The organism is Pseudomonas sp. P105 (assembly GCF_032614175.1).
GTDB lineage: Bacteria > Pseudomonadota > Gammaproteobacteria > Pseudomonadales > Pseudomonadaceae > Aquipseudomonas > Aquipseudomonas rhizophila.
Genome location: NZ_CP126693.1, coordinates 1,854,024 through 1,968,967 on the forward strand (window position 1 = coordinate 1,854,024; position 114,944 = coordinate 1,968,967).

Annotated in this window: 98 protein-coding genes (1 of these 98 only partly in view); 49 read left to right on the forward strand and 49 right to left on the reverse strand. The window is 61.0% G+C overall.

Translation table 11 applies throughout. From position 1 onward, the window contains the following. Positions 1-1,669, reverse strand: partial view of an ABC transporter permease gene (locus tag QOM08_RS08390; RefSeq protein ID WP_316912814.1) — the 5' portion only. 836 nt of this gene lie to the left of the window's left edge; 1,669 of the gene's 2,505 nt are visible here — the first part of the coding sequence; it begins with the start codon at positions 1,667-1,669; the stop codon falls past the left edge of the window. Beyond that, positions 1,669-2,352 (reverse strand): ABC transporter ATP-binding protein, encoded by a 684-nt coding sequence (locus QOM08_RS08395; protein WP_047226349.1) that lies wholly within the window; start codon positions 2,350-2,352, stop codon positions 1,669-1,671. Before QOM08_RS08395 ends, QOM08_RS08390 begins: the two co-directional genes overlap by 1 nt. Before the next feature lie 10 nt (positions 2,353-2,362). On the opposite strand from QOM08_RS08395, the gene QOM08_RS08400 reads away from it, so the two are divergent. The 3 genes from QOM08_RS08400 to QOM08_RS08410 all read left to right on the forward strand — a co-directional run bounded on the left by QOM08_RS08400 (position 2,363) and on the right by QOM08_RS08410 (position 4,534). After that, on the forward strand, positions 2,363-2,968 hold the full coding sequence (locus QOM08_RS08400; protein WP_047226350.1) for an arylesterase: 606 nt from the start codon (positions 2,363-2,365) through the stop codon (positions 2,966-2,968). Positions 2,969-3,024: 56 nt separating this feature from the next. After that, positions 3,025-3,318: a hypothetical protein gene (locus QOM08_RS08405; RefSeq protein WP_047226351.1), complete on the forward strand. Its 294-nt coding sequence runs from the start codon at positions 3,025-3,027 to the stop codon at positions 3,316-3,318. 244 nt (positions 3,319-3,562) lie between these two features. Beyond that, positions 3,563-4,534: a L,D-transpeptidase family protein gene (locus tag QOM08_RS08410; protein ID WP_047226352.1), complete on the forward strand. Its 972-nt coding sequence runs from the start codon at positions 3,563-3,565 to the stop codon at positions 4,532-4,534. A gap of 126 nt (positions 4,535-4,660) precedes the next feature. Here the strand turns inward: QOM08_RS08410 and oprI are convergent, their stop codons facing one another. After that, entirely contained in the window at positions 4,661-4,912 is a 252-nt protein-coding gene (oprI, locus tag QOM08_RS08415) for an outer membrane lipoprotei OprI (protein ID WP_011335311.1), read from the reverse strand. 632 nt (positions 4,913-5,544) lie between these two features. On the opposite strand from oprI, the gene QOM08_RS08420 reads away from it, so the two are divergent. Next, on the forward strand, positions 5,545-5,826 hold the full coding sequence (locus QOM08_RS08420) for a GNAT family N-acetyltransferase (RefSeq protein ID WP_047226353.1): 282 nt from the start codon (positions 5,545-5,547) through the stop codon (positions 5,824-5,826). A gap of 137 nt (positions 5,827-5,963) precedes the next feature. Here QOM08_RS08420 and QOM08_RS08425 read toward each other — a convergent pair whose 3' ends face one another. After that, a complete protein-coding gene (locus QOM08_RS08425) occupies positions 5,964-7,040 on the reverse strand; it encodes a 3-deoxy-7-phosphoheptulonate synthase (protein ID WP_003199364.1) in 1,077 nt (358 codons plus the stop codon). Between the two features lie 293 nt (positions 7,041-7,333). Between QOM08_RS08425 and QOM08_RS08430 the strand changes: the two genes are divergently transcribed. The 4 genes from QOM08_RS08430 to cysB all read left to right on the forward strand — a co-directional run bounded on the left by QOM08_RS08430 (position 7,334) and on the right by cysB (position 10,897). Further along, complete coding sequence (locus QOM08_RS08430; protein ID WP_047226421.1) at positions 7,334-8,287, forward strand: putative 2-dehydropantoate 2-reductase; 954 nt, start codon at positions 7,334-7,336, stop codon at positions 8,285-8,287. Positions 8,288-8,308: 21 nt separating this feature from the next. Beyond that, positions 8,309-9,214: a 5'-nucleotidase gene (locus QOM08_RS08435; protein WP_047226354.1), complete on the forward strand. Its 906-nt coding sequence runs from the start codon at positions 8,309-8,311 to the stop codon at positions 9,212-9,214. Between the two features lie 96 nt (positions 9,215-9,310). Beyond that, positions 9,311-9,811 carry a universal stress protein gene (locus tag QOM08_RS08440; protein ID WP_047226355.1) on the forward strand — a complete coding sequence of 167 codons (501 nt, stop codon included), beginning with the start codon at positions 9,311-9,313 and terminating at the stop codon, positions 9,809-9,811. 111 nt (positions 9,812-9,922) lie between these two features. Continuing rightward, positions 9,923-10,897, forward strand: coding sequence for an HTH-type transcriptional regulator CysB (gene cysB / locus QOM08_RS08445; protein ID WP_018603112.1), 975 nt, complete (start codon positions 9,923-9,925; stop codon positions 10,895-10,897). A gap of 10 nt (positions 10,898-10,907) precedes the next feature. On the opposite strand, the gene QOM08_RS08450 is transcribed toward cysB, so the two are convergent. After that, complete coding sequence (locus tag QOM08_RS08450) at positions 10,908-11,390, reverse strand: GreA/GreB family elongation factor (RefSeq protein ID WP_047226356.1); 483 nt, start codon at positions 11,388-11,390, stop codon at positions 10,908-10,910. Between the two features lie 2 nt (positions 11,391-11,392). After that, positions 11,393-11,779, reverse strand: a complete 387-nt coding sequence (locus tag QOM08_RS08455) for a hypothetical protein (protein ID WP_092458927.1) — start codon at positions 11,777-11,779, stop codon at positions 11,393-11,395. 124 nt (positions 11,780-11,903) lie between these two features. On the opposite strand from QOM08_RS08455, the gene earP reads away from it, so the two are divergent. Both earP and QOM08_RS08465 read left to right on the forward strand, forming a co-directional pair. Beyond that, positions 11,904-13,037, forward strand: coding sequence for an elongation factor P maturation arginine rhamnosyltransferase EarP (earP, locus tag QOM08_RS08460; RefSeq protein ID WP_316912815.1), 1,134 nt, complete (start codon positions 11,904-11,906; stop codon positions 13,035-13,037). A gap of 48 nt (positions 13,038-13,085) precedes the next feature. Continuing rightward, on the forward strand, positions 13,086-13,655 hold the full coding sequence (locus QOM08_RS08465; RefSeq protein ID WP_003199385.1) for an elongation factor P: 570 nt from the start codon (positions 13,086-13,088) through the stop codon (positions 13,653-13,655). A 208-nt stretch (positions 13,656-13,863) separates the two neighbouring features. Here QOM08_RS08465 and QOM08_RS08470 read toward each other — a convergent pair whose 3' ends face one another. The 3 genes from QOM08_RS08470 to QOM08_RS08480 all read right to left on the reverse strand — a co-directional run bounded on the left by QOM08_RS08470 (position 13,864) and on the right by QOM08_RS08480 (position 16,149). Then, positions 13,864-14,877, reverse strand: a complete 1,014-nt coding sequence (locus tag QOM08_RS08470; RefSeq protein WP_047226359.1) for an alpha/beta hydrolase — start codon at positions 14,875-14,877, stop codon at positions 13,864-13,866. A 35-nt stretch (positions 14,878-14,912) separates the two neighbouring features. Further along, complete coding sequence (locus QOM08_RS08475) at positions 14,913-15,332, reverse strand: organic hydroperoxide resistance protein (RefSeq protein ID WP_047226360.1); 420 nt, start codon at positions 15,330-15,332, stop codon at positions 14,913-14,915. A 355-nt stretch (positions 15,333-15,687) separates the two neighbouring features. Next, on the reverse strand, positions 15,688-16,149 hold the full coding sequence (locus tag QOM08_RS08480; RefSeq protein WP_316912816.1) for a MarR family transcriptional regulator: 462 nt from the start codon (positions 16,147-16,149) through the stop codon (positions 15,688-15,690). A 160-nt stretch (positions 16,150-16,309) separates the two neighbouring features. Between QOM08_RS08480 and QOM08_RS08485 the strand changes: the two genes are divergently transcribed. Beyond that, positions 16,310-17,044 (forward strand): sulfite exporter TauE/SafE family protein, encoded by a 735-nt coding sequence (locus QOM08_RS08485; RefSeq protein ID WP_410479138.1) that lies wholly within the window; start codon positions 16,310-16,312, stop codon positions 17,042-17,044. On the opposite strand, the gene QOM08_RS08490 is transcribed toward QOM08_RS08485, so the two are convergent. After that, positions 17,034-17,888 (reverse strand): LysR substrate-binding domain-containing protein, encoded by an 855-nt coding sequence (locus tag QOM08_RS08490; protein ID WP_171061402.1) that lies wholly within the window; start codon positions 17,886-17,888, stop codon positions 17,034-17,036. The genes QOM08_RS08485 and QOM08_RS08490 overlap by 11 nt on opposite strands. A 97-nt stretch (positions 17,889-17,985) precedes the next feature. On the opposite strand from QOM08_RS08490, the gene QOM08_RS08495 reads away from it, so the two are divergent. Together QOM08_RS08495 and QOM08_RS08500 are read left to right on the forward strand one after the other, a co-directional pair. Beyond that, positions 17,986-18,207, forward strand: coding sequence for a DUF1127 domain-containing protein (locus tag QOM08_RS08495; protein WP_047226364.1), 222 nt, complete (start codon positions 17,986-17,988; stop codon positions 18,205-18,207). Positions 18,208-18,271: 64 nt separating this feature from the next. After that, on the forward strand, positions 18,272-19,501 hold the full coding sequence (locus QOM08_RS08500) for a winged helix-turn-helix domain-containing protein (RefSeq protein WP_316912818.1): 1,230 nt from the start codon (positions 18,272-18,274) through the stop codon (positions 19,499-19,501). Positions 19,502-19,634: 133 nt separating this feature from the next. Here QOM08_RS08500 and QOM08_RS08505 read toward each other — a convergent pair whose 3' ends face one another. Then, the gene (locus QOM08_RS08505) at positions 19,635-20,981 is read right to left on the reverse strand and encodes a class II 3-deoxy-7-phosphoheptulonate synthase (protein WP_047226366.1); all 1,347 of its coding nucleotides are present in this window, start codon (positions 20,979-20,981) and stop codon (positions 19,635-19,637) included. Between the two features lie 135 nt (positions 20,982-21,116). Between QOM08_RS08505 and QOM08_RS08510 the strand changes: the two genes are divergently transcribed. Together QOM08_RS08510 and QOM08_RS08515 are read left to right on the forward strand one after the other, a co-directional pair. Beyond that, positions 21,117-21,872, forward strand: coding sequence for a spermidine synthase (locus QOM08_RS08510; RefSeq protein ID WP_047226367.1), 756 nt, complete (start codon positions 21,117-21,119; stop codon positions 21,870-21,872). A gap of 338 nt (positions 21,873-22,210) precedes the next feature. Further along, the gene (locus tag QOM08_RS08515) at positions 22,211-23,884 is read left to right on the forward strand and encodes a DEAD/DEAH box helicase (protein ID WP_047226368.1); all 1,674 of its coding nucleotides are present in this window, start codon (positions 22,211-22,213) and stop codon (positions 23,882-23,884) included. Between the two features lie 184 nt (positions 23,885-24,068). Here QOM08_RS08515 and QOM08_RS08520 read toward each other — a convergent pair whose 3' ends face one another. Then, entirely contained in the window at positions 24,069-24,836 is a 768-nt protein-coding gene (locus QOM08_RS08520; protein WP_316912819.1) for a class III extradiol ring-cleavage dioxygenase, read from the reverse strand. Between the two features lie 104 nt (positions 24,837-24,940). Between QOM08_RS08520 and QOM08_RS08525 the strand changes: the two genes are divergently transcribed. Continuing rightward, positions 24,941-25,594, forward strand: a complete 654-nt coding sequence (locus QOM08_RS08525) for a thiopurine S-methyltransferase (RefSeq protein WP_316912820.1) — start codon at positions 24,941-24,943, stop codon at positions 25,592-25,594. A 193-nt stretch (positions 25,595-25,787) separates the two neighbouring features. On the opposite strand, the gene htpX is transcribed toward QOM08_RS08525, so the two are convergent. After that, positions 25,788-26,675, reverse strand: coding sequence for a protease HtpX (htpX, locus tag QOM08_RS08530; protein ID WP_047226371.1), 888 nt, complete (start codon positions 26,673-26,675; stop codon positions 25,788-25,790). A gap of 299 nt (positions 26,676-26,974) precedes the next feature. Further along, positions 26,975-28,186: a pyridoxal phosphate-dependent aminotransferase gene (locus QOM08_RS08535; protein ID WP_047226372.1), complete on the reverse strand. Its 1,212-nt coding sequence runs from the start codon at positions 28,184-28,186 to the stop codon at positions 26,975-26,977. 220 nt (positions 28,187-28,406) lie between these two features. Here QOM08_RS08535 and msrB point away from each other — a divergent pair, with 220 nt between their 5' ends. The 3 genes from msrB to QOM08_RS08550 all read left to right on the forward strand — a co-directional run bounded on the left by msrB (position 28,407) and on the right by QOM08_RS08550 (position 29,930). Next, positions 28,407-28,802: a peptide-methionine (R)-S-oxide reductase MsrB gene (msrB, locus tag QOM08_RS08540; protein WP_047226373.1), complete on the forward strand. Its 396-nt coding sequence runs from the start codon at positions 28,407-28,409 to the stop codon at positions 28,800-28,802. A gap of 184 nt (positions 28,803-28,986) precedes the next feature. Next, the gene (locus QOM08_RS08545; RefSeq protein WP_047226374.1) at positions 28,987-29,472 is read left to right on the forward strand and encodes a glutathione peroxidase; all 486 of its coding nucleotides are present in this window, start codon (positions 28,987-28,989) and stop codon (positions 29,470-29,472) included. Further along, positions 29,469-29,930, forward strand: a complete 462-nt coding sequence (locus QOM08_RS08550) for a MarR family winged helix-turn-helix transcriptional regulator (RefSeq protein WP_047226375.1) — start codon at positions 29,469-29,471, stop codon at positions 29,928-29,930. Before QOM08_RS08545 ends, QOM08_RS08550 begins: the two co-directional genes overlap by 4 nt. On the opposite strand, the gene QOM08_RS08555 is transcribed toward QOM08_RS08550, so the two are convergent. Beyond that, on the reverse strand, positions 29,914-32,235 hold the full coding sequence (locus QOM08_RS08555) for a response regulator (protein ID WP_316912821.1): 2,322 nt from the start codon (positions 32,233-32,235) through the stop codon (positions 29,914-29,916). The two genes, QOM08_RS08550 and QOM08_RS08555, sit on opposite strands and share 17 nt — an antisense overlap. A gap of 163 nt (positions 32,236-32,398) precedes the next feature. On the opposite strand from QOM08_RS08555, the gene QOM08_RS08560 reads away from it, so the two are divergent. Beyond that, a complete protein-coding gene (locus tag QOM08_RS08560; RefSeq protein WP_047226377.1) occupies positions 32,399-33,289 on the forward strand; it encodes an ATP-binding protein in 891 nt (296 codons plus the stop codon). Further along, complete coding sequence (locus QOM08_RS08565) at positions 33,286-33,768, forward strand: GAF domain-containing protein (RefSeq protein WP_173407170.1); 483 nt, start codon at positions 33,286-33,288, stop codon at positions 33,766-33,768. The genes QOM08_RS08560 and QOM08_RS08565 overlap by 4 nt, the downstream gene beginning before the upstream one ends. A gap of 69 nt (positions 33,769-33,837) precedes the next feature. Here QOM08_RS08565 and QOM08_RS08570 read toward each other — a convergent pair whose 3' ends face one another. The 7 genes from QOM08_RS08570 to QOM08_RS08600 form a co-directional block, all read right to left on the reverse strand. Beyond that, a complete protein-coding gene (locus tag QOM08_RS08570) occupies positions 33,838-36,786 on the reverse strand; it encodes an HD domain-containing phosphohydrolase (protein ID WP_316912822.1) in 2,949 nt (982 codons plus the stop codon). Positions 36,787-36,903: 117 nt separating this feature from the next. After that, positions 36,904-40,524 carry a transporter substrate-binding domain-containing protein gene (locus QOM08_RS08575; protein WP_410479127.1) on the reverse strand — a complete coding sequence of 1,207 codons (3,621 nt, stop codon included), beginning with the start codon at positions 40,522-40,524 and terminating at the stop codon, positions 36,904-36,906. An 11-nt stretch (positions 40,525-40,535) separates the two neighbouring features. Continuing rightward, on the reverse strand, positions 40,536-41,162 hold the full coding sequence (locus QOM08_RS08580) for a response regulator transcription factor (protein WP_047226381.1): 627 nt from the start codon (positions 41,160-41,162) through the stop codon (positions 40,536-40,538). A 368-nt stretch (positions 41,163-41,530) separates the two neighbouring features. Further along, entirely contained in the window at positions 41,531-42,859 is a 1,329-nt protein-coding gene (locus QOM08_RS08585) for a deoxyguanosinetriphosphate triphosphohydrolase (protein WP_047226382.1), read from the reverse strand. Between the two features lie 84 nt (positions 42,860-42,943). Further along, the gene (locus QOM08_RS08590) at positions 42,944-43,279 is read right to left on the reverse strand and encodes a hypothetical protein (RefSeq protein WP_047226383.1); all 336 of its coding nucleotides are present in this window, start codon (positions 43,277-43,279) and stop codon (positions 42,944-42,946) included. Continuing rightward, positions 43,276-43,665, reverse strand: coding sequence for a phage holin family protein (locus QOM08_RS08595; RefSeq protein ID WP_047226384.1), 390 nt, complete (start codon positions 43,663-43,665; stop codon positions 43,276-43,278). Before QOM08_RS08595 ends, QOM08_RS08590 begins: the two co-directional genes overlap by 4 nt. Before the next feature lie 2 nt (positions 43,666-43,667). Continuing rightward, on the reverse strand, positions 43,668-43,982 hold the full coding sequence (locus tag QOM08_RS08600; RefSeq protein WP_316912824.1) for a YqjD family protein: 315 nt from the start codon (positions 43,980-43,982) through the stop codon (positions 43,668-43,670). A 337-nt stretch (positions 43,983-44,319) separates the two neighbouring features. On the opposite strand from QOM08_RS08600, the gene QOM08_RS08605 reads away from it, so the two are divergent. Beyond that, complete coding sequence (locus QOM08_RS08605; RefSeq protein WP_047226386.1) at positions 44,320-45,528, forward strand: ammonium transporter; 1,209 nt, start codon at positions 44,320-44,322, stop codon at positions 45,526-45,528. 2 nt (positions 45,529-45,530) lie between these two features. Here QOM08_RS08605 and QOM08_RS08610 read toward each other — a convergent pair whose 3' ends face one another. Further along, positions 45,531-47,243, reverse strand: coding sequence for a cation:proton antiporter (locus QOM08_RS08610; RefSeq protein WP_047226387.1), 1,713 nt, complete (start codon positions 47,241-47,243; stop codon positions 45,531-45,533). A gap of 194 nt (positions 47,244-47,437) precedes the next feature. Between QOM08_RS08610 and QOM08_RS08615 the strand changes: the two genes are divergently transcribed. The 3 genes from QOM08_RS08615 to QOM08_RS08625 all read left to right on the forward strand — a co-directional run bounded on the left by QOM08_RS08615 (position 47,438) and on the right by QOM08_RS08625 (position 49,051). Beyond that, positions 47,438-47,677 carry a glutaredoxin family protein gene (locus tag QOM08_RS08615; protein WP_047226388.1) on the forward strand — a complete coding sequence of 80 codons (240 nt, stop codon included), beginning with the start codon at positions 47,438-47,440 and terminating at the stop codon, positions 47,675-47,677. Positions 47,678-47,769: 92 nt separating this feature from the next. Then, the gene (locus tag QOM08_RS08620) at positions 47,770-48,090 is read left to right on the forward strand and encodes a transcriptional regulator (protein ID WP_047226389.1); all 321 of its coding nucleotides are present in this window, start codon (positions 47,770-47,772) and stop codon (positions 48,088-48,090) included. 70 nt (positions 48,091-48,160) lie between these two features. Continuing rightward, a complete protein-coding gene (locus tag QOM08_RS08625; RefSeq protein WP_076385697.1) occupies positions 48,161-49,051 on the forward strand; it encodes a pseudouridine synthase in 891 nt (296 codons plus the stop codon). 79 nt (positions 49,052-49,130) lie between these two features. Here QOM08_RS08625 and QOM08_RS08630 read toward each other — a convergent pair whose 3' ends face one another. Beyond that, complete coding sequence (locus QOM08_RS08630; RefSeq protein ID WP_047226391.1) at positions 49,131-49,352, reverse strand: YgdI/YgdR family lipoprotein; 222 nt, start codon at positions 49,350-49,352, stop codon at positions 49,131-49,133. Positions 49,353-49,428: 76 nt separating this feature from the next. Next, positions 49,429-50,031 carry a molybdenum cofactor guanylyltransferase MobA gene (gene mobA / locus QOM08_RS08635; RefSeq protein WP_047226392.1) on the reverse strand — a complete coding sequence of 201 codons (603 nt, stop codon included), beginning with the start codon at positions 50,029-50,031 and terminating at the stop codon, positions 49,429-49,431. A gap of 78 nt (positions 50,032-50,109) precedes the next feature. On the opposite strand from mobA, the gene moaB reads away from it, so the two are divergent. After that, on the forward strand, positions 50,110-50,649 hold the full coding sequence (moaB, locus tag QOM08_RS08640; RefSeq protein WP_047226393.1) for a molybdenum cofactor biosynthesis protein B: 540 nt from the start codon (positions 50,110-50,112) through the stop codon (positions 50,647-50,649). 22 nt (positions 50,650-50,671) lie between these two features. Then, positions 50,672-51,859 carry a gephyrin-like molybdotransferase Glp gene (glp, locus tag QOM08_RS08645; protein ID WP_177513941.1) on the forward strand — a complete coding sequence of 396 codons (1,188 nt, stop codon included), beginning with the start codon at positions 50,672-50,674 and terminating at the stop codon, positions 51,857-51,859. Positions 51,860-51,921: 62 nt separating this feature from the next. Here glp and QOM08_RS08650 read toward each other — a convergent pair whose 3' ends face one another. After that, positions 51,922-52,230, reverse strand: coding sequence for a hypothetical protein (locus QOM08_RS08650; RefSeq protein ID WP_223194406.1), 309 nt, complete (start codon positions 52,228-52,230; stop codon positions 51,922-51,924). A gap of 342 nt (positions 52,231-52,572) precedes the next feature. Between QOM08_RS08650 and yegS the strand changes: the two genes are divergently transcribed. Continuing rightward, on the forward strand, positions 52,573-53,490 hold the full coding sequence (yegS, locus tag QOM08_RS08655; protein WP_047226396.1) for a lipid kinase YegS: 918 nt from the start codon (positions 52,573-52,575) through the stop codon (positions 53,488-53,490). Here the strand turns inward: yegS and QOM08_RS08660 are convergent. The 3 genes from QOM08_RS08660 to QOM08_RS08670 form a co-directional block, all read right to left on the reverse strand. After that, a complete protein-coding gene (locus tag QOM08_RS08660) occupies positions 53,474-54,133 on the reverse strand; it encodes a response regulator (RefSeq protein WP_047226397.1) in 660 nt (219 codons plus the stop codon). The two genes, yegS and QOM08_RS08660, sit on opposite strands and share 17 nt — an antisense overlap. Beyond that, positions 54,130-55,023, reverse strand: coding sequence for a sensor histidine kinase (locus tag QOM08_RS08665; protein ID WP_139050847.1), 894 nt, complete (start codon positions 55,021-55,023; stop codon positions 54,130-54,132). Before QOM08_RS08665 ends, QOM08_RS08660 begins: the two co-directional genes overlap by 4 nt. Before the next feature lie 233 nt (positions 55,024-55,256). Next, entirely contained in the window at positions 55,257-55,727 is a 471-nt protein-coding gene (locus QOM08_RS08670) for a hypothetical protein (protein ID WP_047226399.1), read from the reverse strand. Positions 55,728-56,207: 480 nt separating this feature from the next. Here QOM08_RS08670 and QOM08_RS08675 point away from each other — a divergent pair, with 480 nt between their 5' ends. Both QOM08_RS08675 and QOM08_RS08680 read left to right on the forward strand, forming a co-directional pair. Continuing rightward, positions 56,208-57,131: a chemotaxis protein CheV gene (locus QOM08_RS08675; protein ID WP_076385689.1), complete on the forward strand. Its 924-nt coding sequence runs from the start codon at positions 56,208-56,210 to the stop codon at positions 57,129-57,131. A 71-nt stretch (positions 57,132-57,202) separates the two neighbouring features. Further along, complete coding sequence (locus QOM08_RS08680) at positions 57,203-58,012, forward strand: MOSC domain-containing protein (protein WP_047226401.1); 810 nt, start codon at positions 57,203-57,205, stop codon at positions 58,010-58,012. A 126-nt stretch (positions 58,013-58,138) separates the two neighbouring features. On the opposite strand, the gene QOM08_RS08685 is transcribed toward QOM08_RS08680, so the two are convergent. From QOM08_RS08685 to QOM08_RS08710, 6 genes are all read right to left on the reverse strand, one after another. After that, positions 58,139-58,423 carry a pyrimidine/purine nucleoside phosphorylase gene (locus tag QOM08_RS08685; RefSeq protein WP_047226402.1) on the reverse strand — a complete coding sequence of 95 codons (285 nt, stop codon included), beginning with the start codon at positions 58,421-58,423 and terminating at the stop codon, positions 58,139-58,141. Between the two features lie 95 nt (positions 58,424-58,518). After that, a complete protein-coding gene (locus QOM08_RS08690) occupies positions 58,519-59,061 on the reverse strand; it encodes an exonuclease domain-containing protein (protein ID WP_047226403.1) in 543 nt (180 codons plus the stop codon). A gap of 62 nt (positions 59,062-59,123) precedes the next feature. After that, complete coding sequence (locus QOM08_RS08695; protein WP_310662774.1) at positions 59,124-61,094, reverse strand: acetyl/propionyl/methylcrotonyl-CoA carboxylase subunit alpha; 1,971 nt, start codon at positions 61,092-61,094, stop codon at positions 59,124-59,126. A gap of 81 nt (positions 61,095-61,175) precedes the next feature. After that, positions 61,176-62,333, reverse strand: a complete 1,158-nt coding sequence (gene atuD, locus QOM08_RS08700; RefSeq protein WP_107322182.1) for a citronellyl-CoA dehydrogenase — start codon at positions 62,331-62,333, stop codon at positions 61,176-61,178. Between the two features lie 44 nt (positions 62,334-62,377). Beyond that, positions 62,378-63,994, reverse strand: a complete 1,617-nt coding sequence (atuC, locus tag QOM08_RS08705) for a geranyl-CoA carboxylase subunit beta (RefSeq protein ID WP_316912825.1) — start codon at positions 63,992-63,994, stop codon at positions 62,378-62,380. A 43-nt stretch (positions 63,995-64,037) separates the two neighbouring features. Beyond that, the gene (locus tag QOM08_RS08710) at positions 64,038-65,828 is read right to left on the reverse strand and encodes an acyclic terpene utilization AtuA family protein (protein ID WP_316912826.1); all 1,791 of its coding nucleotides are present in this window, start codon (positions 65,826-65,828) and stop codon (positions 64,038-64,040) included. 181 nt (positions 65,829-66,009) lie between these two features. Here QOM08_RS08710 and QOM08_RS08715 point away from each other — a divergent pair, with 181 nt between their 5' ends. The 3 genes from QOM08_RS08715 (at position 66,010) to QOM08_RS08725 (ending at position 68,621) form a co-directional block, all read left to right on the forward strand. After that, positions 66,010-66,633 carry a TetR/AcrR family transcriptional regulator gene (locus tag QOM08_RS08715; RefSeq protein WP_139050753.1) on the forward strand — a complete coding sequence of 208 codons (624 nt, stop codon included), beginning with the start codon at positions 66,010-66,012 and terminating at the stop codon, positions 66,631-66,633. A gap of 121 nt (positions 66,634-66,754) precedes the next feature. After that, positions 66,755-67,537 carry a substrate-binding periplasmic protein gene (locus QOM08_RS08720; RefSeq protein WP_171061399.1) on the forward strand — a complete coding sequence of 261 codons (783 nt, stop codon included), beginning with the start codon at positions 66,755-66,757 and terminating at the stop codon, positions 67,535-67,537. Positions 67,538-67,607: 70 nt separating this feature from the next. After that, positions 67,608-68,621: a GNAT family N-acetyltransferase gene (locus QOM08_RS08725; protein ID WP_139050752.1), complete on the forward strand. Its 1,014-nt coding sequence runs from the start codon at positions 67,608-67,610 to the stop codon at positions 68,619-68,621. Positions 68,622-68,757: 136 nt separating this feature from the next. On the opposite strand, the gene QOM08_RS08730 is transcribed toward QOM08_RS08725, so the two are convergent. Further along, positions 68,758-69,306, reverse strand: coding sequence for an RNA polymerase factor sigma-70 (locus QOM08_RS08730; protein WP_025212663.1), 549 nt, complete (start codon positions 69,304-69,306; stop codon positions 68,758-68,760). Positions 69,307-69,631: 325 nt separating this feature from the next. Between QOM08_RS08730 and QOM08_RS08735 the strand changes: the two genes are divergently transcribed. Together QOM08_RS08735 and QOM08_RS08740 are read left to right on the forward strand one after the other, a co-directional pair. After that, positions 69,632-82,618 (forward strand): non-ribosomal peptide synthetase, encoded by a 12,987-nt coding sequence (locus tag QOM08_RS08735; protein WP_316912827.1) that lies wholly within the window; start codon positions 69,632-69,634, stop codon positions 82,616-82,618. Positions 82,619-82,816: 198 nt separating this feature from the next. Beyond that, positions 82,817-83,623, forward strand: coding sequence for an alpha/beta fold hydrolase (locus QOM08_RS08740; RefSeq protein WP_139050749.1), 807 nt, complete (start codon positions 82,817-82,819; stop codon positions 83,621-83,623). Positions 83,624-83,745: 122 nt separating this feature from the next. Here the strand turns inward: QOM08_RS08740 and dsbG are convergent, their stop codons facing one another. From dsbG to dsbD, 3 genes are read right to left on the reverse strand one after another with little or no spacing between them, the layout of a single operon-like run. Beyond that, positions 83,746-84,513, reverse strand: coding sequence for a thiol:disulfide interchange protein DsbG (gene dsbG, locus QOM08_RS08745; RefSeq protein WP_316912828.1), 768 nt, complete (start codon positions 84,511-84,513; stop codon positions 83,746-83,748). Then, the gene (locus QOM08_RS08750) at positions 84,489-85,358 is read right to left on the reverse strand and encodes a TlpA disulfide reductase family protein (RefSeq protein WP_139050747.1); all 870 of its coding nucleotides are present in this window, start codon (positions 85,356-85,358) and stop codon (positions 84,489-84,491) included. The genes dsbG and QOM08_RS08750 overlap by 25 nt, the downstream gene beginning before the upstream one ends. After that, positions 85,358-87,085, reverse strand: coding sequence for a protein-disulfide reductase DsbD (gene dsbD, locus QOM08_RS08755; protein WP_076385665.1), 1,728 nt, complete (start codon positions 87,083-87,085; stop codon positions 85,358-85,360). Before dsbD ends, QOM08_RS08750 begins: the two co-directional genes overlap by 1 nt. A gap of 175 nt (positions 87,086-87,260) precedes the next feature. On the opposite strand from dsbD, the gene QOM08_RS08760 reads away from it, so the two are divergent. The 5 genes from QOM08_RS08760 to QOM08_RS08780 all read left to right on the forward strand — a co-directional run bounded on the left by QOM08_RS08760 (position 87,261) and on the right by QOM08_RS08780 (position 91,742). Then, complete coding sequence (locus QOM08_RS08760; RefSeq protein WP_139050745.1) at positions 87,261-87,941, forward strand: response regulator; 681 nt, start codon at positions 87,261-87,263, stop codon at positions 87,939-87,941. Then, positions 87,938-89,260 carry an ATP-binding protein gene (locus QOM08_RS08765; RefSeq protein ID WP_160891971.1) on the forward strand — a complete coding sequence of 441 codons (1,323 nt, stop codon included), beginning with the start codon at positions 87,938-87,940 and terminating at the stop codon, positions 89,258-89,260. Before QOM08_RS08760 ends, QOM08_RS08765 begins: the two co-directional genes overlap by 4 nt. Positions 89,261-89,392: 132 nt before the next feature. Beyond that, entirely contained in the window at positions 89,393-89,899 is a 507-nt protein-coding gene (locus tag QOM08_RS08770) for a GNAT family N-acetyltransferase (RefSeq protein ID WP_316912829.1), read from the forward strand. 118 nt (positions 89,900-90,017) lie between these two features. Further along, positions 90,018-91,430, forward strand: a complete 1,413-nt coding sequence (locus QOM08_RS08775) for an aspartate aminotransferase family protein (protein ID WP_288912861.1) — start codon at positions 90,018-90,020, stop codon at positions 91,428-91,430. A gap of 84 nt (positions 91,431-91,514) precedes the next feature. Further along, on the forward strand, positions 91,515-91,742 hold the full coding sequence (locus tag QOM08_RS08780) for an MbtH family protein (RefSeq protein ID WP_047227138.1): 228 nt from the start codon (positions 91,515-91,517) through the stop codon (positions 91,740-91,742). A gap of 140 nt (positions 91,743-91,882) precedes the next feature. Here QOM08_RS08780 and QOM08_RS08785 read toward each other — a convergent pair whose 3' ends face one another. Further along, positions 91,883-92,701, reverse strand: a complete 819-nt coding sequence (locus QOM08_RS08785; protein WP_003199510.1) for a pyruvate, water dikinase regulatory protein — start codon at positions 92,699-92,701, stop codon at positions 91,883-91,885. 179 nt (positions 92,702-92,880) lie between these two features. Between QOM08_RS08785 and ppsA the strand changes: the two genes are divergently transcribed. The 8 genes from ppsA to QOM08_RS08825 all read left to right on the forward strand — a co-directional run bounded on the left by ppsA (position 92,881) and on the right by QOM08_RS08825 (position 101,004). Then, positions 92,881-95,256: a phosphoenolpyruvate synthase gene (ppsA, locus tag QOM08_RS08790; protein ID WP_047227140.1), complete on the forward strand. Its 2,376-nt coding sequence runs from the start codon at positions 92,881-92,883 to the stop codon at positions 95,254-95,256. Positions 95,257-95,414: 158 nt separating this feature from the next. Then, positions 95,415-96,404 carry an alpha/beta fold hydrolase gene (locus QOM08_RS08795; RefSeq protein WP_047227141.1) on the forward strand — a complete coding sequence of 330 codons (990 nt, stop codon included), beginning with the start codon at positions 95,415-95,417 and terminating at the stop codon, positions 96,402-96,404. A gap of 127 nt (positions 96,405-96,531) precedes the next feature. Beyond that, positions 96,532-97,023 (forward strand): ribonuclease E activity regulator RraA, encoded by a 492-nt coding sequence (rraA, locus tag QOM08_RS08800; protein WP_047227142.1) that lies wholly within the window; start codon positions 96,532-96,534, stop codon positions 97,021-97,023. A 25-nt stretch (positions 97,024-97,048) separates the two neighbouring features. Continuing rightward, entirely contained in the window at positions 97,049-98,044 is a 996-nt protein-coding gene (locus QOM08_RS08805) for a zinc transporter ZntB (RefSeq protein ID WP_047227143.1), read from the forward strand. Between the two features lie 63 nt (positions 98,045-98,107). Next, complete coding sequence (locus QOM08_RS08810) at positions 98,108-98,353, forward strand: hypothetical protein (RefSeq protein WP_014337331.1); 246 nt, start codon at positions 98,108-98,110, stop codon at positions 98,351-98,353. A gap of 2 nt (positions 98,354-98,355) precedes the next feature. Beyond that, entirely contained in the window at positions 98,356-99,180 is an 825-nt protein-coding gene (locus QOM08_RS08815; protein ID WP_047227144.1) for a mechanosensitive ion channel family protein, read from the forward strand. 91 nt (positions 99,181-99,271) lie between these two features. Next, a complete protein-coding gene (gene sigX / locus QOM08_RS08820) occupies positions 99,272-99,862 on the forward strand; it encodes an RNA polymerase sigma factor SigX (protein WP_042729583.1) in 591 nt (196 codons plus the stop codon). Between the two features lie 107 nt (positions 99,863-99,969). Further along, a complete protein-coding gene (locus tag QOM08_RS08825) occupies positions 99,970-101,004 on the forward strand; it encodes an OmpA family protein (RefSeq protein WP_047227145.1) in 1,035 nt (344 codons plus the stop codon). Between the two features lie 203 nt (positions 101,005-101,207). On the opposite strand, the gene cobA is transcribed toward QOM08_RS08825, so the two are convergent. The 8 genes from cobA to QOM08_RS08865 all read right to left on the reverse strand — a co-directional run bounded on the left by cobA (position 101,208) and on the right by QOM08_RS08865 (position 112,965). Then, positions 101,208-101,963: a uroporphyrinogen-III C-methyltransferase gene (cobA, locus tag QOM08_RS08830; protein ID WP_047227146.1), complete on the reverse strand. Its 756-nt coding sequence runs from the start codon at positions 101,961-101,963 to the stop codon at positions 101,208-101,210. 10 nt (positions 101,964-101,973) lie between these two features. Beyond that, complete coding sequence (locus QOM08_RS08835; protein ID WP_316912830.1) at positions 101,974-104,691, reverse strand: molybdopterin-dependent oxidoreductase; 2,718 nt, start codon at positions 104,689-104,691, stop codon at positions 101,974-101,976. Then, the gene (nirD, locus tag QOM08_RS08840; RefSeq protein ID WP_047227148.1) at positions 104,691-105,008 is read right to left on the reverse strand and encodes a nitrite reductase small subunit NirD; all 318 of its coding nucleotides are present in this window, start codon (positions 105,006-105,008) and stop codon (positions 104,691-104,693) included. Before nirD ends, QOM08_RS08835 begins: the two co-directional genes overlap by 1 nt. Continuing rightward, a complete protein-coding gene (nirB, locus tag QOM08_RS08845) occupies positions 105,005-107,458 on the reverse strand; it encodes a nitrite reductase large subunit NirB (protein WP_310662789.1) in 2,454 nt (817 codons plus the stop codon). The genes nirD and nirB overlap by 4 nt, the downstream gene beginning before the upstream one ends. A gap of 426 nt (positions 107,459-107,884) precedes the next feature. Next, complete coding sequence (locus QOM08_RS08850) at positions 107,885-109,555, reverse strand: bifunctional protein-serine/threonine kinase/phosphatase (protein WP_316912831.1); 1,671 nt, start codon at positions 109,553-109,555, stop codon at positions 107,885-107,887. A gap of 9 nt (positions 109,556-109,564) precedes the next feature. Beyond that, positions 109,565-110,776: a nitrate/nitrite transporter gene (locus QOM08_RS08855; RefSeq protein ID WP_047227151.1), complete on the reverse strand. Its 1,212-nt coding sequence runs from the start codon at positions 110,774-110,776 to the stop codon at positions 109,565-109,567. Positions 110,777-111,163: 387 nt separating this feature from the next. After that, positions 111,164-111,739: an ANTAR domain-containing response regulator gene (locus tag QOM08_RS08860; RefSeq protein ID WP_025212689.1), complete on the reverse strand. Its 576-nt coding sequence runs from the start codon at positions 111,737-111,739 to the stop codon at positions 111,164-111,166. A 14-nt stretch (positions 111,740-111,753) separates the two neighbouring features. Then, positions 111,754-112,965, reverse strand: coding sequence for a CmpA/NrtA family ABC transporter substrate-binding protein (locus QOM08_RS08865; RefSeq protein ID WP_076385656.1), 1,212 nt, complete (start codon positions 112,963-112,965; stop codon positions 111,754-111,756). A 238-nt stretch (positions 112,966-113,203) separates the two neighbouring features. On the opposite strand from QOM08_RS08865, the gene QOM08_RS08870 reads away from it, so the two are divergent. Next, positions 113,204-114,223 carry a quinone-dependent dihydroorotate dehydrogenase gene (locus QOM08_RS08870; protein WP_047227154.1) on the forward strand — a complete coding sequence of 340 codons (1,020 nt, stop codon included), beginning with the start codon at positions 113,204-113,206 and terminating at the stop codon, positions 114,221-114,223. Between the two features lie 307 nt (positions 114,224-114,530). Here the strand turns inward: QOM08_RS08870 and rmf are convergent, their stop codons facing one another. Beyond that, a complete protein-coding gene (rmf, locus tag QOM08_RS08875; protein WP_003223300.1) occupies positions 114,531-114,746 on the reverse strand; it encodes a ribosome modulation factor in 216 nt (71 codons plus the stop codon). Positions 114,747-114,944 lie beyond the last annotated feature (198 nt).

A 114,944-nucleotide genomic window follows, 5' to 3' on the forward strand; every position in this document is an offset into this window, starting at 1 on the left:
ATTCCTTGGCCGGCTCGCCGTTGATACTGATCAGGCGTCCCGGTACCACGGGGTAGAGCGGCGCCGATTGCGCCGACAACGCCAGCAGCTTTTCGGTGAAGGCCTGCTTGTCGTTGGGCAAGATATTCAGGGCGAAATAGTTCGGGGCGTTTTTCGGCAACTGGTTTTGCCAGGTGTCCAGCAGCTCGCCGCGCAAGAGGGCGATCAGCGCCATGGACAACAGAATCAAGCCGAATGCCAACGCCTGGCCGGCCGCCGCCAAGGGGTGGCGCAGCAACTGGCCCAGGCCGAGCCGCCAGGGTAACGAGGCGCGGGCCAGCATCCTGCGCAGGCTCTGGAGCAGCAGCAACAGCAGGCCGCCGAGCACCAGTGCTGCGATGACGCCACCGCCGAGCAGGGCGAACGTCAGGACCAGGTCCAGGCTCAAGCGCCACATGATCAGGCCAAGGGCACCCAGGGCGGCCCCATAGACCACCCAGGTGCTGGAAGGAATCGGCAGCATGTCCCGGCGTAAAACGCGCAAGGGGGGTACCCGTCCCAACGCGGCCAGAGGGGGCAGGGCGAAGCCGGCCAACGCCACCATTCCGGTGCCGATTCCGGCAATGGCCGGCAGCAGGCCACCCGGCGGGACGGTCGTGGGTAACAGGTCATGCAGCAGTGCAAACAGACCCAGTTGGGCGACCCAGCCAAGCAGCGCACCGCTGAGGCTGGCCAGCAGGCCCAGCACGGTCAACTGCAGGCTGAACAGCACCATGGTTTCCCGGCGTGACAACCCCAGGCAACGCAGCAGTGCGCTGGCATCAAAGCGTCGGGTGGCAAAGCGGTTGGCCGAGAGGGCGACGGCGACGCCGGACAGCAGCACCGCCACCAGGCTGGCCATGTTCAGATACCGTTCGGCCTTGCCCAGGGCGCCACCGATCTGCCGGTTGCCATCGCGTGCATCCTGCAGCCGCTGATTGGGCTCCAGGCCCGGCTTGATCAGGTCGCGGTAGGTTTGCAACGCTGGTGCCGGGCCGCGCCACAGGTCGCGATAACTGACGCGGCTGCCGGGCTGTACGACGCCGGTAGCGTCCAGGTCCTTGAGGTTGATCATGACCCGGGGCGTGAGGCTATAGAAATTGCCGGCGCGATCCGGTTCGTAGGTCAACACACGGCTCAGGCGCAGGGGCTGGTTGCCGACGTCGATGCTGTCGCCTATTTTCAGGTCCAGTGCCGTCAGCAGCCGTGCTTCAACCCAGGCCTCGCCTGGGTTCGGTCGCCCGCCGGTTTCTTCCGGGGCGAACGGGGCAGGGGCGCTTTTCAGTTCGCCGCGCAGGGGGTAGATGTCATCGACGGCCTTGACGCTGGAAAGTTGAATGCCATTGTCGGTGGCCACGACGCTGGAAAACTCCACCACCCGGGCATGTTCGAGGCCCAGATCGGTGCCGCCGCGAATCTGTTCGGGACGGGCAGGCGAGCTGCCTTCGAGCAGCAGGTCGGCGCCAAGGAATTCGGTGGCGCGCATCATCATCGCGCCGTTGAGACGGGCTCCGAAGTAACCGATGGCGGTACTCGCCGCCACCGCCACCAGCAGGGCGAAGAACAACACCCGCAGTTCGCCGGCGCGGGCGTCGCGCAGCAATTGGCGGACAGCGAGACTGAACAGACGCAACAGCGGCAAGCGTGCCATCAAGGCTCCAGGGGGGCGACCATCTGGCCGGCTTCAAGTCGAATCAGGCGCCGGCAACGATGGGCCAGGCGTTCGTCATGGGTGACCAGCACCAGGGTCGTGCCGCTTTCCTTGTTCAACTCGAACAGAAGATCGCTGATGCGCTCACCGGTGTGGCTGTCGAGGTTGCCAGTGGGTTCGTCGGCAAACAGCACGTCCGGCTCGGCCGCAAAGGCACGGGCAATCGCCACGCGTTGCTGCTCGCCGCCAGAGAGCTGGCGGGGCGAATGGGTCAGGCGCTGGCCCAGGCCGACCCGCTGCAGCAATTCCGTAGCGCGTTCGCGGGCATCCCGGCGACCATCAAGCTCCAATGGCAGCATGACGTTTTCCAACGCATTGAGGCTGTCGAGCAACTGGAACGACTGGAAGACAAAGCCGACATGCTCGGCGCGGATCCGGGCCCGCTGGTCTTCATCCAGAACGCTGAGGGCTTGGCCTGCGAGGGTCACTTCACCGCTGCTGGGCAGGTCGAGGCCGGCCAGCAGGCCCAGGAGGGTGGATTTGCCGGAACCGGATGCGCCGACAATGGCCAGGCTGTCGCCCTTGTTCAGTTCCAGGCTGAGTTCGTGCAGGATAGTCAGTTCACCTTCCGCGCTGGGAACCACTTTGCTAAGGTCCTTCGCGGTGAGAATGCTTGAGCCCATGGAGAATCCGATGCGTGTGTGGTTTTTGAGTGCCGGCCTGGCCCTGATGTGCATGGCCCAGAACGCAGCGGCGGGTACAGTCCTGATCGTTGGCGATAGTATCAGCGCCGCTTTCGGCCTGGATACCCGGCAAGGTTGGGTATCCTTGCTCGAACAACGGCTCAAGGCCGAAGGTTTCGACGACAAAGTGGTCAATGCTTCTATCAGTGGTGACACCAGTGCAGGCGGCCAGGCGCGGCTGCCGGCGCTGCTTGCAGCCCATAAGCCGGACCTGGTGATCCTGGAACTGGGGGGCAACGATGGCTTGCGTGGACAGCCGCCAACGCAATTGCAACAAAACCTTGCAGCGATGATCGACAGCTCGCGCGCCAGCGGTGCCAAGGTACTGCTGCTGGGCATGCAGTTGCCGCCCAATTATGGGCAGCGCTACACCGATGCCTTTGCCCGGGTCTACAGCACCCTGGCCGAGGAGAAAAACGTGCCGCTGGTGCCGTTTTTCCTTCAGGACGTTGGCGGTGTTCCGGGGATGATGCAGGGCGATGGCTTGCACCCGTCCGTCGCGGCCCAAGGCAAGTTGCTGGAAAATGTCTGGCCGACGCTAAAACCGCTGCTGTGACGCTTTTCTACAGGCGGTCTTTCGGCTAATGTGGCGCCCCCGATTTGGAGCCCCCGATGCCGCGTCCCGCCTGGTCCCTGTTTGCCTACCAACTGATCGAGCCTGACGAACAGCTGGACCTGTTCGCCTGCCAGGAAGTGCGGGTGCATCTGGTGACCCGGCAACTGGAGCTTGGTGGCTCGGCCGACCGGACCCTGTGCGGCAGCCTGCTGCCGGCCCAGCCGCGCTGGTCGGCTGTTGATCGCAAGATATTCCAGGACCATCGCCTGTGTTCATTGTGCCGGGCGATCCTGGAGTCCCAGAAGCGCGGCACCTCGCCGATCTGGCCGGAACTGCGGTTCGAATTGTAATTCCCCAGATTCCCCGCATGCCCCCTTGTGGGAGCGAGCCTGCTCGCGATGGCGGTGGGCCTGCTTGCATTGATGTTGGATGTGCCGCCGCTATCGCGAGCAGGTTCGCTCCCACAGGTTTTTATTTCAGTCTCCAAGCATGCTAGGCATCGGACGCCTCATTCCTGCCCTCCCCGAAATAACGGGGGCCGGTGTACAATCACAGTCTTCATACCCTCTGTTCGACCTGCAAAGGATTTCCCGGATGTTGCTGCGCTTGCCTGCCGTCACCCGCTGCCTGTCTCTTGCCGCCCTGTGCATGGCTGGTCCCGTTGCCGCCCTGGAGCTGCCTCTGCCACCGCCAGGCGAAGACATTGTCGGCCAGGTGCAGGTCATCAAGGCCAAATACGAAGACACCTTCGCCGACCTGGGCACTACCTACGACCTGGGCTACACCGAGATGGTCGCTGCCAACCCGGGCGTCGATCCCTGGTTGCCGGGTGCGGGCACCGAGGTCGTGCTGCCGACCCGTTTCATCCTGCCGCCTGGCCCGCGCGAAGGCATCGTGATCAACCTCGCCGAGTACCGTCTCTACTACTTCCCCAAGGGCCGGAATGTGGTCTACACCTTCCCGCTGGGCATTGGCCGTGAAGGTTGGGGATCGCCGATCGCCCACACCAGCATCATTGCCAAGACCCCGAATCCGACCTGGACTCCGCCGGCCTCGATCAAGGCTGAGCATGCCGCCGACGGCGATCCGTTGCCGAACGTGGTGCCGGCCGGTCCCGATAATCCCTTGGGTCCGTTCAAGTTCACCCTGGGCACCCCGGGTTACCTGATCCACGGTTCGAACAAGAAGTTCGGCATCGGCATGCGCACCAGCCACGGCTGCTTCCGCATGTTCAACAACAACGTACTGCAGATGGCCGGCATGGTGCCGGTGGGCACCTCGGTACGGATCATCAACGATCCCTACAAGCTGGGTGTGAGCGGCGGGAAGGTTTATCTGGAGGCCCACACGCCGCTGGACGACAACGGCAACCCATCGGTGGTGGACAAGCACACCGCGGTGATCAACACGATGCTCAAGCGTGAGGACATCACCAGCAACCTGCGCATGGACTGGGATGTGGTGCGTGATGTGGTGGCTGCCGAAGACGGCCTGCCGGTCGAGATCGCCGTTCCGAATACTTCGGCACCGATGGTCTCCAGCGCGCCGATCGATCTGCAACAGTAAAACCTGCAATAGAGACCCGCCGGCGTTTCGCGATGTCGGCGGGTTTTTTATCGCCTGGGGAAACGCCGGGCAATAAAAAAGCCGACCCAAAAAATGGGTCGGCTCGATAACAATCCCGGAGGACTATTACTTGCGGCTAGCTTTTTCCAGCATGCGCAGAGCACGCTCGTTAGCTTCGTCAGCAGTCTGTTGTGCTTTTTGAGCAGCAGCCAGAGCTTCATCAGCTTTACGGTAAGCTTCGTCTGCACGAGCTTGGGCGCGAGCTGCTGCGTCTTCGGTAGCAGTCAGACGTGCTTCGGTTTCTTTCGATGCGCTGCTGCAACCGGTAGCCAGAACTGCGGCCAGGGCCAGAGCAGAGAATTTCAGAACGTTGTTCATCGTGTTCCCCTTCAAGGACTTTCTATTAAGTGACTGTCTCCTCACAGCGAGGAGTTAGCCGGCGTACATACTACCCATTACTTGTAGTAAGTAAACTGACGTCGCGCAAGAAGCAAAAAAATTGTAGGCGGTGATTCTTTTTCGAGCAACTTTTTGGGGTGTTGTTTAAAAAATTTGCAGCCTCCGGCACCTGGCTTGAGCGCGTCATTGAGCAAAAGTTCCGTGCGCGGGAGAACTTTCCTTAAGCCGTTAACGTCGTTGTTTATTGATTCGCCTACACTTTTGAGCGTTTTTTGCTCAGGGGGGCGGCTATCTTTATTGGTGTTGGCGGTGACTTTAATAACCGGCGCTCGTCTCACGACTCAACAACTGGCGATGTTCAGCTATTGCGCCTTGGCCGACTAGCGCGTGACGGTGGCGCTCAATCGATAAACCCGACCGGGTTTTACCCCCATTGACGGGCGTGCCTTGAGCATTTGCGTCATTGGTGCCTACTATTCACGACGTGCTCGGGGTTGAGCGGTGGGTGTTGGCGCTCGGTGACCAGACAGGCACGGGGTGGCGTAGATGTTCCTTCGCCGGAAAAACATCGGTAAGGTAGGGGTCAGCATTCAGACCCGCGAGGAGTAGTGATGAGCGAGGCGTTGTCCATCCACCATGACCAGGCTGGTCATCAGTTCGAGACCAATGTGGACGGTCATCGTGCCTATCTGACTTATATGGACCTGGGCAAACAGACCCTGGATATCTATCGCACTTTCGTGCCCAACGCCTTGCGCGGACGCGGCATTGCGGCGGCGCTGACCGAAAGGGCGCTGCAATACGCCGACGAAATGGGCTACACGGTGATCCCGTCCTGCTCCTACGTGGAGCGCTACATGGAGCGTCACCAGCGTCACGCGGCCAAGCTCTGACCTCACGGATTCCCCAATAAAAACGCCGGGCTGAAAAGCCCGGCGTTTTTTTTAGCCTTGAAAAGAGCAAAGGTCGCAGCCTTCGCCTACACATAGCCGGCGTAGGCGCCGTCGAGTGCAACGAGGCTGTGATCCTTTTAGCCACGCTGACGTTTAGGCAACACGTCCTTGAGCTTGGCATGCATGCTGCGCAGGGTGTTCTCGGTTGCGCTCCAGTCGATGCAGGCATCGGTGATGGACACACCGTACTGCAAGTCCGCCAGATCCTTGGGGATCGCCTGGCAGCCCCAATTCAAATGGCTTTCGACCATCAGGCCGATGATCGACTGGTTGCCTTCCAGAATCTGGTTGGCCACGTTCTCCATCACCAGCGGTTGCAGCGCCGGATCCTTGTTGGAGTTGGCGTGGCTGCAGTCGACCATGATGTTCGGCTTGATCTTGGCCTTGTTCAGTGCCTGCTCACACAGCGCGACGCTGACCGAATCGTAGTTCGGTTTGCCGTTGCCACCGCGCAGCACCACGTGACCATAAGCGTTGCCCTTGGTGGTGACGATCGAGACGCCACCCTCCTGGTTGATGCCCAGGAAGCGGTGAGGGCTGGAAACCGACTGCAAGGCGTTGATCGCCACGGTGAGGCCGCCGTCGGTGCCATTCTTGAAACCCACGGCCGAGGACAAGCCGGAGGCCATTTCACGGTGAGTCTGGGATTCGGTGGTCCGCGCACCGATGGCCGACCAACTGATCAGGTCCTGCAAGTATTGCGGGGAGATCGGGTCCAGGGCTTCGGTGGCGGTGGGCAGGCCCATTTCGGCCAGATCCAGCAGCAATTGGCGACCGATGTGCAGGCCATCCTGGATCTTGAAGGAGTCGTCCAGGTACGGGTCGTTGATCAGGCCTTTCCAGCCGACGGTGGTGCGCGGCTTTTCGAAATACACCCGCATTACCAGGTACAGGGTGTCGGAAACTTCCGCCGCCAGCACTTTCAGGCGCTCGGCATATTCGTGGGCGGCCTTGATGTCATGGATCGAGCAGGGCCCGATGACCACGAACAGGCGATGGTCGGTGCCGTCGAGAATGTTGCGAATGACTTCCCGGCCCTTGGTCACGGTGCGCAGGGCAGCGTCGCTCAGGGGGATATCGCGCTTGAGCTGGTCAGGCGTGATGAGGGTCTCGTTGGAGGCGACGTTAAGGTCATTGATCGGTAAATCAGCCATCGTGTTACTCGTCAGGTCACGGGTGCCGGCCGCCAGCGATCCCCGCGCGGCGGTGCACAGCGGATTTAAGCGCGTCGGGGAGCGGAACCTTAGCGCGTTACGAGGTTGCTCGACAATGGGCAGGGACGGGTTAATTGCGGCGGGGGAGCTTGCTCGCGCTTGACGGCGCAGCCTTCACAAAAGGACCTGCTGCGCCCGATCGTGAACCGGCCCGGCGGAACCCGGCTGTCTCGCCACGTTGGCCCGCACCTATGTAATGATGCGCAGGGACTGTTAGCTGAGGAGTGGCAATGATGCAGGCAGGCGTTAAACCGCGGATCGGGATGATCGGCACCGGTGCGATCGGTGGGTTCTATGGCGTGATGCTGGCTCGCGCCGGTTTTGACGTGCATTTTTTACTGCGCAGCGAATTTGGGGCGGTGGCCGAGGGCGGCTTGCGAGTCGACAGTGCGGTTCACGGCGCCCTGACGCTCAACCCGGTCCAGGCGTATCGTTCGGCGGCGGACATGCCGCCCTGCGACTGGCTACTGGTCGGTGCCAAGACCACCAGCAATGCCGACCTGGCCCCGGCCATCATTCAAGCTGCCGCTCAGGGTGCAAAAGTCCTGTTGCTGCAAAATGGCCTGGATGTTGAGGACGACCTCCGACCGTTGCTGCCCGATTCGCTGCATCTGCTGGGCGGCCTGTGCCTGATCTGTGTGCATCGGGTCGGTCCTGGCGTCATTGCCCACCAGGCCCTCGGTGCAGTCAACCTCGGTTACCACAGCGGTCCTTGCCACGATCAGGCGCAACGCATGGCGATTGTCGAGCAGGGGGCCGGGCTGTTCCGTGCCGCCGGCCTGGATTCCCAGGCCATGCCCGACCTGCGGCAGGCGCGCTGGCAGAAACTGGTGTGGAACGTGCCCTACAACGGTCTTTCGGTTCTGTTGGGTGCCAGTACCACGCCGTTGATGGCCGACAGTGACAGCCGAGGCTTGATCCAGGCCCTGATGGGGGAGGTGGTGCGGGGTGCTCAGGCTTGCGGTCACCAGATTGCGCCGGGCTATGCCGAGTATCTGTTTGCGATGACCGAAAAGATGCCCGACTACTGGCCGAGTATGTATCACGATTATTCCCACCAGCGCGCGCTGGAGCTGGAGGCTATTTACAGCCGACCATTGGCGGCGGCGAAAAAAGCCGGTTGTGAGCTGCCGAAAATCGAAGCCTTGTATCAGGCGTTGGCATTTATGGACCGACGAAACCGCTGATCAGGCGAAAGGGGGAGCGACATGGCAAACAACATCGACGACAAACTGGTGCTGGCGATTTCCTCGCGGGCGCTGTTCGATCTGAGTGACAGCCATAAAGTGTATCTGTCGGGCGGCGTCGAGGCTTACCGGCAATATCAGATTGAGCATGAGGACGAAGTCCTCGAACCCGGCGACGCCTTCGCTCTCGTGCAAAAGCTGCTGAATCTCAACGAGCATCTGGGGCGTGCGCGAGTCGAGGTAGTTCTGGTTTCGCGCAACAGCGCCGACACCGGCCTGCGGGTGTTCAACTCGATTCATCATTACGGGCTGGCGATTTCCCGCGCGGCGTTCGTCGGCGGCCGCAGTCCTTACCCCTATCTGAAGGCGTTCGGCTGTGATCTGTTTCTGTCCACCCACGCTGAGGATGTGCGCAGTGCCCTGGACGCCGGATTCGCCGCTGCGACCATTCTGTCGGGTGGGGCCAGCCGCGCCGCCAGCGAGGAACTGCGTATCGCTTTCGACGGCGATGCGGTGCTGTTTTCCGACGAATCCGAGCGTGTCTATCAGAGCGGCGGCCTGGCTGCATTCCAGGCCAGCGAACGGCAAGCGGCTCGTGAGCCGCTGCGAGGCGGGCCGTTCAAGGGGTTTCTGGCGGCACTCAATGCACTGCAACGCGAGTTCCCCGAAGACGCCTGCCCGATTCGCACGGCGCTGGTCACTGCCCGTTCGGCACCGGCCCACGAGCGCGTCATCCGGACGTTGCGCGAATGGGACATTCGTCTGGATGAGTCGCTGTTTCTCGGTGGCCTGACCAAATCGGCATTTCTCGAAGCCTTCGCCGCCGACGTCTTTTTCGACGACCAGACCGGCCACTGCGAACTGGCTCGCGAGGTGGTCGCCACGGGTCATGTGCCCCACGGCATCAGCAATGAAGTGAAGCTCTGACTGCCCGTTGTTCAGGGCGTTACGCTGGACGTCGTACTCCTCAAGGCGCTGCTAAGCTGAATCCATCTCCGCCATTCTGGCACGCGAGGAGGTCACATGATTCGTTCGATGCTGTACGCCACAGACCTGGGACTTTACGCCCCTTATGTGATGCAGCATGCCTTGGCGTTGGCACGGACGTTCGAAGCCGAGTTGTATGTGGTGCATGCGGTAGAGCCGATGGGGCTGTTCGCGGAGTCGGTGTTGCAAAGTTATCTCGATGAGCAAGCGCTGAACGAATTTCATCGCCAGGGTCTGAATACGGTGATGGCCAACATTGAACAGCGGGTGCTCGACAGCTTTCGCGAAGAGTTGGGCGAGGGGCAGCAGGACTTGAAGCTGATCAAGTCGGTGCGGGTTTTCCAGGGCGATCCATCCCAGGTCATTCTCGATCAGGCTGCGAAACTCTCAGTCGATTTGCTGATCGTAGGCAGTCACTGTCAAGGGGCTAGCGGTGAAACACCGCTGGGCAGGACCGCTGCGCGGGTATTGCAGTTATCCCGGGTACCGGTCTACCTGGTGCCGCTGGTGCAGCGGCGACGTCAGGGGGAGGCTTGAGGCAAAGTAGTGGCTTTTTTATAAAAAGTTCTAGATTAATTAATACAACCATTCATATAGTTATATACCGTCGCTGATGCCCGTGGCGTCCAACTGCTTTGAGGGATACATATGAAGCTTCAACAACTGCGCTACATCTGGGAAGTGGCGCACCACGACCTCAACGTTTCCGCTACTGCCCAAAGCCTCTACACGTCGCAACCCGGCATCAGCAAGCAGATCCGCCTGTTGGAGGATGAGCTGGGTGTCGAAGTTTTCGCCCGCAGCGGCAAGCACCTGACCCGCGTGACTCCGGCCGGTGAGCGCATCATCACCACGGCCGGGGAGATCCTGCGCAAGGTCGAAAGCATCAAGCAGATTGCCCAGGAATTTTCCAACGAGAAAAAAGGCACGCTGTCGATTGCCACCACCCACACCCAGGCCCGTTATGCACTGCCTCCGGTGATCAGTAACTTCATCAAGCAATACCCGGACGTGGCCTTGCATATGCACCAGGGCTCGCCGATGCAGATCGCCGAAATGGCGGCGGACGGCACCGTGGATTTCGCCATCGCCACCGAGGCTCTGGAACTGTTCGGCGATCTGGTGATGATGCCGTGCTACCGCTGGAACCGCTGCGTGGTTGTGCCTCAGGGCCACCCGCTGACCAAGCTGCCAAAGTTGACGCTTGAAGCCTTGGCTGAATACCCCATCGTGACTTACGTATTCGGTTTTACCGGCCGTTCGAAACTCGACGAAGCCTTCAGCCATCGCGGCCTGACCCCGAAAGTGGTGTTCACCGCCGCCGACGCCGACGTCATCAAGACCTATGTCCGCCTTGGCCTGGGCGTGGGCATCGTGGCGAAAATGGCCGTCGATACCAAGCTGGACGGCGATCTGGTGGTGCTGGATGCCAGCGAGTTGTTCGAGTCCAGCGTGACCAAGATCGGTTTCCGGCGCGGCACCTTCCTGCGTGGTTTCATGTGCGACTTCATCGAAAAGTTCGCGCCACACCTGACCCGGGAAGTCATGGCCAAGGCCATCCAGTGCCACAACAAGCAGGAACTCGAAGAGCTGTTCGACGGTGTGGAATTACCGGTGCACTGAACAGTGAGTGCTAGATCGCCTCGGTGACAGCGAACTGTTGCCGGGCGCCTGCGACGACGATCTCTACTTCATCCCCTTCGAACTTGCCCAGCAGGCTTCGTCCCAGCGGCGAGCGAGGGGTGATGACGGTGATCGGCTGGCCCACCAGCGACACTTTCAACCCCGCGGCATCCGGTCCCAGAAATAACCATTGCTGACGATCATCCTCATCCGCCAGCCCGATCAGGGTGCCAATCTGAATGCCGCGCTGTTCGTCGTAGGGCCTGAGTATCAGGTTTTGGCAGAGGGCGAGGGCCTGACGGATTTCTTCGACACGCCTGGCTTGCCCGGCAGCGAGGTAAGACGCTTCAAGACCCAGGGTGTCGTATTTGTTCTCGGCGATGTTTTCCTCGTGGGTCGCGGTTTCGTAGGCCGTTTGCGCGGCGCGCTCGGCGATACCCAGGTCAATCCTGAGTTTGTCGAGAATCAGTTGGTGGACGATCTGTTTGTTCATGATCAATCGCAAAACTGCAAAACGTTGGCCCGGCTCTTTTCACTGGGCGCGTTCTGGTCCTGTTGCAACCAGAACTGACACTTGGGGTTGGACAGGTTGCGAGGATCGCTGCGGGCTTGATCCAGGGCTTGTCGTTGTTCGTTTCGTTGCAGATTTTGCTGGTACTGCTCGAACATGGGGGTTGGCGGTTCCGGGGCCGGTTGCACCGCTGGCGGTTGCCCCAGTTGCTGCACGGCTGCGGCCACTGGCGCCAGTTGTTCGTTGAACAGGAATCTGGACAGCAGCCAGCCGGTCAATACGATGGCGAGGAACCCCAGCCACAGGCCCAGGGCAATGCTGACGGTCAATTGCAGGGCTGTAAGGCGTGGCGCTGGCGGGTGATCGGACATGGCTGCTTCCTGGCAATGAACACGTGATAGGCGGCGATTGTCGCATGAAGATTAATCGCCGTCGGCTCTTCTGCATCATCGGTTTAATGCGGGACAATCAGGCCTTTGCCACAGGGATTCGGGAATGACCGTGCGCTGGGATATTTTTTGCACCGTCGTCGATAACTTTGGCGACATCGGCGTCACTTGGCGCCTGGCTCGGCAATTGGTGGCCGAGCATCAATGTGCGGTGCGGCTATGGGTCGATGACTTGCGGGCCTTTGAACGACTGTGTCCGCAAATCGACATCACGCTGTCCGAGCAATGGCAGCAGGGTGTGCAAGTCTGCCATTGGCCTGAGGTCTGGCCGTTCACCGACGCCGCCGATGTAGTCATCGCCGCGTTTGCCTGCCAGTTGCCGAGCGCCTACATGGATGCGATGGCCGAGCGGCAGACCACGCCGTTGTGGATGAACCTCGATTACCTGAGTGCGGAAGACTGGGTGATCGGGTGCCACGGATTGCCCTCGGTCAAATACAAGCACGTGCAGAAATATTTCTTTTTTCCGGGCTTCCGCGAGGGCACGGGCGGGCTGCTGCGTGAAGCCGGTCTGCTGGAGCGGCGTCGGCAGTTTCAGCAGGATGCCCAGGCGCAACGGATTTTCCTGGAGGCGTTGGGAGTCCATCGGACCCCGGGCTCGCGTCTGATCTCGCTGTTTGCCTACGAAAACGCCGGGCTTGCCAGTTGGTTCGATGCCATGGCGGCCGATATCCGGGCCTCTCATGTGTTGATCCCCGAAGGCCGGGTGCTCGGCGATGTTCAGCGTTGGCTCGGCATCGATGGCCTGAAGGCCGGTGCGGTACAGCAACGTGGTGCCCTGACGGTGCAGGTGCTGCCGTTCGTCCGCCAGGATCAGTACGATCAACTGTTATGGTGCTGCGATTTCAACGCCGTGCGGGGTGAAGACTCCTTCGTGCGCGCCCAATGGGCGGGTCGGCCGCTGCTCTGGCATATCTACCAGCAGGAAGAAGACGTCCACCTGGAAAAACTCGAGGCATTCCTCCGGCTGTACACCCACGGCCTTTCGGAGCCGGCTGAAAAAGCGATCAGCGGTCTCTGGCGATCCTGGAATGCTGGCCAGGACATGGCCGAACACTGGAAAATGGTCGATCAACAGCAGCAGGAACTGCTCGAACATGCCCAGGCGTGGTGTCTGGAACAGGCCTCGCGACCCGATCTTGCCGCAGCGCTGGTGAAGTTTTATGTAAATTGGATATGATACGCGGCCTAGATTTTTGTAAATCCCATCCAAATTCGGATATTCGCAATGAAAACTGGTAAAGAACTGAAACCCGGGACCGTGATCCGTCTCGAAAACGATCCTTGGCTGGTTCAGAAAGCTGAGTTCACCAAGTCGGGTCGTAACAGCGCGATCATGAAGACCAAGCTGAAGAACCTGCTGACCGGTTACAAAACCGAGATCGTCTACAGCGCCGATGACAAACTGGACGACGTGATCCTCGACCGCAAAGAAGCGACCCTGTCCTTCATCAGCGGCGACACCTACACGTTCATGGACACCACTGACTACACCATGTACGAGCTGAACGCCGAAGACATCGAAAGCGTTCTGCCGTTCATCGAAGAAGGCATGACCGACGTCTGCGAAGCCGTGTTCTTCGAAGAGCGTCTGGTCTCCGTAGAACTGCCGACCACCATCGTGCGTCAGGTTGACTACACCGAAGGTTCCGCTCGCGGTGACACTTCCGGCAAGGTAATGAAGCCTGCCAAACTGAAGAACGGTACCGAGCTGTCGGTTGCTGACTTCATCGAAATCGGCGACATGATCGAGATCGATACCCGCGAAGGCGGTTCCTACAAAGGCCGCGCTAAATAAGCGAAGTCTTGTGTATGAAAAAGCCCGACCATTGAGTCGGGCTTTTTCATGCCTGCGGATTATGTTCAGACAGAGGGCAGGATGGAGACGGTGGCGAGGGGATTTAATCCTGCCCTGTGAGAGCAAAGCTTGCTCGCGATCCAGACGCCTCGGTTCCGCGCTGTGTTCATCGCGGGCAAGCCTTGCTCCCACAGGGTTGCGCCACAAGTCACTTCAGATGTTGTTTCAGTTCTTGGGATACCTGCAACATCGCCGAACGCACCGCTGGCACCTGGCTCACCACATTGAGCAAACCATAATCGTGAATCATGCCGTTGTAGCGCACCGCCGTGACCGGCACACCAGCCGCGTCCAGTTTACGGGCGTAGGCTTCACCCTCATCGCGCAACACGTCGGCCTCGGCGGTCTGTACCAGCGCGGGCGGCAGGCCCTTGAGTTGCGCGGTGCTGGCGCGTAACGGGGAGGCATAGATCTCGTTACGTTGCCCGGCATCGGTGGTGTAGTTGTCCCAGAACCACTTCATCATGTTTTTACTGAGGAAGTGTCCCTCGGCGAATTGGTTGTAGGACGCCGTCTCGAAGCTGGCATCGGTCACCGGCCACAACAAGGCCTGGAATTTGATCGCCGGGGTACCTTTGTCCTTGGCCATCAACGCCACGACCGCTGCCATGTTGCCGCCGACGCTGTTGCCCACCACGGCCAGGCGCTTGCCGTCGACATTGATTTGCTTGCCATGCTCGGCCACCCATTTCGTCGCGGCGTAGGCTTGGTTGATCGCTACCGGGTAATGCGCTTCCGGCGAAGGCGTGTAGTTGACGAACACCGCGACGGCACCTGATCCGGCCACCAGATCCCGAACCAACCGTTCGTGGGTTGGGAAATCTCCCAATACCCAACCACCGCCGTGGAAGAACATGAACACCGGCAGCTCACCCTTGACGCCGGCCGGCCGGACGATGGTCAGGCTGATCGGCTGACCATCGACCTCAATAGTTTTCTCGCTGACGTCGGCCTTGGGCAAGCTCAGTTTCACCCCGGCCTGGGCGCCGACCAGTACCGCGCGGGCGTCCTTGGGCGACAGTTGCTCCAATGGCTTGCCGGTGCCGGCATTCAGCGCGTCGAGAAACGCCTGGGTGTTGTGTTCCACGATGCCGTCGGCGAACGCGCTGCCGACGCTCAGTGCCAGAAGGGTGCCGGTCAAGGCTTTGCTGAAGGTGTTCATGTGCATCTCCTTAAGTGCAGGCTGGAAGGCGTTGGTTAAACGGTGACGTGCAGGCGCACATCGACGTTGCCACGAGTGGCGTTGGAGTACGGGCAGACTTGGTGAGCTGCGTCCACCAGGCTCTGTGCATCGGCCAGGTCCAGACCGGGCAAGCTGATGTGCAGGTCGATGTCGAGGCCGAAACCACCGGGAATCTGGCCGATACCGACATGGGCGGTGATCGAGGCGTCATCCGCAATCTTGCGCTTGCTTTGGCTTGCGACGAATTTCAGGGCACCGATGAAGCAGGCCGAGTAGCCGGCAGCGAACAGTTGTTCCGGGTTGGTTGCCGCGCCGCCTGCACCGCCGAGTTCTTTGGGGGTGGCGAGTTTGACGTCCAGGATGTTGTCGCTGGAGATTGCACGACCATCACGGCCACCGGTGGAAGTTGCGATTGCGGTGTAGAGCGTTTGCATGGTGAGAGCCTCGGTTTTGGTTGCTGTTGCAGCGCTAAATGTTTGTGCGCTAAGTAGGTGTGAGGCAAATGTATAGCGCTAATATTTTGCGCGCAAGATAAATTTTTAAGGGGAATTGAATTTCGCTCGTTCAAACGGCGTAGATCCCTTGAGTTAGAGCGGTTTCATCAGCTGAAAATTTTTTTTTAAGAGAGGGGGCAGGAGGTGATCGGACTGGTGCCATCGCGAGCAGGCTCGCTCCCACAACGATCTGTGTTGAACACAAAAAGTGCGTCCACCAAAGATCAAAATGTGGGAGCGAGCCTGCTCGCGATAGCGTTGGGGCAGTTGACGGTGCTGCTGGACAGGCTGCGTTTCAGAGGCTGTCTTGCAAATTCCCGCGCAGCTCTTGCAGGTCATGCTGCAGCTTCTTCAATTGCTCCAGGGTCTGGCCACTGGCGCCGAGAATGCACTGGGGAATGTTGAGGGCCTTTTCCTGCAGGGCGCGTCCCTGTTCGGTGAGCTCGACGATGACCACGCGTTCATCCTCACGACTGCGGGTGCGGCTCAGCAAGCCCTCGGCCTCCAGGCGCTTGAGCAACGGGGTCAGTGAACCCGGATCGGTGAGCAGGCGGTTGCTGATTTCCCCGACAGTCAGGCCGTCCTTTTCCCACAGCACCATCATCGCCAGGTACTGCGGATAAGTCAGGCCCAGGGCTTGCAGCAGCGGCTTGTAGACTTTGGTCATCAGCAGCGACGTGGAGTGCAGGGCGAAGCACACCTGGTTGTCGAGCAACAGGGCTTCGCAGGGGTCGGAGGTGTCGCGTTGGGTGCTCATGGCAGAACCTTCAATCAATGATCGCTACGAATCTAGCGGGCGAACCTTTAATGCGCCAGATAATTCTGACGTTCTGATCGGAAGTTGCGTTCCCCCGCGAGCGCCGACTGCGTAGGATAAGCGCCCTGATCAAGGGGGAATCGGTGTGATCGAAGGTGTGGTGTATCTGGCGTTCGGTGCCGCATTGGGCACTTTGGGGGGATTGTTCGGGATTGGTGGCGGGTTGATCGCCATTCCGGTGCTGGGCCTGTTGTTCGGCCTCGATCAGCAGATCGCCCAGGGCACGGCCCTGGTGATGGTCGTGCCAAACGTGATGCTCGCTTTGTGGCGCTACCACCAGCGCAATCGCATTGAAATGCGTCATGTACTGCCACTGGCCTCCATGGGTTTTTGCTTTGCCTGGCTTGGCTCGATCTGGGCCGTGTGCATCGACGCGCAAAGCATGCGAATCGGCTTCGTGGCCTTCCTGATCGTGCTGGCGGCCTACAACCTGATTCGCATGTTCGCCGCCAGCCCCCCGGCTTCGGCGCAGATGCGTTATGGCTGGCCGTGGCTCGCCGTGTTGGGGGCGGCGTCGGGGACCATGGGCGGATTGTTCGGTGTCGGCGGGGCGGTCGTCGCGACGCCGTTCCTGACCAGCCTGTTCGGTACCAGTCAGGTGGTCGCCCAGGGATTGTCTCTCTCGTTGGCCTTGCCCAGTACCGGCGTGACGCTCGCCACGTATGCGGTGCATCACCAAGTGGACTGGTGGATCGGCCTGCCGCTGGCCGCTGGTGGCCTGCTCAGTATCAGTTGGGGGGTAAAAGTCGCCCACGCCATGCCGGAGCGGCTGCTGCGCGGGCTGTTCTGCGGTTTCCTGGTGCTGTGCGCGATCTTGCTCGCCTTTAAAGTTTGAAACCTTCGACGATGTGCTCGGCCAGGCACTCGGTGATCGGCGACGGATTATGCAGGTTGCGGATCAGCATGATGCTCGCTTCGGGCAACTGCGGCAGGTTTTCCGCCTCGCCCAGCACGCGCATGTCCGGGGTCAGCAGGCTTTCCAGTTGCGCGGTGATTGCCAGGCCCGCGCCAACCACTGCCATGAGCGCCGACAGGCTCGAGCTGTTGTACGCCACGCGATAATCGCGGCCCATGGCATCCAGGGCATTGCAGGCCCATTGCCGGCAGAAGCAATCACTGTTGAACATCGCCAGCGGCAACGGTGTTTGTTCGTGGACGTTGAAGCATGCCGCTTCGGCCCAGACAAAGCGCTCCTTGCGCAATAACTGGCCGATTTCGTCCCCCGGTTTGCGGGTGACGATGGACAGGTCCAGATCCTGGCGCAGCAGCAACTGCTTGGACGACTCGCAGTGCACTTCAATTTCGATCAAGGGATAGAACTGGGCGAAGCGCTGCAGGATCCCCGGCAAAAAACGCATCACATAATCGTCCGGGGTGCCGATGCGAACCGTGCCGACCATGTGCGGCTCACGCAGGGTGTTGAACACTTCGCTGTGCAGCTTGAGGATCCGCCGGGCGTAGCCGAGCAACACCTGGCCTTCGGCGGTCAGCTTGACCTGGCGCCCGTCACGCTCGAACAGCCGCCGCTGCAATACATCTTCTTCCAGTCGCTTCATCTGCATGCTGACGGCGGACTGGGTGCGATTGACCAACTCACCGGCACGGGTGAAACCGCCCTGGTCAGCGATGGCGACAAAGGTACGCAGCACTTCCGTATCGATGCTCGGGTAACTCGACAATTGATCAATCTCCGAGATGTATTGCATCAGAAACATTCGTTGGATTGATCTTAGCGTTAGCGTGAGACTTGAGCCATCCCCAACGGAGGACATCACGATGAAAGGTCAAAAAGGTTATCTACTGATAGAAAAACTCTCATCCCATGGCTTTTCCATCAGCGCTCTGCTGCACAAGTTTAGCCGCTGGTACGAATTGCACCACGAACGTGAACTGCTTGCCGGAATGAGCGATGAGGCGCTCAAGGACATCGGCGTCAGCCGTGCCGACGTCGAAAAGGAAGTGGTTCGGCCATTCTGGGATGACCCGATGCACAAATGAGCCATCCTTCCCTACACAAACCGCTTAATGGTGAGGTAGGTTGCGAGCAGACAAGGAGATCTTCATGCCCGCGACTCTGTCCTTTACCCTCAAACAGGCCCGGCGTCTGGCGCTGGCCGCCCAAGGATTCGACGGGCGGCCGACGTCAGCTTCGGTGCAACCGGCGCGCCTTAACCGCCTGATTGAACGCCTCGGCGTCCTGCAGATTGATTCAGTCAATGCATTGGTGCGTTCGCACTACCTTCCGCTGTTTTCCCGTCTCGGTCACTACACCCCTGATTTGCTCGACCAGGCAGCCTGGAGCCAGGGCCGACGTCGTACGCTGTTCGAATACTGGGGTCATGAAGCCTCATTGCTGCCGCTGGCGATGTATCCGCTGATGCGTTGGCGCATGGAGCGTGCGTCCCGCGGTGAGGGCATTTATCGACAGTTGGCGCAGTTCGGTCAGGAGCGTCAGGATGTCATTCGCCGCGTACTGGCTTCGGTCCGCGAGCAAGGTGCGGTGGGGGCGGGCAGCTTGTCCACGCGCCAGGAAAAGGCCGGCCCCTGGTGGGACTGGAGCGCCGAGAAGCATGCGCTGGAATGGCTGTTCGCGGCGGGTGAAGTGACGGTGGCGGGGCGGCGGGGCTTCGAGCGGCTTTACGACTTGCCGGAACGCGTGTTTCCGTCCTCGGTCCTGCAACAACCGCTGCCGGACGAGCCCCAGGCTCAGCGCGCCTTGCTGCTGCATGCCGCCCAAGCCTTGGGTGTGGGCACCGAGAAAGATTTGCGCGACTATTTTCGACTCGATCCGGCCGATAGCCGTGGACGACTGGCCGAACTGGAGGAGGCCGGTGAACTGGTGCGCTGCCAGGTGCAAGGCTGGAAGCAACCGGCCTGGTGCCGACCCACCGCGAAGATTCACCGCAAGGTGGCGGCCAGTGCGTTGTTGTCGCCCTTCGATTCATTGGTCTGGGAGCGTAGCCGTACCGAGCGGCTGTTCGATTTCCGTTATCGACTGGAGATTTATACCCCGGCTCACAAGCGGGTGTATGGCTACTACGTGCTGCCATTCCTGCACAACGAACGTATCGCCGCGCGGGTGGATCTGCGGGCGGAGCGGGCTTTGGGTCGATTGGCGGTGCATGCCGTGCACGAGGAGGAACCGGGGCTGGACGAGGAGGGGATGCAGGCTTTGGCGGTGAGCCTGCGACGCTTGGCCGACTGGCTGGGGTTGGCGCGGGTCCAGCTCAATTGCGCTCGGGCGGGTGGGGTTCGGCTGGCGGGGGCGTTGGCTGAGGTGGGGGGTGACTGAATTGGCCTCATCGCGAGCAGGCTCGCGCCCACAGTTGACCTTTGGTGAACACAGGATTTGTGAACGCCGCGGTCAATGTGGGAGCGAGCCTGCTCGCGATAGCAATCCAACAAACGGCGAATGACTTACTGACTCACCGCCTCACCTGCTTCAACGTCTCGGCAATCAAAAACGCCAGTTCCAGCGACTGATCGGCATTCATCCGCGGATCGCAATGAGTGTGGTAACGGTCCGACAGCCCGTCCTCGGTGATCGGCCGCGCGCCGCCAATGCACTCGGTGACGTTCTGCCCGGTCATTTCGATGTGGATGCCCCCGGCATAGGTGCCCTCGGCTTCGTGAACCTGGAAGAACTGTTTCACTTCCCCGAGGATTTGCGCGAAGTCCCGGGTCTTGTAACCGCTGCTGGCCTTGATGGTGTTGCCGTGCATCGGGTCCGAACTCCACAGCACCTGCTTGCCTTCTCGTTGCACGGCGCGCAATAGCTGCGGCAGGTGATCGCCGACCTTGTTCGCGCCCATTCGCGCGATCAGGTTAAGCCGCCCCGGATCATTGTCCGGATTGAGCACGTCGATCAGACGGATCAAGTCGTCGGGGTTCATGCTCGGGCCGACCTTGACGCCGATCGGGTTGTTCACCCCGCGCAGGAATTCGACATGGGCACCGTCCAACTGACGGGTGCGGTCACCGATCCACAGCATGTGGGCCGAGCAGTCGTAGTAGTCGTTGGTCAGGCTGTCGCGGCGCACGAAAGCTTCTTCGTAATTGAGCAGCAGCGCTTCGTGGGCGGTGAAGAAGCTGGTTTCGCGCAGTTGCGGCGAGCTGTCCATGCCGCAGGCGCGCATGAAGGCCAGGGTTTCGTCGATACGGTCGGCCAGGTGGCTGTACTTCTCAGCCAGGGCCGAGTTGGCGATGAAGTCCAGGTTCCACTTGTGCACCTGATGCAGATCGGCGAATCCACCCTGGGCGAAGGCCCTTAGCAGGTTCAAGGTGGCGGTGGACTGGTGGTAGGACTGCAGCAGCCGCTCCGGGTCCGGCACGCGACTTTTCTCGTCGAAGCCGATGCCGTTGACGATGTCGCCGCGATAGGCCGGCAGGGTTACCCCGCCAATCGTCTCATCGTTGGCCGAGCGCGGTTTGGCGAACTGTCCGGCCATACGACCGACCTTGACCACCGGGCAACCGGCGGCGAAGGTCATGACGATGGCCATTTGCAGCAATACCTTGAAGGTGTCGCGGATCTTCGCCGCCGAGAACTCGGCAAAGCTCTCGGCGCAGTCGCCGCCCTGCAGCAGGAAGGCCCGGCCTTGGGTGACTTCGGCGAACTGACGGCGCAACTCCCGGGCTTCACCGGCAAACACCAGCGGCGGATAACTGGCCAGGGTCTGCTCGACCTGCAGCAAATGCGCCGCGTCGGGGTATTGGGGTTGCTGCTGGATCGGCAGGGCGCGCCAGCTGTCAGGGCTCCAGGGTTGGCTCATCATGATCTCTAGGTGGTTTACGCTCGGGCTGCCATGTTATCAGCAAATTAGTGCGTGACCTGTTTGCGTCGCTTCGCGGACAATCGCGCTTTTGCCCCGGTTATGTTCAGGGTCAGCGCAGCCACAGGAGATGAAATGACAGAGGAGCGCGTCGAGCATTTGCTCGCCGAAGTGCATGACGAGTTCGGTGTTATCCGGGTTCTCGAAGTGGCGGACTACCGTTTTCTGGAATTTGGCGATGCCATCGAACAGAGCTGCGTGTTCACGGCCGACCCGAGCTGGCTCGAATATGATTACACCCGCGCCATGTTGATTGGCGCGTTGTGCCACGAGCAGCCGGAAAGCGCGCTGTTTCTTGGGCTGGGCGCCGGGACGCTGACCCAGGCTTGCCTCAAGTTTCTGCCGCTGGAAGATGTCGAAGCCATCGAACTGCGCCCCGATGTGCCGCGCCTGGCCATCCAATACCTGGGGCTGGACGACGATCCGCGGCTGTACATCCGCGTCGGCGATGCCCTGGAGCTGCTTGAAACCGCCGAGCCTGCGGATTTGATCTTTGTCGACCTCTATACCGACGTCGGCCCTGGCGTCGGGCACCTGGCCTGGGGTTTTCTGGAGAACTGCCAGAAACGCCTCAACCCCGGCGGCTGGCTGGTGATCAACCAATGGGCCACCGACGACGGCAAGCCATTGGGCGCGGCGCTGCTGCGCGGCTTGTACCACCGGCATTACTGGGAGCTGCCGGTTAAAGAAGGCAATGTCATCCTGATCGTGCCGGCGGATCTGGACCAGGAATTGGACATGCAAGGACTGGTCGCCCGGGCCGAAGGGCTGGCGCCGCGGCTGGGTTATTCGTTGCAGTCGTTGATCAAGGCCATTCGCCCGGCGACTTGATAGGCAAGCTGTCGGAAGGTAAATCGTTTAAGCCGGCTGTCCCGACGCCCATGACAGCCAGTCCCATAACCGGGTTTGGCAATAAAAAATCTCCCTTTTCGGGCGATTTCCGGTATAGTGCGCGCCGGCCTTTAGCCGGGCCGCGTCAAGGTAGCGCAATTCCCCGAAGCCAGCTTCGGTTGCATGTCCGCACAACGGATGCTTCCACGACGTTCTTTTTCATTCATTCGTTTTCGCAAATCCCCGCCGACAAAGCAGCCAGGGCGACTCTTGAGTCTCAACACGGCATGCGCAGCTTTGGAGCATGGGTCTTTGCGGATGCACTTAGAGGCAGACCCATGACCCAGGAAACCGGCGGCTTCGTCGCTTTTAATCTTAATCCGAACATTCTTGCAGCCGTCATTGCGACCGGTTACGAAGAACCTTCGGCTATTCAGCAGCAATCGATCCCGATCATCATGGCCGGTCACGACATGATTGGTCAGGCGCAAACCGGTACGGGTAAAACCGCCGCGTTCGCCCTGCCGATCCTGCATCGCATCGATCCTGCTAAGCGCGAACCGCAAGCCCTGATCCTGGCGCCAACTCGTGAGTTGGCGCTGCAAGTAGCAACCGCTTTTGAAACCTACTCCAAGCAGATGCCTGGTGTAACCGTTGTGGCTGTTTACGGCGGCGCTCCAATGGGCCCGCAACTCAAAGCCATCCGTAACGGCGCGCAGATTGTTGTCGCCACTCCGGGCCGTCTGTGCGACCACCTGCGTCGTGACGAAAAAGTCCTGGCCACCGTGAACCACCTGGTTCTCGATGAAGCCGACGAAATGCTCAAGCTGGGTTTCATGGATGACCTGGAAGTCATCTTCAAGGCCCTGCCAGCGACCCGTCAGACTGTATTGTTCTCGGCCACTCTGCCGCAGTCGATCCGCGCCATTGCCGAGCGCCACCTGCGCGATCCGCAACACGTAAAGATCCAGACCAAGACCCAGACCGTCACCGCGATCGAACAGGCTCACCTGTTGGTTCACGCCGACCAGAAGACCTCGGCCGTACTGAGCCTGCTGGAAGTCGAGGATTTCGACGCCCTGATCATGTTCGTACGTACCAAGCAAGCGACCCTGGACCTGGCCAGCGCCCTGGAAGCCAAAGGCTACAAAGCCGCTGCGCTGAACGGTGACATTGCCCAGAACCAGCGTGAGCGTGTGATCGACTCCCTCAAGGATGGCCGTCTGGACATCGTTGTGGCCACTGACGTTGCCGCCCGTGGCCTGGACGTTCCGCGCATCACCCACGTGTTCAACGTGGACATGCCGTACGATCCGGAATCCTACGTTCACCGTATCGGCCGTACTGGCCGTGCCGGTCGCGAAGGTCGTGCACTGCTGCTGGTCACCCCGCGTGAGCGCCGCATGCTGCAAGTGATCGAGCGTGTAACCGGTCAGAAGGTCGCCGAGGTTCGCCTGCCGGACGCCCAGGCAGTTCTCGATGCCCGCATCAAGAAGCTCACCAACAGCCTGTCGCCACTGGTGGCTGACGCCGAATCGACCCACGGTGATCTGCTCGATCGCCTGACCGCCGACATCGGTTGCACCCCACGTGCCCTGGCCGCTGCTCTGCTGCGCAAGGCCACCAATGGCCAGGCGCTGACCCTCGCTGCGATCGAGAAAGAACGTCCACTGGTGCCGAACAACGCACCGCGTGGCGATCGTCCAGAGCGTAGCGGTGATCGTCCGGACCGTGGCGATCGCGAGCGTCGTGCGCCGATCCCGCTGGCCGAAGGCCGTGCGCGCTGCCGTACTGCGCTGGGTGCCCGTGACGGCATCGCGGCCAAGAACCTGCTGGGCGCCATCCTCAACGAAGGCGGTCTGGCTCGTGAGGCCATCGGTCGCATCCAGGTACGTGACAGCTTCAGCCTGGTAGAGCTGCCGGAAGATGGTTTGGAGAAGTTGCTGACCAAACTGAAGGACACTCGTGTCGCCGGCAAGCAGCTTAAACTGCGTCGCTATCGCGAAGATTGATCCGCTCTCGGGCTGATTGATCGAACATAAAAAATCCCCGACTGGTTCGGGGATTTTTTTTGCCTGAAGCTGGGTGTCTTTTCAGGGCGAGCCCATCGCGAGCAAGCTCGCTCCCACAGTGGCACAGGTAAATGCAGTCAAATGTGGGAGCGAGCCTGCTCGCGATTGAACGCGACTCGGTTCATCAGTCAAACCGATAGATGTCCATCCCCAAAGCGCCCAGGGTGAACCCCTGATGGGCAACGCTGAATTCACCTCCCGCACCCCGGGCAAAATACAACGGCAACAAGTGCTCGTCACTGGGTTGGCTGCGTACGGCGTGGGGGGCCTGGCGACGGTAATCATGCAGCGCGGCTTCGTCGTCCTCTGCCAATTTCTCCACCATCCAGTCACGAAAAGCCTTGGCCCAGGGCTCAATGCTTTCGGGGCCGGCGTTCCAGTCCAGGTCGCGCAGGTTATGGGTGATGCTGCCTGAGCCGATCAGCAATACGCCGTGCTGGCGCAGGCTCGCCAAGGCCCGGCCGACCTGGGTTTGCAGGGCCGGCCCTTGTCGGCTGGGCAGGGAGATCTGCACGACGGCAATCTCGGCCTTGGGGTACATCAAGGACAACGGCACCCACACGCCATGATCGGAGGGTCGCTCTGTGTCCAGGCGTGCCGGCAGGTGTGCGGCGTTGAGCAGGGCCGCCACTTGCCCCGCCAATTGTGGATCGCCCGGCGCCGGATATTGCACCTCGTACAGAGCCGGCGGGAAGCCGCCGAAGTCGTGCCAGGTTCGTGGATGCGGATTGGCGCTGACCAGTAGTTCACTGCTTTCCCAGTGCGCGGACACGATGACGATGGCTTTGGGTGTGGGCAGTTGCGCGGCGAGGCGAGCCAGTGCCGGGCCGCTGTCGCCGGGTTCCAGGGCCAGCATCGGTGAGCCATGGGAGATAAACAGGCTGGGCAGCATGAACGGACTCCTGAGCGTTAAGATGTCGCCATCTTCTGTCAGGTCTATGATCTAAATCTAATATAAGTTTTAGCCCGTTTTAATCGGTTTTTCTGGAGTGAGTGATGGAGCCTGAGTTTTGGCACAAGCGCTGGTCAACGAATCAGATCGGTTTTCATCTGCCAGAGGTGAATCCCTATCTGCAACGTTTCTGGTCGCAACTGGGGGTTGAGCAGGGCAGTCGGGTGCTGGTGCCCCTATGCGGGAAGACGCTCGACCTCTTGTGGCTTGCCCAACAGGGGTATTCGGTACTGGGGGTGGAGCTGTCGGAAAAAGCCGCCGCGGATTTCTTCCTTGAGCATCAGCTTGAGCCGAGCGTGAGTGAAGAGGGCGCATTCAAGGTGTTCCGTGCCGCTGACATTGAAATCCGCTGCGGTGATTTCTTTGCCCTGAGCCCGGAGGATGTGAGCGATTGCACGGCGCTGTACGATCGCGCTGCATTGATCGCCCTGCCTGGGCCGATGCGGGAGCGGTATGCGGCTCATCTGCAGAAGATTCTGCCGCAGTGTGTCGGATTGCTCATTACTCTGGATTACTCACAGGATGAAATGCCTGGCCCGCCGTTTTCCGTAGGGGATGACGAAGTGCAGAGGCTGCTGGGCGAGGTCTGGCGGCTGGAGGTATTGCAGGAGCAGGATGTGCTGGGGGAAAGCTGGAAGTTCTTGCAGGCTGGGGTCAAAAGGCTGGATGAGCGGGCGTATCGGGTTTCCAGTCGTTGATGTGGCGTGCCCGCTGGCCTTATCGCGAGCAGGCTCGCTCCCACAGTTGATCCGTTGCGAACTGTGAATTGGCGCTCACCGAAGACGCCCTGTGGGAGCGAGCCTGCTCGCGATGGGGTCAGACCTGGCAACTCATAAATCAGACAGAAAAAAGCCCGCGTCGCTGCGGGCTTTTTCTTGAAGCTTGAACCTGTCAGCCGCGACGACGCAGTGCGTCGATACGCTCTTCCAGTGGCGGGTGACTCATGAACATGCGAGCCAGGCCTTGCTTGATGCCACCGTTGATGCCAAAGGCATTGAGGGTGTCGGGCATGTGTACCGGCAAACCTTGCTCGGCACGCAAGCGTTGCAGGGCGCCGATCATGGCGCTGGTGCCAGCCAGGCGTGCGCCGGCATCATCTGCGCGGAACTCACGTTTGCGCGAGAACCACATGACGATGGCGCTGGCGAGGATGCCCAATACCAGCTCGGCGAAAATGGTCGCCACGTAGTAGGCGATGCCCTGGCCCTCTTCATTCTTGAAGATCACCTTGTCGACGAAGTTGCCGATGATGCGGGCAAAGAACATGACGAAGGTGTTCACGACACCCTGGATCAGCGCCAGCGTCACCATGTCGCCGTTGGCGACGTGACCGATCTCATGGGCCAGCACAGCCTTGACTTCATCCGGCGAAAACCGCTCGAGCAGGCCCTGGCTGACGGCGACCAGCGCGTCGTTCTTGTTCCAGCCGGTGGCGAAGGCGTTGGCCTCGTAGGCTGGGAAGATGCCCACCTCCGGCATCTTGATGCCGGCTTCGCGTGACAGCTGCTCGACGGTTTGCAGCAGCCATTGTTCGTGGCGAGTGCGCGGCTGAGTGATGATCTGGGTGCTGGTGCTCATCTTCGCCATCCACTTGGAGATGAACAGCGAGAACAGGGAACCGGCGAAACCGAACACCGCACAGAAGATCAGCAGCTGACTGAGGTTGAGGTCAACCCCGTTGGCCGCCATGAACCCGTTGAAGCCAAAAAGGCTCAGGGTGATGCTGGCAATCAGCACGACCGCCAGGTTAGTGGCCAAAAACAGCAGGATGCGCATCATGGTTGTGGAAATCTCCTCATGCTAAAGATGTAGCGTTATGCGGGGTATATAAGGTGCCGCCGCAGGCTATTCAACACGCCGACTATTTCAAACTGTGTCCTACACGCGTCGCAAATGTTTGAAAGACTTTTCTGAAAGTGACCGCGGAAAAGAAAAGGAGCGCCCGTACCCCGTGAACGTTGAGTCGCGCCGCGCACCGTCTGCCGCGCCTTCAGTGTAGAAGGCCTGCCGCAACGGGCGAAACGGATGTGTTGCTGAATCAAACAGCGTGCGAGTCGTCCCCTCGCACGCCACCTGGATTACTGGCGGTAGGACTTGAGGAAGTTGCCGATCCGGCCAATGGCCTGGTCCAGGTCGTCGACCCGGGGCAGGGTCACGACGCGGAAGTGATCCGGCCATGGCCAGTTGAACGCCGTGCCCTGGACCACCAGCAGCTTTTCGGACAGCAGGAGGTCGAGGACGAATTTTTCATCGTTGTGGATCGGGCAGACCTTCGGGTCGATCCGCGGAAAGGCGTACAACGCACCCATTGGCTTGACGCAACTGACACCAGGAATGTCGTTGAGCAATTCCCAGGTACGGTTGCGTTGCTCCAGCAACCGGCCCTGGGGCAGGACCAGGTCGTTGATGCTCTGGTAGCCACCCAGCGCCGTCTGGATCGCGTGTTGGCTCGGTACGTTGGCACACAGGCGCATATTGGCCAGCATATCGATGCCTTCGATGTAGCTCTGGGCGTGATGCTTGGGACCGGAAATAACGATCCAGCCGGAGCGGAAACCCGCCACCCGATAGGATTTGGACAGGCCGTTGAAGGTCAGGCACAACAGGTCCGGCGCCAGTGACGCGGTGCAGACGTGCACGGCATCGTCGTACAGGATCTTGTCGTAGATCTCGTCGGAAAACACCACCAGGTTATGCTGGCGAGCCAGTTCCAGCATGCCCAGCAGGACCTCCCTGGAGTACACCGCGCCAGTGGGGTTGTTCGGGTTGATGATCACCAGTGCCTTGGTGTTCGGGGTGATCTTGGCCTTGATGTCCGCCAGGTCGGGGAACCAGTTGGCCTGTTCATCGCACAGGTAATGCACCGGATTGCCGCCCGACAGGCTCACGGCGGCGGTCCACAATGGGTAGTCCGGGGCCGGCACCAGCACCTCATCGCCGTTGTTGAGCAAGGCCTGCATCGACATCACGATCAGTTCGGACACGCCGTTGCCCAGGTAGATGTCTTCGATGCCGACACCTTCGACCTGTTTCTGCTGGTAGTACTGCATCACGGCCTTGCGGGCGCTGAACAGGCCCTTGGAGTCGCTGTAGCCCTGGGCGGTCGGCAGGTTGCGGATAACGTCCTGGAGGATTTCATCGGGCGCTTCGAAACCAAAGGGTGCCGGGTTGCCGATGTTCAGCTTGAGGATGCGATGGCCTTCCTCTTCCAGGCGTTTGGCGTGCTTGAGCACCGGGCCGCGAATGTCGTAGCAGACGTTGGCGAGCTTGTTCGATTTGCTGACCTGCATGGCGATGTGTTCCCGAAAATGAACGATCCAGGCGGCGAGTGAACTACCGTACTGGGGATCCTGCGTCTGTGCCCAGGCTTGACGCGGTACATGCGTGACAATCCGTTTGAATGCGCATGACGTGACTGCCAGACTGGCGTCTGACGAGGCGCAATCATACGTGCCGCCCGATCTGCGGAAAAGCGTCGGATCGGGCTTTTTCAATTGCCGAGGTAGGACGATGGAAAAGTTGCAGAAAACCCTTGAAGAATGGCGCGCCATGCTTGACCCGGAGCAGTACAACGTCTGTCGGCTGAAGGGCACCGAACGGCCATTCTCCGGTAAATACAACGACACCAAAACTGATGGTGTGTACCACTGCATCTGCTGCAACGAGCCATTGTTCGATTCGCAGACCAAATTCGATTCCGGCTGCGGCTGGCCCAGTTTCTACGCGCCGATCGAAGGCAGCGCAGTGGTGGAGGTGCGCGATGTCAGCCACGGCATGATCCGCACCGAAGTGGTCTGCGCCAAATGTGACGCGCACCTGGGCCACGTCTTCCCTGACGGCCCGCCACCCACGGGCTTGCGTTATTGCATCAATTCGGTGTGCCTGGATCTGGTGCCCCGAGGGTAACTCTGTGGGAGCAAAGCTTGCTCGCGATGAAGGCACCTCGATCTCTGAAAGACCGTGTCGCCTTCATCGCGGGCAAGCCTGGCTCCCACAATCTGTGATGCGGGTATTTTTGGATAATTAAATTGCATGCAATTTAATTGCTCGCTATCTTCAGTGTCCTCTTCTTCCCATCTGGAGCCTTGCCATGAGCGACAACCTGCTGAGCATCCCGTGCACCACGATCAAGGGGGAGCAAAAGACCCTCGCCGATTTCGCCGGCAAGGCTGTGCTGGTGGTCAATACTGCCAGCCAGTGCGGCTTCACTCCCCAGTACAAGGGGCTTGAGGCGTTGTGGCAGACCTACAAGGACCAGGGCCTGGTGGTGCTGGGCTTTCCCTGCAATCAATTTGGCAAGCAGGAGCCGGGCAATGAGGGGGCGATTTCCGAGTTCTGTGAGTTGAACTTCGGTGTGAGTTTTCCGCTGTTCAAGAAAATCGAGGTCAACGGCGCCAATGCCCATCCGCTGTTTGTCCAGCTCAAGCAGCGGGCGCCCGGCGTACTGGGGTCCAAGGGCATCAAGTGGAATTTCACCAAGTTCTTGATCGGCAAGGACGGTCAGGTGGTCAAGCGGTTTGCGCCGACCACCAAACCCCAGGACCTGACCGGTGAGATCGAAGCCTTACTCAAATGAATGATCTGTCAGTCGATGCGCTGAAACTCGACAGCCAGTTGTGCTTCAAACTGTACGCCGCGTCGCGGGCGGTCATTCGCGGCTACAAGCCCATGCTCGATCAGCTCGGCCTGACTTATCCGCAATACCTGGCGATGCTGGTGCTGTGGGAGTGGCAGGTAAATGCGCCGGAACAACCCACGGTCAAGGCTCTGGGCGAACGGCTACTGCTGGATTCGGGCACGCTGACGCCGTTGCTCAAGCGCCTGGAACAACTGAGCCTGGTTCAGCGCCAGCGTTCGGCCCGCGATGAGCGGGAGGTGCATCTGAGCCTTACGCAAACCGGCTGGGAATTGCGTGAGCAGGTCGGTCCGCTCAAGGCCCGCCTGTTATGCGACAGTGGGCTTGACCTGGACCGCCTGGGAGAGTTGCGAGACGGTCTCGATCATCTGTTGGGGCAGATCAAAGCGCTGACGTAAGCGGCACCCACTGGTCCAGTAACGCCGCCAGCTCTTCGCGCCGAAACGGCTTGGACAGGTAATCGTTCATGCCGGCGGCCCGGCATCGCTCACGTTCCTCAGGCATGGCGTTGGCTGTCAGTGCGACAATCGGCAGATCCGGCCAGCGCCCGCTGCGACGGATCTGGCGACTGGCTTCGTAACCGTCCATGACCGGCATGTTGCAATCCATCAGGACCAAATTGAAATCCCTCTGTTCGAGCAGGTCCAGGGCTTCGGCGCCATGGGCCGCGACGATGACTTCGCAACCGAGCTTCACCAGCATGCCCTTGGCCACCAGTTGGTTGACCGGATTGTCTTCCACCAGCAACACCCGCCCGCGTTTGGACGGCGCCAGAGTTTCGATCTGAGCGTCATTGATGGTGGTGGCGTCGCTTTGCAAGGCGCGACGCAGGATCTGATAGAGGGCATGGCGCGCCAGGGGCCGGGCCTGCTGTAACAAGGGGGCGAGGGCGGCGGCTTCTTCGCTGGGCAGAAAACTGCCATATGCGGTGACCAGCAGGATGGGCGCGTCGAAAGTGGGACGCATAGTGAACAGGCATTCCGGGCAGTCGGTAATCAGGACATCAGGCTTGAGGCCCAGCAAACCGTCATCCACCGAACGTCTTTCATAGTCCAGCCCCCAGCCGGGCAATAGCATGTTGAGCAATTCGGCCAGGCCGCTGCTGCGGTCGGTGATGGCCACAATATTGCCGCGCAAGGGCTCGGCGGGCGTCGCCGGGGTATGGCAGGGCAGGGGCAGGTCAGCGCAGAACTGGCTGCCGAAACCGGCCTCGGAGGTGATCGTCAACTGGCCTTGCATGGCTTCACAAAGGTTGTAGGTCAGCGCCAGGCCCAGCCCGGTGCCACCGAACTGGCGGGTAATGCCAACACCGGCCTGGGTGAACGGCTGGAGAATTCGTGCTTGGGCTTCCTGGGGGATGCCGATGCCGGTATCACAGATCTCGATTCGCACGCCGTCTTCATGTGGACTCAAACGTACGTCGACCCGGCCGAAGCGAGTGAATTTCAGCGCATTGGACAGCAGGTTGCTGACGATCTGGCGCACCCGGGTCGGGTCACCCAGGACCTGGGCTGGAAGCGCCGGGTCGATCAGGCAGGCCAGCTCGACGCTGGGAGCGGCGTTCTGGGAAAGCAGGTTGGCGGTGTCTTCGACCAGCGAGCCAAGGTCGAACGGGATGCGTTCGAGTTCCAGTTGACCGGCGTCGAATTTCGACAGATCAAGGATATCGTTGAGCAGTTCAACCAGCACCTTGCCCGAGTCATGGGCGATCGATAGCTGTTGCTGTTGTTCGGCCGTCAGGGGGCCATCCAGTGACAGCGCGATCATTCCCAACAGACCGTTGAGCGGCGTGCGGATCTCATGGCTCATGTTGGCCAGAAAGACGGAGCGGGCTTCGGCCATATCCAGGGCGGTGCGCCGGGCCACTTCCAACTCCTCGTTGGACTGGCTGAGGCGGGCATTGATGGCTTTGAGTTCGGCGGTACGGGCCGAGACAATGTTTTCCAACTGCGCCAGGTAATCGGTGAGGCGATTTTCGGCCGTGCGCCGTTGCTGAATCTCGGTGGCGATATTTTCGAACTGCTGGTTGGCCACCGAGACCAGTACACCGATCTCGTCCTGCTGGTGGCCGGAGGGGCATTCCAGACGACTCTGCTCGCCGCTGCTGGGATCGCGGCTGCTCAGTTCGCGGATCACCCGAACCAGGGGCTTGGTCAGCATCACATAAAACAACGCCAGCAGCAGACCGGTCAGGATCAGGCTGCGGGCGAAACCGTTGAGCAGCGTCACTTCGGCCCGGCGCAGGAACCGGCTGCCGAAAGCATAGGTGTCGACCTCCAGCCGCAGCACGCCCAGGGACTCGGCCGGCAGGTGGTCCAGATAGAGGCGGTCTTCGAACTGGCGCTGGGCCCCGAAGAGAAAGTCACTGATGAACCGGTAACTGCTCTGCAGTTCGGGGCGTTTGACGCTGGCCAGCACGGTGTTGTTGTTATCGATCAGTTGGGCACCGATGATGGCCGGTGAGCGCAACAGGCCCAAGGACAGCTCCTGGGCGAGTTCGGCATCGATGTTATAGGCGATACGCGATGCCGGGTTGTGGCTGATTTCCAGCAGCGACAGGATTTCACGGTTGATCGACGCGTCTTCGCTGGCATAATCGATGCCGATCTGCATCAGGCTGAGCAAAGTACCCAGCACGAAACCCACCAGAACGGTCAGCCGGGCCTGCTTGTAGGACAGCCGTTGGGTGAATCTGATGTCCATGGAATGATGAACCACTTACGTTTCCCTTCGCCGCTCAAGCATAGCTGATCATCTCTGAATACCGATGCAGCCGGTTTATGTTGTGTGGGATAGACCCGCCATTGGGTACGGCGTTTCGTCGCTGTAGCGCGATCATCACTGTGAACCTGTCCGAGGAGAAGACATGGACTCTCGATTGAATGCTTTTCTTGAGCGTGCCGATGCAGTGCTGGCTCGCATAGAGCCCTTGTTGCCTGCTCCACGGCCGGCTATCGATTGGACCCGAACGCTGGCGGCCCGTTGGCAGCGCGACGGGCGCAGTGGTTACCTGCTGCCGCTTGAAGTCAGCCTCGACATGCGCCTGTCGGACCTGATTGGCGTGGATCGTCAGGTTGAACAGCTGGGTCGCAACACCCGCCAGTTCATCGATGGCATGCCGGCCAACCATGCGTTGCTGTGGGGCTCGCGTGGCACTGGCAAGTCGTCTCTGGTGCGCGCGTTGCTGGCCGAACATGCCCAGCATGGCTTGCGGTTGATCGAGATCGAGCGCGATCACCTGGCCGATCTGCCGCGGGTGGTCGAACAAATCGCAAAGCTGCCGCAGCGCTTTGTGCTGTTCTGCGATGACCTGTCGTTCGAATCCGGGGAGGGCGATTACCGCGTTCTTAAAAGCGTGTTGGACGGGTCCCTGGAACAGGCGCCGGACAACGTGCTGTTGTACGCCACCTCCAACCGCCGTCACCTGGTGCCGGAAAAGGAAAGCGACAACGAGAACTGGAAGCGGGTCGATGGCGAGCTTCACCCCAGCGAGGCCGTGGAGGACAAGATCGCCCTGTCTGACCGTTTCGGGTTGTGGCTGTCGTTTTATCCGTTTACCCAGGAGCATTTCCTCAACGTGGTGGAGCACTGGATCGGCGAGCTGGCGGCCAAGGCCGGGCTGGCCTGGCAGCGTGATGAAGCGCTGGATGTGCAGGCAGTGCGTTGGGCCACCGGGCGCGGCAACCGCAACGGACGTTGCGCTTATCAGTTTGCCCGATATTGGGTGGGCCTCAAACTTCTGGAGAATAAGGCATGATCGATTTGAAAGGCACCGGCGAAGGTCTCGACGGCTATGGCTTGTTAGCGGCACAGCTTGAATCCTTGCTGGCCGATGAGCGGGATTTCATCGCCAATGCCGCGCAGTTTTCGGCCTTTCTGTTCAGTCAGCTGGAGGACTTGAACTGGGCCGGCTTTTACCTCAATCGCAACGAAGAACTGGTGCTGGGCCCATTCCAGGGGCAGATCGCCTGCGTGCGAATTCCCTTTGGCCGTGGTGTGTGCGGGACAGCGGCGGCGACCCGCCAGACTCAGCGTGTTGAAGACGTCCATGCCTTTGCCGGGCATATCGCCTGCGACAGCGCGTCGAACAGCGAACTGGTGGTGCCGCTGGTCAAGGGCGGGCGCCTGATCGGCGTGCTCGACCTGGACAGTCCGAAGCTGGCGCGTTTTACCGAGCATGACCGAGCCGGTATCGAGCAACTGGCTGATATCTTCCTGCGCCTGACAGACTGCTGACCCGCTTGCCGTAGCAGTTGGCCAAAGCTCGGACCGCGTTCGGCTCGGCAGCGCCTACAACGGCGGCTTTCATGCCTTCAGTCCGGCCTTGTCCAACAGGCTGTCCGGGTCGACCTCATCGATCTGGCGCGGATCGAGAAACTGGTTGGCGTAGCTCAGGTAGATCTTTTCATCAATGAACAGCCCGAACAGCTCTGGATCGATGTGGGCGTCACGGCACATGGTGGCCATGATGCCCAGGGCTTCACTCAGTTTCTTGGCCTTCTTGTAAGGACGATCGGCAGCCGTCAGTGCTTCGAAAATGTCCGCAATCGCCATCATGCGTGCCGGCAGGCTCATCTCCTCGCGTTTGAGCCGCTTGGGATATCCCGTGCCGTCCATCTTCTCGTGATGCCCGCCAGCGATCTCCGCCACGTTGCCCAAATGGCTGGGAAAGGGTAACTGGCTGAGCATCAGGATTGTTTGCACCATGTGATGGTTGATGACGTAACGCTCTTCACGCGTCAGCGTGCCTCGTTTGATGCTGAGGTTGTAAAGCTCGCCGCGGTTGTACTTCCAGGGCGGCACGTCGAGCTGGAACCCCCACGGGTTGTCTGCCGGGATCAGCTCGGCTTCGTGCCGCTCCAGCAGGTGCTCGGGCTTGTCCGCCAGCAACCGTTCAGTGACTGGAAGCGCAGGCTTGGGCGTGCGTGCCTGGCGCCGGTTCTCTTCCCAGGAAACCCCCAGGCGGTCATCCAGGGTCCGGGTCCAGGGGCGTTGGGCGATATCTTGCAAACGTTGCAGGTCGGCGTCGGCCATGGCCTCGGAGCCGAGGTTGCAGCGGGCGACGAAGGCAAAGTCGTCATCGAGGCTGGCCAGTGTGGCGTCGCGTCGCTGGGCCAGGGATGACGGCTCGCCACCCGTTGCCAGGGCCTGCCAATAATCGACCCAGGCGTCGCGCTTGAGCACCTCGAAGCGCGTGCGGATCTCGTGGATCCGGTCGTTCAGGGTTTCCAGTTTGGTGGCTTTGTCGACCACGTATTCGGGTGTGGTGACCTTGCCGCAATCGTGCAGCCAGGCGGCGATGTGCAGCGCTTCCCACTCATCTTCCGTGGGACGGTAGGCCTGGAATGCCGACGCCTGGCTGGCAGCGGCGGCCTGGGCGAGCATCAGCGTCAGGGCTGGCACCCGCTGGCAATGACCGCCGGTGTAAGGACTCTTGGCATCGATCGCCCCAGCCAGCAGTTGAATGAACGAATCGAGCAGTTGTTTTTGCCGGGCTTGCAGGCGCTGGCCTTCAATGCTCACGGTGGCGGCGCCGGACACGGCCTGCAGGAAGGCGATGCGGTCTGGCTGCAGTTTTTCCAGGTCGGCTTCGGTGCCGCTGTCGGTTATCAGCAACACCAGAACCCCGACGGTTTCCTGGTGACGATTGCGCAGGCGGATGCCGATCAGGTGAACCCGTGGCGCATCCAGTGCCAGCAGGACACTCTTGAGGTCGCCGACCTGCTCGAAGCCCAACGAGGTGACGAGGTTGTCCGAGGCGTCCAGTTGCTGCAGCCATGGCGGGCTGTCCTGTGCCTTGAGCGCATGACCTTGCAAGCCGAAGGCAGCAAGGTCCCGAGGCCTTCCATCAATGACCAACCCATAGGGCCTGACCTGATCGTCATCGTTCTCGCGCAGGTAAATCAGGCCGGCCTGGGCCTGGCCGATTTTCACTGTTTCGAACAGCACCCGCTCCAGCAACGGGGCAAAGCGGGTTTCGGCGCGCAGACTGGCGGTGATTTCGAAGAAGCTTGCCAGGGTCTCTTTCATTCGCGCCATCGAGACGCCCAACTGATCGACCTCCAGCACGGGGGAGCGACGGGACACCGGGTAGTTGAAATCGAAGCTGCGAATGGCGTCCGCCTCCTGCACCAGTGCGCGCAGGGGCTTGACCAGAATCCTGGAGGTCAACCAGCCCAGGGGCAGGCACAGGAGCAGAGTGGCGAGGGTAATCAGTGCGCCTTGCCAGCGCATGCGATAGGCATCGGCCAGCAACTCATCCTCAGGGACCAGCAACGCCAGTTCCAGGCCCTGCGGCCCGCCTTCCTGCATGTGGCTGCGCGAAACGATCCATTGGCGTCCACCAGCCTCCAGGCGTGGGGTGTCGGTGTTGTCGTCGAGTGCGGCGGCGATGGCCGGGCTGAGGTCGCGGGCCTTGATCAGGCGTGCCGACTGGGTGTCGGTGATCAGCCGATGACTGTCGGGGTAGGCGACTGTATTGCCCTGGGGGTCGAGCAGCACAATTTCGGTGCCGGCGGTCACCCTGTGCTTGGCCAGGGTCTGGGACAGGGACGCCAGGGTCAGGTCGGCAGCGATGACCGCCTGTTCGCCACTGCGCCGGGCGAGGGTGGTGCCCAGGTTTTGGGTGGAGAAGAATACGTAGGGTTCGGTGGTGATTTGCTCGGCGCTTCCCAGCGCGCTGCGAAACCAGCCTCGGTTGCGCGGATCGTAGGATTCGTCGGCAATGTCCTGACGGCTGACGAGCGTCAGGCTCTGGTCGTAGAACAGCGACTGGGCACGAACCTGGCCGGGGGTAGCTGTCCTATCCACGGTCCAGACCTGGTAGGCCGCGTTGGCCGGTGCTTTCAGCGCGGTCTTCAGGGCTTCGGTACGCAAGGGACGGACCATCAGGAAGTCGCCATTGCTGTCGCCCAGGTACAGCGACGCCAGGTTCGGGTTGTCCCGCAGCGCCTGGCTGAAGGGGGCGAGCAGGGCCAGGCGCTGAGCGATCCTGGGTTCACGTGTCGCCGGGTAATCGGCTAGCAGACCCAACAGGTGGCGGATGGGTTCATAGGTGTCATACAAATCCAGGCGTACGTCCTGCTCGATGCGGTTGAACAGTTTTTCACTGCTGGACAGGATGATTTGCGTGGTCTGGCGATAGTTGAAAATGCCTAGCACCACACCGGTCAGCAGCAGGAGCAACGTAAACATCACGCTGATGTGTACGTGCAAGGGGAACCGGCGTTGTTGCGGACGCGGTGCGCTGGGCATTGCAGTCACTCCAAGTGTTGGTGGGCGTTCCCAACTCATTCCCTGCCGCGCCGGGGGAAACCAATCGAGAACGCCCCTGGTGCGCACTGCTGAGCGATCAGCATAGTAAACGCTGGATTATTTTGCCTTGGCGATCTCTGTTTCCAGGGCGCGCTCCAGTTCGGTCATGGCCTGGTCGAGCGCCTCGGTACATTCGCCAATGGGTTGCGCACCCTGTGCCTGGTGGCAGGCGTGTTCCAGCGCCTCACATCTTTGTATCAACGAGGTCGCCTGCACGATTCGGGCGACGCCTTTTATTTTGTGCGCGGCCTCGGTCAGTGCCTGTCGGTCCCCACTGCGGGCAATATCGAGCAACTCCCGGCGGTCCGAGCGATTGCTGCTGAGCAGTTCTTCCAACAGGCGCCGGATGGACAAGGGGTTGCCACCGGTCAAGGTCTGCAAGCTTTGCACATTGAAAGTCTTGGGCCGGCTGGTGGATCTGACTGTTTTCATCCACTGGCTCAGGGCGCTCAGGCTGATCGGTTTGAACAGGCAGTCGTCCATTCCGGCGTCCTGGCAGCGTTGTTTTTCCTCCGGTTGTGCGTTGGCGGTAAACCCCAGGATGGTGCAGCGCGGCAGTTCGCGTTCGCACTCATGGCGACGAATCGAACTGGCCAGTTCGTAGCCACTCATGATGGGCATGTTGCAATCGGCGATGACCAGGTCGAAATCCCCTTCATGCCAGGCTTTGAGTCCTTGTGCGCCATCATGGGCGACCTGATGGTGATGACCCAGGTACTCCAGTTGCTGCGACATCAACAAGCGATTGGCCGGATGGTCATCCACGACCAGAACGCTCAAGGCGGCCGTGGCCGTTTCAACGACAGGTTCCGGGAGCACGCAAACCGTGGTGGGCGCCAGGGTAGTCAGTTGCAGTGAAATCTGGACCCGGGTGCCGACGCCCGGCTCACTGCTCATGTGCAGACTGCCGCCCATCATCTGACACAGGTTGCGACTGATCACCAGGCCAAGTCCTGCGCCCGTTCGCGCCATCCGGCCGGTGTTGTCGACCTGGGAAAACGGCTCGAACAGACGTTGCAGGTCTGCCGCACTGATGCCGATGCCGCTGTCGCTGACCTCCAGTTGCATGTGCAGGGTGTCATCCGGGGCGGCCGGAGACAGTTGGACCTTGATTTGAACTTGACCCTGTTCGGTAAATTTGAGGGCATTGCTGATCAGGTTCGAGAGCACCTGTTTGAATCGCAAGGGGTCTATCAGGACGTCCGGGTTGCCTTCGGCCGGGTCGAACAGCAGCGACAATGCCAGGTTCTTCTGTCGAGCAACGCCTTCGAAAACCCGTATGACCGATTGCAGCAAGGCCCTGAGATTGACCCGCTCGGGCGCCAGGCTCAGGTGACCTGACTCGATCCGTGCAATGTCTAGGATGTCGCCGATCAGCTCGAGCATGCCGGAAGCCGATTCATACGCCACTTCTATGGTCGAACGGTCCAGATGGCCCTTGTCGGCATGTTTCAAAGCCAGCTCCAGCATGCCGATCACCGCGTTCATGGGGGTGCGGATCTCATGGCTCATGGTCGCCAGAAACGTGCTTTTGGCGCGGTTCGCATTGTCGGCCCGCTCCTTGGCGGCGCGCAGTTCGTCGAACAGCTGGCGTCGTTCGCTGATGTCGATCCAGCCGCCAATGATGCCCTGTACTTCGGCGTTTGAGTTGCGATAGGGGAGAATCCAATGGTAGATGGTCAGCTTGTCAGCCCCGATATGTAACGGGCGATCCAGGACCAGCGGAGTGCCTTCGGCCATGACCCGCTGATAGTCCGCCTGGTACTCCTGCGCTTCGAAAGCATTGCTCATGGACCCAGGCATGACGTTCTTGCCGATGACCTCTTCGCGTTTCACGTTGAACGTCTGCAGGTAACTGTCATTGCAACTTTGCAGGAAACCGTTGCGATCTCTGACGTAGATCGGGTGAGGGGTGCCGTTGAGCAGTGAGTGCATGAACTCAAGCTGGTCATTGAGGGCCAGCTCCGCCCGTTGACGTTGCCTGATCTGGCGCTGCATGTAGGCATTCCATGCCAGCGATAGCAGCAACAAGAGGCCGACGCCGGCGACGATCTGAAAAAACAGGCGGTTATAGGTGCGCCACACGTGTTCCGATGCCGACACGTAACCTCGCCAACGATTATTGATCACGCCCAGTTCGTCCGGGTCGATGCTGGTGAGGGCTTTGTCGAGAATGGAGTTCAGCTCCACGGCGTCTTTGGCAGTGGCCAACGAGAACATGGCCTGGCGGGTTCCTACGGTGCTGCTGATTTGCAAGGTGTCTCGCAACGAGTGCGACGAGATGAAGTAGTTGGCCATGACCAGAGAGTTCACGCTGCCATCGATCTGGCCCTTGGCGAGCATTTCAACGGCATGGAAAGGGTCGTCGGTTTCGATGATCTTGATGTCCGGATACTGGCTGCGTAGCCATTCAATGACCGGATTGCCTTGAGTGATGGCCAGGCTTCGGTCGCCGAACTGGTCGAGGGTTGCCGGGGTGTCAGATTGCTTGCGGGTCAGCAGGACGAATGAGCTGTCGACGTAGGGGCGGCTGAACTTCAACTGTTGCTGCCGCGCGCTGCTCGGCAAAAGCGCTGCAATCATGTCGGCCTGACCGTTCAGGACCGCGGCAATCATTTCGCTGTCATTCTGAGTGCGCTGGATCTCCAGGCGGATGCCGGTGCGCAACCGGATCAGCTCCAGCAGGTCGGCACTGATGCCGCGAAAGTCACCATCGGAGTCGAAAAAAGTGAAGGGCGCCGCGGTTTCGTTGACCACGACTCGCACCACCGGGTGCCGTGCCAGCCAGCGTTGCTCCCGGGCGGTCAGTTGTATCTTGTGTTCTGTGAGATACAAGTCGCTGCCAGCGCTCCAGCGTTTGGAAATGGCCGCTTGCTCGGTGATGGAAATCTGGTTCAGCGTGGCATTGATGGCCTCCAGCAGCCGGGTATCGTGACTTCGAACCGCGAAACCGAATCCATAGGACTCATGCTTGCCGAAGCTGGCCATGCGGATGTTGCTCAGGTAACCCTTGCTGATCATGTAGTGGGTGGAAATGGTATCGCCGAGAAAGACATCCGCCTGGCCGAAAGCGACGGCGTTTATGGCGTTCTGGTAGGAGGGGTAGGTGCTGATGATTGCCTTGGGGTAAAGCTTTTCGATTTCCCGCAGCGGCAGGTAGTGATAAACCATGCTCAGCCGCAATCCCTGGAGATCTTCGGTCAGGGAACGGCTTTCATTCGTCCGGGTGACGAGAACGGGCTGGTCCACTGCATAAGGGGTCGATAGCACAATGCCGGGGGTGCGAGCTTCGAAACCATTGGCGGTGCCGAGCAGGTCGATTTTTCCATTCTTGAGGGCAGCAATGGCCTCGTCCCGGGAAGCGAAACGCAAAACCCGCATTGGCAGACCGATCGCCCTGGCGATGACGCCGGCGTAGTCGGCAGTCATGCCCTCGTAGTCTTGCCCGCTGGTGGACAGATCGAAGGGCGGATAATCAGGGGCAGACGTTCCCAGTACCAATTCCTGCCGGTCCTGTAACAGGCTACGGTGAGCGTCATCCAGCAGGACCTCGACATGAGCCGCCGTCGAACGACCCAAAAGCGTGTAGTGCTCGGGCGTGCCCGGCGTCGCCATGAGGACGTGCGCATATAACCCCGCGCTTAATAGCAGGAGGCATCTACTTATGCATTTGAGCATCCGGTCTTTTCTCACACCAGCGCGTTGCGCTTCGCCATTTCAATCAGTTCTACCAGGGATTTGACCTTGAGTTTTTGCATCAATCTTTTTTTGTAAGTGCTGACGGTCTTATTACTGAGAAACATACCTTTGGCTATTTCCTTATTGGTGCGGCCCTGAGCAAAAAGTTGCAGCACCATCAACTCTCGGTCATTGACGCTCTTGAACAAATCCAGCTCTATGCTGCGAGGATCATCCTGGCGGACCGGGTTCAGTGCCTGGCTGGGGAAATAGTTATAACCGGACAAAACGGCCTTGATTGCGCTGACCAGCTCGCTGAGGTCTTCCTGTTTACAAACGTATCCCGAGGCACCGGATTGCATGCACCGGATACCGAAAAGCGTTGGGGACTGAGCGGTGAGCACCAATGTTTTAAGGGGCGTGGTCATGGCGTTGAACCGTGAGAGAATTTCCAGCCCGTCAAGCCTGGGGATGCTGATGTCCAGAATGACCAGGTCCGGCATGCATTCGCGCACCATTTGCATCGCATCCACACCGTTGTCAGTTTCCCCTACGACTTTATAGCCCTCATGCTCCAGGAGCATGCGAACGGCGAGGCGGATGACCGGGTGGTCGTCGACAATGAAAACGGAGTTCATGAATAAAGTCCCTACGAGCTTAATAAAGCGCGCACCTTAGCCCAGTTAATGCCGGGGTCGTATGAGGAGACAGGCATACATATTCAATTTCAGAAGTTTCCTACAAAAAAAGAGGCGGGGTACTACGGTGTGATTGGGTTTTTAGTAGGTGAATGAACTAGGAAGGGGAATTATTGCCCGTTTTGAAGGGGAGATTTCTTTCAGGATGTTGTTTATACAAACAAATAGAGCAAGGGTTTTATTCAGTATTAAATGGCAGGTCATCGACTTTTCAGAAACGAGTACGACGCTTCATTGCCGTTTACCCCGCCCCGTGGGGCGGGCCTGCCAAACCTCAATGCGCATCCAGGCTCGCCGCCGACGCCCTCTCATTGGCGAGTACGGCCCGTCATTTCCTGAGCCATTTCGCTGGCGTAGCTGTCGGTCATCCCGGCGATAAAATCGATCATCCGCAAGAATGCACCATGCAACGAACCGTTCGGATCGGGCGCGTTGTTACCCAGCAGGTCGAGAATTCGCCGATTCTTGAACGAAGGCGTGCGACCGCCATGTTGCTCCAGGGCGGCGCCGCAAAATCCGTTGAGCAGGATTTCCAGCGTGGTGTAGGCGCCGATCTCATGCAGGGTCTTGCGCTTGTCCTGGAAGATCTTCTTGCGCGCCATGTCCTTGGCATTCAATACGCAACGTTTGGCTGGGCCATGCATGTGTTCCACCAGGTCCCCTGGCAGCGTACCGGCCAGCAACGCTTGCTGCTGCTCGACGAAAGCCCTGGCTGCGGCGTTGGTCAGATGTTCGATGGCCTTGCCCCGCAGGATCGCCAGTTTGCGTCTTCGCGAGTCCAGTGGTCCGAGTTGACGGTAAGTGTCCGGGAGATCGTCGCCCACCAGGTCCAGAAGCAGCGACTCCACTTGCGGGTATTCCAGCAGCTCCATTTCCACGCCGTCTTCGAGGTCGATCAGCGCGTAGCAGATGTCATCGGCGGCTTCCATCAGGTAAACGAGCGGATGCCGTGCCCAGCGCTGGTCTTCGAGCTGAGGCAGGCCGAGCTTGTGGGCGATCTGTTCCAGCAACGGCAGTTCGCTCTGGTAGCAACCGAACTTGTGCTTCTTGTAGCCCAGAGAGTCCGCGTGACGGGCGGTCCAGGGGTATTTGAGGTAAGTACCGAGGGTGGCATAGGTCAACCGCGTACCACCGTCGAACTGGTGATATTCAAGCTGGGTGAGCACCCGGAACCCCTGGGCGTTGCCTTCGAAATTGAGAAAGTCGTTGCGCTCGGCCTCGGTCATGGCGTCGAGCCAACCGCGGCCTGCGGCCTGCTGGAACCAATAGCGGATGGCGTCTTCACCGGAATGACCGAATGGCGGGTTGCCGATGTCATGGGCCAGGCAGGCCGATTGCACCACCATGCCCAGGTCACTTGGCTCGCACCACTCAGGCAGGGCGCTGCGGATGGTTTCTCCCACGCGCATGCCCAGGGAGCGTCCGACGCAACTGACTTCCAGCGAATGGGTCAGGCGTGTGTGGATGTGGTCGTTGCTGGAGACCGGATGCACCTGGGTCTTGCGTCCCAGGCGCCGGAACGCGCCGGAAAAAATGATGCGGTCATGGTCTTTGTGGAACGGGCTGCGGCCCAACTCTTCCGGGCTGTGCAGCGTTTTTCCGAGGCGCTCGCGAGTCAGCAGGGTGTGCCAATCCAAGGCTGGTTGCTCCGTTTGATAAGGTCGATGTCCTAGCTTCGCGGTTCGCGGGGCACCTCGCAAGGCCTATGGGCTATTGCTGCGTCAGGGTTTGCGCACACTTTTGGCCAGCTTGATGAGCGGCAGCAGGGTCGTTGCCAGCCGGATCAGTCCCGTCAGGCTGCTGGTGCGGCCGCTACGGGTCCGTTTGCCGGTGAGAAAACCGAGCAAGGACACCGCCGCCACGCCCCAGAGCGGGGCGTGCTTGATGCCGAAGCCCTCGTGCCAACTCTGCGTGAAACCGCGCACCCGCTGCAGAGGTTGCAACAGTTGACGGGTTTCCTGGCGGATTTCCTGTCGGTGCATTTCCATGCGCAGACGTACCAGCGCCTTGCGCATTTCCTGGCGGGTCCGGGCTTGAGGAATATCAGGCAGGCTCATGGCAACAGGCGCTCCCGGTCGTTGGCCAATTCTTCCAAAGTGGCATGGAAAGGGGAGGACTCGTCATAGATCGCTGCTTTGAGTCGCAGGCCGCAGAACAGGGCGGCCAGCAGATAAAACAGGCACAAGCCAATAATCCCCGCCAGACGATAGGTATCCCATACCAGGATCAGTACCAGCGCCGACAGCCCCACCAGTAGCAACAACGCAAATACCAGCGCCAGCCCGGCGAACAACAACAGGCTGACTGTGCGTGCTTTCTGTTCCTGCAATTCGATGCCGAACAATTCGACATGACTGTGCAGCAAGCCAAGGAACGCGGCGCCCAGGCGGCGTGCTGTAGGTTGTGTGCCCGCTTCGGACGAGCCGGATTCGTCAATGCCCATCATTAGCGCCGTGTCGCCAGCAGGCCGATCAGAAAGCCCACGCCGGCTGCGATGCCGACGGATTGCCAAGGATTGGCCTGAACGTATTCCTCGGTGGCGATCACCGCCGCCTGGCCGCGCTCACGCACCGAGTCTTCGGTCAACTTCAGGGTCTCGCGGGCGCGCAGAAGGGTTTCATGGATCTGACTGCGCAGCTCATCGGCCTGGTCGCCAGCCAGTGTCGCGGTGTGATCCAACAGCCGTTCGGTGTCGCTGACCAGCGTCTGAAAATCTTCCTTCAGGATTTCTTGAGCAGTCTTTGCCTGGGTTCTGGCCATGGGGGAATCTCCGTAAGTGACGTCTGAAGCGTTCGAGTATGAGCCATACCGGAAGGTTCAGTGAAACTGACTGGTACAACTTTTGCTCAGGGTTTTGCCATGTACTGGTGCGTCCCCCTGCGCCTGTGCGCTGAAGCTGGGCGTCAGCCCGCAAAACCTTAACCCAGAAAAACAAAATCCGCGAAGCACTCCAAGCGCAATACCGCATTGTCGATTTTTTGTGCACTCATTCGGTTCATCGATTTTTCGGTAGTCCGATGAGATGTCTCGACTTGGTGCGTCGTAAGGGCGAGCGAACCGGTTTGGTGCTTTTTTCAACTTTTCAGGTCTGCCAACCATGGAAAATATGCAAAGCGCTGTGGACACTCTGGTCCACAGCTCCAACACGCTGTTCATTTTGCTCGGTGCGGTCATGGTTCTGGCGATGCACGCCGGTTTCGCGTTCCTTGAAGTGGGAACTGTCCGACAGAAGAACCAGGTCAATGCACTGTCGAAAATTCTCAGTGATTTCGCCGTCTCCACCCTGGCCTATTTCTTCGTGGGCTACTGGGTTTCCTACGGCGTGACCTTCCTGCAACCTGCTGCGGCGCTCAACGTCGATCATGGTTACAGCCTGGTGAAGTTTTTCTTCCTGTTGACGTTCGCCGCCGCGATCCCGGCGATCATTTCCGGCGGTATTGCCGAGCGTGCCCGATTTGCCCCTCAGTTGTGTGCCACGGTGTTGATCGTCGCGTTTGTGTATCCATTCTTCGAAGGCGTGGTCTGGAACGGCAATTTCGGCCTGCAGGCCTGGTTGCAAGCCCAGTTCGGCGCCGGCTTTCATGATTTTGCCGGTTCGGTGGTCGTGCATGCCATGGGCGGATGGCTGGCGCTGGCGGCCGTGCTCTTGCTGGGGCCGCGTAACGGCCGTTACCGCGACGGTCGCCTGGTGGCGTTCGCGCCATCGAGTATTCCTTTCCTGGCCTTGGGGTCGTGGATCCTGATTGTCGGCTGGTTCGGCTTCAACGTGATGAGCGCCCAGACGCTGCCGGCGGTGAGCGGGTTGGTGGCGATCAATTCATTGATGGCCATGGTCGGCGGGACCGTGGCGGCGTTGGTCGTCGGACGCAATGACCCCGGCTTTCTGCACAACGGTCCGTTGGCCGGGCTGGTAGCGGTCTGTGCCGGTTCGGACCTGATGCACCCGATCGGCGCACTCGTGACCGGAGCTATCGCCGGTGCCTTGTTTGTCTGGTTTTTCACCGCGGCCCAGGGCAAGTGGAAGATCGACGATGTGCTCGGTGTCTGGCCGCTCCACGGGTTGTGTGGTGTCTGGGGCGGCATTGCTTGCGGGATCTTCGGCCAGAGCGCTCTGGGCGGCCTGGGCGGGGTCAGTTTGATCAGCCAACTGATCGGCACCACGCTGGGCGTTGTCGTTGCCCTGTGCGGCGGGTTCGCGGTCTATGGTGCGATCAAGGCTGTGGTGGGACTGCGGCTGACTCAGGAGCAGGAGTATTACGGCGCCGACCTTTCGATCCACAAGATCGGCGCGGTCAGTCAGGACTGATCCTAAGGCTCTTTGTCCTGATTCCCAGGATAAAAACCGTGTAGCAAGCGATAGCGGTCGTGGCGGACCTGATCCACATGCTGCTGGACCTGCTGGTTCGGCAGCCCGAGCATGATCAGGGCGTGGGAGGCCAGCATCAGGCTTGACTCCAGCAGCTCCGGGACCACTTCGCTGGCCCCGGCAGCCTGCAACTCCGCCAATTGGCTGTCATCGCGGGTACGCACCAGAATCGGCACCTGGGGATTGAGCCGGCGGGCTTCCTTGAGCACGCTGATGGCGATGTCGGTTTTGTCCACGGCGATCACCAGCAGCTTGGCGCGACTCAGTCCGACGGCGGCCAGCAGGTCGCCCCGGCGTGAATCTCCATAGTGCACGCAGCTTTCCCCGACGCTGGCTTCCTGAATGATGACTGGATCGTCGTCCAGGGCCACGAACGCCTGGTGTTCCCTGCGTAGAAACCTGCCGATTGACTGGCCGACGCGACCATACCCGCAAATGACTACATGACCCGACAAATCGGCGTTGAGTGCGCTTATCTGGTCCAGCTGTGCCTCTTCGTTGGGTTTGCGGTGCAGGCGGGCAGCAATGCGCGGCGCGGCACGCAACAGCAGTGGCGTCAGCAGCATCGAGCAGAAGGTCGCTGCCAGCAGCAGGCCGCTGATGTCGGCGGGCATGAGGCGGTTCTGCTGCATCAGTGCCATCAGGGCAAAACAGAATTCGCCGCCCTGGGCCAGGGCCAGGCCACTACGCCAGGAGGTTTCGCCGTCGTCCCCTTGCCATTTCACCAGCACTGCGACCACGCAGCCTTTGATAAGCATCAATCCCAGGGTCAAGCCGAGGATCAGCAAGCCGTCCTCCACAAACAACTGCAGATCGATCAGCATGCCGATGCTGACGAAAAACAGCCCCAGCAGAATGTCGCGGAACGGCCGTATGTCTGCCTCGATCTGATGTCGGTAATGGCTTTCCCCCAACAACATGCCCGCCAGAAACGCCCCGAGGGCCGGTGACAGACCCAGCAGATGGGTCAGCCACGCTGTCAGCAATACGATCACCAGGGCCAGCAGCACGAACAGCTCAGCGGACCGGGATTCGGCCACTTCATGGAACAGCCGTGGCAGCAGCAGACGACTGGCCAGCAGTAAACCGCCGAACAGCACCAGGGTCTTGCCCAGGGTCAGGGGCAACGCCCAGTACCATGGTTGCTCGCTGCTGCCGGCGAACACGGGGACGAGGGTCAACAGCAACACCGCGACGACATCCTGAAACAGCAGCACACCGATTGCGTTCTGGCCATGGCTGCTGAATATTTCCCCCAGGCTGGTCAGCTCCTTGCTGACAATAGCGGTGGAGGACAAGGCCAGCCCGGCGCCGAGCAGCATGGCCGCGACAGGCGGGGCGCCGAAGAGTAGCAGCAGACTGCCCAGCAGTATCCCTGAGCACAGCACCTGCAGGCTGCCAAGGCCGAACACGACCCTGCGCAGTTCGATCATCTTCGCCAGGGAGAACTCCAGCCCCAGCGAGAACAACAGGAAAACCACCCCGAGCTCGGCCAGGTCTGGCAGTTCTTCGCTGTCGTTCACCCAGTCCAGGGCGGTGGGGCCGACCGCCAACCCGACACACAGATAACCCAGTACCGGCGGCAGGCGCAGTCGCCTGAACAGGGCGATGACCACCAGGGACGAGGCAAGAATGATCAGCAGATTGGCAAACAAGGGGTACTCCGTTTCAAGGTTTGCGCCACACAGCGTGTAGAAGGAAAAAAAGCGCCGGGCATTGCCGGAAAAGTATTGGCGCTCAATGATTTGCACCAGCGTTTTACCGAAGCACTGTCAGATTTTCTACCTGGCTCGACGGTTTTGCAGGGTGGGCCTAGAATGACCGTCTCTCTTTAGTGGGTCTACCTGCCATGCCTCCTGAATGCCAGTTGTTCGGCACCCTGGGTTGTCATCTTTGTGAAGTTGCCGAAGGTGTATTGATGTCTTTCGTCGAGCATGGATTGTTGGTGGAGCTGGTGGATATCGCCGAGAGCGAGGTTTTGTCCGAACGTTATGGGCTGCGAATCCCGGTCCTGCGCCGGATCGATACGGGCGCGGAACTGGATTGGCCTTTCGATGATGCTGATCAGGTCGCCGCTTTCCTGAGTTGAAGCCTGCCATACGTCGAATCCAGGCACTGCCATTGGCGAAAACTCCCTTCTTCGGTTACTGTATGCCCATACAGTTATCTGGAGTGCGTCCCTTGGTCAATGTCGAACAACTGAAAAACAGCGTGAACAGGATGTCCGTGGACGTTGTGCGCGAGGCGGTCCAGGAGTTGCGCCTGGACGGGCTGGTAACCGAAGGCAAGACGCCCTTCAACAAACTGCATTTCAACACCTGCTTCGCCGAGATCGAAGCACTGTTCCAGCGTGCCGGCTACCACAAGCAACTGGATGTGGTGGGTTACCAGGGCCTGTTGTATGCATTGTACGATCCGGGTCGCTGGGAGGCGGTGGAGGTGCTGCGCTGGCTGAAAGAGTTCACTGAAGCGGCAGCAAAGACGACGTCGATCCCGGCGTGAAGCAATCATTGCTGGGCTGACATGCGCGGCTGGCGGATAATGCCGCCCTGCCAAAAGATTAGAGTTTTCAATGTCCCGGTCATCATTTTGCGCCGCTCACCATCAGGCCAGTACCTTGTATCTTCCGCCCGGCTCCTGGCAGACGGTGCTGGAGTGCCTGTGCGAGCATTTCAGCACCATCAGTCGCGAGCAGTGGCTGGACCGCATCACCCGGGGGCGGGTATTGGACGGCGAGGGCAGGGCCATTGCTGCCGACCTGCCGTACCGGGAAGGCCTGCGCATCCACTACTTTCGTGAGGTGCCTGACGAGAAGCCGATCCCGGTCGTGGAATCGATTCTGTATGCCGACGAACATCTGGTGGTAGCAGACAAGCCGCATTTTCTGCCTGTCACTCCAGCGGGCGAGTATGTCGAGCAGACCCTGTTGCGACGTCTGATCCGACGTCTGGACAATCCCCATCTGGTGCCCTTGCACCGTATCGACCGGCATACGGCGGGGCTGGTGCTGTTTTCAGCCAACCCGCAGACCCGTTCGGCTTATCAGTCGCTGTTTCCAACGCGCAAAATCGAGAAACGCTACCAGGCCATAGCCCCTGCGTTACCTCAGATGACCTTCCCTCGGGTGCATAAGAGCCGAATGATCGATGGCGAGCCGTTCTTCCGGATGCAGGAAGGGCCGGGCGAGCCCAATACCGAAACGGCCATCGAAGTCCTGGAAAAGAACGGCGAGTTGTGGCGCTACGGTCTGTCTCCGGTCACGGGCAAGAAGCACCAGTTGCGAGTGCATATGAATGCCCTCGGGGCGGCTATCTGTAACGATCCGTTCTACCCGGACGTGCTGCGGGACGTGGAGGACGATTACGCCAACCCGCTCAAGCTGCTGGCCCAGGGGTTGAGTTTTATCGATCCTGTCACCGGCCAGGAACGTGCTTTTCAAAGCGATATCAGCTTGCAGTGGTGATCGGAGCTGACTTTCGAACAGGCATCAAAAAGCCCGCAAGTATCGCGGGCTTTTCTGTAGCTGGCTGTGGCGTTGAAGGTTACAGGTCTTTAACGGTACGAACCTGATCCTTGTTCACGCGAGTCTCTTTACCGTCCAGTTGCTCGAATTCGTAGAAGCCGGTGTCTTCGTCGTACTCGGGGGTGTCGACGGCCTGGATTTCGCGACCGTCATTCAAGGTAATCACTGTTGGCGATGCGCACCCGGCGAGAGTGGCGAGGCCCAGTGCGAGCATGAAAGTGGCGAGGGTCCGTTGAGTCATGGTGTTTCTCCGAAATAGGATTCTTCAAGTTACTGACCTTCAGACGTATACAGCGCGCGCAAGTTCCTGGCTAGTGTCAATCTGACACACCTTTGTGGCCGCTGAGCAGTTCCGGCGTGTTCAGATTTGCCAAGCGAATATCGTTGGCAGGGCATTGCAGTGCAGTCGCATGCAACGCCCGCATGATGCGGCCCGGGCTGCGTTCGCCTTCGCTCCAGGCCTGTTCGAAAGCCGGGGCCAGCGCCACAGGAATGACGCACAGCAACGGTTCCCAATGTTCACCATGACGTACCATCAGTGGCTTGTCGGGATGCTGGCTCGCCTCGCTGAGCATGCTGTCGAGCAGGCTGGAGTCGATCTGCGGTACATCACACGGCAGCACCAGCAGAGAAGGGTATCGTGCCACCTTGAGGCCCGCCCGGATGCCTGCCAACGGACCGGGGAAGCCCCCTTCATCGTCATGCACCAATTGATCGGCATACAGCGCATAGCGTTCCGGATTGCGGTTGCAGGAGATAATCAGGTCGTCGCTCAGTGCGCGCGTCTGTCGATGCAGATGAGCGATCAACGGTTCGCCCTGCCACTGCAACAGGCCCTTGTCCTGCCCGCCCATGCGTTGTCCGCGCCCCCCCGCCAGCAGCAGGATGGAGCATGATGGCGGGGAAGTATTCGAGGTCATGGTGTGTCTCCGCACGGGCGAAAAAATGAAGCGCTGTGATATAACACCGGGCTGTTTCCTCTACAACTGGACGAGCCTATGAAAGCCAAGGCTGATGTACCTTTCGTGCCGCTCAATATCGCGGTGCTGACAGTCAGTGATACCCGCACCCTTGAAACCGATACGTCGGGGCAGGTCTTTGTCGATCGGCTCACGGCGGCCGGTCACAACCTGGCGGCGCGGGTTCTGCTCAAAGATGATTTGTACAAGATCCGCGCGCAAGTCGCGAACTGGATCGCCGAGGACGTGGTGCAAGTGGTGCTGATTACTGGCGGCACCGGTTTCACGGGGCGCGACAGCACTCCGGAAGCCGTCGCGTGCCTGCTGGACAAACAGGTCGACGGCTTCGGTGAACTGTTTCGCCAAATATCGGTGGCGGACATCGGCACTTCCACCGTCCAGTCTCGGGCGCTGGCAGGTCTGGCCAATGGCACGCTGGTTTGTTGCCTGCCTGGCTCAACCAACGCGGTGCGTACTGGCTGGGACGGGATACTGGCCGAGCAACTGGATGCGCGGCATCGTCCGTGTAACTTCGTGGCCCATCTGAAACAGGCAGCGCCTTGTGAATCCCGTGGGTAAACCGGGCAAGGCCGGTGCCTTGATGGCCGTGGAGGTGGCGTTGGAGCGTTTGCTCGAGATGGCGGCGGCTACGCCGATTGTCCAGCGTGAACGTTTGCCTTTGGCCGCGGCGCAAGGCCGGGTGCTTGCAGAAGATCTGGTATCGACCCTTGATTTGCCGCCATGGCCCAACAGCGCCATGGACGGCTACGCGTTGCGGCTGGCTGACTGCACAGGTGAGCCGCTGGTGGTCAGTCAGCGAATTTTCGCCGGCCAGGCCCCGGAGCCGCTGGCTGCAGGAACCTGTGCACGGATCTTCACCGGAGCGCCTGTCCCTGCCGGCGCTGACTGCGTCGAGATGCAGGAAAACGCCGTGGTTGAAGATGACCTGCGCGTACGCTTTACCGAGCCCATGGTGAGCGGGCAAAACATCCGCCCGCAGGGGCAGGAGACAACTGTCGGAGAAACGGTTCTTTCCTGCGGTACTCGCCTGGGGCCGATTGAACTGGGGCTGGCGGCGTCTCTTGGCTGCGCGTCGCTGGAGGTGGTGCGCAAGGTGCGTGTTGCAGTGCTCTCCACCGGTGACGAACTGGTAGAGCCAGGTCAGGCGCTGGGCCCTGGCCAGATCTATAACAGCAATCGCGTACTGCTCTGTGGCTGGTTGCAGCAGCTGGGTTGTGAGGTGGTCGACGCAGGTATTCTGCCCGACGACTTGCCCGCCACCCGCCAGCGTCTGGGGCAGTTGTCGGATGTCGATCTGATCCTGTCCACTGGCGGCGTATCGGTGGGGGAGGCTGACTTCCTGGGGACCGCCTTGCGCGAAGAGGGTGAACTCGCGCTCTGGAAGCTTGCCATCAAGCCTGGGAAACCGCTGACGTTCGGGCATTTTCGTGGTGTGCCTGTGATCGGCCTGCCCGGAAACCCTGCCTCGACCTTGGTGACGTTCGCATTGTTAGCCCGGCCTTACTTGTTACGCCGCCAGGGTGTTCAGGCGGTAACGCCGCTCAAGTTCAAGGTACCGGCTGGCTTCGACTGGCCGAAGGCAGGCGGTCGACGAGAATACTTGCGAGGTCGCCTCGAGAACGGTCGGGCGATCATCTACCGCAATCAAAGCTCCGGTGTGCTGCGCAGCGCGGCCTGGGCTGAAGGACTGGTTGAGGTGCTTGAGGGGCGAACCCTGGTCGAAGGCGACGAAGTGGGTTTTATTCCCTTGAGCGAGGTCCTGGGCTAGCGCTGCGGCAGTGGGAGTATCCGGCCCGAGTCGAGTGCTCGGGCTTTTCATGCCCATCGGCTTTATCGCGAGAGCAGCATGACCAGTTGATCGAATCGACTGTTCGCAATCCAGCCCAGCAGGCCAAAGACCACCGCTGCTGCGCCTGCTGAATAGGCGAGCCTGTGGCGGATGACCTTCACATCGGTTCGGATTTCATCCATGTCTTTACGGATGTATTTAAGGTGGGTTTCCAGTTCAACGACGCGCGGTTCCAAATCAATTCCTCCTGCGGGATTACTGCAACTTTTGCATTCGTTTTGAACGTTGGCCTGTTCGCTTCCAAATGATGCGAGCTGCCGGGGCGACAGCTTGTATTTATGGTTATGCATGGGGCGCTTCATCCCCTTGGCCATAACTGTTCGAACCACTGTTCCGGCCCCTGCGGGCCGTGATGTATCCATCCATGGGTTAAGACATCCTTGTGTAATGAGCATTTAAACGATCCAGCACAACAGAGCACCAAAGTGTCTCAATACCGTTGACGGGTCAATTGAGCTGATTCGCCAGTTCTTGTAAGAAAATTCTTCGAGTCGAGAAGTGGACGGCGAGGCTGTCCTCCGGTTTTCCCCATGGGCGCGCGGCGCAGTCTTTTATTTAATTTGAATCGGTCCGGGCTTTTTCGGCCGTGTGAGTGGTCCCATTCTCTGAACCTTCCCATGACGGAGATAACAATGAGCAAAGGCAAGGCGCTGTTGATTTTGCATGGCAAGCAAGCGCTCAACGATGAGGTTCGCGCCGCAGTGATGCTCAAGCGCAAGCAGGGCTGGGACCTTGCGGTCCGAGTGACGTGGGAGGCCGGCGATGCCCGACGCTGTGTCGATGAGGCGCTGGATGCCGGTTACACGACGCTGATCGCCGGCGGTGGGGACGGGACCTTGCGTGATATCGCCGAGGCGATCGTGCGTAAATCGAGTGAGGTGAGCCTGGTATTGCTGCCGCTGGGTACGGCCAATGACTTTGCCCGTGCCGCCGGTATCCCGCTGGAGCCGGAGCAGGCCCTGGATCTGCTGGATGTGACGCCCCAGGCTATCGATTTGGGCGAAGTGGGCGGTCAGATCTTCCTGAATATGGCCACGGGCGGTTTTGGCAGCCAAGTGACGGCGAACACCTCCGAGGACTTGAAAAAGGTCTTGGGTGGCGCCGCCTATTTGTTCACCGGTTTATCACGTTTCAGTGAGCTGAGTGCGGCCTACGGTGAGCTGCAGGGCCCGGATTTCCACTGGCAGGGCGATTTGCTGGCGCTGGGCATCGGCAATGGCCGGCAGGCCGGAGGGGGGCATGTACTGTGCCCTGAGGCGCTGGTCGATGATGGATTGCTGGACATCAGTGTCCTGCCGGCGCCTCAGGAGGTGGTCAGTACCCTGAAGGATTTGCTGGCCGGTGGCCTGGGGATCGACAACATGTTCGTGCGCGCACGCCTGCCATGGGTGGAAATCAAGGTCGCGCAAGGCCTGGATATCAATCTTGATGGCGAACCGTTGCAGGTCGACAGTTTGCGTTTCACTGTGCAGGCCAAAGCGCTGCGTGTTCACCTGCCTGCCGATTCGCCTTTGCTGAGTACCTCGGTGGCGCTTAATCGTCCAGGCTGATGATCTGCTCGCGCACGGCGAACAGCACCAGTCCGGCCACATCATGGATCTGCAGGCGTTTCATGATTTGCGCCCGGTGGGTTTCTATGGTCTTGATGCTCAAGCTCAGGCCGTTGGCGATTTCCCGGGTGGACTTGCCACGCACGATCAGCCGCAGGATCTCCAACTGGCGGGCGGTCAGATTATGAGCTTGGCCAGGATCGGGTTGCGGTTTCTGGGTACGGGTCAGTGCCTGGTTGATCACGGTGTGGGCAATGGCAGGGCTCAGGTAGCGTTCGTTGTTGCGCAGCGCTTCCAGCGCGTGTTCCAGCTCGGTGGCGGTGGTGTCCTTGAGCAGATAGCCATGGGCTCCGGATTCCAGCGCCTGCATGATTAACGCCGGATCGGTGTGCATCGACAGAATCAGCACTTTGCTCTGGGGACGCACGCGCTTGAGCTGTTGCAGCGCGTCCAGGCCGCAGGTGTCTTTCATGGAGATATCCAGCAAGACGATATCTGGAACCAGCCGTTCAACCAGTTCCAGCAATTGCGTCCCGTCACTGGCTTCGCCGATCACGGCATATCCGGGCAGATCCATGACCAGGGCGCGCACACCGGCCCTGATCAGCGAGTGGTCATCTATCAGAAGCAAATTACAAATCAATGGAGAACCTTATTCTTGCTGGCCCGTTCCAGGGCGCGAGGTGTCCAGGGAAAGCTTGCCTCAATATGGGTACCTTTGCCGGCCTCGCTGATGACCTTCAAGGTGCCGCCCAGTTGTTCAACCCGCTCCGACATGCCGGCCATGCCGCGTTGTCCTTCGTGAGCGGGGTGGGAGGCCGGGACGAATCCCTTGCCATCGTCACTGATCAACAGGGTCAGGCCTTCGGGCAAGCGTTGCAGGCGCACCAGCAGGTTTTTCGCCTGGGCATGGCGCAAAATATTGGTCACGGCTTCCTGGGTGATTCGAAACGCGGCGACCGTCATTTCCTCAGGGATGCCGGTCATGCGTTGCTGGCAGTCCAGGCTCCATTTCAGCGGCGTATTAGCCAGCGTCTTGAGCAGGTGCGCGCGCAGGCTGGCTTCAAGTCCCAGGCTGGTCAGTTGTCTTGGGTTGAGAATGGCTGATACGTCGCGAACCTTATTGAGCGTTTCGTCCAGCGTCTCGCAGAGGATCGTGCACTGGCCGTGCAGTTCTTCCGGAATACGGCGCTTGAGCCATTCGCTTTGCAGTTTGGCTGCGGTCAGCAACTGGCCGATATCGTCATGCAATTCACGGCTGAGCCTGTGACGCTCGTTTTCCTGGACCTCAAGCAACCGATCGGCCAATTCCTGGGGCTGGAACTTGATGGATTTGTGTGACAGGCGATGCTGGATCCAGACACAGGTCATGGCTGCGCTATTGAGCGCCAGCAAACTCAACGGGACGGTCGAGGCGAACAGATAGGCCAGCAGGCTGCCAAGGGTCGAGCAGATGCACAACAACAGCGTGAAACGGCGGGCATTTTCTCGGGAGGGTGGCCAGGTGATGATTGACTTGAGGCTGGCGTACATGACGGATGGAGCCAATGAATGTTCGCTGCGGGCAGGCTGGTCAGCGTATCTGACAGGCCGGGACGGATAAACGTTTCAGGTCGAAGATGGCCTCAGTTGGCGGCTTAATGCCACTATCTTGAAGCCTCTGACGCGGGAGATAGTACCACTTCATATTTCGTTGGTCGCGTTCAGCATGGTGGCGTGAAAGTGCCAAGTGTCAGCCGCATCGGGTCGAACCGCACTCATCGGCCTCAGGCCTGCTTTTGTGAGTAGGGCACCAAACCCAGGGGGCGCGAAGCAGGCAATGTCTGGCCAGGACTCTGGCCTACCTGGAAGGCAAAGGCTTCGATCAACGAGGTCTGTTCGCTGCTGTCCAGGCTGAGCTGGCCGGTGGTGTGATCGACCAGTTCCAGTTGCCAGGCCATCAGGGTGAAGCAATCCTTCAGCGCGCCCAGCGCCTGCTCATGCAATTCAACGTGACTTTGCGCGTTGCTGAGCAAGCCATGGATATGCAGCGAAAATTCTGAAATGGCTTCCAGCGCCAGGGCGTCGGCCTTGTTTGCCAGCTTCAGCAAGGTGCTGAGCATGCAATCAATGGCGTCCCTGTCGTCGTTGATCAGCTGCAGATGGGTCAGGCATTCCTCTGACTTGGCCAAAAGCGTTTCGGCCTCGATCAGAAATTCGGGAAGGCGCTGATTCCAGTTTTTACGATCGTTCGGCATGCTTATCTCCACAACATCATGTCAGACGCAAGAAAATCGCGTGTGGCGAACGGCTGGACTTCTCGGCCGGCAACTGACGAAGACCCGCAGGCACTCTTTCGCCCGTAGACAAAGGCATGCGCGCAAACGATTGCACTGGCGGGATCGGCCAAATGGCTGGAAGTCCGGTGTCCTGCGGTCGCGCACAAAGGCCTGACTCCGTTCAGCAATGAGAATGGCGTCACATTAATGGCTATTGGATAGCGGGAATATCAGGTTGGACCTGATTGTCCCTAGGGGAAACCCCTAGGCGGGGGAACTTTGTGCGCAAACTGAGGTCGCGCAGCGGCAGAGCTGGGGGATGAAATCCGTGAAGCAAGTAAAGCATGATGCTAATGTGACATCAATGCCCTGCGCGAGATTTTATACAGGGGTCAAGATCCCGTCTGCACGGCCGATATCTCCTTCATGGATTCATCCGAACAAGCCCAGGAGTCATAGATGGCCGGCATTCTCGACACAGTAGATCAACGAACCCAACTGGTGGGTGAGAATCGCCTGGAAATTCTCATGTTTCGCCTGGCAGGGCGGCAGTTGTTCGCCATTAACGTGTTCAAGGTCCAGGAAGTACTGCAGTTGCCGAAGCTGACGTTGATGCCGCAGCGCCATCCGTTTGTGTGCGGTGTAGTCAATTTGAGGGGCCAGACCTTGCCGGTGATCGACCTGTCCCAGGCCATCGGTATGCGTCCGCTGGTGCCGGGAGCTAACAGCACCATTATCGTCACTGAATACAACCGTTCGGTTCAGGCGTTCCTGGTGGGCGGCGTGGACCGCATCGTCAATATGAACTGGGAAGCCATCTTGCCGCCCCCGACCAGCGCCGGGCGTGAGCACTACCTGACGGCGATCAGCAAGGTTGACGACCAGTTGGTGGAAATCATCGACGTGGAAAAAGTCCTGGCCGAAATCGTGCCTTACAACGCCAAGGTTTCCCGGGACAAGCTCGAAGATCCGGTACTGGAGCGCGCCCGCGGACGCGAAGTGCTGCTGGTGGACGACTCCAATGTCGCGCTCTCTCAACTGCGCGATACGCTGGGTCAGTTGGGTGTGAAGATGCACGTTGCCAGCGACGGTTTGAAAGCCCTGAACATGCTCAAGGCCTGGGCCGATACTGGCGAAGTGATGACCGACAAATTACTGATGATTTTCACCGACGCGGAAATGCCGGAAATGGACGGCTATCGCCTGACTACCGAGATCCGCAACGACCCGCGTTTGCGCGGGCTCTACGTGGTGCTGCACACCTCGCTGTCCGGCAGCTTCAACGATTCGATGGTCAAGAAGGTCGGCTGCGACAACTTCCTCTCCAAATTCCAGCCGGACAAGCTGGTTGATGTGGTGCGCCAGCGACTGATGCTCGACTGAGGCTGATCATGGTTTGCTTCAATGGCCGGCTCGTATAAGGTGGCGTTTTTTCGTCACCGGGGAAGTCGACCATGTTGCGGCTGAGCGCGCTGTATCGTTATCCGTTGAAGTCCGGCAAGGGCCAGCTCCTGCAAGGCATAGGCCTGGACAAGCTGGGCCTGGACGGTGACCGGCGCTGGATGCTGGTGGACGAGGGCACCGGGCGTTTCCTGACCCAGCGGGCGGTGCCCCAGATGAGCCAGCTCTCGGCATTGTGGAATGAGGCCGGCGGTCTGACGCTCAGTGCGCCAGGTTTTGCCACCCTGGATGTGCCCCTGCCACCTGTTGACGAAGAGCAACGGCGCGGTGTGATCATCTGGCGCGACACCTTGCGCGTACCGGATGCCGGTGACGAGGCGGCGGCCTGGGTCAGCGAGTTCATCGGCAAGCCCACCCGGCTGGTTCACGTTCCGGTGGAACTGGCGCGCACCACCGCCGCCGGTTACGGCAAGGATGACGACAAGGTGGCGTTCGCGGACGGTTTCCCCTTGCTGCTGATCGGCCAGGCCTCTTTGCAGGACGTGTCCGATCGGGTCGGCCGCCCTTTGGAGATGCTGCGCTTTCGTCCCAACCTGGTTATCGAGGGCAGTGAGGCATTTGCCGAGGATGGCTGGAAGCGCATTCGTATCGGCGATGTGGAGTTCCGGCTGGTCAAGCCCTGCTCACGCTGCATCATGACCACGGTCGACCCGCAAACCGGCGAACGCGACCCTGACCGCGAACCCTTCGCCACGCTGCAGCAGTATCGTTCGACACCGGACGGTGCGATGTTCGGCCAGAACCTGGTCAATGACAGCAATGGCTGGCTTGAAGTGGGTATGCCGGTTGAAGTGCTCGAATAAACACCGCTTTTGAAAAAACAATGCCCGTGTCCACTGGACACGGGCATTTTTCATTACCCGATACCACGCCGGGGCTTTTGTGGCGAGGGGATTTAGCGAAACGTCGCACCGCCCCTCGCCACAGGCTTAGCCGCGGTATTCACACAGGTAGGCGGTGTCGACGGCGACCTTGAGCTGGAACTTGCTATTGGCCGGTACATTGAACTGGCTGCCGGCCTCGAAGGTTTCCCAGTCGGTGCTGTCGGGCAGTTTCACGGTCAGGGCGCCGGAGACGACGTGCATGATTTCCCGCTGGGCCGTGCCGAATTCGTATTCGCCCGCAGCCATGACGCCGATGGTCGCAGGGCCTTCGGCAGTGCCGAAAGCGATCGACTTGACGGTGCCGTCGAAGTACTCGTTGACTTTAAACATGGGCGATTCCTCGAAAAAAGGGGCTGGAAAAGGCCGGCCAGTATGCACAAGGCTTCAACGTTCGTCATCTGCCGCGCCGCGGTCGTGGCTCGCGTTCAGCCTGGGAGTACCAGGGGTAATAACCGCGCCGTATTGCGCGCATCTTCCAGGGCCCGGTGTTGTTGACCGCAGAATTGCAGGCCGGCCAGTTGCAGCGCCCCGTTGAGCCCCAGGGGGCGCTCCAGCCGGCGGGCTTTGGCGAAGCGCTGCTTGAGGTTCATGTGCGGCACTTGGCCGAGAAAGCTGTGCAACCGCTGATGCTGCCATTCCTGAAGCAATTGCTTGCGGTCGTAATCGCCCCAACTGACCCAGCTCTCCAGGTTCGCGTGGTACTGCGCCAGCCAGCGTTCGAACGCCGGCCAGACCTCGGTTAATGGCGCGGCGCTGTCGATATTGGCCTGGGTGATATGGGTCAGCTCGCGACAGAAAGGTGTAAGCAAGGGACGCCTCAACGGCTTTACGAACCGCTGGAAGTGGTCCAGCTCGCGGCCATCCCGATTCACCAGTGTGGCGCCGATTTCGATAATTTCCATTTCGGTTACCGGCCAGCCACCTTCATCGGTGGTGGCCTCCAGATCAATCACCAGCCAGTGAGGCATCGCAAGGTTCCCGGTATCGGCGTGCTGATGGATTTGAGCGTAGTCAAACCCTGCGCATCCGCCTAGTGCGCTGTTTCAACCTGCAATAATAACTGGCGGTTTTTCACCTGATCGCCTGGCTTGACGTGTAAGGTCCTGACCACTCCATCAATACCTGCCTTGAGTGGGTGCTCCATTTTCATCGCTTCGAGCACCATCAGTAGCTGTCCCTGGCGTACTGCCGTCCCTTCGCTGACCAGTACTTCGACGATAGCGCCGTCCATTGGCGCCTTGAGGGAGCCATCGCTGACGCTGGCCCTGGCGGCGACGGGGGCCTGGGTCCGATCCTGTAAATGCAGGCCGCCTGGGCGAGTGAACAGCCACAGGTCATTACCATCAAGGTGCCAGGCATGGCGTTGGCGAATACCGTCGATCATCAGCGTTGCGCCGCACTGATCAGCTTCGAGCAACTTCAACTCGATCACTCGCTCGGCTATCTGGATATGCAGCGTGCCGCCGGTTGCGGCTGTCAGGGTCAGGGACCAGTCGTGCTCGCCCAGGCCAATGCGATAGCGCCGCACCGCGCCGCTATTGTTGCTCCATCCTCCCAGGCCGGGCGCATGACGTGCATGCATGGCCTGATAGAACAAGGCTGCGGCGATGGCGAGCTGCTCAGCCGAGGGGGCGTGGATCTGCAGGGCGGGATGATCGGCGAGGTGTTGCTGGATGAAACCGGTGCCGAAATCTCCATCAATGAATTGTGGATGAGCCAGCAACCCCGCCAGCAAGCGCTGATTGGCCTGTACACCCAGGAGCACGCAGTCCTCCACGGCTCGCAGCAATTTGCGTCGGGCCTCTTCACGGGTAGCGCCGTGGGCGATGACTTTGCCCAGCATCGGGTCGTAGAACGGGCTGATGGTCTGGCCTTCAAGCAAACCATGGTCGATTCGTACACCGTCGCCGATAGGGGGTTCCCAACTGAGCAAATGGCCGGTTTGCGGCAGAAAGTTCGCAGCCGGGTCTTCGGCATACAACCGCACCTCCATGGCGTGACCACTGAACCGGACCTGGTCCTGGCGCAGGGGCAGTGGCAGGCCGGCGGCCACATCCAGTTGCCAGGCCACCAGGTCCAGTCCGGTGATCAGCTCGGTGACCGGATGTTCGACCTGTAGGCGCGTATTCATCTCCAGAAAGTAAAAACCGCCGTCCGGGGCGAGCAAAAACTCCACGGTCCCGGCACCCACATAATTGACCGCGCGGCCAGCCTTGAGCGCGGCGTCACCCATGGCCTGGCGCAGATCGGCGGTCATGACCGGGCAGGGCGCTTCTTCAATGATTTTCTGGTGGCGTCGCTGGATCGAGCAGTCCCTTTCGCCCAAATGGAGCAGATTGCCGTGATGGTCAGCGAAAATCTGGATTTCCACATGCCGTGGATTGATCAGAGCCTGTTCGAGGATCAACTCATCGTTGCCAAAACCATGCAACGCCTCGGAGCGCGCGGTGCGTAACTGTTCCAGCAGGTCTTCAGCCCGCCAAACCAGGCGCATGCCTCGGCCACCACCGCCGGCGCTGGCCTTGATCATCAACGGATAGCCGATGCGTTCGGCTTCACGGCACAAGGTGTCGTCGTCCTGATCGGTGCCTTCGTAACCGGCGATGCACGGTACGCCGGCGGCGATCATGGCGACTTTCGAACGGCGTTTGCTGCCCATCAGGTCGATGGCGTCGGGGCTGGGGCCAATGAACACGATACCGGCCTCTGCGCAGGCCTTGGCGAACCCGGCGTTTTCCGAGAGAAAACCGTAGCCGGGGTGGATGGCGTCGGCGCCAGTACGCCGGGCCGCATCGAGAATGGCCGGCTGATTGAGGTAGGACTGCGGCACCGGTGCTGCGCCGATGAGTACCGCTTCATCGGCCATGCGCACATGCAGCGCGTCGGCGTCGGCCTCGCTGAACACCGCCACGGTGCGATAGCCCAGGGCCTGGGCGGTACGCTGGATCCGGCAGGCGATTTCACCGCGGTTGGCGATGAGGATCTTGCTGAAGGCGGGCATGGTGGTCATTCCTGGGTTTTTCGGTGGCAGTCAGGGCCTCATCGCGAGCAGGCTCGCTCCCACAATGGAGAGTGAACACAGTCATTTTTTCTTGCCCGGCAAAATGCCCATGAGTTTGCAGATGATGCCCAGCATGATCTCGTCCGCACCGGCGCCGATGGACACCAGTCGCACGTCGCGATACGCCCGCGCCACCGGGTTGTCCCACATGAAACCCATGCCGCCCCAGTATTGCAGGCAACTGTCGGTGACTTCCCGGGCCAGGCGCCCGGCCTTGAGCTTGGCCATGGACGCCAGCCGCGTCACATCCTGGCCGTTGATGTACTGCTCGGTGGCCTGGTAGACCAGCGCCCGCAGGCATTCGATCTCGCTGGCCAGTTCCGCCAGGCGAAAGTGGATCACCTGGTTGTCGATCAGGGCGGTGCCGAAGGTCTTGCGCTCCTTGCAGTACTCGATGGTGCTGTCGATGCAGTGCTCCAGCCCCTTGAGCATGTTCGCCGCGCCGAACAGGCGTTCCTCCTGGAACTGCAACATCTGCATCATGAACCCGGCACCTTCCTGGCCAACGCGATTGCGTTGCGGCACCCGTACGTCGTCAAAGAACACCTGGGCGGTTTCCGAACTGCGCATGCCGAGCTTGTCCAGGTGCCCGCCGAGGCTGATACCCGGGCTGTTCATCGGCACCATGATCAGTGATTTGTTGATGTGGGGCTTGTCGTCCGAAGTGTTGGCCAGCAGGCACATGAAATCGGCGCTCGGTGAATTGGTGATCCACATCTTGCTGCCGTTGATGACGTAGTCATCGCCATCCTTGCGGGCCGTGGTCTTGAGCCCGGCGACATCAGAGCCGGCCCCGACTTCCGAGACGCCGATGCAACCGACCTGCTCACCGCTGATGGCCGGGCGCAAGAATGCTTCACGCAGCTCATCGGAGCCGAAACGCGCCAGGGCCGGGGTGCACATGTCGGTCTGCACGCCGATGGACATCGGCACGCCGCCACAATGAATGGTGCCGAACTCCTCGGCAGCGACGATCGAATAGCTGTAGTCCAGGCCCATGCCGCCGAACTGCTCCGGCTTGGATATACCCAGCAACCCCAGTTCACCGGCCTTGCGGAAAACCTCGTGGATGGGAAACCGTCCGGCCTTCTCCCATTCGTCGACATAGGGGTTTATCTGCTGGTCGACAAACTGGCGAACGGTGCGCCGCAGAGCTGCGTGTTCCTGGGTGAAGATCATTTTATTGTTCTCCTGTGAGCAGCGATCAAAAGTCCTTCACACGTTCAGAAACGGGCCACACCGAAACTGTTGGGTTGCAGCGGGCGAAGCTCAGCCGCGTGGCAGATGTCCAGCAGGTAGCCTAGCAACGTGCGGGTGTCGCGCGGGTCGATGAGCCCGTCATCCCACAGGTTGGCGCTGCCGTATAGCGCAGTGGACTGGCTGTCGAGTGTCTGCGCGGTGGTGTGTTCGAGCAGGTCCAGCATCTTCGGGTCGGGGGTGAGGCCATTCTTGATCTGCGTCGCCTGCGTGACGATGCGCAAAACCTTGCCGGCCTGGGCTCCACCCATCACCGCCGTGTGGCTGTTGGGCCAGGCGAAGATGAAGCGTGGGTCCAGCCCTCGGCCGCACATGGCGTAGTTGCCGGCGCCGTAGGAACCGCCCACCACGACTGTCAGCTTCGGCACCCGGGCGTTGGCCACGGCCTGGATCATCTTCGCCCCATGCTTGATCACCCCTTGTTGTTCCGACTCGGTGCCGACCATGAAGCCGGTGGTGTTGTGCAGGAACAGCAGCGGTGTGCGGCTCTGGTCGCACAGCTGGATGAACTGCGCGGCCTTGCTCGCGCCCTTGGGCGTGATCGGGCCGTTGTTGCCGATCAGGCCACAGGCATGGCCACGAATGCGCAGGTGGCCACAAATCGTCTGTTGATCGAACTCGCTTTTGAATTCGAGGAAGTCCGAACCATCGGCGATGCGGGCGACGATTTCCCGCACGTCATAGGGCTTTTTCGGGTCGTCGGGGATCAACCCCAGCAACTCATCGGCCGGGTAGAGCGGCTCTTTCCAGGTGCGTTCAGGCGGTGTCGGCCGTTGCTCGTTCCAGGGCAACAGGCTGACGATCTCCCGGGCCAGGCGTATGCCATCGGCGTCATTCTCGGCCAGGTATTCAGCGGTGCCGGCCACCTGCGCATGCATTTGCGCACCGCCCAGTTCTTCTTCCGTGGCGACTTCGCCAGTGGCGGCCTTGAGCAGCGGGGGGCCGGCCAGAAACAGCCGTGCTTTGTCGCGCACCACTACTACGTAATCCGAGAGCCCCGGCTGGTAGGCCCCGCCCGCCGTGGCCGAACCATGCACCACAGTAATCTGCGGCAAGCCCATGGCGGACATCCGCGCCTGATTGGCGAAGCTGCGTGCTCCTTCGACAAAAATCTGCGCGGCATAATTGAGGTTGGCGCCGCCGCTTTCGGCCAGGGTGATGATCGGCAGTTTGTTCTCCATGGCGATCTGTTGCAGACGCAGGGTCTTGTTCAAGCCGCTGGGGGAGATGGTCCCGCCCTTGATCGCGCTGTTGTTCGCCACCACCAAGACCTGAGCGCCGGATACGTAGCCGATCCCCGCGATCAAGCCGCCACCGGCCTGGCTGCCGTCCTTGTCGTCATGGAGTTTGTAGCCGGCCAGGCTCGCCAGTTCCAGGAACGGCGCGCCGGGGTCCAGCAGCAGGTTCAGACGCTCGCGTGGCAGCAGTTGGCCGCGTTGCTCGAACCTGGCCTGGGCCTGGGCGGCTTTCTCCAGCACCGCCTGTTCGATCTGACGCAGGTGTGCGACGCCAGCCAACATGGCCGCGTGGTTGCGGGCGAAGTCGGCGCTGTGTGGGTCAAGGTGCGATTCGATGACTGGCATGGGTGTTCCTTGTGCTCGAACCGAACGCCATGGCGATCGTCCTTTAATTGACCTGATCGGCGATGCTCTGGGGCACCGGTATCTGGATCTCCAGCAATTGCTGAGCGAACGCCTTGCCCTGCGGGTCGATGCGCAGGCTGGCGACACCGCCGCCGCCAAGGGCATTTTCCAGCACGAAGTTCAGGCTGTGGGTGCCCGGCAGATACCAGCGTTCGACGCGCCCCAGCAGTGGGTCGAGCGCGTGGCTCATCCAGTCAACCAACACTTGGGGCGTCAGCGCCTCGGCGATCCACGGCAAGTATTCGGGGGCGCGGGCGAGTACACCGATGTTGCTGTGGTTGCCCTTGTCGCCGGAGCGCGCCACCGCCAGTTTGACCAACGGCACGCTGGCATCAGCCCGGCCCTGGGGTTTGGGCAGGTCGGGAGCGACCGGCAAGTCGCGGGTTTTCAGCGCTTTGACGGCGGGCAGCAGGCAAGGATGACTCTGCCCGTCGAGTTCGATGTGGAGCCGGCAGGCGGATTTGTCGATCAGGAACGAGAACAGGCGAATCAACGGATACACCGTCGGGCGACCGCCCATCAGGCCGGTCAGCCCCGGCACCATGCCGGTGGCGGCCTGGGCGATTTCCCTGGAAAACAGCACCAGCGGCTGTTTGTCGGGGTGGCGCACCGCCAGTTTGATCACCACTTCACGGCTGTCCTGGCGCCGGCCGTGCTGGCCGTAAGTGGCTTCGCTGCCCAGAAGCTCGATGTTCACCTCGCTGTAGGGCGCCCAGCCGCGCGAACTGAACAGCTGCGAAGTCCTGGCGATGATCGCCTGGCTGACCCGTTCGGCCTTGGCCACCGCATCGATGCCGGCGATCAGGCACAGGGCGGTGCAGCGAAAACCATCGGCCCAGGTGGCGCAGACCTTGTATTGTTCGGTGGGCGGCAAGCCCTTGGCGCCTTGGACGCGCACCGCGTGTTTGCCTTGCTGGATCAACCTGACCTGGCTGAAGTCGCAGATCACGTCCGGCAAGAGATAGCCTTGGGGATCGCCGATTTCATAGAGCAGTTGCTCCCCGACCGTCAGCGGCGTGACCAGCCCGCCGCTGCCTTCGGCCTTGGTGACGATGAATTGGCCGTCGGCGCTGACTTCAACGATGGGAAAACCGATGTGCTCGTAATCCGGTACTTCCCGCCAGTCGGTGAAATTACCGCCCGTGCATTGGGCCCCGCACTCAATGAGGTGCCCGGCCAATGCGGCCTGGGCCAGTTTGTCGTAGTCGTGCCAGGCCCAGCCAAACTCATGCACCAGGGCCGCGCTGACCACGGCGCTGTCCACCACTCGGCCGGTGATCACGATGTCGGCTCCCAGACGCAAGGCCTCGACAATGCCGGGGGCACCCAGGTAAGCGTTGGTGGACACGCACACCGCCGGCAGGGGCGCGCCGCTGAACATCTCGATAATGCCCTGGCTGGCGAGCTGTTCGAATTGTGGTTGCAGGTCGTCCCCCTGCAGCACCGCGATCTTCAAGGGCACGCCGGCCTTGTCGCAGGCCGCTTGCAGAGCGGCGGCGCAGGCCTGGGGGTTGACCCCGCCGGCATTGCTGATGACGCGGATCTTGCGTTCATGCAAACGAGCAAGCAGCGGTGTGAGCACTTCGATGAAGTCCGTGGCATAGCCGCCCCGAGGGTCTTTCATGCGCGCCCCGGCCATGATCGACATCGTGACCTCGGCCAGGTAATCGAACACCAGGTAGTCCAGTTCGGCGCCTTCGACCAGTTGCGCCGCAGCGGTACAGGTGTCGCCCCAGAAGGCGCTGGCACAACCGATACGTATCGTTTTTGGCATGGTGCTCCCTCCGGCCGACGTCGCTCGAGACTACCAAGCAAGCGCTTGGTTTGTAAACGACCGCCGGTTCTTCGATCCAAGCGCTTGCTTGGGTGCCCCGGCCAGCTTAAATTGCCCGCGCCACCTCGCCGGTTCCGCAAGCGTGGCCCGACGTTGATCGATCGACTGTAGGAGAGAATGGGTGGATGAGCAAAAAGCCCTGAACGTGATGCGTGAGCTGGTCGATAACGGGCAACTGACCGATCCTGACAGCGCTCGCGGCAAACTGCTCCAGACCGCCGCCCACCTGTTTCGCAACAAAGGGTTCGAGCGCACCACGGTGCGCGACCTGGCGAGCGCGGTGGGCATCCAGTCGGGCAGCATCTTTCATCACTTCAAAAGCAAGGACGAGATCCTGCGGGCGGTGATGGAAGAGACCATTCGCTACAACACGGCGTTGATGCGCGCGGCGCTGGCCGAGGCCGATAGTGTGCGCGAGCGGGTCCTGGCGCTGATTCGCTGCGAGTTGCAATCGATCATGGGCGGCAGCGGCGAGGCGATGGCGGTCCTGGTCTACGAATGGCGTTCGTTGTCTGAGCAAGGTCAAAGACAGGTGCTGGCTTTGCGTGATATTTATGAGGCCCTGTGGCTTGAGGTTCTTGGGCAGGCCAAGGACGCGGGGTATATTCGGGGCGACGTGTTCATCACCCGTCGTTTCCTGACCGGCGCCCTGTCCTGGACCACCACCTGGTTTCGCGCCGAGGGCAGCATGAGTCTTGATGAGTTGGCCGAGCAGGCCTTGATTCTGGTGCTTGAAGAAAAATAAAAAGAGGCAGCAATGCCGCTGAGTGGTCGCCCTGCGTGCCCTGCGTGATGCATTGAGATGCCTGGTTGGATTCACTGATGATTAATTTTCTGGGGAGTGAGCTGTCTTGACGTTTTCAACGATGGGGATAGCCTCGCGCGTCTTGCTGGCTGCGTTTATTGCAGTGTTCGCGTTGCCGGCCACGGCTGCGCAACTGGTCCGGATTGGCGCAGCGCATTTTCCGCCCTACACGATACGCCCCGAAACTGGCGCGGATACCGGTTTGCTGCCGCAGTTGGTAGAAGCCTTGAACAAGGCCCAAAGCGACTATCAATTCGTGCTGGTTCCGACGTCGATTCCGCGCCGTTTCAATGATTTCAAGCAGGGCCGGGTCGACATGGCCATTTTCGAGAACCCGGACTGGGGCTGGAAGGATGTGCCTCATACTGCGGTAGACATGGGCCTGGAAGATGCGGAAATCTTCGTTGCCCAGCGTCAACCGGATCGTCAGCAAGACTATTTCTCTGATCTGAGGGGCAAGCGCCTGGCGCTCTTCAGCGGCTACCACTACGCCTTTGCCGAATTCAACGCAGACCCCAAGTTCCTGACCGGCCAATACAACGCCACGCTGACGTATTCCCATGACAGCAACCTGCTGATGGTCTTGCGCGGGCGTGCGGACATTGCGCTGGTCACCCGTTCGTACCTCATCGACTACGTGCTGCGCAATCCTGACGTCGACCCTCAATTGCTGATATCCGAACGTATCGATCAGATTTACCACCATTACGCGCTGATCCGCCCCCAGGCGCCGATCTCTGGCGAAGCGTTCGAGCGACTGCTGCAAAAGCTGCGGGACGACGGGCAGATGCTGGCGATTTTCAAGCCCTACCAGATACAGCTGGTGCCAGCGCACGATCATTGAACGGGGCACTAAATTTCCCTGCCTGGCTCACGTCACACGTTGACTACCGACGACTACGTGAGCCCCGCCCATGTCCAATCTCAAGCACCCGACGACGCTGCCTTTACCCGGCGGTCGCCGTCTCGGCGCCGATGAAACCGAACGCCACCTGAGCCTGATGCTTGAGGGCGCGCCGCTGATCCGGCTGCGCCTGGAGCGTGGTACCGAGCTGCATGTGCATTTGCAGGAAATCAACGATCGGCCCGTAGGCCCGGCGCTTTGGGCGGCCTGCTATTGGCTGTTCGCCCGCGATCCTGAATGCCGGCGCCTGACTTGGCATCTGCCCGAGCGCCCCGGTGAAGCCTTGCTCAGCGGACTGCTGACGCCCGGCGAGTGTGCCGACGAATACATCTGTGAGCGCACGATGTTCTGGCAACTGCCGCAACCCTGGCTGGGGGAGTCGTTCAACGGCAGCTATCCGCAACAGATGATTATCACCGATGGCAAGCGTCATCCGCGCCGGCCCATGAAGCCGCGAGGCGAGGTGTATCGGCGCTTCGATGCGCGCCTGGGAGCCTGGGTGTCCTTGCGCACCCTGGAAATCGAACAGGACCTGACGCGCTTCAACCGCTGGCAGAACAGTCCTCGGGTGGCGAGTTTCTGGCAGGAGGAGGGCAGCCTGGAACAACATCGCGAGTATCTGAGCACACTGCAGCGCGATCCCCGGGTGCTGACCTTGATCGGTTGTTTCGACGACCAGCCTTTCGCCTACTTCGAAGCCTATTGGGCCAAGGAGGATCGGATCGCGCCGTTCTATGACGTGCACAATTATGATCGCGGCATTCACATGTTGGTGGGCGAGGAGCAACACCGCGGCCCGCACAAGGTGGCGAGCTGGCTGTCGGCGCTGGTGCATTACCTGTTTCTCGACGACCCGCGCACCGAGCGGGTGGTGGCCGAACCTCGAGCCGACAACGCCCGGATGATCGGTCATCTGCACAACCAGTGTTTCCACTGTGAAAAGGAATTCGATTTCCCCCACAAGCGCGCGGCGCTGATGATTCTGGGGCGTGAGCGGTTTTTTGATCGGTGTGGGTTGAGGTGAGGTTGTAAGCCCCTAGGGCTCCATCGCGAGCAGGCTCGCTCCCACAGGGATTGCGCACAGCACAGACTTTGTGAGTGCGCAGATCCATTGTGGGAGCGAGCCTGCTCGCGATAAGGCCCGAAAAATCAGTGCAAAATCACCGCCGGGCAAAGGTATCCCCACGCACTCCCGACACCTTGCGGCAATGCACCAGGGCGTCGCGGATCATGAAGTTCACCAGGGTCGGCGAGACCCCCAGCTCCTTGGCGATATCCTTCTGTGGCACACCGTGCAGGCGGTACATCTCGAAGGCATAGCGGGTGCGGCTGGGCAGTTCGGTGAGCGCGTCGGCGATGTGCTCCAGCGTCGAGAAATTGATGTGTGACGTTTCTGGCGAAGCACCCTGGATCACCACATTCAACCCTTCCTCTTCCGGCCCCGAGTATTTCTGTTCCAGCGCCTGCTTGCGGTAATGGTCGATCGCCAGGTTGCGCACGATCTGAAACAGGTAACTGAGCTGAGCCTTGAAGGACGAGGTGATCTGGGGCGCCGATTGCAGCCGGAAAAACGCATCCTGCACCACGTCTTCTGCCCGGGACCGGCAACCGGTGATTCGTGCTGCGATCTTGACCAGGATCATCCGGTTATCCACGAATGCCTGAAGTAACGGTGAGTCGCACCTGCTTGTGGATACTTGTTCCGTCATGGAATTCACCTTGTTGCAAAAAGTTAGCAGGACGAGGGATCTGTCCGACTCGTCCTGCATATCGAGCGACAAATTAGGCTGAATGATAATGATTGTCAATTGAGAAGAAGAATTATTGATGCTGAGAAGTCCAGCGTGAGAACTGCGACCCGTTGCCGCGGTGTTCTGCTTTCCGGCGGGTCTGGATCAAGAGGCCGCTGACTAATTATTTGCCGGCGGTATCCGTTCTCAGGGATGAAGGTTTCGGGCGGCAGTCCCGATACCGAACCGCATTCCGCAGGCCACCAGATACCACTAGCAAGCCGAATTTCAGGCAGGAAACCTCATGACCGACGCGTTCGAACTCCCCAGCACCCTGGCTCATGCCCTTCAGCGCCGCGCCGCGTTGTCGCCGGACCGTGTGGCCTTGCGCTTCCTTGCCGACGTTCCGGAGCAAAGTGTTGTACTGAGTTATCGCGACCTGGACCTGCGTGCCCGGACCATCGCCGCCGCCTTGCAGGCCGAAGCGGCGTTTGGTGACCGTGCGGTTTTGCTGTTTCCCAGTGGCCCGGACTACGTCGCGGCGTTTTTTGGCTGTCTGTACGCGGGTGTGATCGCGGTGCCGGCCTATCCGCCGGAGTCCGCCCGTCGCCACCACCAGGAACGCCTGCTGTCGATCATTGCCGATGCCGAGCCGCGTCTATTGCTCACCCGCAGCGATCTACGCGAGCCGCTGCAAGCCATCGAGTCGGCTCCGCCGGTGCTGTGCGTCGATACCCTTGATCCGGCCCGCGCCGGGCAATGGCTGCAACCGAATCTGCAGGACCATGACATCGCTTTCCTGCAATACACCTCTGGCTCCACCGCATTGCCCAAGGGGGTGCAGGTCAGCCATGGCAACCTGGTGGCCAACGAATTATTGATCCGCCACGGCTTCGGCATCGATCTGAACCCTGACGACGTGATCGTCAGCTGGCTACCGCTGTACCACGACATGGGCCTGATCGGCGGCCTGTTGCAGCCGGTTTTCAGCGGTGTGCCCTGCGTATTGATGTCGCCCGCATACTTTCTGGCCCGGCCATTGCGCTGGTTGGAGGCGATCAGCGAATACGGCGGCACCATCAGCGGCGGCCCGGACTTCGCCTATCGGCTATGCAGCGAGCGGGTCAGTGAGTCGGCGCTCAAGCGCCTCGACCTGAGCGGCTGGCGCGTGGCTTATTCAGGCTCCGAGCCGATTCGTCTCGACAGCCTGGAACGCTTTGCCGAGAAATTCGCGCCGTGCGGCTTCACGCCGGACAGTTTCATGGCGTCCTATGGCCTGGCTGAAGCGACCTTGTTCGTCGCGGGCACACCGCGCAGTCAAGGCATCCCGTCGTTGCAAATGGACGACACGGCACTGGCGCACCACCGTGCCGAGCCAGGGCAGGGCTGTACGGTGATGAGTTGCGGCGTGAGCCAGCCCGGGCATGCGGTGCTGATCGTCGAGCCCAACACCTTGCAGCCGCTGACCGACAACCGGGTCGGCGAAGTCTGGGCCTGCGGGCCGAGCATTGCGCATGGCTACTGGCGAAACCCTGAGGCCAGCGCCAAGACATTCGTCCAGCACGATGGCCGCACCTGGCTGCGCACCGGCGACTTGGGTTTCCTGCGTGAGGGTGAGCTGTTCATTACCGGCCGCCTGAAGGACCTGATGATCGTGCGCGGTCATAACCTCTACCCCCAGGACATCGAGCAAACCATCGAGCGGGAAGTGGAAGTCGTGCGCAAGGGCCGGGTGGCGGCGTTCGCGGTCGACGCTGGCGGCGAGGAAGGCATCGGCATCGCGGCGGAAATCAGCCGCAGCGTGCAGAAGATCCTGCCACCCGAAGCGTTGATCAAAGCCATTCGCCAGGCGGTGGCCGAAGCCTGTCAGCAAGCGCCGAGTGTGGTGGTGTTGCTCAATCCGGGCGCGTTGCCCAAGACCTCCAGCGGCAAGTTGCAACGCTCGGCCTGTCGGACCCGATGGGCCGACGGCAGTCTTGACAGTTATGCGCTGTTCCCCTCAGTCGCGGTTGAAGCAAGCCCTGACGCTCGCTCGTCATCGCCGTTGCAAACATTGATCGGCCAAGTCTGGTGCGAGCAGTTGCAGATTGAACACGTCCATGGCGACGATCATTTCTTCCTGTTGGGCGGTAACTCCATCGCCGCTACTCAAGTGGTCGCACGGCTGCAAGAGCGGCTGGGGCTGGCGCTGAATCTGCGCTTGTTGTTCGAAGCGCCGACCCTCGCAGCGTTCACGGCAGCGGTGGCGAATCAGCAACAGGCAGGGGGCGAGGCCCAAGGCGTGATCAGCCCGTTGCCGCGCCACGAAGCGTTGCCGCAATCCCTTGCCCAGAATCGGTTGTGGATCACCTGGCAACTGGATCCGGCGAGCAGCGCCTACACCATCCCCGGCGGCTTGCACCTGCACGGTGAGTTGGACGAAGACGCACTACGGGCCAGTTTCCAGCAACTGCTCGAACGCCACGAAGCCCTGCGCACACGATTTCTGGAGCGCGAGGGTGTCGCCCTGCAACAGGTCGATCCGGCCGGTGAGTTCAAGCTGCGCGTGATCGACCTCAGCGACCTGCCCGCCGACCAACGCGAAGCCCAGGCGCGGCAGATGCGTGACGATGAAGCGGCGCTGCTGTTCGATTTGCAGAAGGGCCCACTGTGGCGGGTCACCTTGTTGCGTCTCGATGAGGGTGACCACCAATTGTTGGTCACGCTACACCACATCATCGCCGACGGCTGGTCGATGAGCGTACTGATCGATGAGTTTGCCCGGTTGTATGCTGCTGCATGCCAGGGGCAGGTCGCCGCGTTGGCGCCGTTGCCATTGCAGTACGCCGACTACGGCAGTTGGCAGCGCCAGTGGTTGGCTCAAGGGGAGGCCGAGCGGCAACTGACATACTGGAAACAGCAACTGGGCGACGAACATCCGACCCTCGCCCTGAGCACGGACCATCCCCGCAGTGCGCAACGCCAGCGCAGCGCCGCCCGCCATAGTCTGCGCCTGGACAAAGGCCTCGGCGATGCCTTGCGCCAAGTGGCCCAGGCCCACGATGCAACCCCGTTCATGCTGTTGCTGGCGGCCTTCCAGGCGCTGTTACAGCGTTACACCGGCCAATCCGACATCCGCATCGGCGTGCCCAACGCCAACCGTCCACGCCTGGAGACCCAGGGGCTGATCGGCTTTTTCATCAATACCCAGGTGCTGCGCGGGCAGATCGATTCGCGCCAGCCGTTTGCCGCACTGTTGGCCCAGGCCCGGGAGGCCACGCTCGGTGCCCAGGCCCATCAGGACCTGCCGTTCGAACAACTGCTCGAAGCGTTCCCCCAGGCGCGCGAGCAAGGTCTGTTCCAGGTGATGTTCAACCATCAACAGCGAGACCTGAGCGCCTTGCGTCGTTTGCCGGGGCTGTTGGCCGAGGAGTTGCCGTGGCACAGCCGCGAAGCCAAGTTCGACCTGCAACTGCACAGCGAAGAGGATCGCAACGGCCGGCTGACGCTGTCGTTCGACTACGCCGACGAGCTGTTCGAGGCTCCGACCATCGCGCGGTTGGCGATGCATTACTGCAACCTGTTGCACGCGGTCTGTGCCGATCCGCAGCAGGCCATCGGCGATGTGCCGTTATTGAGCGCCGATGAATACACCCAACAGCAGCAGTGGGGCGCGGCCCCGTGCGCGCCGGCCGGCCAATGGCTACCGGAGCTGTTGAACGAGCAGGCCCGGCGCACGCCGCAACGCACTGCGCTGCTGTGGGACGATGGCTGCCTGGATTACGCCGAGCTGCACACCCAGGCCAATCGCCTGGCCCATTACCTGCGCGACAAAGGCGTCGGTCCGGACGTGTGCGTGGCGATTGCCGCCGAGCGTTCGCCGCAGTTGCTCATCGGTGTCCTGGCGATCCTCAAGGCCGGCGGCGCCTACGTGCCGCTGGATGCCGATTACCCGGCCGAGCGTTTGGCCTACATGCTCAAGGACAGCGGCGTCGATCTGCTGCTGACGCAAACTGCATTGCTTGAACGCTTGCCCCTCTGCGAGGGCGTCAGCGTCATCGCCATGGATGCCTTGCACCTGGAGCAATGGCCGAGCAACCCGCCGGGCTTGCACCTGGATGGCGATCACCTGGCCTACGTGATTTACACGTCCGGCTCCACCGGCCAACCCAAAGGCGTCAGCAACACCCATGCCGCCCTGGCCGAGCGACTGCAATGGATGCAGGACACTTACGGGCTGGACGAAACCGATGTGTTGATGCAAAAGGCGCCGATCAGTTTCGACGTGTCGGTGTGGGAGTGTTTCTGGCCGCTGATCACCGGTTGCCAACTGGTGCTGGCCGGCCCTGGCGAACACCGTGACCCGCACCGCATCGCGCAGTTGGTCCAACAATTTGGCGTGACCACGCTGCACTTCGTGCCGCCGCTGCTCAGCCTGTTTATCGACGAGCCCCTGAGCGCCCGCTGCACCAGCCTGCGCCGGGTCTTCTGTGGCGGTGAGGCCTTGCCGGCCGAACTGCGCAACCGCGTGCTGGCGCAGCTGCCGTCGGCGCAATTGCACAACCGTTATGGCCCGACCGAAACCGCCATCAACGTCACCCACTGGCATTGCAGCGTCGCCGACGGCGAGCGTTCGCCCATCGGCCGGCCGCTGGGCAATGTGGTGTGCCGCGTGCTCGACAGTGAACTCAACCCCGTGCCCGCCGGTGTGCCGGGTGAATTGTGTATCGGCGGCCTGGGGCTGGCTCGGGGTTACCTCGGGCGTCCGGGTTTGAGCGCCGAGCGCTTTATCGCCGACCCGCTGGGTGTGGCGGGCACGCGGTTGTATCGCAGCGGTGACCGGGTGCGCTGGAGCGCCGATGGCGTGATCGAATACCTTGGCCGTCTCGACCAACAGGTCAAGCTGCGTGGCTTCAGGGTCGAACCACAGGAAATCGAAGCGCGGCTGCTGGCCCAGGACGGCGTGGCCCAAGTGGCGGTGCTGGTACGCGAGACCTCGGCCGGCCCGCAACTGATCGGCTATTACACCGCTTGCGATGTCGGGCAAGATCAGGACCTCCAAAACGCCCGACTCAACGCCGCCCTGGCCGCCGAACTGCCGGACTACATGGTGCCCGCGCAATTGCTGCGCCTGGACGCCATGCCCCTGAGCCCCAGCGGCAAACTCGACCGGCGTGCCTTGCCCGAACCGCACTGGCAAGTACGTGAACACGTCGAGCCGGTCAGTGCCCTCGAGCAGCAGGTCGCTGGCATTTGGCGCGACGTGCTGGGGCTCGACCGCATCGGTCTGCGGGACGACTTTTTTGCCCTGGGCGGTCATTCGCTGCTGGCGACCCAGATCATTTCCCGCACCCGCCAGGCCTGCGATATCGAGCTGCCGTTGCGCACCTTGTTCGAGGCCAGCGAGTTGGGTGCGTTCGCCGAACAGGTGCGCTTGATAAAGGCCAGCGGCCAGACCAACCGGCAACCGCCGATCGAGAAGGTCGATCGCAGCCAACCGGTGCCGTTGTCTTATTCCCAGCAGCGCATGTGGTTCCTCTGGCAAATGGAGCCCGACAGCCCGGCCTACAACGTCGGCGGCATGGCGCGGTTGCGCGGGGTGCTGGATGTCGGGCGTTTCGAGGCGGCGTTGCAGGCGTTGGTCCTGCGCCATGAAACCCTGCGCACCACTTTCCCCAGCGTCGATGGCGTGCCCCGGCAACAGGTGCACGCCAACACCGGCCTGCGCATGGACTGGCAAGATTTCTCGACGTTGGCCGTCGATATTCGCCAACAGCGGGTGCAGCAACTGGCCGACAGCGAAGCCCACAAACCCTTCGACCTGGAAACCGGGCCATTGCTGCGGGTCTGTCTGGTCAAGACCGCCGAGCAGGAACATTACCTGGTGCTGACCCTGCACCACATCGTCACCGAAGGCTGGGCAATGGATATTTTTGCCCGGGAACTGAGTGCGCTGTACGAAGCCTTTATCGACGACCGTGAATCGCCACTGGAACCCTTGCCGGTGCAGTATCTGGACTACAGCGTCTGGCAGCGCCAGTGGCTGGAGTCTGGCGAGCGTCAACGGCAACTGGACTACTGGACCGCACAACTGGGTCGCGAACACCCGTTGCTCGAATTGCCGGGCGACCGTCCGCGTCCCCTGGTGCAAAGCCATCGCGGTGAATTGTTCCGATTCGACCTCAGTGATGATCTCGCCTCCCGAGTCCGCGCCTTCAATACGCAACAGGGCTTAACCCTGTTCATGACCATGACCGCCGCCCTGGCCGTGCTGCTTTATCGCTACAGCGGCCAGACCGACCTGCGCATCGGCGCGCCGGTGGCCAACCGCATCCGTCCGGAAAGCGAAGGGCTGATCGGTGCGTTCCTCAATACTCAGGTACTGCGCTGCCAGCTCGATGGGCAAATGTCGGTGGCTGAGTTGTTCGAACAAGTGCGTCAGACGGTGATCGAAGGCCAGTCCCATCAGGATTTGCCGTTCGATCATCTGGTCGAAGCCCTGCAACCACCGCGCAGTGCCGCGTACAACCCGCTGTTCCAGGTGATGTGCAACGTGCAGCGCTGGGAGTTCCAGCAGAGCCGCACGCTGGCCGGGATGAGCGTCGAATACCTGGCCAACGATGCCCGGGCCACCAAGTTCGACCTGAATCTGGAAGTCACCGACCTGGACCATCGCCTGGGTTGCTGCCTGACCTACAGCACCGACCTGTTCGACGAACCGCGCATCGCCCGCATGGCCGGACACTGGCGCAATCTGCTGGAGGCACTGCTGGCCGATCCGACCCAGCGGCTAAGCGAATTGCCGTTGCTCGATGCCCGCGAGCAGCAACAGATGCTCGACAGCCTCGGCGTCGAACCCGGCGAACACCGCCTGGATCAATGCATCCATCAACTGTTCAGCGAACAGGCCCTGGCGCGCCCCGACGCACCGGCCCTGACCTTTGCTGGGCAGACCCTGAGTTACGCCGAACTCGAACGCCGTGCCAACCGCCTGGCCTGGATGCTGCGCGAGCGCGGCGTCGGGCCGCAGGTGCGGGTGGGCCTGGCCCTGGAACGGTCGCTGGAGATGGTCGTTGGCCTGTTGGCGATCCTCAAGGCCGGCGGCGCCTACGTGCCGCTGGACCCGGAATACCCGCTGGACCGTTTGCATTACATGATCCAAGACAGTGGCCTCGGTCTGCTGCTAAGCGACCGGGCGATGTTCCAGGCCTTGGGCCCATTGCCGGCCGGTGTAAGGGGCTGGTGTCTGGAGGACGATAGCCCGGCCCTGGCCGGCTACCCGGACCAGGCACCGCCGCTGATCAACCTGCCGCAGCATCAGGCCTACCTGATCTACACCTCAGGTTCCACTGGCAAGCCCAAGGGCGTGGTGGTGTCCCACGGTGAAATCGCCATGCACTGCCAGGCGGTGATCCAGCGTTTTGGCATGCGCCCGGACGATTGCGAGCTGCATTTCTATTCCATCAACTTCGACGCCGCCACCGAGCGCCTGCTGGTGCCGCTGCTCAGCGGTGCCCAGGTGGTGCTGCGCGCACAAGGGCAGTGGGACGCCGAACAGATCTGCGGGCTGATTCGCGAACAGCGCATCAACATCCTCGGCTTCACCCCCAGCTACGGCAGCCAGTTGGCGCAATGGCTGGCGACCCAGGGACAAACCCTGCCGGTGCGCATGTGCATCACCGGTGGCGAAGCCCTGACCGGCGAGCATTTGCAACGCATCCGGGCGGCGTTCAAGCCGAGCCTGTTCTTCAACGCCTATGGCCCGACCGAAACCGTGGTCATGCCACTGGCGAGCCTGGCCCCTGAGCAACTGGAAGAGGGCGCGGCGAGTGTGCCGATTGGCAGCGTGATCGGCGCGCGGGTGGCCTATATCCTCGATGCCGACCTGGCTCTGGTGCCCCAAGGTGCCACCGGGGAGTTGTACGTCGGCGGCGCGGGATTGGCCCAGGGCTATCACCAGCGTCCGGGCATGACCGCCGAACGCTTCGTCGCCGATCCGTTTGCCGCCGATGGTGGACGGCTGTACCGCACCGGTGACCTGGTGCGCCAGCGCGTCGATGGTCAGGTGGAATATTTGGGACGGATCGACCATCAGGTGAAGATTCGCGGTTTCCGCATCGAACTGGGGGAAATCGAAAGCCGCCTGCTGGAACATGACGCTGTGCGCGAGGCGGTGGTACTGGCGCTCGATCTGCCAGGCGGCAAGCAACTGGCCGGCTATCTGGTAACCGACGTCGTTGAACAGGACACCGAGCAACATGCGGCCCTGCGCGAAGCGCTGAAAAATCACCTCAAGGCTCAACTGCCGGACTACATGGTGCCCAACCACCTGATCCTGCTGGCGAGCATGCCGCTGACCGCCAATGGCAAGCTCGACCGGCGTGCCTTGCCAATGCCGGATCCTGAGCTCAATCGCCAACATTACCTGGCACCGAGCAGTGCCCTGGAGCAGGCCCTGGCGGCGATCTGGTGCGACGTACTGAACGTGAAGCAGGTCGGCCTGAACGACAACTTCTTCGAACTGGGTGGCGACTCGATCCTGTCCATCCAGGTTGTCAGCCGTGCCCGGCAACAGGGCATTCACTTCACGCCCCGCGACCTGTTCCAGCACCAGACCGTGCAGGCCCTGGCCTGTGTCGCCAGCCACAGTCAGTCAGTGAGCGCTGAGCAGGGGCTGCTCGCCGGTGAGTCGGCGCTTACGCCGATCCAGCATTGGTTCTTCGATAGCAGGATTGCCAACCGTCACCACTGGAACCAGGCGTTGTTGCTGGAGCCGGCCATCACCCTGCAACCCTCCGTGCTGGAACAGGCACTGCGCAGCGTTTTCCAACAGCACGATGCGTTGCGCCTGGGCTTTGCCGAAATGGCCGGGCATTGGCGCGCCGAGCACCGACCATTGTCCGAAGCGGCGCTGTTGTGGCAGGTGGACGTGGAGAGTGAGCAGGCCTGTGAAACGGTGTTTGCCCAGACGCAGCGCAGCCTGAATCTGTCGAGCGGACCTTTGCTGCGCGCGGTGTTGGTGCAGTTGCCCGATGGCCGCCAACGTCTGCTGATCGTGATCCATCACCTGGTCGTTGATGGTGTGTCGTGGCGGGTGTTGATGGATGACCTGCAAACGCTCTACCGCCAGATCAGCGCCGGGCAAACCGCAGACCTGCCGGCCAAGACCAGCCCGTTCCGGGATTGGGCCGCGCGCTTGCAGGCCTACGCCGGCAGCGAGTCGCTGCGCGAGGAACTGGGTTGGTGGCAAGCGCGGTTGAGCGGCCCGGATGTGGCGCTGCCCTGCGCCCATCCTGACGGCGGGCTTGAGGAGCGTCACGCCGAAACCGTCAGCGTGCGTCTGGACGCCGAGCGCACCGGGCAGCTGTTGCAACAGGCACCGCGGGCCTACCGCACCCAGGTCAACGACCTGCTGCTCACCGCCCTGGCCCGGGTGCTGTGTCGCTGGAGCGGCCACGAATCGGCGCTGATCCAGCTCGAAGGGCACGGCCGTGAGGCGCTGTTCGATGACATCGACCTGACCCGTACGGTGGGTTGGTTCACCAGCGTTTATCCGCTGCGCCTGAGCCCGGCGGGTGACGACTTCGGCACCTCGATCAAGGCCATCAAGGAACAACTGCGCGCGGTGCCTCACAGGGGCCTCGGTTACGGCGTGCTGCGCTACCTGGCTGACGCCGCGACGCGCCAGGCGATGGCCGGCCTGCCGCACGCGGCGATCACCTTCAACTACCTGGGGCAGCTCGATCAGACCCTGGGCCACGACGCGCTGTTCCAGCCGCTGGACGCTGCGTTGGGGGCGATCCACGACCCCGATGCGCCGCTGCCCAACGAGCTGAGTGTCGACAGTCAGGTCAGCGGCGGCGAGCTGGTGCTGCGCTGGACGTTCAGCACTGAGCGGCACGATCGCCAGGCCATCGCTGCGCTGGCCGATGCCTACCTCAATGAGCTGCAGGGCCTGATCGAACATTGCCTGACGGACGCGGCGGGCGGCCTGACGCCCTCGGACTTCCCCCTGGCGAAACTGACCCAGGCCCAACTCGACAGCCTGCCGGTGCCAGCCGCGCAGATCGAAGACGTCTACCCGCTGACGCCGATGCAGGAGGGCATGCTGCTGCACACCTTGCTGGAGCCGGGCACGGGCCTGTACTACATGCAGGACCGCTACCGCATCAACAGCGAACTGGATCGGCAACGTTTCGCTCAAGCCTGGCAAGCCGTGATCGCTCGTCACGAAGCCTTGCGCGCGTCGTTCTGCTGGAATGTCGGCGAAGAAATGCTGCAAATCATCCACAAGCCTGGCAGCACGCCAGTGGATTATCTGGACTGGTGTGAAGTGCCCGAGGATCAGCAGGACGCCAAACTCCAGGCGTTGCTCAAGCACGAGCGCGAGGCCGGTTTCGATCTGTTGAACCAGGCCCCGTTCCATTTGCGCCTGATCCGGGTTGGCGCGGCGCGTTACTGGTTCATGATGAGCAACCACCACATCCTGATCGATGCCTGGTGCCGTTCGTTGCTGATGGAGGATTTCTTCGAGATCTACACCGCCCTTGGCGAACACCGCGAACCGCGACTGGCCGAGCCGCCGCGTTATCGCGATTACATCGGCTGGTTACAACACCAGAGTCTGGCCGAGGCGCGGCAATGGTGGACGCGCAACCTGCAAGGTTTCGAACGGACCACGCCGATCCCCACCGACCGGCCGTTGCTGCGTGAACACGCCGGTGACAGCGGCGGCATGATTGTCGGTGACTGCTACACCCGCCTCGATGTCCACGACGGTGCCCGGTTGCGCGAACTGGCCCAGGCTCACCAACTGACGGTCAACACCTTCGCCCAGGCCGCGTGGGCGCTGGTGCTGCGGCGGGTGAGCGGCGATCGGGACGTGCTGTTCGGCGTCACCGTGGCCGGACGCCCGGTGGAACTGCCGCAAATGCAACGCACCGTCGGCCTGTTCATCAACAGCATCGCCTTGCGCGTGCGGATGCCCGACGATCATCAGCGTTGCAGTGTGCGCCAATGGCTCAGTGAGTTGCTCGACAGCAACATGCAACTGCGCGAGTACGAATACCTGCCATTGGTGAGCATCCAGGAAGTCAGCGAACTGCCCAAGGGCCAACCGTTGTTTGACAGTCTGTTCGTGTTTGAGAACGCGCCGGTGGAAGTTTCGGTGTTGGATCGCGCCCAAAGCCTCAACGCCACCTCTGACTCGGGCCGCACCCACACCAACTTCCCGCTCACGGCGGTCTGCTACCCGGGGGATGACTTGGGGTTGCATCTGTCCTACGACCAGCGTTACTTCGATGAATCCACTGTCCAGGGCTTGCTGGGTGAGTTCAAGCGCTTGCTGCTGGCACTGATGGAAGGTTTTCACGGTGACATGGCCGAGCTGCCGCTGATTGGCGCCCAGGAGCAGGACTTCCTGATCGAAGGCTGCAACCAGAGCGAGCGTGCCTATGCGTTGGAGCAAAGTTACGTCGAGCTGTTCGAGGCCCGGGTCGCGGCCCATCCGCAACGGGTGGCCGCCACCTGCCTGGACAGGACGTACAGCTACGCCGAGTTGAATGCACGGAGCAACCGCCTCGGCCATGCCTTGATCGCGTCGGGCGTGGGCCTCGATCAACCGGTGGCGTTGCTGGCCGAGCGCGACCTGGACCTGCTCGGCATGATCATCGGCAGCTTCAAGGCCGGTGCCGGTTACCTGCCGCTGGACCCAGGCCTGCCGAGTCAGCGTCTGAGCCGCATCATTGAGCTGAGCCGCACGCCGCTGCTGGTCTGCACCCAGGCCTGTCATGCCCAGGCGCTGGCGCTGCTGGACGAGTTCGCCTGTTCCGGGCGACCGAAGTTGCTGGTGTGGGAAAGTATCCAGGCCAGCGATGTTTCGCAGCAAAACCCTGGCATCTACAGCGGCCCGGACAACCTGGCGTACGTGATCTACACCTCGGGCTCCACCGGGTTGCCCAAAGGCGTCATGGTGGAACAACGCGGCATGCTCAACAACCAGCTCAGCAAGGTGCCGTACCTAGCCTTGAGCGAGACTGACGTGATCGCCCAGACCGCCTCCCAGAGTTTCGACATTTCCGTCTGGCAGTTCCTCGCCGCGCCGTTGTTCGGCGCCGGGGTGGACATCGTGCCCAACGTTATCGCCCACGACCCGCAAGGGCTGCTCGAGCATGTGCAACGCCAGGCCATCACGGTGCTGGAAAGCGTGCCGTCACTGATCCAGGGCATGCTCGCCCAGGACCGCATCGGCCTGGACGGCCTGCGCTGGATGCTGCCCACTGGTGAAGCGATGCCGCCGGAGCTGGCCCATCAATGGTTGTTGCGTTACCCGGACATTGGCCTGGTAAACGCCTATGGCCCGGCGGAATGCTCCGATGACGTGGCGTTCTTCCGGGTCGACATGGCCTCGACCCGTGGCAGCTACCTGCCGATTGGTACGCCCACCGACAACAACCGTTTGTACTTGCTTGATGGTGCGCTGGACCTGGTGCCGCTGGGTGCGGTGGGCGAGTTGTGCGTGGCAGGCACCGGGGTAGGGCGCGGTTACGTCAGTGATCCATTGCGCACTGCCCCAGTGTTTGTGCCCAACCCGTTTGGGGCGCCAGGGGAGCGCTTGTACCGCACTGGTGACCTGGCGCGGCGGCGTCGCGATGGCGTGCTGGAGTACGTCGGACGCATCGATCATCAGGTAAAGATTCGTGGTTACCGCATCGAACTGGGGGAAATCGAAGCGCGCTTGCATGAACAGCCCGAGGTGCGCGATGGCGCGGTGGGGGTGCAGGAAGGCGCCAACGGCAAGCATCTGGTGGGCTATCTGGTCGCCGCCGATTCGGCATTGAAGCCGACCGAACGCCTGGAACGCATCAAGCAGCATCTGCGCGCCGAACTGCCGGAGTACATGGTACCGCTGCACTGGCTGTGGCTTGAGCGCTTGCCCCTCAACGCCAACGGCAAACTCGACCGCAACGCCTTGCCGGCCCTGGAAATCGGCCAGTTGCACAGCCAGGATTACCAGGCGCCAGGCAATGAGCTGGAGCAGACCCTGGCGGACATCTGGGCCCAGGTGCTCAAGGTCGAGCGGGTGGGGGTGCGAGACAATTTCTTCGAACTGGGCGGCCACTCGTTGCTGGCGACGCAAATCGCCTCGCGGGTACAAAAGGCCCTGCAACGCAATGTGCCGCTGCGGGCGATGTTCGAGTGCAGCACGGTGCAGGAATTGGCCGAATACATCGATGGGTTGGCGGCGAGCGAAATCACCGAGGAGAAGGTGGATCGGTTGAATGATTTGATGGCGCAATTGGAAGGATTGTAGTTCTGCGGCGTCTATAAGAGGCCTCATCGCGAGCAGGCTCGCTCCCACAATGGATTTGTGATCGACGCAAATCCCCGGTGGGAGCGAGCCTGCTCGCGATGGCGTCATTACTAACACCGCAAAGCCCAAGGTTGACGCCTCGCCCCGTACGGCTCAGTCTCCCAAGGCTTTTTCTCCATTCAACACAAGGAGGTCTCAATGCCTTTTGCAACCCTTGATGGGCAATCACTTCACTACCTGGACCAAGGCCAGGGCCCGGTGGTGCTGCTGGGCAGCAGCTACCTGTGGGATCACACCATGTGGGCGCCGCAGATCGAGGCACTGTCCCGGCATTACCGGGTGATCGCCCTGGACCTTTGGGGCCACGGCCAGTCCGGGCGTTTGCCTGAGGGCATGACGTCCCTGGACGATCTGGCTCGCCAGGCACTGGCGTTGATGGATCATCTGGAGGTCGATTGCTTCAGTCTGGTGGGGCTTTCGGTGGGCGGGATGTGGGGCGCACGGCTGGCGCTGATGGCGCCCAAGCGGCTTGAGGCGTTGGTGTTGATGGATACTTACGTGGGGGTCGAACCTGAACCGACTCGCCAGTATTACTTTTCGCTGTTCGACAAGATCGAAGCCAGCGGCAGCATCCCCGAGCCGTTGCTGGACATTGTCGTGCCGATCTTTTTCCGGCCGGGCATTGATCCGCAGTCAGCGCTCTACCAGCAGTTTCGCGCCACACTGGCCGCACTGCCGACCGACCGCCTGCGCGACAGTATCGTGCCGTTGGGACGGATCATTTTTGGTCGGGACGATATCCTGCCGCGCCTGCCTGAGCTCGACGCCACGCGCACCCTGGTGATGTGCGGCGACCAGGACAAACCGCGACCACCGTCCGAGGCGCTGGAAATGGCTGAGCTGATCGGCTGCCCGCATGTGCTGATTCCAGAGGCAGGGCATATCTCCAACCTGGAAAACCCTGAATTCGTCACCCGAGCCTTGCTGGAGTTTCTGCGCAGATGACCTGACGCCATCGCGAGCAGGCTCGCTCCCACATTTTGATCTGTGCCTGACGCTGATTTTGTCGTCGCCACACATCCCCTGTGGGAGCGAGCCTGCTCGCGATGAGGCCCTCTAGGTCGATCTCACTTCTGCCCGAGAATCTTCACCAGCTTGTCCGGCGACGGTGCGCCTTGCTGCTGTTGCAGTTCGCCCTTGTCATCCAGGTAGAAAATCGCCGGGGTGGCGGACAGTTCCAGTTCTTCCATCAACTGCAGGTTGGCGTCCAGTTTTGCCTGGATGGCCGGCGGTATGTTTTTGAGGGGTTTGAGCGCGCTGCCCTTGCCAGCCTTCTCGTGGGTTTCCAGGGCCTGCTCAGGGTCCTTGGCCGCCAGCAATGCGGCGGATTTTCCTGGGCTGTCTTCACGGATGATGCCCACCATGATGTGGCGTAACTGCACCTTGCCGGCTTTGACCCATGGCCGTGCCTGTTCCCAGAACATGTTGCAGTACGGGCAGTTCGGGTCACTGAACAGATAGACGGTGCGCGGCGCGTCCTTGCTGCCGTCGGCGATCCAGTTGCTCGCTTCCATCTTCCCCCAGATGGCCTTGGCCATTGGGGCATAGACCAGCTTTTGCAGCGGCTCGGCGCTCAGGTCCTTGCCGTCGGCGTCGTACAGGTTGCCCAGCAAGACATGCTGGCCATCGGGTGTCAGGTACAGCGCCATCCCACGGTTCTGGTATTGCGCCGCGTAACCGCGCAATCCGTCCGGCGCCTCGAACGTGCCGACGATTTTCGCGCCCTTGGCTTCGATTTTCTTGATGGCCGCGGGCAGTTCTTCGGCGTGCAGCAGCGGTGCCTGCGACAGCGTGGCGGCGACGGCCAGGGTCAGCAAGTGGCGGAGGCGGGGCATGAGGGTTTCCTTGTGGCGGAGTGGGGAGCCGAGGTTGAATCCGGCGTTTCGAAGTTCTCCAGGGCGCGGGCCAGGCTCGCTTCTGACAATTCGCCCAAGTGACTGTCCAGCAGGCGGCCGTCGGCGCTGTAGAACAAGGTGGTTGGCAGTGCCATGGAACCGACGGCTTGACCGAGGCGACCGCTGCCATCAAACAGCACGTTGTCCAGGCTCAAGCCCTGGGTGGCCAGATAAGTGCTGACGCTTTGCATGCTTTCGGCCTGGTTGACGAACAGGAACGTCAGGTCCGGGCGCTGCTGCTGGGCCTCTTCCAGCACGGGCATTTCGCGCCGGCAGGGTGGGCACCACGTGGCCCAGAGGTTGATCACCAGGGGCCCGCCCTGATAATCGGTGAGTTTCACCGTCTCGCCGTTGGCGTTACGCAGATTGATTTCCGGCAGTCGGGTGCCTTGTTCATAGATCGTCAACGACATCGTCGCCACCAGCCAGAACAACAGGCCGCTGCCCACGCCGAAACCCAACGGCCGGCGCAAGGCCGGTCGGTGCCGGCTCCACAGCAACGCGCCAATCACCAGCGCGACAATCCCCGGCCAGGCCAGGAAACCGCCGTCGCGCAGGTCGACGATCTGCCACAGGTCATCCTGGTAGTGGTTCCAGTAGGCGGCGACGAAGCCGATCCGTGCGGCCAGAAGCCCCAGCAAAAACAGCACGAACAGCACCGATTCCGGGTTTTCGCCACCGCGCTTGGCTACTCGCCAGCCCACCAGGGTCGCCAGTGCCAACGCGCTGATCAGCAATAGATGGTTAAGCGCAATGGCAAAGGTGCCGAGGGTAAACGTCAGCATCAGCGCGCGTTCCGAGTCATGTTCCAGTGCTCCAGGAATTCCTTGGCATTGACTTCCCCGGTGATCCGCTGGCTGCGCCGCTCTTGACCGTCGGCGCCAATCCACAGCAGGCTCGGTGGCCCCGGCACTTGATAGCGGCCCAGCAGTTCGCGACTGGCGGCATTGTCGGCGGTGACGTCCAGACGCACCAGACGTACGTCTTTCAAGGCGTCCAGCACATCGGCGCGGCCGAACACCTGTTTTTCCATGATCTTGCAGGACACGCACCAGTCGGCGTAGTAGTCCAGCAAGACCCATTGGCCCTGGGCCTTGGCCGCATCCAGTTCCCGCTGCAGGGCGGCAGGCTCGCTGACCGTGATAAAGGCATCATGGGTGCTGACGGCCGAGCTTTCCGAGGTGCCTGCATAGACCTCCAGGGGCTGGAAGAAATCATCGCCGCCACCCGCCGCGCCGATCACCAGCAGGCTGCCCCACAGACCGAACAGCAGCGACGCGCTGCCGCATACATAGGCTGTGCGACCGAAACCTTCGGTCTGCCGCCAGGCGCTATAGGCGGCAATCAACAACAACGTGCCCCACAGGCCGATCCACAGCGAGCCGTCGATGACCGGGCGGATCATGAGGATCGCGGTGCCCAGGAACAGGAAACCGAACACGCCCTTGAGCACATTCATCCAGGCGCCGGGTTTGGGCAGGAAACGATTGCCCACGGTCACCAATAGCAACAGCGGCAGGCCAATGCCCACGCCCATGGCGAACAGGATCAGCCCGCCGTGCAACGCATTGCCGCTTTGGGCGATGTACAGCAGCGCACCGGCCAGCGGGGCAGTCATGCACGGGCCCACCAACAGGCCGGACAAGGCTCCGAGAATACCGGCGCCCACCAGGCTGCCGCCGCGGCGCTGGCGTCCGGCACTTTCCAGGCGGTCGCGCAGGGCGGCCGGTAACTGCAATTCGAAGAAACCGAACATCGGTAGCGCCAGCACCACGAAGATCGCCGCGAAAGTGCCCAGCAGCCACGGTTGTTGCAGCAGTGCCTGAAGGTTGGCCCCCAGCAGCGCGGCGATTACGCCCATGGCGGCATACACCAGGGCCATGCTGATCACGTAGCTGATGGCCAATGCCAATCCACGCCGAGGGCTGGCGCCGCTGCCCACCACCACCCCGGCCAGGATCGGCAGCATGGGCAGCGAGCACGGCGTAAACGCCAGCAACAGGCCCAGGCCAAAGAACACCAGCAGGCTCCAGCCCAAGGCCCGTTGCTGCAGGCCGCTGGCCAAGGCCTGGTCCGGCGCCTCACCATTGGCAACCGCTGGTGCAGTGCCACCCAGGTCCACCACTTGGGTCTGGGGCGGATAACACAAGCCCGCGTCGGCGCAGCCCTGGAAGCCGACCTTGATCTTGCCGGTGGCCCCGGCGGGAATCTTCAGTTCCAGCGCCTGACGATAAACCTGTTGGTCGCCGAAAAACTCGTCGCTATGGGCTTCACCCTCCGGCAACTTCGGTTTTTGCGCCTCGGCAAGACCGTCGAATTTGAGTCGCTGCTGATAAAGGTAGTAGCCGTCGGCAATCTGCCAGAACAACTGGGTTTCACCCGAATCCAGGCGTTCGGAGGTAAACACGAAGGCCTTTTCCACCGGCAGGAAATCGGTTTTGGTCTCGAAGGGATTGGCGGCCTGGGCCAGGCCCGAGATCAGGAGCAGCCACAGCAAAAACAATCGACGCATGGATAAAGCCTTAGAACGGAGCAAGTGGAATGCACGATGGCGACTGGCGATTAACCGTCGATTAACCCGGCGACAATCGGCAGGTAGCAATGATCGCCCATGTTTGCCGTACTCGTCGCATAATGTCGGCTTAATCGGCCGGCGGCCTAATGTACCTTTTTCCACGGGGCTTACCATGCACGTACTGGTCTGCGAAGACGATGAGTTGATCGCCAGCGGGATCGTCGCCGGGCTGACGGCCCAGGGCCTGACCGTCGAACACGTCGCCACGGCGTCGGCGGCGCGGGCGATGGTCGGCGTGGCCCGGTTCGACGTCATGGTGCTGGACCTGGGGCTGCCCGACGAGGACGGCCTTAAATTGTTGCGCCAATTGCGCCAGCAAGGTCTGGAAATACCGGTGCTGATCCTCACCGCCCGGGACTCGGTGACCGACCGGGTTGACGGCTTGCAGGCCGGTGCCGATGATTATCTGCTCAAACCCTTCGATCTGCGTGAGCTCGCGGCGCGCCTGCACACCTTGCTACGGCGCGTGGCGGGGCGCAGCGTCAATCTGATCGAGCACGGCCGCCTGACCTACGACCCCAGCAGCCGGGAAACCACCCTCGGCGGACAGCCGGTGGACCTTTCCCGGCGTGAGCAGTCATTGCTGCAGGCGCTGTTGCACAGTCGCGGTCGGGTCCTGTCCACCGAGCAACTCAAGGACAGCGTCTACGGGTTCAATGACGAACTGGAAAGCAACGCCCTCAACGTCCATATCCATCACCTGCGGCGCAAGCTCGGCAATGGCATTGTCGAGACGGTCCGCGGGCTGGGTTATCGGCTGGGGCCGGCCGACGGCGGGGAGTCCTCCAAGTGATGAGCCTGCGATTGCGCCTGAGCCTGACCCTCGGCGCGGCCTTCGCCCTGATCTGGGCCCTGGCGGCGGCGTGGATGCTCAGTGATCTGCGCAACCAGATGATGTTTTCCCTCGACCAGCGGCTGGTGGCTTCGGCGCGGATGGTCGCCGGGCTGCTGGAACAGATGCCATTGCCCAGCAAAGGGGAAGGCACGCACCTGAAAACCGAGCAGGTGAGCATTCCGGGGGGCATGGCTTGCCAGGTCAGCTCCTTGCGGGGGGAGATCCTGGCCCGCAGCCATGGCACCCCAGACCAAACCCTGGAAGCCGAGAAGCTGGGCTTTCACGACCAGATGATCGACGGCGCGCCCTGGCGCAGTTTCACCCTGGCCCGAGGGGATTTGCGCATCACCACCGCCGACCGCCAGATCGAACGCGAAGCCTTGAACATGTCGGTGCTGTTGGCGGCCTCGGTGCCGGTCGGCGTGGCGCTGCTGGGCTGCCTGTGCCTGTTATGGCTGGGCATTGGCCAGGGCCTGGCGCCGCTCAATCGCATGCGCGATGCATTGATGCGACGCAATGCCGACTCCCTGGAGCCGTTGCAGATCCATCCGCTGCCCAGTGAACTGCGGCCGTTGCTGGAGACCCAGAACCAGCTGTTCCAGCGTATCGGCAAGACCATTGAGCGCGAGCGTCGGCTGACCGGCGATGCCGCCCATGAGCTGCGCAGCCCGTTGACGGCCATCAAGACTCACCTGCAAGTGGCGCGCATGACCGAAGGCGTCGCCCGCGATCAGTCCCTGGCCCGGGCCGAGGAGGGCGCCGACCGCTTGCACCGCACCCTCGAACAGTTGTTGCTGCTGGCCCGGGTCGAGGGCAGCCTGTCGTTCGACGATGGCGTGCAATGCAACGCCGAGCAAGTGGCGCGACTGGCGATCCAGGATGCGACCGGCGGCGCTCCCCAGCGGATCAAGTTGCACTTGGCACCCGGGGTGTCCGACGCGCCGGTGCAAATGCCGGCGGTGCTTTCCATCGCCGCCTTGCGCAATCTGCTGGACAACGCCTTGCGGCATACGCCGGACGGGACCGAGGTGCAATTGAGCCTGGAAATGATTGGCCAGCGTGTACGCTTCCAGGTTCGCGATCATGGTCCCGGCATTGACGCCGACGATATCCAGTACCTGACCCAGCGCTTCTGGCGCAACGGCCAGAGCACCGGCTGCGGACTGGGGTTGGCGATTGTCCAGGCCATCGTCCAGCGTTGTGGTTGCGGTCTGCATTTCGACAGCCGTCCGGATGGATTGCGGGTTGAATTGACGATGCCGGTGAGGGGGGGCTAGTGGGCAGCTTCAAGCTACAAGCTACAAGATGGACCGCTTGAAGCTTGAAGCTACAACTTCCCATTAGCGCACCCACCTCATCCGGGTCTATGTTTTTCTCAGCTCGACTCAAGGACTGAGGAACACCGCGCCATGGAACCACTCATTGAAATCAGCACCGCCACCCCCAGCGATGCCGGCATCATCAGCCGGATCGCCGAACGCTCCATCCGCCTCGGATGTGCCGCCGAACACCGTAACGACCCGCGCATCGTGGCAGCCTGGACACGCCACAACACCCTTGCCCACCTACAGCCCTTACTGCTCGACCCAAGGTTGCGCCTGACCCTGGCGCGTTTGCAGGGGCGGCTGGTGGGCACCGCCATGGCCTCGGTTTCAGGACGGATCGCGTTCTGCTATGTGCAACCGGAATGGTTTCGCCGCGGTGCCGGGCGAGCGCTGGTACGGGACATCGAGGCGTGGTTGCGCGGTCGCGGGGTCGTCCAGGCGACCCTCAACAGCACGCGCAGCAGCCATGGGTTCTATCGACACCTGGGGTTCAGGCAAAGCGCCGAGGCGTTCGCCATCGGCGGTGTCACCGCCATTGCCATGCACAAGCCACTGGTCGAGCCCGCGGGGGAAAGTTCGGTTCGAGAGTAAATCCTTGCCGCGCCGGTGCGTTTCCACAACAGGAAACCTGCATGTGCGCCCCGACCGGATGCGCACCTGCCCGGTGTGCCATTTGGGTCACTACTACAGTGTATTGCGGGGTCGAGAGATGTCAGTTGCCAATAGTCTTATCGAAGCACAGCCGGCGCGGGTCAGTCGCGCGCCGACCGAGACGCTCTACCAATTCAACGAGTCGCCGCTGCTGGCCCGCCAGAGCCGGCAGGAGTCCAACGCCCGCAGCTATCCACGGCGCATTCCCTTGGCCCTCAAGCGCGCCAGGGGTTTGTATGTCGAGGACGTCGAGGGTCGCACTTTCATCGACTGCCTGGCCGGGGCCGGCACCCTGGCCCTGGGGCATAACCATCCGGTGGTGATCGAGGCGATCCAGCAGGTGCTGAGCGATGAGTTGCCTTTGCATACCCTGGACCTGACCACGCCGGTCAAGGATCGCTTCGTTCAGGACCTGTTCGGCCTGTTGCCGGCAGACCTTGCCGCCGAGGCGAAGATCCAATTCTGCGGCCCCACCGGCACTGATGCGGTGGAAGCCGCTCTCAAACTGGTGCGCACGGCCACCGGGCGCAGCACCGTGTTGTCGTTTCAGGGCGGTTATCACGGCATGAGCCAGGGGGCGCTGAGCCTGATGGGAAGCCTGGGACCGAAGAAACCCTTGGGCGCCTTGCTCGGCAACGGTGTGCAATTCATGCCTTACCCCTACGATTACCGCTGTCCGTTCGGTTTGGGCGGTGCCTCGGGGGTGAAGGCCAATCTGCATTATCTGGAAAACCTGCTGACCGACCCCGAGGCCGGCGTCCAATTGCCGGCGGCGGTGATCGTCGAGGTGGTGCAGGGCGAGGGCGGGGTCATACCGGCCGATCTGGATTGGTTGCGCGGGTTGCGGCGCATCACCGAGCAGGCGGGCGTGGCGTTGATTGTCGACGAGATCCAGAGTGGTTTTGGCCGCACCGGTAAAATGTTCGCGTTCGAACACGCCGGCATCATTCCAGACGTGGTGGTGCTGTCCAAGGCCATCGGCGGCAGCCTGCCGCTGGCGGTGGTGGTCTATCGCGACTGGCTCGACACCTGGCTGCCGGGAGCCCATGCCGGGACCTTCCGTGGCAATCAAATGGCCATGGCTGCCGGTTCCGCGGTGATGCGTTATCTGGTGGAACACAACCTGCCGGCCCACGCCAGCGCCATGGGCGATCGCTTGAGCGAACACCTGCACGTCCTGCAGCGGGATTTTGCGCAACTGGGCGATATCCGTGGACGCGGGCTGATGCTTGGCGTCGAACTGGTTGACCCGGCCGGAATGCCGGATGCCTTGGGCCACCCGCCGGTAGATGCGCGCTTGGCGCCGCGGTTGCAACGTGAATGCCTCAAACGCGGGTTGATCCTGGAGTTGGGTGGCCGGCAGGGCGGCGTGGTGCGTTTCCTGCCGCCGCTGACCATCACAGCGACGGAGATCGACCGGGTTGCCGAAATTTTCGGACGCGCCTTGAAGGCTGCCGTTGCCCAAGCCTAATTTTCACCCGGCTCCAAACGTTCCTTTCATACCCTGGCTGCGCATGCGCCGCAGTGAACCTCGAGCAAAGATGGAGAGACACCCATGACTTCAGTATTCGACCGCGAGGACATCGTCTTTCAGGTCGTGGTCAACCACGAAGAACAGTATTCGATCTGGCCTGAGTACAAAGCCATCCCCGAAGGTTGGCGTGCGGTTGGCAAAAGCGGCTTCAAAAAGGACTGCCTGGCCTACATCGAAGAAGTCTGGACCGACATGCGTCCCTTGAGCCTGCGCAAGAAAATGGATGAGCAGGTGGCTGTGGTTCACTGACTGCAGAGCATGTAAGAACGCCTCAACCCCTGTGGGAGCGAGCCTGCTCGCGATAGCGGAGTGACAGCCAACATTAATGTTGCTGGTCCACCGCTATCGCGAGCAGGCTCGCTCCCACAGGGTTTTGTGTTGTTGCGGGTTTACTTGAACCGCCGCTCCACCCCTTTCTCCACCAGGATCTTCGCCGAAATCTCTTCCACGGAAAAATGCGTGGAGTTGATGTGGGGAATGTTCTCCCGCCGGAACAGGTTTTCTACCTCGCGCACTTCGAATTCGCACTGGGCGTAGCTCGAATAGCGGCTGTTGGGCTTGCGCTCGTTGCGGATCGCAGTGAGGCGATCCGGATCGATGGTCAGGCCGAACAGCTTGTGCTGGTGGGCGCGCAGGGCGCTGGGCAGTTGCAGGCGCTCCATGTCGTCCTCGGTCAGCGGATAGTTGGCCGCGCGGATACCAAATTGCATCGCCATGTACAGGCACGTCGGCGTCTTACCACAGCGCGACACACCCACTAGGATCAAATCGGCCTTGTCGTAATAATGCGTACGGGCGCCATCATCGTTGTCCAGGGCGAAGTTGACCGCCTCGATGCGCTCCATGTAGTTGGAGTTATGGCCAATGGAATGGGACTTGCCGACCGAGTAGGAGGAATGCTCGCTCAGCTCCTGCTCCAGAGGCGCCAGGAAGGTGGAAAAAATGTCGATCATGAAACCATTGGACGTTGCGAGAATCTCACGGATGTCCTGATTGACGATGGTATCGAAGATAATCGGGCGGAAACCGTCGGTTTCGGCGGCTTTATTGATTTGCTGTACCATGGCCCGCGCCTTGTCGACACTGTCGATGTACGGACGTATGAATTTGGCGAAGGTAATGTTTTCGAATTGCGCCAACAGGCTTTGGCCCAGTGTTTCGGCTGTAATGCCGGTGCCGTCGGAGATAAAGAAAGCAGATCGTTTCATTTGCGCCTTGGGCCCTAGTGAGCTAGTGACGATTCTTGGATATGATAGGCGCGATTTGCCGGCCGCCAGTGGCCCGCATTCTCACTTATTTTCCAGGTCCAGGCCATATCGCCGGTATTTGCTCCCCTGGAGCCACCGGTGCCTTGAGCTTTTCCAACACAGTTAGTGGAGAGATCACCTTGGTAGAGTACGTAGTTTCCCTCGATAAGCTCGGCGTCCATGATGTAGAGCATGTGGGGGGCAAGAACGCATCCCTGGGCGAGATGATCAGTAACCTCGCCGGTGCCGGCGTATCGGTGCCAGGTGGCTTCGCCACGACGGCTCAGGCTTATCGTGACTTTCTGGAACTGAGCGGCCTGAACAAACAGATCCACGACGCGCTCGATGCCCTGGACGTCGATGACGTCAACGCCTTGGCCAAGACCGGCGCCCAGATCCGCCAATGGATCATGGAAGCCGAGTTTCCCGAGAAGCTGAACGCCGAAATTCGCACCGCCTTCGCCAAACTGTCCGAAGGCAATCCCGACGTTGCCGTCGCCGTGCGCTCCTCGGCCACCGCCGAAGACCTGCCGGATGCCTCCTTCGCCGGCCAGCAGGAAACCTTCCTGAACATCCGTGGCGTGGAAAACGTCATCCGTGCCGCCAAGGAAGTCTTCGCTTCCCTTTTCAATGACCGTGCCATTTCCTACCGTGTGCATCAGGGCTTCGACCACAAACTGGTCGCCCTGTCTGCCGGTGTTCAGCGCATGGTCCGCTCCGAAACCGGCACCGCCGGGGTAATGTTCACCCTCGACACCGAGTCGGGTTTCCGTGACGTGGTGTTCATCACTGGCGCCTACGGCCTGGGTGAAACCGTCGTACAAGGCGCGGTGAACCCGGATGAGTTCTATGTCCATAAAGGCACACTGGAAGCCGGTCGTCCGGCCATCCTGCGCCGTAACCTGGGCAGCAAGGCCATCAAAATGATTTACGGCGACGAAGCCAAGGCCGGTCGTTCGGTCAAGACCGTCGACGTGGACAAGGCCGAGCGCGCGCGCTTCTGCCTGAGCGACGCCGAAGTCAGCGAGCTGGCCAAGCAGGCGATGATCATCGAGAAGCACTACAAGTGCCCGATGGACATCGAATGGGCCAAGGACGGTGACGACGGCAAGCTGTATATCGTGCAGGCCCGTCCGGAAACCGTGAAGAGCCGTACCCAGGCCAATGTCATGGAGCGCTATCTGCTCAAGGAAACCGGCACCGTGCTGGTGGAAGGCCGTGCCATCGGCCAGCGCATCGGCGCCGGCAAGGTGCGGATCATCAAGGACGTCTCGGAGATGGATAAGGTCCAGGCCGGCGATGTGCTGGTTTCCGACATGACCGACCCGGATTGGGAACCGGTGATGAAGCGCGCCAGCGCCATCGTCACCAACCGCGGCGGACGTACCTGCCACGCGGCTATCATCGCCCGTGAACTGGGCATTCCGGCTGTGGTCGGTTGCGGCAACGCCACTCAGTTGCTCAAGGACGGCCAGGGCGTCACCGTGTCCTGCGCCGAAGGCGATACCGGCTATATCTTCGAAGGCGAACTGGGCTTCGACATCAAGAAGAACTCCGTGGACGCCATGCCGGACCTGCCGTTCAAGATCATGATGAACGTCGGCAACCCGGATCGCGCCTTCGACTTCGCGCAACTGCCGAACGCGGGTGTGGGCCTGGCCCGCCTGGAATTCATCATCAACCGCATGATTGGCGTGCACCCCAAGGCGTTGCTGAACTACGACGGCTTGCCGCCGGAGATCAAGGACAGCGTCGACAAGCGCATTGCCGGTTACAACGATCCGGTCGGTTTCTACGTCGAGAAACTGGTGGAAGGCATCAGCACCCTGGCGGCTGCGTTCTGGCCGAAAAAGGTCATCGTGCGCCTGTCGGACTTCAAGTCCAACGAATACGCCAACCTGATTGGCGGCAAGCTCTACGAGCCGGAAGAAGAAAACCCGATGCTGGGCTTCCGAGGCGCTTCGCGTTACATCAGCGAATCGTTCCGTGACTGCTTCGAACTCGAGTGCCGCGCCCTCAAGCGTGTGCGCAACGAGATGGGCCTGACCAACGTCGAGATCATGGTGCCGTTCGTGCGCACCCTGGGCGAAGCGAGCCAGGTTGTCGACCTGTTGGCGGAAAACGGCCTGGCCCGTGGTGACAACGGCCTGCGCGTGATCATGATGTGCGAGCTGCCGTCCAACGCGATCCTCGCTGAAGAATTCCTTGAATTCTTCGACGGTTTCTCCATCGGCTCCAACGACCTGACCCAGCTGACCCTGGGCCTGGACCGTGACTCCGGCATCATCGCGCACCTGTTCGACGAGCGGAACCCGGCGGTCAAGAAGCTGCTGGCCAACGCCATTGCCGCCTGCAACAAGGCCGGCAAGTACATCGGCATCTGCGGTCAGGGCCCTTCGGACCACCCGGACCTGGCCAAGTGGCTGATGGAGCAGGGCATCGAAAGCGTTTCGTTGAACCCCGACTCCGTACTGGAGACCTGGTTCTTCCTGGCTGAAGGTCAGGCTGCAGTCTGATCGAGTGAAGGGGCCTCACCGGTGATGTAAGCCGGGTAACCTTTGTGGGAGCGAGCTTGCTCGCGATAGCGGAGTGTCAGCCAAGATTATTTTTGCTGATCCACCGCAATCGCGAGCAAGCTCGCTCCCACAGTCGTCTTTTTTTGTGCAAGAGCATTATGCAAAGCAGCAGCAACCTTTTTCCTGTCGCCTTGATCAGCGCCGAGCGGCGTGGTGATCTGAGCGAAGACGTCTATCGTCTGAAGCCCGGCAACAGCCCGGACTACAGCGTTGAACTGGCCGTCACCCGACTGGGCATGGCCGACGGCAGCGAGGTTCGCGGCGTTCCCGTGATCCTGCTGCACGGCAGTTTTTCCAACCGGCGCTTCTGGTATTCGCCCAAGGGCCTGGGACTGGGGGCCTATCTTGCGCGGCTGGGCTTTGACGTGTGGATTCCCGAAATGCGCGGCCATGGCCTGTCCCAGCGCAATCACGACTACCGCAAGAACCGCGTGGCCGATTACGCTCGTTACGACCTGCCGGCCATCGGTGCCTTTGTGCGTGAGCAGAGCGGACAGGTGCCACACTGGATCGGCCACTCTTTGGGCGGCATCACCCTGGCGGCGGCGTTGGGCGGTCACTATCTGGGCGAGCCGGCGGTGGCTTCGGCGGCGTTTTTTGGCACCCAGGTCAGCCGCACCTATTGGCCGCTGAAGATCCCGCCGGTGGAATGGAGCGGACGTTTCATTCTCAAGCGTTTTGCCCAGTTGTCCGGTTCGCGGCTCAAGCGCGGCCCGGAGGACGAGCCCATCGGCCTGGCGCTGGAGAGCATGCGCTGGTATGGCCTGTTCGGGCGTTTTGGTGATGCGCAGAAGAACTGGTGGGCGGGGCTGGCCGATGTGCAGGTGCCGATACTGGCGGTGAGCGCGGCCGGCGACCAGCAGGATCCGACCTGGGCTTGCCGCAAACTCTTCGAGCAGGTCGGCTCTGCGCACAAGCAGTTTGTCTGCCTGGGCCGGGAGCAGGGCTTTACCGACGATTTCGGCCATGTCGAGATGCTGGTCAGCAAAGCGGCCCATGCTGAGGTCTGGCCGCTGGTGGCGCGTTGGCTGGCAGATCAGCATGCACCGCTACTGGCGGATCCATCCAGGCTGGCCGAAGCGGTTTGAAGCGAAGGCTCTGACAAGGGCATTTCGCTCTTGTCGGCTTGCGGCTAAGATATGACGCGATACGCGGTTCCGGTCACAAACGGTTGCTCACTCAGCCTGACGTTCCAGCCTTTACAGGAGTTGTTCAATGAACCATTACCTCACGCCCGACCTGTGCGACGCCTACCCGGAGTTGGTGCAAGTGTTGGAGCCGATGTTCAGCAATTTCGGTGGCCGTGATTCTTTCGGCGGCGAAATCGTGACCATCAAGTGCTTCGAGGACAACTCGCTGGTCAAGGAGCAGGTGGAACTCAAGGGCAACGGCAAAGTGTTGGTGGTCGATGGCGGCGGCTCACTGCGCCGGGCATTGCTGGGTGACATGCTGGCCGAAAAAGCCGCGAAAAACGGCTGGGAAGGGCTGGTGATTTACGGTTGCATCCGCGACGTCGACGTCATTGCCCAGACAGACCTTGGTGTCCAGGCCCTGGCCAGCCATCCAATGAAAACCGACAAGCGTGGCATCGGCGATCTCAATGTCGCGGTGACCTTTGCCGGCGTGACGTTTCGTCCAGGCGAGTATGTCTATGCGGACAACAACGGCGTGATTGTGTCGCCTAGCCCGCTGAAAATGCCTGAATGAAGCGTCAAAGCCATAAGGGATGAGGATGTTCGAGGAAGAAAACGCGCAATGGGGGCTGGTGCATGCCCTGGTGCTGGACGGTAATGGTGGCGCGCGTTCGATAGCCCGGACAGAACTCGACGATTTGCAGTTACAGGCCCACGAAAGCTTGTGGCTGCACTGGGATCGCAGTCATCCGCAAACCCACACCTGGCTGCGCAAGTCCAGTGGCCTGAGCGAATTCAACTGCGACCTGCTGCTGGAGGAGAACACCCGGCCGCGCCTGTTGCCGTTGCCCAACGCCGAACTGCTGCTGTTTCTGCGCGGCGTCAACCTCAATCCGGGCGCAGAACCGGAGGACATGGTGTCGGTGCGGATCTTCGCGTCCCCCCAGCGAGTGATCTCCCTGCGCCTGCGTCCGTTGCGCGCCACCGATGAACTGTTGACGCAACTGGCCGAGGGCGAGGGGCCAAGGACTGCGTCGGAACTCATCCTTTATATGGCGCAGTACCTGACCAACAAGGTGCAGGATCTGGTCACCCAGCTCTCGGAAATCGTCGATAGCGAAGAAGAAAAGATTGATACCGACGAACGGTATACCCCCGAGCATGATGCCATTTTGCACATTCGCAGAAGGGCGGCCGGGCTGAAGCGGTTCCTGGCCCCCCAGCGGGATATTTTCGGCCAGATGACACGGCTCAAACTGCCGTGGTTTGTCGAGGATGATGGCGATTACTGGAATGAATTGAACAACAGCCTGACCCGCTACCTCGAAGAGCTGGAATTGACCCGAGAGCGCGTGGGGCTTGTGCTGGAGGCCGAGGACCGGCGTCTGTCGGTGCGTATGAATCGCACCATGTACCGCTTCGGCATCATCACCGGGATTTTTCTGCCGATGAGTTTTCTCACCGGTCTTTTGGGCATCAACGTCGGCGGTATTCCGTTCTCCGAAAGCCCTTATGGTTTCCTGGTTGCATGCCTATTGATGGTCGGCGTGGCCCTCGGTCAGTGGTGGCTGTTCCGCCGTTTGCGCTGGGTTTGACGGGGCGCCATGTGACCTGCCGAAATTTGATCGCGTCTTTCACAGACATCACGAGAGGTGCGTATGCACGATCCGTTTGAACAGTCTTTGCGCGACATGCTCAAGGCTTCGCCGTCCAGCCGGGACGACGATGCATGCCTGGGACGTGTACTGAAAACCGCCAACCGCCAGGTTGGCGCCGGCGATCTGTTCAGCCTGCTGGGCCGCTGGTTGCCCGCGCTGATGATCGCCCTGAATAACGGGTCGGCCCATGTTTCGCCGGTTTCCCGTCGTAAACCTGTTACTCGCACCGCTGATAAGGCTGATTGAATATGGAACTTGATCTCTGGACCCAGAGCCTCGTCACGGCAATGACCGCGTTGTGGACCAAGGTGGCTAATTTCATCCCCAACCTCTTCGGCGCCCTGGTGGTGCTGTTGTTGGGGTTCGTGGTGGCCAAGCTGCTGGACACCCTGCTTTCAAAACTGCTCGCCAAATTGGGGCTCGACCGCCTGATGGGCGGCACCGGCCTGACCAAGCTGCTGTCGCGCGGTGGCATTCAGGTTCCGATCTCGACCTTGGTCGGCAAGATCGTCTACTGGTTCGTTCTGCTGATTTTCCTGGTTTCTGCCGCTGAATCCCTGGGCCTTGAGCGAGTTTCAGCTACGCTCGATATGCTTGCGCTGTATTTGCCGAAGGTTTTCGGTGCCGCGCTGGTATTGCTGGTGGGCGTTCTGCTGGCGCAATTGGCCAACGGGCTGGTGCGCGGCGCGGCCGAAGGTGTCGGGCTTGACTACGCCCAGGGCTTGGGGCGAATTGCCCAGGGCCTGGTGATCATCATCAGTATTTCGGTCGCGATCAGCCAGTTGGAGGTCAAGACTGACCTGCTCAACCATGTGATCGTCATCGTATTGATTACCGTTGGTCTGGCGGTTGCGCTGGCAATGGGGTTGGGAAGCCGGGAAATCGCCGGCCAGATTCTTGCGGGAATCTATGTGCGTGAATTGTATGAGGTTGGGCAACAAGTGCGTGTTGGCGAGGTCGAAGGCCAGATCGAAGAGATCGGCACGGTGAAGACCACATTGCTGACCGAGGAGGGTGAATTGGTATCGCTCTCCAATCGGATCCTGCTGGAACAGCATGTGAGTAGCCGCTAACCCGGCAAACCCTGCTAATGTATGCCGCCGCAAAATGCCCGTTAACGCAGGCTGCGGCGCACATTGACCTAGACTGTCGGCCCGACTTGTTTTGAACAAACCCCAATCGCTATCCACGCGCTACGACCCCCGTGATCTCTCCGATGAGGAGTTGGTCGCGCGCGCGCATACGGAACTTTTCCACGTAACGCGTGCTTACGAAGAATTGATGCGCCGTTACCAGAGAACATTATTTAACGTTTGTGCACGTTATCTGGGGAACGATCGTGATGCTGACGATGTCTGTCAGGAGGTGATGTTGAAGGTGTTGTATGGCCTGAAGAACTTCGAGGGGAAATCGAAGTTCAAGACATGGCTTTATAGCATCACGTACAACGAATGCATCACGCAGTACCGCAAGGAACGGCGAAAGCGTCGCTTGATGGATGCTTTGAGCCTGGACCCTCTGGAGGAAGCGTCTGAAGAAAAGGCGCCCAAACCGGAGGAGAAAGGCGGGCTGGATCGCTGGCTTGTCCATGTGAACCCGATCGACCGGGAAATTCTGGTGCTACGATTTGTCGCAGAGCTGGAATTCCAAGAGATCGCAGACATAATGCACATGGGGTTGAGCGCGACAAAAATGCGTTACAAGCGCGCTCTTGATAAATTGCGTGAGAAATTTGCGGGTATTGCTGAAACTTAGTTCGGCGCAAATATCTCTTACGTGTAGGCAAGTTCTGATAGACTTGTCGCCGAGTTGTCCCCCGGTTTGCGGGACTGCTTTACAATCACCAGATGGGGATTTAACGGATGAAACTGAAAAACACCTTGGGCTTTGCCATTGGTTCTTTGATTGCTGCCACTTCGTTCGGCGCTCTGGCACAAGGCCAAGGCGCAGTTGAAATCGAAGGCTTCGCCAAGAAAGAAATGTTCGACAGCGCTCGCGACTTCAAGAACAACGGCAACCTGTTCGGCGGCTCGATTGGTTACTTCCTGACCGACGACGTAGAACTGCGTCTGGCCTACGACGAAGTGCACAACGCACGTGCCGAAGACGGTCGTAACATCAAGGGCTCCAACACCGCTCTGGACGCTCTGTACCACTTCAACAACCCAGGCGACATGCTGCGTCCTTACGTATCGGCTGGTTTCTCCGATCAGAGCATCGGTCAGAACGGCCGTAGCGGTCGCAACGGCTCCACCTTCGCCAACGTTGGCGGCGGTGCCAAGCTGTACTTCACTGACAACTTCTACGCCCGTGCCGGCGTTGAAGCTCAGTACAACATCGACCAGGGCGACACCGAGTGGGCTCCAAGCGTCGGTATCGGTGTGAACTTCGGTGGCGGCTCCAAGCCTGCTGCTGCTCCAGTTCCAGCTCCGGCTGAAGTCTGCTCCGACAGCGACAACGATGGCGTGTGCGACAACGTCGACAAGTGCCCTGACACCCCAGCCAACGTAACCGTTGACGCTGATGGCTGCCCAGCTGTTGCTGAAGTCGTACGTGTTGAGCTGGACGTCAAGTTCGACTTCGACAAGGCGGTCGTTAAAGATAACAGCTACGGCGACATCAAGAACCTGGCTGATTTCATGAAGCAGTACCCATCCACCACCACTACTGTTGAAGGTCACACTGACTCCGTCGGTCCTGACGCTTACAACCAGGCTCTGTCCGAGCGTCGTGCAAACGCCGTTAAGCAAGTCCTGACCAACCAGTACGGTGTTGAATCGTCCCGCGTTCAGTCTGTTGGCTACGGCGAATCCCGCCCAGTTGCCGACAACGCTACTGACGCTGGCCGTGCTGTTAACCGTCGCGTAGAAGCGCAGGTTGAAGCCGAAGCTAAGTAATTAGCCCACAGCTTTGGAAAAGCCCGGCTTAGGCCGGGCTTTTCTTTGCCTGCGATTTATGAAAATCAGGGGCGGGGCTGGAGAAACACAAAAAACTGTGGGAGCGAGCCTGCTCGCGATGGCGGTGTGTCAGTCAGCATCAATGTTGCTGATCCACCGCCATAGCGAGCAGGCTCGCTCCCACAGGTTTGCTGGTGTCTGTGCTATAGCGCCGAAGCCTGGACCCAGGCCGGTTGCGCGCCTGCCAGCTCAGCAGCTCTGGCCACCTCGCCAATCACCAGGATCGCCGGGCTCTTGAGTTGAAATGCGCCTGCATCGGCCTCCATCGAGGTCAGGTCACTGCGACAGTCGCGCTGATGGGGCAGGGAGGCATTTTCAATCATCGCCACCGGCGTGTCCGCCGCCAGGCCTCCGGCCAGCAGTTGCTCGCGGATCTCGCTCAGTTTCGCCACCCCCATGTACACCACCAAGGTGGTCCCGCTTTGTGCCAAGGCTTGCCAGTTCAGGCTGCTACCGTCCTGGGTGTGGGCGGTGACCAGCGTCACGCCCCGGGCAATCCCACGCAGCGTCAGCGGAATATCACATTGCGTCGCACCCGCGAGGCCGGCCGTAATGCCATTGACCAGTTCCACTTCGACGCCATGCTCGCGCAGCCACTGCGCCTCTTCGCCGCCTCGGCCGAAGATGCACGGGTCGCCGCCCTTGAGGCGCACCACGCATTTGCCCTGGCGGGCATAACGCAGCATCAGCCGATGGATAAAAGCCTGTGGCGTGGAACGGCATCCGCCGCGCTTGCCGACGGCGATGATCCGCGCGCCAGGGCAGTGCTCCAGCACCGCATCGTTGACCAGATCGTCGATCAACACCACGTCGGCTTCGCCCAAGGCGCGCACGGCTTTGAGGGTCAGCAATTCAGGGTCGCCAGGACCTGCACCCACCAGCCAGACTTTTGCGTTCATAGTGTTTTCCTCACGAGACAGCGGCCACCGGTTGCGCGGTGGCAACCAGCAGGCGTTTGATTTCCGGTACACAGGAGCCGCATTGCGTGCCGCAGCCCAGTTCCTGTTTCAGCCCCTGCAAATCCAGGCCACGTTCAATGCCGGCGCAGATCGCACGCTGGCTGACGTTCATGCAGTTGCACAGTGTTTTGCTGCCGCCAACGGCGGCACCGGCATTGCCTGGTGGGGCGCTCAAAGGCGCCAGCAGCCAGCGCCGCAATTGCTCATCGGCGCGGCCTTCCAGCCAGAGGTTTTGCAGCCAGTGGCGGGCCAGGGTTTCGCCGGCCAGGCGAATGGCGGTGATGCGACCGTTCTCGATTCGCACCCGTTTACCGATGGAACGACGCGGGTCGTCATAGGCCAGCACCGGCCCTTCGATCAGCCCCAATTGCTCGTCGATCGCCTGCAGCAACTGCGGTTCGGGGGCGACGGCGCTGGCCGCGCGAATCAGCAACGCGGGACGTTCGCGCCCAGTCAGGCTCAGGCTGACGTAGGCAAACGCCTCACACAGTGGTCGCAAAGTCTCCAAGTGCTGTTGAACATCGCCTTCGACCAGGGCGAAAAGCTGCCAGGGCAGGTTCACCGGTTCCAGGCGCACGCCGCTGTGTTTGAGTTCCGGCTGTTTTGACAGGGGGTCGAAGGCCGGTTGAGTCAGGGTATTGACCCCACCCTTGAGAAAGCGATCGCCCCAGTGCATGGGCAGAAACGCCTGCCCGGGGCGCACGCTGTCGTCGCTGTCCACCGCCACGATCACGGCGCCACGACGGCTCTTGAGGCTGACCAGGTCACCGGCTTGCAGCCGATGGCGAAGCAGTTCGTCAGGGTGCAGGCTGAGTATGGCTTCGTTCACATGACCGAACAATTGCGCGGCGGTGCCGGTGCGGCTCATGCCATGCCATTGGTCCCGCAGGCGACCCGTGTTGAGGGTCAATGGGTAGCGGGCGTCGCGCAACTCTTTGGCGGCGCGATACGGTTCTGCGACAAACCGCGCGCGGCCATTGTCGGTAGGAAAAATCCCGTCCAGATACAGGCGCGGTGTTCCGCTGCTGGCGCCTTGCGGGAAGGGCCATTGCTGAGGACCGAGTTGATCGATCAGGGCATGGCTGATACCGGACAAGTCCAGGTCGCGGCCACGGGTCAGTTGCTTGTATTCATCGAACAACTGGGCCGGAGTTTCAAAGGCGAACAGGCTGGGTTGACCCGGGCGCAGGCGTTTCTCCAGACGTTGGGCGAAATCCACGGTAATTGCCCAGTCCGGCCGTGCCTCACCCGGTGCGGCAATCGCCCGGCGGACGTGGGAAATACGCCGTTCGGAGTTGGTCACCGACCCTTCTTTCTCGCCCCAACTGGCCGCTGGCAGCAGCAGGTCGGCAAACGCGGCGGTTTCGGTGGTCCGGAAGGCCTCTTGCAGCACCACGAATGGACAGGCTTGCAGGGCTTCCCGGACCGCCGTCTGGTCAGGCATCGACTGCGCGGGGTTGGTGCAGGCAATCCACAGTGCCTTGATCTTGCCACTGCGAACCTGTTCGAACAGTTCGATGGCGCTCAAACCCGTGGTCGCGGGCAATTGCTCAACACCCCAGTAGCGAGCGACTTCGGCGCGATGTTCGGCGTTGGCGGCGTCGCGATGACCCGGCAGCAGGTTCGACAAGCTACCGGTTTCCCGACCGCCCATGGCATTGGGCTGACCGGTCAGCGAGAAGGGCCCGGCGCCCGGCCGGCCGATTTGGCCGGTGGCCAGGTGCAGGTTGATCAACGCGCTGTTCTTCGCACTGCCGGCGGTGGACTGATTCAAGCCCATGCACCACAACGACAGGAAGCTGGGCGACGTGCCGACCCATTCGGCGCACTGGTGCAGGTGCTCGACGCTGATGCCGCAGATCTGGGCGACCATGGCCGGGGTGTAGTCGCGCACTAGGTTCTTGAGGTCCGCCAGGCCTTCGGTGTGGGCCTTGATGAAATCGCGGTCGACCCAGTCTTCCCACAACAACAGGTGCAAAATCCCATGGAACAAGGCGACATCGGTGCCCGGCAGGATCGCCAGATGCAGGTCGGCAAGGTCGCAGGTGTCGGTACGCCGTGGGTCGATGACGATGATTTTCATCTGTGGTCGGCGGGACTTGGCGTCCTCGAGGCGGCGAAACAGGATCGGATGGGCGTAGGCCATGTTACTGCCGACAATCATCACACAGTCGCTCAGCTCCAGGTCTTCATAGCTGCAGGGCGGGGCGTCGGCACCGAGGCTGCGCTTGTAACCCACCACGGCGGAGGACATGCACAGCCGGGAATTGCTGTCGATGTTGTTGGTGCCCACCAGTGCCCGGGCGAGTTTGTTGAAGGCGTAGTAGTCCTCGGTCAGCAGTTGCCCGGAGATGTAGAACGCCACACTGTCGGGGCCGTGTTCGGCGATGGTATCGGCGAAGATGCTGGCCGCGTGATCCAGCGCGCTGTCCCAATCGGCGCGGGCGCGGGACAGGCCCTTGCCCAAGCGCAGTTCGGGATACAAGGCGCGCGCGGCGAGGTCGCCGGTCAGGTGCAGGGTCGAACCCTTGCTGCACAGTTTGCCGAAGTTGGCCGGGTGGGCGGGATCGCCACTGACGCCGAGGATGCGCTCGTCGTCATGTTCGATCAGCACGCCGCAACCGACCCCGCAATAACAGCAGGTCGAGGCGGTGGTTTGACGGCTCATCAGCTTGCTTCCCGCAATGCCAGCATCACCCGGCCGTTTTCGACCCGCGCCGCATGATGATGAGCGCAACCCACATCCGGGGCCTGGGCCTGGCCGGTTTCCAGGTCGATCTGCCAGTTGTGCAGCGGGCAGGCCACGCGCTTGCCATAGATCAACCCCTGGGACAGCGGGCCACCCTTGTGCGGGCAGCGGTCATCGAGTGCGAAAACCTCATCGTCGCTGGTACGAAAAATCGCGATATCGCCTTTCGGGCCATTGATGATGCGCGAGCCCAGGGCGTTGATCTCTTCCAGTGCGCAGATATCCAGCCAGTTCATGCCGGTACCTCCAGGTTTTTCACGGTGATGACTTCAAACTCTTTCTTCAGCTGGGGCTGTTCCAGGCGTTCTTTCCAGGGGTCCTGTTCCAGCGACAGGGAGAACTTCAGGCGGTCATGCAAGGCTTTGCGTCGTTGCGGATCTTCAAGTACCGCTTTCTTGATGTGCTCCATGCCGACCCGTTGCATGTAGTGCACGGTGCGTTCGAGGTAGAAGGCTTCTTCGCGGTACAACTGCAGGAATGCGCCGTTGTATTCGCGCACTTCTTCGGCGGTCTTAAGTTTGACGAAGAATTCGGCGACCTCAGTCTTGATCCCGCCGTTACCGCCGATGTACATCTCCCAGCCGGAATCGACGCCGATAATGCCGACATCTTTGATGCCCGCTTCCGAGCAGTTGCGGGGGCAACCGGAAACGGCCAGCTTCACTTTGTGGGGCGACCACATGTTGAAGAGGTCGTGTTCCAGCTCGATTCCCAATTGGGTGGAGTTCTGCGTGCCAAAGCGGCAGAACTCGCTGCCCACGCAGGTTTTTACGGTGCGGATGGATTTGCCATAAGCGTGGCCGGACGGCATGTCCAGGTCTTTCCAGACTCCGGGCAGGTCCTGCTTTTTGATCCCTAGCAAGTCGATACGCTGGCCGCCGGTGACCTTGACCATCGGCACGTTGTATTTGTCGGCCACATCGGCAATGCGCCGCAGCTCAGACGGATTGGTCACGCCACCCCACATCCGCGGGACGACGGAGTAAGTGCCATCTTTCTGGATGTTGGCGTGGGCACGCTCGTTGATCAGGCGCGACTGCGGATCGTCGTGCGCTTCGCCGGGCCAAGTGGAAATCAGGTAGTAGTTGAGCGCCGGGCGGCAGGTGGCGCAGCCGTTCGGGGTGCGCCAGTTCAGGTAGCTCATGGTTGCGGCGATGGTCAGCAGATGCTGGTCGCGGATCGCCTGGCGAATCTGCCCATGGTTGAGATCGCTGCAACCACAGATGGCTTTTTCGCTTTTCGGTTTGACGTCCGCCGCGCCGCCCACGGTGTTGATCAGGATCTGCTCCACCAAACCGGCGCAGGAGCCACAGGAACTGGCGGCCTTGGTGTGTTTTTTTACGTCATCGACGCTGAACAGCCCATGCTCCTGGATCGCCTTGACGATGGTGCCCTTGCACACGCCGTTGCAGCCGCAGACTTCGGCGGTGTCGGCCATGTTCATGGCTTTGTCCTGGCCCTGATGTCCTACGTCTCCCAGGGCGTTTTCCCCAAACATCAGGTGATCGCGGATCTCGCTGATGGCGTGGTTCTCACGGATCTGACGGAAATACCAGCCACCGTCTGCCGTATCGCCGTACAGACAGGCGCCGACCAGCACGTCATCCTTGATCACCAGTTTTTTGTAGACGCCACCAATCGGGTCGGAAAGGGTGATGGTCTCGGTGCCTTCGCCGCCCATAAAATCCCCGGCGGAGAACAGGTCGATGCCGGTGACTTTGAGTTTGGTCGAGGTCACTGACCCCTTGTAGGTGGCGAAGCCCAGTTGCGCGAGGTGGTTGGCACAGACCTTGGCTTGCTCGAACAGCGGTGCCACCAGGCCGTAGGCGGTTCCACGGTGGCTGGCACATTCACCGATGGCATAGATGCGCGGGTCGTAGGTTTGCATCGTGTCGTTGACCAGAATCCCGCGGTTGCAAGGGATGCCGGACTTTTCCGCCAGTTCGGTATTGGGGCGGATACCGGCGGCCATCACCACCAGATCGGCCGGGATGATGTCACCGTTCTTGAATTGCACCGAGCCGACCCGGCCATTGCCGGCGTCGTGCAGGGCTTGCGTTTGTTCGCTCAGGCGGAATTTCAGCCCGCGATTTTCCAGGGCGGTTTGCAGCAACTGACCGCTGGTCTTGTCCAACTGACGCTCCAGCAGCCATTCACCCAGGTGCACCACTGTCACGTCCATGCCCCGCAGTTTCAAGCCGTTGGCGGCTTCCAGGCCGAGCAGCCCGCCGCCGATCACCACGGCGTGTTTGTGGGTCTTGGCGGTGTTGATCATCGCCTGGGTGTCGGCGATGTCGCGGTAGCCAATGACGCCCTCCAGGGTGTTGCCGGGAATCGGCAGGATGAATGGCGTGGAGCCTGTGGCGATCAGCAGACGGTCGTATTCGGCTTCGCTGCCGTCCTCGGCGATGACCCGGCGCTTGACTCGGTCGATCTCCACGACCTTGCGGTTGAGCAGCAGCTTGATGTTGTTGTCCAGGTACCAGCTCAGGTCGTTGAGCACGATCTCTTCAAACGTCTGCTCGCCGGCGAGCACGGGCGAGAGCAGGATGCGGTTGTAGTTGGTATGAGGCTCGGCGCCGAACACCGTGATGTCGTATAGCTCATTGCTCAGCTTGAGCAGTTCTTCGAGGGTTCGAACCCCGGCCATGCCGTTGCCGATCATCACCAGTTTGAGTTTCTTCATCAGGGTTCTCCACAAGCTCAGGCCCGGTTCATCACGGTGCTTGGACTGGCTCGATATTTTTACGAAAACAAAAAAAGGCGTCCCGCTAGTTGCCTAGCGAGGACGCCTTTGTCCTTGTCCCGTTCTCTCGGGAAGCACCGCCCTCATCGTTGGAGGCGTTGCTTTATGTATGGTGAGAGAGGTTATGCAGTGGTTGTGCCAACTGGCTTGAGGGCGCGGATTTACTGGAGGGGAGGCGGGTTGCACGGATGGGAGCGGGATTTATTGCACCGAATCAAAGCGTGTTGCCCGGTAATGGAGCGTCCCGCAGGCGCAGTTGCAGGGACCATCAGGCCGCCATCGCGAGCAGGCTCGCTCCCACATTGGATCTGCGGTGGACACAAAACCTGTGGGAGCGAGCCTGCTCGCGATAGACGCGACTGGGTTTCAGCCATGAAACGCTAAATACAGCAGCACCAGATTCACCACCAACGACACCAGCGCCAACGTGCGCCAGACCTTCAGCGGCTCCCTTTCCAGTAGCGGCCGAGGCCTGACGCTCAAGCTGCGCCGTTCCCCCTGTTCCAGCAGCAACAGCCATTCCTCGGCGGTTTCAAATCGTTGCCCAGGATCCGCCGCCACGGCACGCTCCAGGCTTTGCCCAAGCCATTCGGCCAGGTCCGGTCGATAGCGATGGGCACTGACCGGTATGCCAAAGCGCGGTCGCTGGAACGCCTCGATTTCGCCGTAGGGATAGTGTCCGGTGAGCAGGAAATACAAAGTCACGCCGACCGCATACAAGTCTTGTTGCGCCGTCGGCGGCGCACCCCCGAAGGCTTCCGGGGCGATGTAGCTGGGCGTGCCGGGCAGCACGTTGGCCTGGTCTTCGGACAATCCCGGGCAGTACGCCAGTCCGAAATCCAGCAAGCGCAGTTCCCCATCCTCGCCCAGGTGCAGGTTCTCCGGCTTGATATCGCGGTGAAAGATCTGTCTTCGATGCAACAGGCCCACCGCGTGCACCAGCCGCTGCGCTAGGTCCTGCCACTGGGGCAGAGGCAACGGGCCGCCCTGGTTGAACAGCTCGGCCAGGGTCTTGCCCGAATATTCCCGCATGACGTAGTACAAATGCTGACGCTGGGCAACGCCGTGGACTTCCGGAAACTGCCGCCCGGCGACCCGCCTGAGGAACCACTCTTCCGACAGCAACGACTGCCCGGCCTGAGTATCGTCCCGTAGATGCCCCGGCAAGGTTTTCAGCAACCATGGTTGGCCCTGGCCATCGTGTACCCGGTAGAGCAACGATTGCTGGCTCTGGCCGAGCAGGCTTTCGATCTGCCAGCCCTCGAACACTTGCCCCGGTTTCAATGCCGGGGGAAGGGGCCATTGCTGCAACTGGGCCAGCGCATCGCCAATGCTTGCTTCGCCCACCGCATCGACCCGCACCAGCAGTGCGCTGGCGTTGTCCTGGCTGCCGGCCAGGTGCGCAGCGTTGACCAGGGTTTGCGCGGCAATGTTCAGGTCCGGCTGGTCACGAAGGATACCGGCGATGGCCGTGTCCCCCAGAACCGCCCAGACGCCATCGCTGAGCAGTACGAAGGTCTCGTCGGCGCGCAGTTCGCCATCGAGGAAGTCCAGGATCAGGTGCTGATCCAGCCCCAGGGCACGCTTGAGCACGTGCTGCATGCCCTGTTGTTCCCAGACGTGATCCTCACTGACCCGCTGCAGATGATTGTCGTGCCAGCGGTAGACCCGGCAATCGCCCACGTGGGCCAGGGTGAAGCGCCGGCCCCGCAGGACCAGCGCGCTGACGGTGGTGAGCAGCGGTTGCCCGCCACCGTTGGCTTGCAGCCAGCGATTCTGTGCCAATAACAGCCGGTCCAGCGCTTGGGCCACACCCCAGGTTTGCGGCGTGGAATAGTAGTCCAGGGCCAGGGCCTGCAAGGTCGAACGGGCGGCCAGCCCGCCATCGGCGCATTGGCTCACACCGTCGGCGATGGCGAACAGGTACCCCTTGCTCGCGGCCAGGGCCGGCGCCGGGGTCACCAGGCGCAGGGCGTCCTGGTTTTCTTCCCGAGGGCCAATGGCACTGGCTTCGGCAAAACTCAGCTGCAGGCTCATGGAGGCTATTTATACCCGAGCCGCGGTGACAGCGGCCGAACCCCAGGTGGTCCTCCAGCGACGCTTGACGCCGTACAGGCCGAACCAGGCCAGGACGCCGAGGCTGGCGAACAACCACAGTGCCAGTTGATAGCTGCCGGTGCTTTGCTTGATCGCGCCCATGCCTGCCGCCAGGGCGAAACCGCCGATGCCGCCGGCCATGCCGATCAATCCGGTCATCACGCCGATCTCGCGACGGAAGCGTTGTGGCACCAGTTGGAATACCGCGCCGTTGCCCGCACCCAAACCGAGCATGGTGCAGACGAACAGGGCCAGGGCCGCGTAGGAGCTTGGCAGATTGAAGCCCACTGCCGCGATGCAGACAGCGGCCACGGTGTACATGCCCAACAGGGTGCGAATGCCACCGAAACGATCCGCCAGGGCGCCGCCCAGTGGACGCATCAGGCTGCCCCCGAAGACGCAAGCGGCGGTGTAGTAACCGGCGGTCACCGGGCTCAGGCCGTACTGGTCGTTGAAGTAGCCGGGCAGTGCGCTGGCCAGGCCGATGAAGCCGCCGAAGGTCACACTGTAGAAGAACATGAACCACCAGCTGTCCCGGTCGCCCAGGGCCTTGAGGTAGTCGCCCATGGATTTGGCTTTTGGTCGCTCGGGAGCGTTCTTGGCCAGCCAGGCAAAGAGGATCAGGGTCACGATCAGCGGGATCAGCGCGAAACCGAACACGTTGCTCCAGCCGAATGCCACCGCCATCACCGGGGCGATCAGCGCAGCCAGTACGGTGCCCGAGTTACCAGCGCCGGCAATGCCCATGGCCTTGCCCTGGTGCTGTGGCGGATACCACTGGGAGGCCAGCGGCAGGGCCACGGCGAATGAAGCACCGGCCACGCCGAGGAACAGTCCCAGCAGCAAGGCTTGTTCGTAGCTGTGGATGCCCAGTTTCCAGGCACAGAACAGTGCACCGATCACAATCACCTGACCGACCATACCGGCGGTTTTCGGTGAAATCCGGTCGGCGAGCAGGCCCATGAACAAGCGCAGCACGGCACCGGCCAGGATCGGCGTAGCCACCATCAGGCCGCGTTGCTGGGTGGTCAGGTGCAGGTCGGCAGAGATCTGCACCGCCAGTGGACCGAGCAGGTACCAGACCATGAAACTCAGGTCGAAATAGAGGAAGGCCGCGAACAGTGTCGGGGTGTGGCCGGATTTCCAGAAGCTTGAATTCATCGCGCACCTCAGCTGTAAAAGTCTCGAGAAATGAGTCAGTGCCTTGAAGCAGTGCGCCGCCTGTGGCTGCACCACCGACCCCGGACTGTGGGATCAAAACAAAAAAACGCCGCAACCCGAATCGCCAGGGGGCGAGGAGGGTGTGCGACGTCTTTGTCGTAGGTGGGGCAACCGCCGTTGGTTACCTGTGGCTTTGCTAAAGCGAGAACTGTGCCAACAGGGGAGCAGTGTGAGACCTATCGCGAGCAGGCTCGCTCCCACAGTGGATCTTCAGTGGCCATGAAACCTGTGGGAGCGGGCCTGCTCCCACATTGGAGTTCCAGTGGCCACAGGATCTGTGGGAGCGAGCCTGCTCGCGATAGCGCCGGGCCAGGCGCTGCAAGGCTTTCAGCCGAGCAGCTCATTCATCGCAATGATCTGCTCGGCCACCTGGATCAGCTTCTGCTGGCGACTCATGGCCTGGCGGCGCATCAGGGTGTAGGCCTGTTCTTCGTTGCATTCTTTCATCTTCATCAGCATGCCCTTGGCCAGTTCGATGCGTTTGCGTTCGGCCAGTTGCTGGTCCCGGGCCAGGAGCTGGGCGCGCAGGGCCTGGTCGCTTTCGAAGCGGGCCATGGCCACGTCGAGGATCGGTTGCAGGCGCGCGGCGTGGATGCCTTCGACGATGTAGGCGCTCACGCCCGATTTGATCGCCTGGCGCATTACATCCGGGTCGTGCTCGTCGGTAAACATGACGATCGGTCGTGGCTGGTCGCGGCTGACCAGCACCACTTGCTCCATGACATCGCGTCCGGGTGACTCGGTATCGATCAGGATCACGTCCGGACGCACTGTTTCGACGCGTGCCGGCAGGTCGATGGTCAATCCGGATTCATCGATGACTTCGAACCCGGCCTCAATCAGGGCCGCTTTGAGACGGCCGACTTTTTTCGCGGTGTCGTTGATCAGCAGGATACGCAGCATGGTCGTGGCTCCTGTCAGCGGCTGGCGAAGAGGGGAGCCGCATCGCTCAAAGCGTGCAGTTTGAAGCTTTTGGCATAAGCGGCCGGATCCGAGCCGTCCCAGATGGTGCCGTCGATCAATTGGCTGCTGCGCATGTCCTGGCGGGGGGCGGCGATGTCCAGTGCCGCGCAGGCTTGACGGTATAGCGTGAGCTGCTGGACTTGCTGTGCCACGGCCAGATAATCCGGGTCTTCACGCAACAGGCCCCAGCGGCGGAACTGGGTCATGAACCACATGCCATCGGACAGGTAGGGCAGGTTCACTTCGCCGTTGCCGTGGAAACGCATCGCGTGAGGGTCCTGCCAGCTGTTGCCCAGCCCGTCGGCGTAAATCCCTAACAGGCGCGGCTCGATGCAATCCAGCGGTGCGTCCAGGTATTCGGGGGCACTCAATAGTTGTGCGGTGCTGCGGCGGTTCTCGGTGCTTTGCTCAATGAAGCGACTGGCTTGCAGGATCGCCATCACCAGTGCGCGGGCGGTATTGGGGTATTGCTCGACGAATGCACGGGTGCAGCCGAGGACTTTTTCCGGGTGATCGGGCCAGATGGTTTGAGTCGTCGCCAGGGTGAAGCCCAGGTTCTGTTTTACCGCACTGGCGCACCACGGCTCGCCCACGCAGAACCCGTCGATCCGTCCGGCCTGCAGGTGGGCGATCATTTGCGGCGGCGGTACCACCACGCTGTCGACATCCGACAGCGGATGGATGCCTTGAGCGGCGAGCCAGTAATAGAGCCACATGGCGTGGGTGCCAGTGGGGAAGGTCTGGGCGAAAGTCAGTTTCGGGCGAGTTTGGTGCACATGTTGTTCCAGTGCCTCAGGACTGGTCACGCCTTGGGCCTGCAAGCCATGGGAAAGGTTGATGCTCTGGCCGTTCTGGTTCAGCCCCATCAACACCGCCATGTCGGTCGGCGCGACCCCGCCGATGCCCAGGTGCACCGCGTAGATCAGGCCATACAGGCTGTGGGCGGCATCGATTTCACCGCTGACCAGCTTGTCCCGCAAGTTGGCCCAGGACGCTTGGCGCTTGAGGTTCAAAGTCAGCCCGTAAGGCTGGGCGAAGCCCTGGGTGGCGGCCACCACCAGCGGCGCGCAGTCGCTCAAGGCCATGAAGCCAAGATTGATCGCGCTCTTTTCCGGGGCATCGCTGCCATTGACCCAGGCCAGGGGGTTGGCTGGAATTTCATTCATCGCGCATCACCTTTCCACAAAAAAAGGCGCCGTATCCGGACGCTTGCAAGGCCGGATGACGACGCCGTTGTCCTTCAAATACAGTGTGGCACTCATTCCGTCGTTGGCATGGGTGCCGATGAACGCAAGTGGTGCAAGGCATATGCCATCGCCGCTGTTTTGTGCAGGCGCCTCGCGTGCATCGTCGTAGCCCGGCTATAATCGCCGCCTCATTTCGTCGCCCGAGTCCAAGCCGCCCATGTACACCCTGGCCCGTGAACTGCTGTTCAAACTTTCCCCGGAAACCTCCCACGATCTGTCCCTGGACCTGATCGGTGCGGGTGGACGTTTGGGCCTCAATGGTCTGCTGTGCAAGGCGCCGGCTAAATTGCCGGTGAATGTGATGGGGCTTGAGTTCCCCAACCCGGTCGGGCTGGCGGCGGGCCTGGACAAGAATGGCGCGGCCATCGACGGTTTTGCCCAGTTGGGGTTCGGTTTCGTGGAAATCGGCACCGTCACCCCGCGTGCCCAGCCGGGCAACCCAAAGCCACGGATTTTCCGCCTGCCGCAAGCCGAGGCGATCATCAACCGCATGGGCTTTAACAACCTGGGCGTCGACCATTTGCTGGGGCGTGTGGCTGCCGCCAAGTACAAGGGCGTGCTGGGCATCAACATCGGCAAGAACTTCGATACACCGGTGGAGCGCGCGGTCGACGATTATCTGATCTGCCTGGACAAGGTCTACGCCCACGCCAGTTATGTGACCGTCAACGTCAGTTCCCCGAACACTCCGGGGCTGCGCAGCCTGCAATTCGGTGATTCGCTCAAGCAACTGCTGGCCGACCTGGCCCGACGTCGCGCCGAATTGGCGGTGATCCATGGTAAGCATGTGCCACTGGCCATCAAGATCGCACCAGACATGACCGACGAAGAGACCGCACAGGTGGCCCAGGCCCTGATCGACACTGGAATGGACGCGGTGATTGCCACCAACACGACGCTGGGTCGCGAAGGTGTCGAGGGGGTGGAACACGCTGACGAGGCGGGCGGGCTGTCCGGTGCGCCGGTGCGGGACAAGAGCACCCACACTGTGAAGGTGCTGGCCGCGGAACTGGCGGGGCGCTTGCCGATCATCGCGGCGGGTGGCATCACCGAGGGCAAGCATGCTGCCGAAAAAATCAGCGCAGGCGCGAGTCTGGTGCAGATTTATTCAGGCTTTATCTATAAGGGGCCGGCGTTGATTCGGGAATCGGTGGATGCGATTGCTGCACTGCGTTGATTCTCAAGGTGCAACGCGATTCAACTGTGGCGAGGGGATTTATCCCCGCTGGGGCGCGAAGCGGCCCCAAACAGCTCACTCGTTAAACCTGACACTCTGAGGGCTGCTGCGCAGCCCAGCGGGGATAAATCCCCCTCGCCACAACTGTATTCACAGCCCGGCTTTTTGCAGTGTTCATGAAACCCAGGCATTAAAAAGGGCTCCTCGAAGGAGCCCCCTGGGCCGAAGCCCGCCGTCCGGATGGGACGTGCGTGGTTAAATCGATGTGAGTATCAAATTGTCGAGTTCTTGAGTGTTAAGCCCTGTGTCAGCCGACGGCGTGAAGTTCGTTGAGTCTATGGATACCCGCAGTGCCGGTCATACCGTCCCAGTTGTCGCCGCGTCCTTCTCGCCAGCCATTGATCCAGGCTTGACGTACCGACGGTAGAGTAAAGGGGCAAAGCTCACGGGATTTACCACCAACGCCATATTGGTAACCGCGTAAAAATGCTCTTTCCAACGGATCACGCTTAAGTCTTCTCATAGGGTGTTGCCCTCACTTGTTGACTGTTGCTTAGCGTCGACCTCTATTGAGGCCGGGGCAGAATCATTCTGCCGTTGGTGGCTCGTTGCCGGCGTGACGAGCCGAGGTGTTGACGCCGTTGCGACGTCAACCTGTGTTGAGTTCTAACCAAAGCGTCACATGGATGGAATGATCGTTTTGTCATAAGCACGTAACAAT

Coding starts and splice junctions, on each gene's coding strand:
- QOM08_RS08425 (WP_003199364.1), bottom strand. CDS start 7,040: ATGGCTGATTTACCGATCAATGACCTTAACGTCGCCTCCAACGAGACC.
- QOM08_RS08680 (WP_047226401.1), top strand. CDS start 57,203: ATGTTGCGGCTGAGCGCGCTGTATCGTTATCCGTTGAAGTCCGGCAAG.
- QOM08_RS08410 (WP_047226352.1), top strand. CDS start 3,563: ATGTTGCTGCGCTTGCCTGCCGTCACCCGCTGCCTGTCTCTTGCCGCC.
- QOM08_RS08525 (WP_316912820.1), top strand. CDS start 24,941: ATGGAGCCTGAGTTTTGGCACAAGCGCTGGTCAACGAATCAGATCGGT.
- QOM08_RS08565 (WP_173407170.1), top strand. CDS start 33,286: ATGATCGATTTGAAAGGCACCGGCGAAGGTCTCGACGGCTATGGCTTG.
- QOM08_RS08600 (WP_316912824.1), bottom strand. CDS start 43,982: ATGGCCAGAACCCAGGCAAAGACTGCTCAAGAAATCCTGAAGGAAGAT.
- QOM08_RS08465 (WP_003199385.1), top strand. CDS start 13,086: ATGAAAACTGGTAAAGAACTGAAACCCGGGACCGTGATCCGTCTCGAA.
- QOM08_RS08615 (WP_047226388.1), top strand. CDS start 47,438: ATGCCTCCTGAATGCCAGTTGTTCGGCACCCTGGGTTGTCATCTTTGT.
- atuD (WP_107322182.1), bottom strand. CDS start 62,333: ATGATCTTCACCCAGGAACACGCAGCTCTGCGGCGCACCGTTCGCCAG.
- htpX (WP_047226371.1), bottom strand. CDS start 26,675: ATGATGCGCATCCTGCTGTTTTTGGCCACTAACCTGGCGGTCGTGCTG.
- QOM08_RS08685 (WP_047226402.1), bottom strand. CDS start 58,423: ATGTTTAAAGTCAACGAGTACTTCGACGGCACCGTCAAGTCGATCGCT.
- QOM08_RS08400 (WP_047226350.1), top strand. CDS start 2,363: ATGCGTGTGTGGTTTTTGAGTGCCGGCCTGGCCCTGATGTGCATGGCC.
- QOM08_RS08860 (WP_025212689.1), bottom strand. CDS start 111,739: ATGCTGCGTATCCTGCTGATCAACGACACCGCGAAAAAAGTCGGCCGT.
- QOM08_RS08480 (WP_316912816.1), bottom strand. CDS start 16,149: ATGAGCACCCAACGCGACACCTCCGACCCCTGCGAAGCCCTGTTGCTC.
- QOM08_RS08470 (WP_047226359.1), bottom strand. CDS start 14,877: ATGAACACCTTCAGCAAAGCCTTGACCGGCACCCTTCTGGCACTGAGC.
- QOM08_RS08870 (WP_047227154.1), top strand. CDS start 113,204: ATGTACACCCTGGCCCGTGAACTGCTGTTCAAACTTTCCCCGGAAACC.
- QOM08_RS08555 (WP_316912821.1), bottom strand. CDS start 32,235: ATGGACATCAGATTCACCCAACGGCTGTCCTACAAGCAGGCCCGGCTG.
- QOM08_RS08440 (WP_047226355.1), top strand. CDS start 9,311: ATGATTCGTTCGATGCTGTACGCCACAGACCTGGGACTTTACGCCCCT.
- QOM08_RS08690 (WP_047226403.1), bottom strand. CDS start 59,061: ATGCCTCACTGGCTGGTGATTGATCTGGAGGCCACCACCGATGAAGGT.
- QOM08_RS08785 (WP_003199510.1), bottom strand. CDS start 92,701: ATGAAACGATCTGCTTTCTTTATCTCCGACGGCACCGGCATTACAGCC.
- QOM08_RS08865 (WP_076385656.1), bottom strand. CDS start 112,965: ATGAATGAAATTCCAGCCAACCCCCTGGCCTGGGTCAATGGCAGCGAT.
- QOM08_RS08775 (WP_288912861.1), top strand. CDS start 90,018: ATGTCAGTTGCCAATAGTCTTATCGAAGCACAGCCGGCGCGGGTCAGT.
- QOM08_RS08665 (WP_139050847.1), bottom strand. CDS start 55,023: ATGTACGCCAGCCTCAAGTCAATCATCACCTGGCCACCCTCCCGAGAA.
- mobA (WP_047226392.1), bottom strand. CDS start 50,031: ATGACCTCGAATACTTCCCCGCCATCATGCTCCATCCTGCTGCTGGCG.
- QOM08_RS08520 (WP_316912819.1), bottom strand. CDS start 24,836: ATGCTGCCCAGCCTGTTTATCTCCCATGGCTCACCGATGCTGGCCCTG.
- QOM08_RS08710 (WP_316912826.1), bottom strand. CDS start 65,828: ATGCCAAAAACGATACGTATCGGTTGTGCCAGCGCCTTCTGGGGCGAC.
- QOM08_RS08495 (WP_047226364.1), top strand. CDS start 17,986: ATGAAAGGTCAAAAAGGTTATCTACTGATAGAAAAACTCTCATCCCAT.
- QOM08_RS08435 (WP_047226354.1), top strand. CDS start 8,309: ATGGCAAACAACATCGACGACAAACTGGTGCTGGCGATTTCCTCGCGG.
- QOM08_RS08455 (WP_092458927.1), bottom strand. CDS start 11,779: ATGTCCGATCACCCGCCAGCGCCACGCCTTACAGCCCTGCAATTGACC.
- QOM08_RS08545 (WP_047226374.1), top strand. CDS start 28,987: ATGAGCGACAACCTGCTGAGCATCCCGTGCACCACGATCAAGGGGGAG.
- rmf (WP_003223300.1), bottom strand. CDS start 114,746: ATGAGAAGACTTAAGCGTGATCCGTTGGAAAGAGCATTTTTACGCGGT.
- QOM08_RS08780 (WP_047227138.1), top strand. CDS start 91,515: ATGACTTCAGTATTCGACCGCGAGGACATCGTCTTTCAGGTCGTGGTC.
- QOM08_RS08650 (WP_223194406.1), bottom strand. CDS start 52,230: ATGCATAACCATAAATACAAGCTGTCGCCCCGGCAGCTCGCATCATTT.
- dsbD (WP_076385665.1), bottom strand. CDS start 87,085: ATGCGTCGATTGTTTTTGCTGTGGCTGCTCCTGATCTCGGGCCTGGCC.
- QOM08_RS08735 (WP_316912827.1), top strand. CDS start 69,632: ATGACCGACGCGTTCGAACTCCCCAGCACCCTGGCTCATGCCCTTCAG.
- moaB (WP_047226393.1), top strand. CDS start 50,110: ATGAAAGCCAAGGCTGATGTACCTTTCGTGCCGCTCAATATCGCGGTG.
- QOM08_RS08430 (WP_047226421.1), top strand. CDS start 7,334: ATGCAGGCAGGCGTTAAACCGCGGATCGGGATGATCGGCACCGGTGCG.
- QOM08_RS08630 (WP_047226391.1), bottom strand. CDS start 49,352: ATGACTCAACGGACCCTCGCCACTTTCATGCTCGCACTGGGCCTCGCC.
- QOM08_RS08670 (WP_047226399.1), bottom strand. CDS start 55,727: ATGCCGAACGATCGTAAAAACTGGAATCAGCGCCTTCCCGAATTTCTG.
- QOM08_RS08855 (WP_047227151.1), bottom strand. CDS start 110,776: ATGAATTCAAGCTTCTGGAAATCCGGCCACACCCCGACACTGTTCGCG.
- QOM08_RS08720 (WP_171061399.1), top strand. CDS start 66,755: ATGGGGATAGCCTCGCGCGTCTTGCTGGCTGCGTTTATTGCAGTGTTC.
- QOM08_RS08510 (WP_047226367.1), top strand. CDS start 21,117: ATGACAGAGGAGCGCGTCGAGCATTTGCTCGCCGAAGTGCATGACGAG.
- QOM08_RS08810 (WP_014337331.1), top strand. CDS start 98,108: ATGCACGATCCGTTTGAACAGTCTTTGCGCGACATGCTCAAGGCTTCG.
- QOM08_RS08450 (WP_047226356.1), bottom strand. CDS start 11,390: ATGAACAAACAGATCGTCCACCAACTGATTCTCGACAAACTCAGGATT.
- QOM08_RS08795 (WP_047227141.1), top strand. CDS start 95,415: ATGCAAAGCAGCAGCAACCTTTTTCCTGTCGCCTTGATCAGCGCCGAG.
- QOM08_RS08550 (WP_047226375.1), top strand. CDS start 29,469: ATGAATGATCTGTCAGTCGATGCGCTGAAACTCGACAGCCAGTTGTGC.
- QOM08_RS08825 (WP_047227145.1), top strand. CDS start 99,970: ATGAAACTGAAAAACACCTTGGGCTTTGCCATTGGTTCTTTGATTGCT.
- QOM08_RS08730 (WP_025212663.1), bottom strand. CDS start 69,306: ATGACGGAACAAGTATCCACAAGCAGGTGCGACTCACCGTTACTTCAG.
- atuC (WP_316912825.1), bottom strand. CDS start 63,994: ATGCCAGTCATCGAATCGCACCTTGACCCACACAGCGCCGACTTCGCC.
- earP (WP_316912815.1), top strand. CDS start 11,904: ATGACCGTGCGCTGGGATATTTTTTGCACCGTCGTCGATAACTTTGGC.
- QOM08_RS08420 (WP_047226353.1), top strand. CDS start 5,545: ATGAGCGAGGCGTTGTCCATCCACCATGACCAGGCTGGTCATCAGTTC.
- QOM08_RS08850 (WP_316912831.1), bottom strand. CDS start 109,555: ATGAGCCTGCAGCTGAGTTTTGCCGAAGCCAGTGCCATTGGCCCTCGG.
- QOM08_RS08760 (WP_139050745.1), top strand. CDS start 87,261: ATGCACGTACTGGTCTGCGAAGACGATGAGTTGATCGCCAGCGGGATC.
- QOM08_RS08605 (WP_047226386.1), top strand. CDS start 44,320: ATGGAAAATATGCAAAGCGCTGTGGACACTCTGGTCCACAGCTCCAAC.
- QOM08_RS08570 (WP_316912822.1), bottom strand. CDS start 36,786: ATGCCCAGCGCACCGCGTCCGCAACAACGCCGGTTCCCCTTGCACGTA.
- glp (WP_177513941.1), top strand. CDS start 50,672: ATGGCCGTGGAGGTGGCGTTGGAGCGTTTGCTCGAGATGGCGGCGGCT.
- QOM08_RS08590 (WP_047226383.1), bottom strand. CDS start 43,279: ATGAGCCTGCCTGATATTCCTCAAGCCCGGACCCGCCAGGAAATGCGC.
- QOM08_RS08770 (WP_316912829.1), top strand. CDS start 89,393: ATGGAACCACTCATTGAAATCAGCACCGCCACCCCCAGCGATGCCGGC.
- oprI (WP_011335311.1), bottom strand. CDS start 4,912: ATGAACAACGTTCTGAAATTCTCTGCTCTGGCCCTGGCCGCAGTTCTG.
- QOM08_RS08560 (WP_047226377.1), top strand. CDS start 32,399: ATGGACTCTCGATTGAATGCTTTTCTTGAGCGTGCCGATGCAGTGCTG.
- QOM08_RS08695 (WP_310662774.1), bottom strand. CDS start 61,094: ATGCCCGCCTTCAGCAAGATCCTCATCGCCAACCGCGGTGAAATCGCC.
- QOM08_RS08595 (WP_047226384.1), bottom strand. CDS start 43,665: ATGGGCATTGACGAATCCGGCTCGTCCGAAGCGGGCACACAACCTACA.
- QOM08_RS08535 (WP_047226372.1), bottom strand. CDS start 28,186: ATGCAGGTCAGCAAATCGAACAAGCTCGCCAACGTCTGCTACGACATT.
- QOM08_RS08500 (WP_316912818.1), top strand. CDS start 18,272: ATGCCCGCGACTCTGTCCTTTACCCTCAAACAGGCCCGGCGTCTGGCG.
- QOM08_RS08515 (WP_047226368.1), top strand. CDS start 22,211: ATGACCCAGGAAACCGGCGGCTTCGTCGCTTTTAATCTTAATCCGAAC.
- QOM08_RS08740 (WP_139050749.1), top strand. CDS start 82,817: ATGCCTTTTGCAACCCTTGATGGGCAATCACTTCACTACCTGGACCAA.
- QOM08_RS08405 (WP_047226351.1), top strand. CDS start 3,025: ATGCCGCGTCCCGCCTGGTCCCTGTTTGCCTACCAACTGATCGAGCCT.
- QOM08_RS08815 (WP_047227144.1), top strand. CDS start 98,356: ATGGAACTTGATCTCTGGACCCAGAGCCTCGTCACGGCAATGACCGCG.
- QOM08_RS08575 (WP_410479127.1), bottom strand. CDS start 40,524: ATGCTCAAATGCATAAGTAGATGCCTCCTGCTATTAAGCGCGGGGTTA.
- QOM08_RS08395 (WP_047226349.1), bottom strand. CDS start 2,352: ATGGGCTCAAGCATTCTCACCGCGAAGGACCTTAGCAAAGTGGTTCCC.
- cysB (WP_018603112.1), top strand. CDS start 9,923: ATGAAGCTTCAACAACTGCGCTACATCTGGGAAGTGGCGCACCACGAC.
- nirD (WP_047227148.1), bottom strand. CDS start 105,008: ATGAACTGGCTGGATATCTGCGCACTGGAAGAGATCAACGCCCTGGGC.
- QOM08_RS08805 (WP_047227143.1), top strand. CDS start 97,049: ATGTTCGAGGAAGAAAACGCGCAATGGGGGCTGGTGCATGCCCTGGTG.
- rraA (WP_047227142.1), top strand. CDS start 96,532: ATGAACCATTACCTCACGCCCGACCTGTGCGACGCCTACCCGGAGTTG.
- QOM08_RS08475 (WP_047226360.1), bottom strand. CDS start 15,332: ATGCAAACGCTCTACACCGCAATCGCAACTTCCACCGGTGGCCGTGAT.
- cobA (WP_047227146.1), bottom strand. CDS start 101,963: ATGAACGCAAAAGTCTGGCTGGTGGGTGCAGGTCCTGGCGACCCTGAA.
- nirB (WP_310662789.1), bottom strand. CDS start 107,458: ATGAAGAAACTCAAACTGGTGATGATCGGCAACGGCATGGCCGGGGTT.
- QOM08_RS08835 (WP_316912830.1), bottom strand. CDS start 104,691: ATGAGCCGTCAAACCACCGCCTCGACCTGCTGTTATTGCGGGGTCGGT.
- QOM08_RS08505 (WP_047226366.1), bottom strand. CDS start 20,981: ATGAGCCAACCCTGGAGCCCTGACAGCTGGCGCGCCCTGCCGATCCAG.
- QOM08_RS08625 (WP_076385697.1), top strand. CDS start 48,161: ATGTCCCGGTCATCATTTTGCGCCGCTCACCATCAGGCCAGTACCTTG.
- QOM08_RS08675 (WP_076385689.1), top strand. CDS start 56,208: ATGGCCGGCATTCTCGACACAGTAGATCAACGAACCCAACTGGTGGGT.
- QOM08_RS08725 (WP_139050752.1), top strand. CDS start 67,608: ATGTCCAATCTCAAGCACCCGACGACGCTGCCTTTACCCGGCGGTCGC.
- QOM08_RS08580 (WP_047226381.1), bottom strand. CDS start 41,162: ATGAACTCCGTTTTCATTGTCGACGACCACCCGGTCATCCGCCTCGCC.
- yegS (WP_047226396.1), top strand. CDS start 52,573: ATGAGCAAAGGCAAGGCGCTGTTGATTTTGCATGGCAAGCAAGCGCTC.
- dsbG (WP_316912828.1), bottom strand. CDS start 84,513: ATGCCCCGCCTCCGCCACTTGCTGACCCTGGCCGTCGCCGCCACGCTG.
- QOM08_RS08750 (WP_139050747.1), bottom strand. CDS start 85,358: ATGCTGACGTTTACCCTCGGCACCTTTGCCATTGCGCTTAACCATCTA.
- msrB (WP_047226373.1), top strand. CDS start 28,407: ATGGAAAAGTTGCAGAAAACCCTTGAAGAATGGCGCGCCATGCTTGAC.